Here is a 101,091-nt window from a genome sequence, read left to right on the forward strand (position 1 = left end):
TGCTCGACGATCGCTGTTCGCAGGCCGAGTTGAGCGGCGCGGATCGCGGCGACGTAACCGCCGGGACCAGCACCGAGAACGACGACATCGTAGTGAGAGGTGGCAATCATGACTGAGTAAGCGCCTCCGCCGATTGGGGCCGACGGCCGTGTGGCATCAGCAACGAGGCGGCGAGTCCGACAAGTGCGAGCGCCCCCGTCAAGATGTATACAACGGTGAATCCACCCCCGGCGTAGACAGGAGAACTGTCGACCACCGTCACAACATTCAGCGCGAGGATCGCGAATGCCGCTTGAACGGCGATGGCGCTACCGAGCGACCCGACCACGTTGACGGTGCTTGCCGTGACGGCTTGGAATTTCACCGGCGTCGCAGCGATGACGAGGTTGGGAATCGCCGCGCTGACCAACCCTCCACCGAAAGCGTAGATCAGATATCCCACGAGGATCGGGCCGAAATCCGCATGCGAGAATGCCAAGAACAGTGAACCCACAGCGGCCAGGACGAACCCGAGGCAGTTGGGCAGTCGCGCGCCGCGACGCTCGGCGATGTAGCCGACCAGAAATCCCATCAGCACGGATGCGACGCCGGCCGGAGTGGTGATTCGTGCCATGAAGCCGGCGGTTTCACCCAGCCCATAGGTGACGCCGAGGGCTGCGGGTGTTTGCACGATGAACGACAACAGCACGAACTGCAGTGCTATGACGGCTTGTGACGTGAACTGCGTGACCATGGTTGTGAGAACCGGCCGGCCGCGCAGGACGGATAGATCGATCAGAGGGTGATCAGATCGTCTCGCGTGCTGCGTCCAGACAGCGAACAGGACGAGTGCCAGCACAGCGCACAGCAGGGTTTTCCCTGAGGTCCAACCCCAGGTGCCGCCCTCGCCTATACCGAACAGAAGTACGCCGACCGTCAGCCCCAGCAGCAGCCCGCCCGTCCAGTCGATGGGTGTCCGGACACGGACAGGCGACTCGGGCACACCGAACAGCACCAAGGCACCGACAAGCAGCGGAAAGATAGCAAGTGCGAAGAAAACACCCCGATAGCCGAAGTTGTCGATGAGCAACCCGGCGAAGACAGGGCCGGTGATCGTGGTGACCCCGATACCCGCCGTCGCCAGGCTTACGGCCACAGCCAACAGCTTCTTCGGGAAGATATCCCGCATCAGCGAGTAGACGATCGGGACGATCGCAAGACCGAAACCCTCCACGGCACGTCCGAACAGCACTATCGCGAAGGTGGGCGCGACCGCCACGATCAGCGATCCCACAGCCATACAGCCTGTGGTGATGAGCAACCATTTCTTCTTGCCGTCACGATCGGCGAGCTTGCCGACAAGCGGCGCACTGATAGCGCCCGTGAGCATGAACAGTGTTGATACCCAGGCGATGTGTGTGGTCTCGAACGTCGCCGCCATGCTCGGCAAAGCCGGAGTCACCAGGTTGAAAGCGTAAGCAACCTCCTCCGACAGCAGAACCAGGATGACGAGCACACCGATCCATCCGGCTGTCGACCTTCGCCCGACTTCTTCCGGGGTGACGGTGCTGTCGTCGTCCAGTGCCGAGTACGGGGCACCGTCGCGGGGTGTAGCAGTCATCGTGCTTCCTGGATTCTCTGAGGAATGGGAGACGCTGACGCGATAGTGGCGGTCTGCAATGCGATCTGCCGCGCGGGACGCCTCTCCATCTGTGATGCGAGGCACATTAAATTGGATCAAGTGATTCTGTCAAGTGATCCACTAATTTCCGCGTAGACGACTCAGGATCACAATCGAGAGAGGATGACGCGACGAATCGCACCCGAACGGGCACCTCCGCACAGGATCGGCCCAGGACGGAAGAAGGGGACTACCGGCCAGATCCCCGCATCAAGGCCTCGAGACCACCGGCCACGAAATCGACAAGGACATCGAACTTCTCCTCGGACAGCGCGCGGGATCGACCCACACTGGCATCAGACCACCGAGCAGCCATCACGATCAAAGTATTCACCGTCAGCGACCAGTTCAGATCGAGAGCCTCATCCCCCACCTCCGGGTACGCACGCTCCAGAAGTAGCCGCAGGAGGTGGGCAGTGTCGTCTTCCACCGGGAACAGGCGCGGGTCGTTCGCCAGGCTCAGTTGACCGCAGATATTCAGCCAGCGAACCGCCTTGTCCGGTTCGTCACCGAGAAACTTGCGGTACGGAACGGCGAGAAGGTTCACGATCCCATTGGCGTTCGGCACGACACCGGAGTCGACCATCGCGTCGGCCAACGTATGGATATGCGCCAGCACCCCCGCACCGGCGTCGATCAGGACCGCGTTGAGGATGGCGTCCTTGGACCCGAAGTGATAGTGCGCCGATGCCGCACCCAGGCCCGCCTCGGCGTTGATCGCGCGGATGGAAACCTTCTCGACCCCCTCCGCAGCAAACAGCTTCATAGCCGCAGCAACCAGGGCCCGCTTGGTGGCTGCACCGTTGCGCGGACTGGATCGCGCCACAATCTCGCCTTTCGATCGATGGGCCGGATGATTATATCGCCTGATCCACAGTTACCCATCGTTGCAGTTCAGACTCTATTTTTGGATTTCCTCGCGCAGTACAGAAGAGACTCAAATATTTGGAGCACTTGATTGGATCACTTGATCCACTTATGGTGGCTTGTGACTGCCGACACAAGAGGTCGTTTCCGGCCACACAGACCAGGCACCGCAGCAGAACCAAGCTGCAATCCACAAACGACGCGAAGGAGGCCACGGTGGCATCGCCGCACAACGCGCATCGTGCCGACAGCTCGCCCGCCATCTCGGTGAGCGAAGAACTACTGCTGGATATGTTCACCGTCATCGCACGGGCACGCGCCCTGGAGGACGCGGTCGCGATTCACATCCGTGATCACGGGTTCGCTGGTTTCTGGCATCCCGGCAAAGGCCAGGAGGGCGCGGTTGCCGGCGCGGTGGCAGCCATGGAACCGGACGACTACCTCTTCTACCAGGGCCGTGGCGCCACATGGCCGCTGGCGAAAGGTATGGCCCTGGAACCGATCATCGGTGACCTTCTCGGGAAAGCCACCGGGTCCACCGGAGGGAAAGGCGCCGGAGTCCCCCACTGGGCCGACCCGACATTGGGAATCATGGGTGAGGGAGCCACTCTGGGCTCTGTCTACCCGGTGGCGGCAGGTGCTGCCCTGTCAGCGCAGATGCGCGGCACCGGGCAGGTAGCGCTCGCCGACTTCGGCGACGGAACCGCTGCACGCGGCACATTCCACGAAAGCCTGTTGGAAGCTGCGCGTTGGCGCCTCCCCTTGGTGTACTTCTGCGAGAACAACGGGATCTCCGTATCGACCACGTTCGAATCGGTGAGTCCTACCAAGACCATCGCCGAACGAGCTTCCGCCTACGGGATCCCCGGAGTCCGGGTGGACGGGCACGACGCTGTCGCGGTGTACCACGCGGTGAAGGCGGCGATCGACCGGGCTCGCGCCGGGCAGGGCCCCTCCTTGGTCGAAGCCGTTGTCACCCGCGTCGGCGGTCATTGGGAAGGAGATGCGCAGAAGTATCGCCCAGCCGATTTCCTGTCGGGATACACCGACCCCTTGGAAGTCATGCGTAAGCGGGTCGACAGCGCCACCGCGGAGCGAATTGTCGCCGCCGCAAGGGCCGAGGTCGCCGAGGCGCTGCTGGCAGCCGAGGCCGCACCGCTCCCCTCTCCCGCCGTGATCCTGAAGGACGTGTTTGCATGACCATCACCACCCCGCAGGGGGATACGACAGTACTGAGCTACGAAGCAGCCCAAGGCGCCGCCATCGCCGAAGAAATGCGGCGCGACCCTTCCGTGTTCCTCATGGGCCAGGACATCGCCTCTGGCGGATTCTTCGGTGGAACGCGCGGCCTCGTAGAGGAATTCGGCCTGTCCCGAATTCGAAATACCGGTATTACCGAGGCCTTCATGGTCGGGGCCGCCGCGGGCGCTGCCATGACCGGGATGCGACCTATCGTCCAGCTCGGCTTCGCCGATTTCAGCCTCATTGCCGGTGATGAGATCTTCCAGAAATTGGGCAAGTGGCGGCACATGCACGGTGGTCAGTTCGAGCTACCCGCCGTCATCATCATGCCCATCGGCCCCAGCGGTGGCGCAGGGCCCGAGCACTCGGGCTCCATGGAGATGCTGCCCATGCACTTTCCCGGGCTGAAAGCAGTGGTGCCATCCAACCCCGCCAATGCGAAAGCACTACTGAAGGCGGCCATCCGCGACCCTAACCCCGTCCTGTACTACCCGAGCAAGCAGCTCAATTTCAAGCGTGGCGAGGTCTCGACCGATCCCGATTGTGTATTGCCTCTCGGCACCGCCGCGGTCGCTCGCGAAGGCTCGACCGTCAGCGTGATCAGCTACGGATGCATGGTGGCGCGGGCACTCGAAGCAGCGACCGCACTCGAGTCCGAGGGTATCGCGCTCGACATCGTCGACCTGCAGACGCTTGTCCCCCTCGACCGGGAAGCGATCATTCGGTCGGTGATGAAAACCGGACGGGCCATGATCGTGCACGAAGCGCCCCGCACTGCCGGGCCCGGAGCCGAGATCGCCGCCCTGATCCAGGAACAGTGCTTCTACTGGCTCCACGCTCCCATAGCTCGCCTCGGATCGGTCGACGCGCCGATTCCCGCGAGCAGGTTCCTCGAGGACCACTGCTTTCCGAGTGTCTCCGACATTGTCGAGACAGCCCGACACCTGGTCCGCGACTGACCGCCCATACAACAAGGACTCCGATGCTCGAGTTAACCGATATCCGCATGCCGCATATGGGCTCTGTCGAATTCGCGCTACTCACCGAATGGCTGGTGAAGCCGGGAGAAGCAGTGGCCGAAGGCGACCCCCTCTGCGAAGTGTCCACTGACAAGGTCGATACCGAGGTCGAATCTCCGGCCGCGGGGATCCTCATCGAGTATGTGGCGGCTGTCGATCAAGAGGTACCGGTGGGCGAGATGATCGCCCGGTTCGCCCCGATAGGTAGCGATCCCGCGCAGGTTGCGCAAGCTATCGACAACGGCTGCGGAACAGACGCCGAATCCGCAACCACATCCAGTCCCGCCGCTCCCGCCGTCCTACCGTCGGCAACACCGTCACCGGTATCGGACGGCGTTGCGGACGCCGTAGCGGCCGGGCGGGTATCCGAGCCACCTACCGATTCGCTTGTCCTGGCCGCTTCTTGGTTCCCGCACGTCAACTATCCGCCTCCTGGCGCACGACGAACGGCGATCGGGACCGCCCGCCTGGACAATGCCGGCGCAACCACCGGCCGCTCGCTGCTCACAGGGGAACGGTCGGAACCCTTGATCCCTGCCGGGTACGCGGATGTCGACTACACCGCGGACGAGCACACTCGGCTGCGGAAGGCGATCGCCAAGAACCTCACTGAATCGTGGAACACGGCACCGCAGCTCACCGCACAGGTCGATATCGATTTCACCGCGGTTTCGGTCGCCCGCGCGAAGATCAACCGGCAACGGCTCGCTTCGGGCCGCGGCAAACTCAGTTTCCTGCCGTTCGTCGCTGTCGCCCTCTGCCGTGCCGTTGCGCTGCATCCGGTTATCAACGCGACGTTCACCGAAACACATCTCATCCGCTGGCAGACCGTCAATCTTGGCATCGCTGTCGATACGCCCGACGGCCTTGTCGTACCGGTCATCCGGAATGCCCAGAACCTGACTCTTGAAGGTCTCTCCGACGCGATAGCCGGTGTGAGTGATGCCGTCACGGCCGGTACCAGCAAACCGGAGGATCTGGCCGGCGGCACCATCACGATCAGCAATTCGGGCAGCATCGGCGGGGTGGTCTCGACACCGATCCTCACCAAGCCACAGGTTGCTTCACTCGGGCTGCCCGCGATCATACGCACTCCCGTTGCCAGGAAGAGTGCCGACGGCACGACCGACCTCCTGGCATTCCGGCCCCTCGCTCGTATCGGGCTCACCTTCGACCACAGGGCTTTCGATGGCGCACAGGCGTTGCGCGCGCTCCTGGAAGTCCAAGCACATCTCGAAAACTGGCCCACACAGGACTGATGTTTAACCACCCCATGCGAAAGGTCACGTGATGAAAGCAGCCGTGCTGCGCCGGGGCGACATTGTGCACACCGACATTGCCGAACCGACTGTTCAGGCAGGACAGCTACTCGTCGCGCCGCTTGCTGCAGGCATCTGCGGCAGCGATCTCTCCGCCCGGCACCACACCGACGACTTCCTCGCCGCGCATATCGAAGCGGACGCTCCCGGCGAACTCTTCGATCCGCTCCGAGATGTCGTCCTCGGCCACGAATTCACCGCTCGTATCCTCGAGGTGGGGTCAGGGGTGACCGGATACCAGGCCGGAGAACTCATAGTCGCGCTTCCGTGGATCGTCACCGCCGACGGGATCACCCACACAGTGGGCTACACCGAGTCCTCACCAGGCGGTCTTGCCCAGAAATCGGTGCTACAGGCCGGTGGTCACCTGAAGATCCCCGCCGACGTAGATCCCATCACAGCAGCCGTGACCGAACCACTCGCTACGGGCGTCAACGCGGTGATGCGCTCCGGAGTGCCGCCGGAAGCAGCGGCGGTCGTCATCGGATGCGGCCCGGTCGGGCTGGGGGCGGTGATCGAACTGGCCGTGCGCCGTATCCACCCGATCATCGCCTCCGACCCCTCCGCCACACGTCGCGAGCTCGCGCTCGCGTACGGTGCCGATATCGCCCTCGACCCGGCGGATACCGATCCGTTGACGACACTGCAGAAATATTCCACACAGGAGTCGTTCATCTTCGAAGCGTCCGGTGCGCACGGAATGATCGGGCAACTCATCGCCTCGGCGCCGAAGTTCTCGCGAATTACGGTTGTCGGCTCGGCTATGCGCCCGGAGGTCATTCGCCCCGTCACCGGGATTCTCCGAAACGTGACGCTCGAGTTCGTGGGCGGACCCGGTCGCAACGAGCCGACATATCAGGCATTCGAGCGGACTTTCGATCACATCATCCACCGGCGCTTCGACCCGGCACTGATGGTGACCGGCTATGCAAGCCTCGATGCGATAAGCGACGTCTTCGCCGCCCTGCGGCCCAGTGACGGCACCAGCACAGATCACGTCAAAATCCTCGTGCGCAACGACCTGCCCGAAGGCACCGGCGTCATCGCCACACGATGATCAGCCCGACCCAGCTCCTATTCGAGGACAGTATGGACCTGCTCGACAGCACCGCACAATCCGCCGCCCCGTTCGACCTATCCCTTGTCCGCGCCCAGCTGGAACGCCTCGGGGAGCTGGGCACATCGGAAGACCTCGCCGCCGAGCTCATCGCCGGTGGACGATCGAACCTGATATTCGAACTGGTGAGTCCGACACGGAGTTGGATTCTGCGCCGCCCGCCGATCGGTCATCGCCTGCGCACCGCGCACGATATGGACCGCGAAGTCACCATTCAGCGCGCTTTGGCGGGCGGGCCAGTGCCGGTACCGAGGATCGTGCTCGCGGACAGCGACGCCGCGCATGCCGGCGGCAGCTACTACATCATGGATAAAGTCGATGGCGCGGTGCTTCGCACTGATGCCGACTTCGAGACGGTCGACATCGACCGTCGCGAGCAATTCTCGTACGCGTATATCGATTGCCTCGCTGCCTTGCATACTCGTGACCACCTATCGCTCGGTTTACAGGAATTCGGGCATCCCACGGGTTTCCTCGAACGGCAGGTGCGCCGGTGGGCCACGCAGCTCGAGGCGTCGAAGTCGCGCGAGATCGCGATTCTCGAGCAGCTCGGCAGCAAGCTGGGAGAACAAATTCCACAACAGTCGGCGACGACCATAGTCCACGGGGACTTCCGATTCGACAATATGATCACACAGTTGAGTGATACGACCGCCATCGCTGCGGTCATCGACTGGGAGATGTCCACCCTGGGTGACCCGCTCACCGACCTCGGGCTGGTTCATCTGTTCTGGTCCGGCTGGCAGGGCATCGACAACCCGATCGCCGGTACTCCCGCCGCGCACCAGGGATACCCGCCGTTCGAGGCCCTCCGCGACAGATACACAGCTGCTACCGGCTTCGACACCACCGCGCTGGATTGGTACTCGGCCTTCGCCTTCTACAAGCTGGCCGTCATCCTGGAAGGAATCCATTTCCGGTATGTCAGTGGCAAAACCGTGGGTGATGGATTTGCCGATATCGGCGCCATGGTCCAGCCGTTGGCCGAGCGTGGTCTTGCCGCGCTCTCTCAGATTTCACCAGCACACAGCAAATAATATCCACAATTAGGACCCCCATGGACTTCGCCGTCGACGCGACTACCCGAGAACTCTCCGAGAGAGCAGCTCAGTTCATCGATGAATTCGTCATTCCCGCAGAGAAGTACTTCCACGACAACCCCACCGCGGGCGATGTGCAATGGGAGCGGCCGGCCATCATGGCCGATCTGAAGCGGCAGGCAAAAGCTATGGGACTGTGGAATCTGTTTCTCCCGCATCACCCAGCAGGAGCAAACCTGACGAATCTCCAGTATGTACCCATTGCCGAACTGACCGGGCGCAGCCCCGAGATCGCACCCGAAGCATTCAACTGTAGCCCGCCGGATACGGGAAATATGGAGCTACTCAGCCTGTTCGGCACCAGGATCAACAGCAGCAGTGGCTTGCACCGCTGCTCGAGGGCGAAATCCGATCCGCGTATTGCATGACCGAACCGCACACCTCGTCGTCGGATCCCGCGAACTTGGCCACCATGATCATCGATGAGGGTGATCATTGGCGCGTCAACGGCCGGAAGTGGTGGTCGACCGGCGCTATGAGCAGAGACTGCAAACTCATGATCGTCATGGGAGTCTCTGACTCAGAGCAAGATCCACGGAACCGGCACAGCCTGGTCCTCGTGCCGAGAGATACACCGGGTGTCACCATCGAACGAGGTCTGGAGATCTTCGGGTTCACCCACGGTGCACATGGGGGCCATGCCGAGATTCGATTCGACGATGTGCGCGTACCCAAGCAGAACCTGCTGGGTGAGCGCGGCCGCGGACAGGCACTGGCCCAGGCCCGGCTCGGTCCGGGCCGGATCCACCACTGTATGCGCATGATCGGAATGGCCGAACGCGCGATCGAACTCATGTGCCGGCGGGCCGACGAGCGGCACGCCTTCGGAAAACGTCTGGCAGACCAAGGCGTGGTCCAGCATTGGATTGCCGAATCTCGCGTGAAGATCGACCAGTTACGTCTTTTCGTGCTCCGTGCGGCGTGGCTGATCGATACCGTCGGAGCCCAGCAGGCGCGAACCGAGATCTCGTCGATCAAGGTCGCCGCGCCGGATGCGGTCGGGTGGGTGATCGACAAAGCGATCCAAATCCACGGCGCGGGCGGCATGACCCAGGACTATCCCTTGGCGATGCTGTGGACTCAAGCCCGAACAATGCGCTTCATCGACGGCGCCGACGAAGTTCACCGCATGGTATTGGCCTCCCGCGAATTACGGCGGCAGTCGGCCATGCGAGACAGGGCTTCCGCCGCGGTACGTCCGTGAACACTCCGTAGCGGACTGTGCCCACTGCCGGGCACGAAAGCCGCGAACGGTTCGAGAAGAGAGATTTCCCAATGATCAATGACTCCGCCATCGAGGATGCACTGATCCTCGAATTCGCGCGTCGCTGGCTGCCCTACGGAGGTGCGTCATCCGGCGACGTGCTCGTCGAATTCGGAATGACGCCGGCAGGTTATCTGGCCCGGCTGCGCCGTGTGCTCGACGCACCGGTCAGCCGTCGACTCGACCCGGTCACACATGCCAGGCTGAAAGGCTTCGTCGACAGCCACCCGCTCACGCCGAGCCGTTGACCACGACAGCCACTGTCGGAAGCACGGCGGAGACGACACCCGCCACACAGCGAAGGTCATGGACCTATCGACATCCGCATGGCTCGCAGCGTGCGCTATCGCTCCCCGACCGAGGCCACTTCGTAACGGGCGACAATCGCTCCCGCACCGGCAAATGTCTCGGCGACCATCTGGTGGCCGAGGAACTGCGCACCGTCCGACTTGTAACCGGCGGCGCAGGCACCTTCGTTCCATTCCATCGTGCGCAATGCTTCGGCGATGGCACTCCGATCCGACACTGTCCCAGCCGATTCCATCGCTGCCGCGAGCAAGCGGACCGAATCATACACCTGGGTTGCCGAGGCTGTGGGCATCGCACCGTACTTCGCCTGGTATTTCGTCGCGAACGTGCGTCCGACAGGGCTGTCGCCAACCGCCGGAGAACATGGTGTGACAGCATGCAGCGGCCGACGCGCAGCCTCGTCGACCAAATTGCTCGACACCACCAAAGGGCCCGAGTTTCCGGAGATCACTGGCGTTTCGATGCCACTCTGATGCATCTGGTTCAGCTGCAACGCCAGCACATTCGGAAAGGTCCAGGACAGAACGACATCGGCATCACGCAATTCGCGGATCGTGCCGGTGAGGTCTGTGACCGACGGCGGCACATAGCGGACCGGCCCCAACTCCATACCCGACGCGTCGATCGCGTCGATCGAGTTCTCTGTGGATACACGGCCAAAGGTCTCGTCGGTGGCGACGATTCCGACCCGCTTCGCGCCCAGTTGTCGAGCCAGGTCGATGGCATTCTTCGCGCGCGCGGTATCGTCCGGATTCACGGAGAAGAGCCACTCACTGCCCGATTCGGCACCACGGGCGAGTTTACCGTCGCTACTGATGTGAATCATCGGAACCCCGGCGGAATCGACATCGCGGGTGAGTGCTTCCAGCGATCCACCGCCGGGAAACCCGATGATTGCACTCGGCCCCTCGTCGACAGCCTTGAGGAAGGCCGTGCGGGCCGCCTGCGGATCAGTTACCGACGCGGGAATCCGGATATAGTCCAGCGGCTGGCCGAGAACGCCGCCTGCAGCATTGATCTCGTCGACGGCGAGTTGCGCACCGTTGTTGTAGTCGTTCAATGCGTTCGGCGAATCGCCTTTGATCTCGATCAGGCCCACAATCATCGGCCGCCCGGAATTTTCCGGCGTCGAAGACCCTGAGCACGCGGCGGCGAACACGCCCACGGCCGCCGCCGATGCGATGGCACTCGATCGCACGAACCGCCGGAAACTACCTGATGTCATAACGAACTCTTCTCATCTGTCGGCTCGGGGCCTGTATCAACCGCGGCCACCACTCGATCTGTCCCGGCATCGGACTGGCCCAGGTAGCGGGCGAGTATCGCGCCTCGGTCGGCCAGGTCGACCGATTTGCCTTCCATCGCGATCCGGCCGTCGACGAGGACGTATCCGCGCGTGGCCAGGGAAAGAGCATGGTTTGTGTTCTGCTCGACCAGCAGCAGAGTCATCCGGCCGGCGACTTCGGCGAGGGCCCGGTACACGGTCCCGACCACCGCGGGCGCCAGCCCGAGCGACGGTTCATCGAGAAGTAGCAGTCGAGGTGACGCTACGAGGGCGCGACCCAGCGCAACCATCTGCTGTTCCCCACCGGAGAGCGCGAATCCGTTTCTTCTCCGCATTCGCGCCAACGTCGGAAACAGATCGTAGACATCGTCGTAGCTGTACAACAGCGGTCTCTTCCCCCGTATACGTGCTCCGATTTGCAGATTCTCGTGCACTGTCAACGTCGGAAAGACGTGCCGGCCTTCGGGCACGTGGATCAGACCCGCGCGGCCGAGGTCGACCGCCGATCGACCGTCGATGTTGTCACCGTCGAAAGTAATCGTCCCGTTGTGGGGCACAAGACGCGAGATACTTCGCAGGACCGACGACTTACCGGCCCCGTTCGGCCCCAACATGCAGACGGTTTCGTTTGCTGCGATTCTGAGATTCAGGTCGCGGACCGCATGGGTGGCCGAGTACCAGACGTCGAGCCCTGAGATTTCAAGCATCGTGTGTCACTCCCAGGTAGGCGTCCATGACGCGATCGTCCGACCAGACCTCGGCGGGTGTTCCCTGGGCGATCAGCCGGCCGGACTCCAGAACAAGAACCCGGTCGCAGAGCGAGTCGATGAAATCGATTTTGTGATCGACGACGAGCAGGGTCGTTCCCTCGCCCCTGATCTGTACCAGTAGATCGTGCAGGTCACGAGTCTCCGCATCGTTGAGGCCGGCGCTCGGCTCATCAAGCATCAGCGTGCGCGGGGCCGCCGCGAGGGCGCGAGCCAGCTCCAGCAGACGCTGCTCCCCGTAGGTGAGATCACCTGCTGTGCGGGTCTCCGATCCGGACAGGCCGACGCGTCGCAATTGTCGCAGCGCGTCGGTCATGCGGTCCGACTCATGCCGCCACATCGTCGGCCGACGCACCCACGCCGCCGCCAGGTCCCGGCCTGCGGAATCGGCCGAACCGAGCATCACATTCTCGACACAGCTCAGCTCCGTGCACAGGTTCGGCGACTGAAAGACCCGGATCATTCTGGCGCGACGAGAGTGCGACGGGCGGAAGAGCTTGACCCGCCGACCTCCTGCAGAGAGCGTTCCGCGGGCGGCAACAACACCGGTCAGCGCATTGAGCACCGTCGTCTTACCGCTGCCGTTCGGGCCCACCAGCCCCACTACCTCGCCTGTCGCGATATCGAAGCTCACATCGCTCACCGCCGTCACACCGCCGAACCGAACGGATAGATTGCGAACTTCCAGCGCCGCATTGTTCGCGTTCATCGCTTCACCGATCCCGGGCGCTGATCCTGCCGCCGTCGCGCGACCGCGTCGGCCACGCCGATGAGGCCACTCGGGAAGGCCAGGATGACAGCCAGCAGCAACACCCCGTACAACACGGACATGTACTGCTGCAGAGCGGACAGCAGTTCGGGTACCGCGACATAAAAGGCTGCTCCCACAAGCGCCCCCCAGTGCGAAGCTAGGCCGCCGAGGATCACCATCAGAAACAGCCCGATACCCAGATTCAATCCGAAGGAGTCGACCCCGATGAAGCCCTGCCAGTGTGTGATCAGGGCGCCCGAGAGTCCGCCAACGGCCGAACCGGTGACGAAAGTCGCCATACGTAGTGAATCAACCGGGATACCGAGCGTTTTCGACACTGTCGGCAGCTCACGAACGGCGGTGAGGTCTCGCGTTACCGGTGAGCGCCTCACCCATATTGTCAGGATCAGCAGACTGCCGAGGACGGCCGCCAGCAGCCAGAAGACTGTGCCGTCGGTGTTCAGCTCGCGCCCGAACACAACCGGGTAGCCGACACCGGTGATATTCCCGTTGGTCCCGGTGAAGGACGATGTCTTTCCGAACAGTACGACACCGATCTCGGTGACCGCCAGGGTTCCCAGCGCGAAATAGAAATGTTCCGTGCGCCATAGCACGATTCCGACGAAGAGCGCCGCTATCGCAGTCACGACAACCGCGAGAACTACACATGCGACGAATCCGACCCCGTTGCGATCGAAATACGCCGTGGCGTAACCGCCGAGCGCCATCATGAAGGTTTGTGAGAACGCGAACCGGCCGCCCAAGGCGAATATCCAGTAGAACCCCAGCGCTGCAATCGAATACACCAACCACAAGTTCAGTAGGTTCGTGGTGCTGCTCGCACTGACAATCTGTGACGCAGCGGCAACGAGGAGGGCGACGAGCAGCAGTGTGGCGTACTGACCACGCTTGTACAGTCGCGCGGCCGCGAACGCGCCGCGAACGGCGGTCATAGACGCGCCGCCGTTCGCCCCAGCAGCCCTTGTGGGCGAAGTGCGAGAATGGCGAGCATCACGACGTAGGGAAGTATTCCCGCATAGTCCTGGAGCACGTAGCCTCCGATAAGATACTGAATTACACCGATGAGGCAGGCGCCTACCAACACGCCCCAGAGATTGCCGAATCCGCCCAGGACCGCGGCCGCGAATGCGGCCAGCATGATCGTGAATCCGAACGTCAGATCCAGGCTCGACAATGGAGCAACCAATATTCCCGCCAAGGCCGCCAGTGCCGTCGACAGGGCCCATGCCGCCAGGCTGATCCGGCCGGTGCGAATGCCGTACAGCTCCGCTGCCTCCCGGTCGCTCGCCAACGCTCGCAACTGGCGACCGTAGCTGCTGTAACCGAAGAGACCGATCACTGCTGCGATACAGACGAGCGCGACAGCGATGACGAGTATTCGCTGGCCGGCGATGGGTGCGCCGAGCACGGTGACCACCGTTCCGTCGACCGGTGAGGGCAATCGTTGCGGAGTACTCCCCTGCCACAGCGAGATCAGGGCCCGGATCACCAGCGCCGCGGCGAGCGTTGCGATGAGGACCGTCAGATGTGGGCGCCGGCGCAACGGCGCATATGCCACTCGCTCGAGCACCATCCCGATGAGTCCCATGCTGATCACGGCCAGTATGTAGCCGACAACGGGTGCCGAACCCAGGTCGCCGATAAACCACAGTGCGATGTAGCCGCCGGCGGTTATCAGGTCACCGTGCGCGAAATTGACTACACCGGTGGCTTTGAAAAGAACCAGAAAGCCCAGCGCAGCGAGAGCCAGAACGGCGCCGTAAGCCGCGGCACTGAACGCGAGCGCGACGAAGGTTTCCACACGACTCCTATTTGAGCTATTGCTTGGTTAAATAAATTAAGGCCATGTAAGGTGCATGTCAATGGGGAAAAATCGCCGGTCGGACAGCGGAGCGCCACCAGCCGGGCGACCGACAGCCGCCCAGACGCGCCGGCCACCGGCAGCTCACATCCCCGACCGGAGTCGTCCTCTGGGCAAGCCGTGTAGAAATCGGCACGTCATGTCAGCAGGAACACCGGCACGGCACCGAAGCCCGCCACGTGCTCGAACGACACCCGCACCGGAGCGCCGATCCGCACCTCCGCGTCACCCGGGATCGTGGACAACACACGCAGCGACGGCTGTTCGACCAGGCCGATCCAGCCGATGACATAGGGAACGATCTCTTGGTAGCCGGGAACAAAGCTTCGACTCACGACAGTGAACGCATCGACGACCCCGAGACCGCTGACGGCCTCGAATCCGAGATCGCGCGCACCGCATCGAACACAGCAGGGCTCCGGGTGATGGATATATACCGAACAACGGCGGCAGCGCTGGATCCGCAACTCGCCGACACTGCAGCCATCCCAGTACGGCCGGGTCAGTCGACTCGGCGTAGGAGCGAGTCGCTTCCACATGCCCAGATAATGTCAAGCAAGCGCTTGTTATGCAAGAGTGGAGCCATGGCACGCCAACTGTTTGCGGGACGAACCGCCATCACCGGAATCGGAATGACTGCGATCTCCCGCGAATCCGGAGTGTCACCGCTGGAGCTGGCCCTGGAGGCAGGAGCCGCAGCAATCCGGGACGCCGGGCTCGACCGGTGTGATATCGACGCGGTCCTCTGCTACCACATGAACGACTCGGCGCCGGTGAACCATGTCGCCCAGCTCTTGCGGCTGCCGGACGCGATCTGGACGAACGAATTCTACGGTGGAGGCACTCAATCCGCATCGATACTCGGCGATGCCGCCATGTTGATCCACTCCGGAACCGCGGACAACGTGCTGATCTTCCGCGCGCTGAACGGCCGATCCGGTAAGCGCATGGGCCAGGCCGGCCTGCGTATGAGCGACGACGGCGAGCAACAGTTCACCATGCCGTACGGCATGGCCGGCCCGGTCAATCTCTTCGCCCTGACTGCCAGCCGCTGGATGTCCGACACCGGGGCCACCACCGACGACCTCGCTGCCGTAGTCGTCCAGTCGCGCGAGCTCGCACGGCACAATCCGCGGGCGCTGGTTCGTACGGGTATGACGCGCGATGCCTATGATGCGAGCCCCTTGATCGCCGCACCACTGCGCCGCGCCGACTGTTGCCAGGAAACAGACGGCGCAGCAGCTCTGGTCGTCAGCAGAGTCGAGATCGCCGACACGATCCGTCCCGCCAGCCCTAGAATCACCGCGGTTGTCCGGGGTGGCGGCCGGGGTGCCTCGGCGATGGACAAAGCCGACGATCCCTCGGCGCTGTTCACCGAATTCATTGCCGACAAGCTCTGGGCGACCGCCGAACTCGATCCGTCTGATATCGACGTCGCGATGATTTACGACGCGTACTCACCGATCGTGTTGCAGCAGATCGAGGACCTGGGATTCTGCAGTCGCGGCGCAGCCGGCGGGCTGTTCCGTAGCGGAGCAACTCTCCCGGACGGCGAACTCCCGGTGAACCCGCACGGCGGGTTGCTGTCCGAGGGCTACATACACGGCCTCAACAATGTCATAGAGGCGGTCCGCCAGCTCCGGGGGACGGCCCCGGCCAACCAGATTCCAGGCGCCCGGACCGCGCTGTGCACAGGCTTCGGCGGCAGTTACGGCAGTGCTGCGATCCTCCAGACCGACTGACGTGACCGGCCGATCACGGCTTTGAACTGCATATTAGAGGCTTTCGGCCGAACCGATTCAACGTTCGACTAGTATTTGAGCAAGCGCTTGGGCTATTCTGTTTTCGACGGTGCCGAAACACGACATGCACCCCATGAGCAACAGACAGGAGCCCAGGATGGCAAAGCTGCGTGCCGGTCTCGGATACGAACTCGAGGTGCGAGGTCGTACGAAGGAAGTAGAACAACGCGCGTTCGAGAACCTCATCGAACAGGTCACGCTTGCCGACGGACTCGGGTACAACACGGTGTGGATGGTCGAGCACCATTTCACTCGCGGGTTCTCGCACTCCTCCGCGCCGGATATCGTTCTCAGCGCCTTGGCACGGGTCACCCAGCAGATCCGACTCGGCCTCGGGGTCGTTCTGCTCCCGTTCTCACACCCGATCCGTACAGCCGAGCGGGTGGCCACTATGGACATCATCTCGGGCGGCCGGATCGAGTTCGGGACAGGGCGCGGTGCTTCACCGCTGGAGTATCAGGCGTTCCAGCGCCCGTTCGAGCAGTCTCGCGCGCTGTGGGAGGCCAACCTCGACACCGTGCTCGGAATCTGGGAAGCCGACGGCGAGCCCTACAGTGCTGAACACGAATACTGGAGCGTCCCCGATGTCGGCGTCTATCCCCGACCGGTCCAGGAACCGCACCCCCCGGTGTGGGTCGCCTCGACCAGCCTCGACGGCTACCTCCAGGCCGCCCGCCGCGGGTACAACCTGCTCGGAATGACGATGCTGAAGGGGATCGACGATGTCGCCGAAGACATCGCGAAGTACAAAGCGGAACTCGAACGTTGCGGTTTCGATCCCGAGACCCGCAAGATCGGCCTGATGGTTCCGTGGCACGTCGCGCCGAGCACCGACGAAGCCTACGCGAACGCAGCCGATGCGGTCATGTGGTACATCCGCCGCCAGGTCAACCTCGTAGCCCCGCCCGACTACTACGACGCACGACACGCGAGCCATCGCGTTCTCGGCGCTCTGGCGGCCGGACAATCCCAGGAAGTCGCCATCGAAACACTGCGCGAGAACCTCATGATCGTCATCGACGATGTCGAAGGGTCCCGAAAAGCAGTCCAGCGGCTGGAAGAAGCCGGGGTCACCGACCTCGTCGGGCAGTTCCAGGTCGGTGGCCTGGAAAACGAGCACGTCCTCAACTCGATCAAACTGTTCGCCTCGGATGTCATGGAGGTCCGATGACCGGCACGAAAACCCCGGCGACCGACACACTCGTCGACCGCAGCAACCTCACCGGCGTGGGAATCCGCCCCGCGACCGCCGAAGGATTGCTGCTGGTGAACCCGACGGGGTCCATCGCGTTTCCGATGACGGAGAGCGACCGAGCGGAGGCGCGCAGGCTCACCGCCGAGACGCTGGTCGAAGCGGGGATAACCACAAGCGATCGGGTCGTCGTCTCGCTGAACAACGACGGTGATCTCGGTGGGTCGTTCCTGGCCGACGCCGCGGCCGGAATCGCCCAGGCCGCAGCAAGTGTGGGACCTCGTGGCCGAATGCGGCTCCTTCGTACCATCGAGGCCCTTCGAGCGAACGTTCTGGTGGGTACACCGACCGGCATCGCGGATTTCCTGGCTCGGCTGCACCTCGAGTTCCTGGTCGACCCGCTGGACCTCGAACTGCGGCTTATCGTTCTCACCGGTGAGATCGCCGATCCGGATGCAGTGCGACACCTCGCCCGAGAATTCGGCGCCCGCGCCGTCAATGTGCTGTCGGATCCCCTCACCGGCATTCCGGTTGCCGCCAAGTGCCCAGACGACACGGTATTGATTGCGACCCGCCCGGGAACCCTCGAACTCACGCGGGCCACTCGCGCCGGCGGGAACCTCAACGAGATCGTCGTGCGGTACCCCTGGCATACCTCCCTCAATGAGATCGCAGTCCGCACCGGTCTCCTGGTGAGTGGCTCAGAGCTCGACCTACCCACCCATACAACCGGTGATTTCGTATTGATTCGCGGCAGGTGGGTCTCGTTTTCCGAACTCGCGAAAGCATTGCGTGGCATCGACGGGATCTCGACCTGGCGGCTTCAGGTATCCCGGCAGGGCACCCTGGACTCGGCGACCGTCGTCGTGTCGTTCAACCGGGAAAGCCTCATCGACAACGGCATGTGGCAAGGCCGGATCAAGCAGACGCTCGATGCGATCACACCGATCACCATCGGGGTCGAGATCTCCTCGACCGTGCAGGAGCAACGCACACCACCGACGATCGATGACCAACGTGGGCAGCATATCTGAACACCATTCGCCCAGAGCTTCGGAGGCACCCCATGTCCACGACAGACCTTCCGGTCGACCACGAACCTGCTACTGCAATCGATCCGAGCGAGATGCGCTCGGTGCTCGGTCATTTCGCCACCGGTGTCGTCGCGATCACCGCCATCGACCCGGACACCGGCCACGGTGCCGGGCTGGCGGCGAATTCCTTCACGTCGGTCTCCCTGGATCCTCCGTTGGTGGCTTTCTGTGTCGCACACACGAGTAGTTCGTGGCCTGCGATCAAGCGGGCCGGAAACTTCGTGATCAATATCCTCGCCGAAGACCAGGAGCACATCTGCCGGCAGATGTCGGTGAAAGGCGGCGACAAGTTTGCGGGCCTGGACTGGACGCCGTCCCCATCGGGCGCGCCCGTGCTCACGAATGCACTCGCCTGGATAGACGCAACCGTCGAGACGGAGCACTCCGCAGGCGATCACGTCATCGTCGTTTCCGAAGTCCGCCATCTCCGGGCGAACACCCGAGATCCCCTCCTGTTCTATCGAGGCCGGTACAGCAGACTGCAGGCCGTCTGACATCGAGAGATTCGCGTAGCCCTTCCTCCACCCCATCCGAGCGATTGGTCGAGAACCATGAGCACTCCATATCTCGGACCGGACGATTTCGATTCGGTGTCCGATGCCCTGGCCGCCCTGGCAGGCGGTGAGTTCGCCGTCATCGTCGATGACGAATCACAGGCCGGCGAGGGTTACCTCGCGATCTCGGCGGAACACGTTTCCACCGAGCAGATGTCCTTCCTGGTCCGCCACACCTCCGGCTATGCCTGCGTAGCGATGACCGAAGACCGGGCAATCGCCCTGGACATTCCGTTGATGGTCGCGGAACGCCATGGTGATCACCACCGCGTTACGTTCGGCGTCTCGGTCGACGTCGCGCGCGGTACTACGACCGGGATATCGGCGGCGGACCGTGCCACCACCGCACGAGCACTGGCGGACCCGGCGACCGCGCCCAAGGACCTCTCGCGGCCAGGCCACGTCGTGCCACTCCTGGCACGGCCGGGCGGCGTTCTCGAACGGCGAGGCCACGCGGAGGCAGGCGTCGACTTGTGTCTACTCACAGGCGGCACCGGGGTGGTGGTGCTGTCCGTCCTCGTCGACGACCGGGGAGACCCGGCATCCAACCGGTCCCTGTTCTGGTTCGCACGACAGCACGGCATGCCGATCGTCACCATCGACGCGATCGTCACCCACCGATCCACTACCGAGCCCCTTGTCCGACGACTCTCGTCGGCACGCATACCCACCGGCGTAGGAGCATTCGTCGCACACGCCTACGGGGCTCTCGACGGAACAGAGCACATTGCTTTCGTCGCCGACCGTCCCTATGGCCCGGGTCCCACACCGTTGGTGAGAATCCACAGTGAATGCTTGACCGGCGATGTATTCGGCTCTCTGCGCTGTGACTGCGGGCCCCAGCTGGATGAGTCTTTGCGCTCTGTGGCGGCGAGCGGCGACGGCGCGGTGGTGTATCTGCGCGGGCACGAGGGACGAGGCATCGGGCTCGCGGCCAAACTCGCCGCGTACGCGCTGCAAGAGCACGGTTACGACACCGTCGAGGCCAATGCCGCCCTGGGCCTTCCCATCGACTCGCGAGACTACGCGGTCGCCGCCTCGGTACTACGCGACCTCGGCCTGACCTCGATCAGGCTCCTGACGAACAACCCTGCCAAGGCCGCGGCACTCGAATTGCACGGCATCACCATCGTCGAAGTGGTCAGGACGAGCGCCCACCTCACTCCGCACAATGTCGGGTACCTGCACACAAAGAACGAAAAGCTGGGGCAACGTATCCCGCTCGCTCCGACCGCGTGACCGACAGTGACTCCGATGCGCACCGGGATACCACCGGCGAGCGGAGAGAGCCCGGTCGCTGCACGATCGAGTTGTGACAGAGGGAGCTCATGAGATCCGAATTGGCCGGTCGGCTCGCGATCGTCACCGGCGCGGGCAGCGGAATCGGCAGGGCCGCTGCACATGACCTGGCGGCCGCCGGTGCGCTCGTGGTCTGCACCGACCTCGACACGGAAACCGCCGAGGAAACCGCCGAGGCGCTGAGAGTTGCCGGCTCCGACGCTGTGGCCCGCTCTCTCGACGTGACCGATATTCCCGCGTTCCGAGCAAGTATCGATGCGGTGCATCGCCGGTACGGCCGGATCGACGTACTGGCGAACGTAGCGGGCGGGGTGACCGCGCGTGGGCCGGTCGCCGATCTGTCAGAGGACCATTTTCATCGAGGTCTCGCCCTGAACCTGACCAGTATGGTGTTCGGCTGCCAGGCGGCAGCACGAGTGATGCGGGCGGGGTCCAGCATTGTGAACATCGCTTCGGGTACGGTCGACGCGGCTGTCGGCGATCTCCCCGCGTACAGCATCCCCAAAGCCGGCATCCTGCAATTGACACGGAGTCTCGCGCGGGAACTGGGACCGGCAGGAATCCGGGTCAACGCGATCTCGCCGGGATACATCCGGACAGGGATGACCGCCGATCACGACGCCGAGCTCATCGAGCGCCGGTCAGCAGATATTCCACTCGGCAGGGCCGGATCGGCGCACGAGGTCGCCGCCGTGATCACGTTCCTCGCCTCTGAACGCGCCTCCTATGTCACGGGCCAAGTGATCCGGGTCAACGGGGGAAGCGTCATGCCGCTGTGAAGCAAATCCCGATCCCGGACGTTCCCGAACTCCATTTTGCCGACCTCGCGGACCGGACAATCGTCGTAGTAGGTGGTGCCGGTGGCGGAGTGGGAACTGCTTGCGTCTCCCTCCTCGCACGCAACGATGCCCACGTACTGCTGGTCGACCGCGATGGCGCTGCTGCTCGGCAAGTGGCCGCGCGCATCGCGGGCTCGATTACCGTGGTTGTCGCCGACGTGGCAACGGACGAGGGAATCGAGTTGCTTCGCACGGCGCTGAAGCAAGTCCGGCCTTCCGGCTTCATCCACGTCGTAGGTGGAGTGAGAGCCGGCGAAGTCGCCCATTTTCTCGATGTCACTGCCGGACAGTGGCGGCAGAGCATCGGGACCAACCTCACGTGTGCCATGCAGGCGGGACAGGCCACAGCACGGCGCATAGCAGAGACCGGACAACCGGGCGCCATCGTCAACCTCTCGGTCGCCGATGCCCGTTTCGCCATGCCGTGGTTCGCGCCTTACGGAGCGGCTCGTGCGGGCCTGGAGGCCTTGACCAGGACAATGGCGGTCGAACTCGGCCCGCTGCGGATACGGGCGAACTGTGTCTCCTGGGGCCTGATAGACAGTCCGCGGGCTCACTCCGGAGCGAGTTCCGACGGTTCCGCAGAGCGTGACCTGATCCCGCTGGGACGCCGAGGCGCTGTGGGCGAAGTCGCCGCCGCAGTGATGTTTCTACTGTCGGATGCCAGTGCTTACATCACCGGGCAGTCGATTTCTGTGGACGGTGGCCTGACCCTGCGACTCTCCCACTACGGTCCGCGCCACAACCTCCCCGAATTCCTGGAATCCGAGCCCGAGCGCGCGCGGTTGGCGGCCGATGTCCACAGGTGGCACGGTGACCGCGATCCCTGAGTCCGGCGGTGCAGAAGAGCTCATCAGTCGAGCGGGAAGTGACACGCCACCGCGTGACCGTCGGCTGTTTCGGTCATAGCTGGCTCCTTTTCCGCACAGCGGGCTGTCGCACGGGAACATCGAGTACGGAATCGGCACCCTGACGGCGGCGCCAGCACCGACGGAACTTCACCGATCGGAATCGCCTGCCTCCGCTCCGCGTCGGGATCGGGCACCGGCAGCGCATCCAGGAGCATTCTCGTGTACGGATGCCGGGGATTGTCGAACACGTCGACGACGGGTCCGATCTCGCACACCTTACCCATGTACATGACCATCACGCGGTCACTGATCACCCGGACGACACTCAGATCGTGCGAGACGAACAGCAACGTGAGACCGTACCGGGATTTCAAATCCTCGAGAAGGTTCACGATCTGCGCCTGGACAGAGACGTCGAGGGCCGATACCGGCTCATCGCAGATGATGAGCTCCGGTTCCATGACCACCGCGCGCGCGATGCTGATCCGCTGACACTGCCCGCCCGAGAACTCGCTCGGCCGACGATCTCCGACGGTATCGACATCGAGCCCGACCGCGTCCATGGCAGTCCGCACACGGGCTTCCGCGTCCGGAACGTCCCAGACCGACAGGCCTTCTCCGACGATATCGCGGACCTTCCGCCGCGGGTTCAGCGTCGAGATCGGATCCTGCAGGACAACTTGAAGTTTCCTCCGGACGACCCTCATTTCACGGTGCGACAATGTCGTGAGCTCTTGTCCGGCGAACCGGACCGAGCCCGCCGAGGGGGGAGTCAGCTGCAGAATCGCGCGAGCTGTCGTCGACTTGCCGCACCCGGACTCGCCGACTATCCCGAGCGTCTCACCGCGAGACACATCGAAACTTACGCCGGCGACAACTCTCGTGGCACCGGCACGTCCGTTGGGAAATTCGACTTCGAGTCCTTCGACCGACAGCACGACGTCGTCCTGACGGTCGCGGACTGTGGCGGTAGCGATCACGACTGACTTCCTTCCTGGTCGGTGAGTCCCATGACGGGGTTGTGACACGCGTATCGGTGCGAAGCGCCGAGCAGCCGGTCCACAGGTGGCCGCTCGCACTCCGTCACCGCGTGGTCGCACCGGGGGGCGAACCGACATCCGAGGGGCAGTTGGACGAGATCCGGCGGTCGTCCGCTGATCGAGTGCAGACGCGAGTGCGGGACGGCGTCGACCCGCGGAGTGGAGCGAAGCAGTGCCGAGGTGTAGCGATGCCTCATATCGCGGAACAGGGTGCGCGTTGCGGCCGCTTCGACGATCTTGCCCGCGTACATGACCGATACGTCGTCGGCATGCTCGGCGACGACGCCGAGATCGTGGGTGATCAGGACCATCCCCATGTTCCGCTCCCGCCGGAGCGTGCCGAGTAACTCGAGGATCTGGCGTTGCACCGTGACATCGAGCGCGGTGGTCGGCTCGTCGGCGATGAGCAGCTCCGGTTCGCATCCGATCGCGATCGCGATCATCACCCGCTGCCGCATACCGCCCGACAGCTCGTGCGGATACTGTTCGAGTCGTCGGCCAGGGTCGGAGATGCCGACCTGCGCAAGCAGGTCGGCAGCATTTCGCCACGCCGCACTCTTGCTGAGGCGAAGATGGTGTCGTTGTGGGTCCGCGATCTGTGCACCGATCTTGCGCACTGGGTTCAACGCTGTCATGGGATCCTGTAACACCATGCCGATCCGAGGACCCCACAGGTGTTTCTTCTCCTCCGCGGACATCGTGTTGATATCCCTGCCGTCGAAGTACACCTTCGAACCGTGCCCCACCGAGGCATTCCGAGGTAACAGATTCATGATGGATCGAACGAGAACCGATTTTCCGGATCCGGACTCCCCGACGATGCCGTGCGCTCGACCAGGTTCGACGGTCAGCGACACTCCGTCGACCGCGCGCAGTTGCCCTCGCGGTGTATCGAAAACCGTCGTCAGATCACGAACGTCCAGCAGCGGTTGTATGTGCATAGTTGTTCTCCGAGCTTCGAGGATCAGAGCTTGCGAGACCGTGGATCCCACTTCTGCTGAGCCCAGTCGCCGATCTGATTCAGCGACAACACGGTCAGAAACAGGGCTGCACCGGGTACGAAGACGAGGTGCGGGTATCCCTTCAGGTCGGTTTGACCGGCAGCGATCATATTTCCCCACGTAGGCTCAGGACGTTGAAGACTGAGCCCTAGGAAGCTGAGCGATGATTCCGCGACGATCAGAACCGCGACGACGATAAAACCGTACGAAATCGTCGACGCGATCACATTCGGGAGCAATTCGCGACCGAGGATCCGGCCGTGACCGGCGCCGAGCGCCCTCGCCGCCGTCACGAAATTCCGCTGAGCGTAGGTCATCGTATTGGCCCGCGTGAGCCGGAAGAATGTCGGCACCGCGAGCACCCCCAAGGCCAGCGTTACATTACGGATATTCGGCTCCACGACCGATGCCAGCGCGAGAAGCAGGATCAACGGCGGAAAGGCCAGCAGCGAGTCGTTGAGGAAGTTCAGCAATGAGTCGATTCTTCCCCGGTAGTATCCGGCGGCCAATCCCAGCCCGCCCCCCACCACCGCGCCGAGCAGGACCGCACCGAACCCCACGATCAGTGAGGTGCGCGCGCCGTAGATCGCACCGCTGAGGATGTCGAGGCCCTGCCGATCCGTCCCGAAGGGGTGCGCGGAGAACAGATCCGGAGAGCCGAGAATGGGCTCGGCGAGGGTGGCGGACGGATCCCGGCCCTCCTTCAGCGGCAGAAGGTCGGCCGTGGCGACCGCAATCAGCTCGATGACCAGCCAGCTCATGCTGAGCCAGAGACCGAGCCGGCGTATCTTTCCGACCGCAGTGGGCAGTTTCGGACGACGAGAGGTCTGGGATATCACTGTGCGGGCCGCACCAGCAGTCGCCGATTCGCTTCCGGCAGGGAGACTTTCGATCTGTTCAGGCTGTGGCATGGCGAGTCCTCGGATCAAGGAAGGCATAGGACAGATCGACGAGGGCGTTGACGAGCACATACAGTGCGGCTACTACCAGAACTGCCGCTTGCAGAACCATGTATTCCTTCTTCGACACGCTGTCGACGATGAGGGTCCCCATACCCGGCAACCGGAAAATCGTTTCGACGATCACCGTCCCACCCAGCAATCGGCCGAAGCTGATCCCGGCGACGGTCACCAGCGAGAAGGTGGACGGTCGCAACGCTTGTTTGACGAGGATATGCCTCCGGGGCATACCCTGGGCGCGCGCGGCGAGGATGAAATCCTCGTTCAGCGTGGTGGCCATATCGCTGCGTAACACTCGGGTCAGTTGCGCACTTTCGGCCAGACCGAGCACCAGCACCGGTAAAGCCACGGTGCGCAGGTTCTCGCCGATACCGCCCTCCCCGAGGCGAACGAACCCCTGACGTGGAAAATCCGGAAGCAGCAAGGCAAGGAGAATTCCCGAGATCAAGACTCCGACCCCGAATAGGATCGAATTCCTCCGCGCACGATCGGTTTTCGAGGCGCCGGCTCGAAGAGCACCGATGAACAGTGCCGCTGCCGAAGCCACGGATACGACAACGATGAATACCGTGACAACAGACGGACTGAAGACGGCTACATAGATCACTATCAGCGCCAGCAGAAAACTGGGCACCGAGATCAAGCCGAACGAAACAGCCGATGCGGCTTTGTCGAATGTCCGCCCATAGCTGTACGCCGACCAGGTCCCGACCGGAATCGAGATCACAAGCGCCAGGAGCACCGACAGTACGGCGATCTCCAGCGTAACCGGTAGCCGGGAAGCGATCAGTTCGCTCACATCCTGCACCGGCGGAACCGTGGTGCGGCCCAGGTCGCCTTGCAGCAATCCGCCCAACCAGTCGAAATATCGTATGAACCAGGGCTTGTCGAGTCCGAGATCCGCACGCACAGCCGCGTACTGCTCAGGTGTACCCTCGGCACCCACCATCGCGACGGCCGGGTCACCAGGTACCAGCTCGACCAAGAAGGCGGTCGCGAGGCTTATGAGGATCAAGACGGGAACGATTCGCCCGAATACTGCCAGGGCTTTGTGTTGTGTCATGCAATTACTTCCGAATGATGCGATCATTCCCCGGCCAGGAATGCTTTGTCGTAACGGAGGACGCTTCCACGGGTGAGAATCAAGCCACCCACCTGTGTCGCATGGATGTTGTCCTCCTCGTACGTGGCGAAATTGGCGATCACCGGGGAGTCGTTGAAAATCTCCTGCATGCGCGCGACCACCTGCTTCCTCCGATCCGTGGAGGTCGCTGTCCGCAAATCGTCGAGCGCCTCGTCCAGACGGGGATCGGAATATCCGTAATAGTTCGACTTGCTCTTGCTGTCGAGTTGGCGGCTCATCAGTGCCCACATACCTTCGTCGGTGTAGTTCGGGCCCCAGATGACCAGATCGTAATCGCGGTCGGCCGCAACCTTGCCGAGCACTTCGGTCAGCGACTTGTCGTTGTCGAGTTCGACATGAAATCCCACCGACTCGAGCACAGCCTTGACGGCGATGGCCTCGTTGATCCGGGTCGGACTGTTGTCCGCGAGCAGGCGGATGGTTCCGTTCCAGCCCGACCGCTTCACCTCCTCGACCAGCCTCGTGGCCAGTTCAGGGTCATAGACCGGCCCCGGCGCACCCGAATACAAACCCGGCGTATCTTCATGGATCAAAGAGGAAGTGGCGAGGGCGTTTCCGTTGAATACCCGGGCATTGAGGGTGTCGGGGTCTACCGCCGCAACGATCGCCCGCCGCAGCCTCACATCCGCGGTGGGGCGGGCCGGCGCCGAATTCATCACGATGCCTTCGCCGTAGTTGAACAGCGTGGGCAGGGTTGCGAACCCTCCCTCGCGCGCTTCGGCGATCGCGGTCGGCTCGCGCAGCAATGCCACATCGACCTCACCGGTGAAGAGTGCGTCGAGAGTGGCATCGGCCCCGGGTATGTTGATGAAGCGCAAGGTTTCGATACAGACCGAGCCACCCCAGTAGTTCGTCTTCGCCGACATGACGATCTCTTCGCCGGGCGCGTACTCCACGAGTTCGTAGGGTCCGACGCCGGCGCCCTGCGGGTTCAAGGCGAACTGTTCCGGCCCCTCCGCGTCGACAATACGAGGATTGGTCACCATTCCCACATCGGTGGCCAATACATGCGGAAAGTCCGGATACGGGCCATCGAGCACGAATTGGATCGTCAGCGGATCGAGGACGTTCATCGACGCAATGGTTTGCGCTTCTCCGCGAGAAACCTGAGTGTTGGCCGGCGACCGGTGACGATCCACGCTTCGCTTCACATCGTCGGCGGTCAGGATGTCACCGTTGCCGTAGCGCACTCCTTCACGAAGCTTCATGGTCCACACGGTCGCGTCAGCGTCCGGAGTGAGCGTTTCGGCGACATGTGGTTCGTAGACTCGTGATTCGGTGTCGTATGTGACCAATGTGTCGAAGAGGGCTTGGACCTCGGTACCACCGCTGCCCGCGGCACCGGGTTGACCGACCGGATCGAGACCGCGGGGCGTCAGAAGCGTTCCATGCGTTATGGACCCACCGACTCTCTCCGCTGTGCACGTCCCCCTGGCAACTACTGTGTTGCGCTCGGTCGCGCCGGAGCACCCGGTGACCGATAGGATCGCCAACACTGCCGCCATGACAACCGACCTGCGCAGTCTCATGAGTCTTCTCCTCGCAGCCGAATGCGGCCAGTGACCGCACGATTCCGCAATCGATCGCTGTCTCGGTGGCCCTGCGCTACCTGCTCCGCGCACAGCAGGACTGTGTAGCGGTACAGGAGTAAGGGAGTGACGCCGAGTTGGCGATGGCGGACGGTGCCGCAGCCCGGTCAATTACCAAGCATGCGCTTGCTCATATATAGTATGACCTGTGTCACGCTTGTCAAGGGTCGCAATCGATCCTCGCGACAGGGCCATCCCTCCGAACCTGTACCCGCAGCGGAACGCCCGCATCAGACAGCACGAATCACGACGCCTTCTGCTCGGCCTCTCCCACGGAAGACGCGCAACCCGCGCACGAGCCGATATCGGTGCAGCGCACACGACGATCCGAGGGTTCGCCGGTCGCTCGCAGACACAGTGCGGGCATCTGCGCCCGCGCAGACGAACACAGGGCAGACGACCCGATCCCGAGGGCGCCGATGCAGTGCCGAACGCGATGGGGACCGGGCGGATCCCGACCGGTCGTCCCCGCGGTCACCGAATCACCGGCACAATCGCAGCGACCACAGAAAACGCGCAGGAGGGCGGGCATTTGCCCGCCCTCCTGCGCGTGTGCTGTAGATCAGCTGCGCGACAAAGGCGCATAGAGTACGACGACATTGCTCCACGGGTCTTCGACAACGGCCCGAGTCTCGTGCGGGCCGTCTTCCGGCTGCCGGATCACCTTTCCGCCGGCCGCCACGGCCGCGGCCACAGCGGCTGCGACGTCACCGACCTTGAACGATGCCGCGACTCGCCCGTCGGTGATATCTTCCTCTTCGCTGGCGATGGCAATCGTCACCTTGCCACCGTCCAGCGCGGCGAATCGCGATCCGTCCTGGAATTTCAGGCCCAGTTCGAACACCGCGCCGTAGAACTCCACTGCGGCATCGACGTCCTGTACCGGATACATGACGTTGCCCACGGATACTTGGCTCATTCCAGCCCTTCCAATCCTCGTCGGTGACCGATCATCAGTTCTGCTGTCCGGTCTGCGCCTCATAGCGCTGCCGGGCACGCTTGTTGGCCGCGCCCAGGGCCACCTGGAACTCGCCCTCGGACTGATGAAATGAGTTCCAGTTCTCGATGCGGCGCTGGTTCGACCCCTGGAAATGCGGAGCCACCTCGCGCATGAACAGTTCGTAGGAGTCGAACGTGTCCCGCGGCGACGCCCAGTCGAGCACCCGGATCAGGTGTGTACCGTAACCGCCCGAGATTTCCTGCATGCGCTCGATGTGCTCGATCACATCCTCCGGCGATCCGACGACGCCGAGGTTCGAGGCCCGGAACACGTCCAGAATAGAGGCATTGTTGTCGAGCCCCGAGGAGTCGTAGACGGCCTTCAAGAAGCTGGCGTCGCGGAAAAGGTACCGACCGGCATCTTCGATGGCGTACGACACCTGCCGCTCGGCCTCCTCACGGGTCGGCGCGACATGGACGACGCTGACGAGTCGCCAATCGTTCCGGTTTCCGGGACCGTGACCACATTTCTCGCGCTGCTCGGAGTAGATCTCCCAATGCTGCGCGAGAACCTTCCGCCCGGCGTCGGTGGCCGCGGCGAGAGCCAGCATGGGCACCCCGAATCGCCCGGCGAGCATTGCCCCGGCCGGCGAGATCACCGCGGTCACCGCCACCTCGGGATGCGGCCGCGTGTAGGGCAGCATCTGCAACTGCGCCTGACGCAGTTCGAACCACTCGGTCTTCCTGTCGATGAGTCCCTTCGCGGAAAACAGGGCCAGGATGGCTTCGAGAGATTCCTCCATGCGCTCACGCAACGACGAATAGTCCAGACCCATCATCGCGGCATCGGAGGGCAGCGCCCCGGGACCGACTCCCACGATCAAACGACCTCGCGTCAGATGGTCGAGCAGTGTGATGCGCTCAGCGACCATGAGCGGGTGGTGATACGGCAGTGAGATGACCCCGGTACCGAGCCTGATATTCCGAGTCCGTTGAGCCGCAGCTGCGATGAACAATTCCGGACTGGAGATGATCTCCCATCCACTGGAATGATGCTCACCCACAAAAGCTTCGTCGAACCCGAGTTTGTCGAGATGCTCGATGAGCTGCAGATCTCGTTCGAGATCCCAGGTGGGATTGTTGGAAGGCTTGTGTTCGGGCCCGAGGAATATGCCGAAACGCATACGGTGGTCGTCGGTAGTGCTCACGTCGTTGGTCGCTTCCCTTGGTCAGTGTTGTCAGTGCGTTTGGTCGTGGCACATGAGCGCTGCTACGACTCGGATGCCTGCCGCAACGCGGCCGTCGCGGCGTTGTCTATCTCCCCCTCGGCCGTGACCGCAATGCCGTAATCACGACGAGCACCGTCCACCGAGACGCGGCCTGCAGCGATATCGGCCATGACTTCTTCGGCGGGCCTCTCGAACGGCACTCCGATCCCACCGCCCCCGCTGGTCTCGACCACGAATGCCTCTCCGGCACGGAACAACTCGTTGTTGACCTTCGAATGCAACCTGTCGAGTCGACCGTCTGTATGCCGCTTCAGGAAGGCACCTGTGACTCCCGGATGACCACCGTCGCGCCCTCGGGGCCCGGTCTCCAGCCGGTCGCCTCGGGTGGTGACATACGCGTCGGCCAGCAGACGGAAGACCGTCCTGGTACCGAGACCACCGCGCCAGCGACCCGCACCGCCGGAGTCGGAAATGTACTCGACTCCTTCGACGATCAGAGGGCAGCGCGCCTCGACCGGCTCCACCTGCGGCACAGAATTTCGGCCGAGCCCGAAATGCACCCCCGTCGCGTCGGGGCCGTCCTTGCCGCACCGGGCGCCGACACCGCCGAATTCGTAAGCCAGATGCACCCAGTAGGGCGCAGTCGTCGCCGCGATGGAGAACGGCTGCAAAATGCCCGAGGCCGCGATGGCACGGTCCGGGACAGCCTCCGAAAGGGCTTGCAGCACCGCTTCCATCGCCGCATAGGAGGGAAGGAACCGGCCGCCGCACGGATACGGCGACCGTGCATTGAGCAGCGATCCTTCCGGCAGGTTGATATCGAGTACCCGCAGACATCCGTCGTTCATCGGGATCGCCGAATCCACGAAACAGCGGAATGCGAATACCGCGGCCGCGAGTGTCTGCGAAATGCTGGAGTTCACTGCGGCGGCGACCTGTGGATCGGTGCCGTCGAAATCGAGTGTGACCCTGCCGCTGTCGATCGTGACGGCCACGCACACACGGTGGTCACGGATATCCGTAACGCCATCGTCGTCGATGGTGTATTCGGAGTGCCAGGTCCCGGTAGGTAGTTCGGCAACCGCGGCGCGGGTCAGCTCCTCGGTATAGTTCAGGTACTCGTCCACACCGGCCCGAAACCCCTCGGCCCCGTAACAGTCGATCAGTTCGATGATCCGGGTCGCCGCGGTCGTTGCGCCGGCGATCAATGCGCGCACATCGCCTTGCACCTTCTCGGGCGTGCGGCTGTTAAGCGCGAGAATCCGCATGATCGGTTCCTCGAGCCCATCGGCACTTGCGATGCGAACGGGAGGCAATTGCAGGCCCTCCGCGTAGATCTCGGTGGCCAACGAAGCCATTCCGCCGGCCGACGCCCCACCGATATCCGACACGTGGATGAGAGTGGCGGCGAAGTACTCGACCTCTCCATCCACGAAGATCGGCTTGAAGATCAGGATGTCGTTGGTGTGCACGCCGCCCTTGTAAGCGTCGTTCGTCGCGAAGACATCGCCCGGCCGAATCGTATCGATGGGGATATCTTCCAGCAGAAACGGCACAGCGACCGATAGCGCCATGCTGTTCATGAGCGTGGTCGCCATCGAATGCGCGATCAGCCTGCCCTCTTTGTCGAGGATGGCGGCCGACGCATCCGAGCCTTCGACCACGAAGGTCGAATAGGCGGACCGCACGACGACGATGCTCGCCTCTTCCGCGGCGACGACAAGCGCGTTCCGGAGGACTTCTGAGGTGAGGTGACGCTGCTCGCTCACCCGATCCGACGATCGCTCGAGCGTCGAACCATCAGCCAGAACGTGGACCATTACTTCTCCTCCATCGAAGCTCGGGACAGCACAACGTTGAAGTCGGAATCGACGGTCACCGACCAGCTCGGCGGTACGACGATCGTGGACTCACCGTCCGCGACGACCAGCGGCCCTCGCACGGGATTGCCATCGAGCATGCCGACGCGTTCATAGACCGGTGTGGCACGGAATTCGCCGTACTCGCGGAACCAGATCTGCCGTTTCCGGGTGGGGCCGAGCGCATCGGCGTCGGACACGACACGCTGCCCGAGAGGAACCTTGGGCACGACACGGGTCACGCGCACGCGAAAGCTCACCAGTTCGACAGGCCCGGTTCCGGGGATTCCATATGACTCGCGATATTTTTCGGAGAACCGGGTGCGCAGGCGAGTGAGCGCCGCCGCGTCCCAACTGCCGGCATTGTCCTCATCCAAGCGAATAGTCAACTCGTGCGCCTGTCCGGCCAGCCGGACGTCGACACTCCGCTCCACCCGGGTCGTGGCTGCTGCCAGATCAACGCCCAGATCGTGGGCTGCCGAAGCCGCCAGTTGCTCATACATCGCTTCGACCGCTGCTCCGTCGATCTCCGCTTCGGCATAGATCCGGGTCACCACGCGATCTGTACTGAGATCGCTGCCCAACAGCCCAACAGCAGAGCCGACACCACAGGACGGAGGAACGATGACTCTGTCGATCTCGAAATCCTCGGCGACCCGGGCCGCATGCATCGGGCCGGCGCCGCCGGAGGCGACGATGGCGAAGCCACGCGGATCGAGTCCGCGCTGTACGGTGACCACTCGCACGGCGGCAGCCATGGTCGCATTCGTGATCTCGTGGATCGCGTTGGCCGCGGCAGGCAGATCCACACCCATCGGCTCGGCCACCGCCTTGCGGATCGCCTCGGCCGACCTTTCCGGTTCCAGGTCCATCGTGCCGCCTGCGAACCCGACCGAGTCCAGATACCCCAGCACCAGGTCCGCGTCGGTGACAGTCGGCTGATCCCCGCCTCGGCCGTAACATGCCGGACCGGGCTCCGAACCTGCCGAATGCGGCCCTACACGCAGGGCGCCGGCCACATCGACCCACGCGATACTTCCACCACCTGCGCCCACTTCGGCCAGGTCGATGGCGGGTGTCTTGATCGGTACACCGGTACCCGCGCGACGCCCGCCGAAGCTTCCTTTACCGCCGACGTGGAACTCGGTAGTTATCGCGGGCGTGCCGTCGCGAACCACCGACGCCTTTGCCGTGGTGCCGCCCATGTCGAACGAGATCACGTCTCGGACTCCCACGCTGAGTCCCGCCGCGCGTGCCGCCAAAACCCCTGCGGCGGGACCTGATTCGATGGTGGCCACGGCTCGGCGACTGGCAAGATCGGCAGACATCACACCGCCACCGGATTCCATGACCTGCACACGGGCACCGATACCAGCCTCAACCAGTCGCTGTTCGAGTTTGGTCAGATAGGCGGACATGACCGGACCCACGTACGCGGACATCAACGTCGTCGTCGTCCGCTCGTACTCGCGCAGCTCCGGCCAGACCTCCGACGACGCGACCACCGTCGCTCCGGCGGGCAGGACCTCTTGTACGATCTGCGCCACACGTTCCTCGTGGATCGGGTTCGCATAGGAGTGCAGCAGCGTAATCGCCACCGATTCGATACCCCGGTCGCGGATCTGCGTAGCGACTGCCCGCACCGAGGTCTCGTCGAGCGGGACAACCACCGTTCCGTGGCTGTCGAGTCGCTCGACGACCTCGAAGCAGTCGGCGGCCGGGATCGGTGATGCGGGCGGGTCGAAGAAGGTGTCGAAGCGGTCCTCCTCGACACGGGCATACCGGCCGAGCGGGAGCAGATTGCGGAAGCCTTTGGTTCCGATGTGCGCGACGCGCACACCGCGCTGCTCGAGAATTGTATTCGTGGCCAGTGTCGTCGCATGGACTACACGTTCGAGCCGACCTGGGTCCACTCCCCCTTCCGCCAGAACCGCGCGAATTCCCTCCACAATCCCCACGGTGGGGTCGGCGTGGGTACTCAGCGTCTTGGCCACTGCTACCTGACCTGTCGGCCCGGCAAGGACGACGTCGGTGAAGGTCCCACCGACATCGATCCCCACGGCATAGCCGTGGGTCAAGGGATCATGAGCTGCCATACCTACAGGCTAGCTACTTGAGCAAGCGCTTGTCTAGATATTGCCGACTTGCCTCCTCGGACATCTCTCGCGACTGCACCGGGCCAGCCCTACTCGGGCAGCCGGTTGCGCCTTGCGTTGACATCGGCAATCCGATCGACATGCACCTACCGCCATGGATCCTTAATTTAACAATCGCTTGCTTGCTTGTACTCTGCGACCATGAATTCGAACGAACTGGCGGGCCGGACAGCTCTGGTAACGGGCGGCGGGGCCGGGATCGGCGCCGAGATCGCATTCCGGCTGTCGAGACACGGAGCACGGGTCGTGATTCTCGACCGCGACATCGAAGCCGCGCGCGCGGTTGCGGGACGCTTGGGCGACGGGGTCGCCGTCGAGTTGGACCTGACCGACCCCGACGCGATCGCCCGAGAGCTGGACAGCAACCACGCACTGTCCGATATCGACATCCTGGTGAACAACGCGGGTTCCACCCGAGTCGAGCGATTCGTGGACAGCGACCCTCGAACATGGGACGGGATGTGGAGTCTCAATCTCCGGGCACCGATGCAACTGTGCCATGCGATCATTCCCGGGATGACCGAGCGAGGATGGGGGCGCCTGATCTTCATCGCCACCGATAGCGCTCGGGTCGGGGGCGGCGGCGAAGGTGTCTACTCCGCCACCAAGGCCGGCCTGCTCGGGCTGGCCAAGACCCTGGCCCGGGAGACCGCCCGAAACGGCATCACCAGCAATGTCATCTGCCCGGGCCTGATCGATACAGCCATGCTGCGTTCGGTTGCGGAGAACAACGCGAATTTCATGGACAAACTGCGCAAGGTTATTCCGATGCGGCGTGCGGGCACCGTCGCGGAAGTCGCTGCGGCCGTCGAGTTTCTGTGCGGGGGGGATTCGAGCTACTTCACCGGCCAGACCCTCAGCGTCAACGGCGGGGTGACGATGATCTGAAAACTGCCGGCCCGGCTCGCCCGAGATCGGTTACGTCGACACACCAAGGCTCCATCACTGCGGACGCTCAGCGCCTTCCTTACAACGTAATACTTCGCCACATACAAAATTACCCGCGTCAGACAGATTTCATGATCGATTGGTCAAATAACTTCCTTCGGGCAGCGAGTTGCTCATGCGCAGATGAGAGCCGCTTTACAGGGCAGCCTCCAAGATTTAGCATCCATTGCTGGAACAAGCGCATGCTTGTTCTGCGCAACCGCTCGAATCTAGTGGCAGCGAGCGGTTGCTCCTGGGCATCTGAAGCCCTAGGCCACGTTCATCGACGAACGGAAAAGCAATGAAGATGAGGAAGTATGTCGTCGCGGCTGCGATCGCCGCGGCGGCGACGACGGTTGTCGGCGGAACCACCTACGCTGCGCCAGTAGATGCGCCCGACGGCTCCACCCTCAGTACGGACCTGGCTCCGGGGATCAACTACACCGCGAGCGTTGTCGACAACTCTGTCGTCATCTCGACAGACGCCGGATCGCTCACCACGGTGGGCAACCAGTTCCAGATTCTCGACGACCACGGCAACATCGTCGCCGGAATCCCACTCACTTATCGCAAGAACAACGCGGACTACCCGATCGCGGCGAAAGTCCGGGAGCGTACCGTCACCCTTACTCCCAGCACAGACGCGAGCCAGGCGGTTCCAGCGCAGGATGTGATGCAGGACGGCGCGGTCCCGCAGGTGGACGCGGCCGGTCTGATCGCATCTGCCTACGCGACTCCCGAAGAGCGGGAAACAGCGGCGCTGGGACGTTTCGTCCAACAAGTAACGGTTGCCTCGATGGTAGGCGCGATGATCGGCACCATTGTGGGTGGCGTCATCGGCTGCGTGGGCGGTCTGGTTGTCGGTGGTGCAGCAACGGCTCCGGTCGCTTGGCTGCTCGGGGCCGGCCCGCTCGCCGGATGCATCGGCGGGGCCGCGCTCCTTGCTCCTATCGGAGCCCTTGCAGGCACGATCGCGCTCGGCGGCCCGATTCTCACTGTGGCGTTGTTCCAGTACTTCGAGACGATGAACACGCCGCTCGCCCCACCGGCGCCGGCGCCGGCAGGCTGATCGCACATGTTGTGCGGGGCCCGGGCAGCATTGCTGCCTGGGCCCTATCCACTATTCGCGGTCCCACGCCGTGCAAGACAACGACGCGCAGCATCTAAGAGGCGGCTGGCCGGGGCTATCACGACCGCCGTGGATGCACCCCCTATGGGGGGTCGGCCGGTTTCCACACGAGAACATCGGGTGCGCCCCAACGTGGAGCCCCCGCCGGCGCCTGGGCGGCGCTCAGGTCACCCGGTCACGAGTTCCCCTCGGGCCCCGGACTCACCGGCGGACTTCCTGGCCCGGACAACTTCGTGAGTCGGTCCCGCCCGCCATTGCCGCAGCAGTTCATGAAAGAGTAGGCACCGTGCGGAACGCGCCCGCTCCGACGGTCCGGCCACGACCATCCCGGTGGCAATGACCGAAGTGATGCTTCGGGCTCGGAGAAGCCGGCAGTATTTATCGCTGCCGTAGCCACGATCGGCTTACAGATGTCGAGGTCGACACCAGCGATGACCGCGCCGGCCCTGATCACGGGCGGAGCATCGACGATCGGAATGGGTTGGGTGACGTCATGGTTGCCGACGGTCGGCGTAGTCGCCGGGGTGATCCCGCAGCGTCGGCGATCAGATCACGCTTGGAACCTGGGTTGTCAAATACTATGCAGCGCACAGCAAGGCGGCCCCACACCTCATTCTGAACCGAGCTCTAGAGCACGGCCACCGGAGTTACCGGACTGGCAGTTCCACCCACAATGGCCAACGGGGCAACGACGAATAGGAAGTCCACGCGCTTCGTCTCCGAGAGCTCTTCGAGCCAAAGCATCTCCAACAGCGGGACGCCGAACTCCCACAGCGTGAGCATATGGATATCCTCATCAACTGCACCATGGAACGTACCACCCGGGTCGAGGGCGCCGACGGCCACGTTGTCGCTACCGATAGCCACCACATCGCGGTCCATGAGCCATGTGCCACCGCTGTAGCACAAACCGGGCTGCTCATCACCGTAGCTATTCGGATCCTCGGCGAATACGGTGGACCACCCCGTCCTGATGAGAACCACATCTCCAGGTTGAACCGTCACACCGGCGGCGGAAGCGGTCGCCTCCAGCGTCTCCCCATCTATTCGGAACGTCGGTGCCAATCGGGGAACTCCCAGGTATGCCGCGACATCCAGCAGAACCCCCCGCGCCACCAGGGGGCCCAGTTTATCGATACCGCATCGAGTCGCGCCGTAGCTTCGCACCCTGTCCGCCGGGTGACCGTTGTACAACTGATCCTGTCGCCACATATGTGACAACGCATCTATATGGGTGGTGGTCCCGTGGGGAGAGACGATCAGCGCATCGTCGGCAACCGACATCTCTCCTTTGATCTTTCGCGCGCCCGCCACATAGTCACCGCCGTCGACGGACATGAAATGTTGCGGCAGGGGACGGCCGGGCAGATGCGGGACCCGTGTGGCGGCGGCGCCCGATGTGGCGCCCTGGATCGGCAGCGACAGCGATATCGTCTTACCGAGCCGCGCAGACGAAACACCACGCATCACCGCGTCCGGCGTCAGCAGATTCGCCGCCCCTCGCTCGTCTTCGGACCCCCACCTGCCCCAATTGCCCCTGCTGCGACTCTCCGGCCCCCTGGTCATATCGAACTCCATCCGATCGGCGACACACGTTTCCTCAACGCGTACACTACCGAGCAACCGCTTGCTTAAACAAGCGCTTGGGCATCGGAAGGAAGTCATGGGACCGAACAGCAAATCCACCCGGCTGGGAATGCCCCTGCCCGAGCTCCGGGAAACCGGCATACCAGCAGGTCAGCCCGGCCGAGTCACCCTCCCCGAGCACGCCGTGAAAGCGTTGCTGACGAAGTACGGCATCGATATCCCCGTCGGCCGAACGTTCACCACGCCGGACGACGCAGATGTCGCGATTCGCGGGCTGCGCTATCCTCTGGTCTTGAAGGCCCACGGTGCCGGCCTGATCCACAAGAGCGAAGCAGGTGCGGTCAAGCTGGGCCTGGCCCACACCGAAGTACCTTCGGCAGCCGCAGAGATGCGCGCTGCACTCCTCGCGCAGGGTATCGAGCCCGACGGCTACCTCGTCGAAGAACAACACCCCGGCGGCACTGAGTTGATCCTGGGTGTCGTCGCCGACGCGACGTTCGGTCCGGTACTGCTGCTCGGGCTCGGCGGGGTCGCCACCGAAATGCTGGATCTGTCCACGGTTTGCGTTCTGCCGCTCTCTCGAAGCGACGCGGAACAACTGATCGACGAGTTCCCCGGAGCCCCACTGCTCCGGGGAGCCCGCGGCCGCCGGCCGGTCGACCGGGAGTCTCTGATCGAGTTGCTACTCGCGATCGGCGGCGAGGACGGCCTGGTGAGCGATCTGGGACCAATGCTTGCCGAGTTCGAATGCAACCCGATCGTCGCGACGGAGACCGGCGTACAGGCGCTGGACGCACGTCTACTCCTGGACGACGTCGACAAGGCTGTCGCTCCGGCTACCGCGACCACCGATTTCAGTGCACTGTTCGCTCCGAGAGCGATAGCGGTAGCCGGTGCCTCCGCGACACGATCGACATTCGGGAACCGGTTCTTGGCTGCGTACCGGCAGATCGGATGGACAGACGGGCTCTATGCTCTGCACCCCGAGGCAGCCGAAGTCGACGGCGTACCCGCATACCCCAAGCTCGACGAGATTCCGGATGCCATCGACTACCTGGTGGTAGCCGTGCCCGCGACGGCGACCGCCGATCTCGCGGCTGCGGCTGCCGCCGCAAAAGTACGCTTCGTCCACGTCATCACCGGCGGCTTCGCCGAGATGGGACCGGCGGGCGCCCGTCTCCAGGCTGACCTCGCGTCCGCGATCAACGATGCTCCGACACGAATTCTCGGCCCGAATTGCCTCGGAGTCTTCGCTCCCGCAGGTCGGCAGACTTTCACACTGGGTGCGCCGGCAACGATCGGCAACGTCTCGGTTGTTTCGCAGAGCGGCGGCCTCTCCGGCGACATGATCACTGTGGGCTCCCAGCGCGGAATCGCCTACTCCAAGCTCGTGAGCATCGGCAACGCCATCGACGTAACGCACGGCGAGCTCGTCGACTGGCTCGTCGACGACCCGGAAACCGGCATCATCGGTGTGTATCTCGAAGGGACACGCGATGGCGCATCGCTCCTGCGCGCACTGCGAAGGGCGGATCGGCGCAAGCCGGTTGTCATCCTCAGAGGGGGTACCAGCCGGCAAGGTTCGGTGGCAGTGAGCTCTCATACCGGGTCGATGGCAAGCTCCTCGAAGGTATGGGACGCGGTATCGGAGGCGACCGGCGCGTTCCAGGTCGCGTCGTTCGAACAGTTCATTTCCTGCCTCCAGTACCAGCAGCGGTATTTCGAGACGGCACTACCCGACAATGCAGCGGGTGTGCTCGTTATCGGCCTCGGCGGTGGCGCATCGGTTCTCGCGACGGATGCCTGCGACCGGCACGGACTTACTCTCGAGCCCCTTCGGCAAGACCTGCGTGAGAAATTGCGCGGCCAGGGTTACGGTGCCGGGACAAGCGTGGCGAATCCGCTCGAGGTCCCGGTCGGTCCCGCGTCACCGACGGCGATCCTGGCCGATGCCATCGCATCCGTCTTCTCCACCGACGGGCAGTACTACCGCGACGTCCTCGTGCACGTCAACGCGGCTGCGTATTACAACTACGGGGCAGCGGGGGTGTCGCCACTCGTCGACTCCCTCCGTGCGGTAAGGGACCTCGGGTTGCCCGCCCGGGTCGCCGTTGTCGTCCGCAACGCGGAGATCCTGAGCGCCGCCGACACCGAACTGATCAGCCGCTCCGCTACGGACCTCGAGGTGCCGATCTATAGGGATTTCGACGAAGCGGCCTGTGCCATCGCCTCGGCACAGACATTCGAACTGCGCCGGTTCATGTCATCCGACCAGTAGACCCCGCAGCGCACAACGAGTCGAAATCATCGAGCTCGACGTGCGGACACCGGAGTCCCGTGAAAGCAGCGCAAAGTACTTCCGGGACTCCGGTCATCCACTCGAGACGATCCTTCACAGCGCCGGGCGTGCTATTTCGAAGATCTGCCGCCGGAGGAAGTGTGTGGCCGGTTCGAGACGAAAGTCTCCGGCGTAGCGGAACTGACGCGAATATTGCTTCGTCCGCCACGCAGTTCGCAGCGCGGATCAGTCGATGCCCATGTCATGGCTCTGTGAGCCCGGATCGGCCTCGACACGAACTCGTGGCCGCCATTGCTCGTGGCCGCCATTGCTCGTTCCCGGCTGTGAGTTCCGGCAACGAGCCGGCATCACTTGCTGGTGAAGCCCGCGTCCACCGGCAGTGCCACGCCGGTGAGATAGCGGCCCGACTCACCGACCAGGTACAGAACCGCCTCGGTGACATCGGAAACCTCGACCATGAAGACAGGCATCGGATTCGACATGGTGGCCCCGCGTTCGGGGTCGGCGGCCACCCACGCCATCATATCCGGGTGCTCGACCATCGGGGTGCGTACTCCTGTCGGATGTACGGTGTTGACCCTGATCGAATGGGGTGCCAGCCAAGCGGAGAACGACCGCATCAGGCCGACGACACCGTGCTTGCTCGCAGCGTACGCGCTCGCGGCGCCGGAACCGTCACCACCACGACCGATCAGCCCTTGCGCCGAACTCGTGATCACAATGGCACCGCCTGCATCACGCTCGATCATCATCGGCGCCACGAGACTCAACGTGTTCCACACGCCCACGAGGTTGGTTTCGATCGTATCGACGAATACCTGCTGCGGGTCGGGCTCGACGGCCCGCTGGGGTGAGATCCCCGCGTTCGCCAGGGCGATATCGGGAACCCCGAACCGCGCCACTCCCGCTTCGAGCGCGGTCTCGAGTCCTGCCCGATCTCGGACATCGGCCGCGGCGGCGAATATCTTGCCCCCGGCGTCCTCGACCTGCGCTACGGTCTCGTCCAGATCCGCCTGGCTCGCCATAGCGTACGGAACGCTATCGATCTGGGAGCAGATATCGACTGCGATGATCGACGCTCCCTCGGCTGCGAGGCGGATCGCGTGATTGCGTCCCTGCCCGCGCGCGGCGCCGGTAATGAACGCGACCCGGCCATCGAATCGTTTATCTGTACTCATCATTTCCCTTCGTAGTCGCCCGCTCGCACCCCGCTCTGATCACTCAGAACGGCCGGCACGAGCCGGATCAGAGGTCCGCCTGTTCCGATCGGTAGGCAGTTCGCCCCTGGGAGATCGCGCGTCGCCTCAGCGGCCCGGCGAGAGTGAACCGGTAGCACGGTCCCGCTCAACCGAATCTCACCCGGCCGTCGCTGAGAACGCGCCGGTCGGCGACAGTTACCCCGAACGAGGTGCCGGCCGGGCTCTGTCCGTCCGTGCCATCGCCCAGACCGATCTCGAGGACACTGCCCGGATAGACGGGAGCGACGAACCGGGCTTCGATCGCACGTAATTCCCACGGCTGTCGTTCCAAAGGTTCGGCCAGCGCTTTCGCCGCGGAACCGAGGGTGCACAGACCATGGAGGATGGGGCGATCGAACCCCGCTGCGCGAGCGGCAGCAGGGTCGATGTGAATCAGGTGCCGATCACCTGTGAGACGGTAGAGAGCTGCCCGGTCCGGTGGAACGTTCACGGACACAGCGCTGCGCAGCTCACCGGTATGACGGTCGGCCGACGCCGGACGACGTTCGGTCGATGAGAATCCTCCCGCACCAGGGAGAATGATGGAGTATGTCGCGGAGAAGTATTCGCTCTCCGCCACGATGTCGAGGATCGCCGATCGGCCCGTATCACGGACCGATTCGATGTAACCGGCTACTTCGAAGACAGTTGCGCGCGGAAGCGATCCGTGCATGACCAGGGACTGTGCCCCGTGCAGAGCCTGAGCCGGCACGAATGCCCCGGCCTCCGCGGCCGAGTCGGCGACCCACAGCCCCAACGTCAGCGCGAAGGTCGGCAGAACCCGGAGATCCCGTTCGAAGACAAGTGGAATTTCGTCGGCTCGCGCTCCCACTGCCAGGGCATACAGGATCGCATCATCCTCGCTGTACTGCACCACGCGCGTTCCCAGTGGATAGCCGGCCCAATCCATGATCTTCATACCGCGACCCTATACTATTTGAGCAAACGCATGCTCAATTATCGAACCAAGGCGACCCTACCCCAACGGGGGCATACACCCATCCAGATAGCCCTGGCGCCCCACACTCGCGGCCACGCTCCGATGAACCGAAAACGACAACCGCGCCTCTGCACCGAGCGGACGGCTACCCCCCGGGTACAGAGGCGGACGCAGTTGCCGGATGTCGGCCCAACCCGGTTCAACATGCGTCCGCCACCGCTTCAGCGGCTCAATGCCCGACGACGTCGGCAGCGGTTTTCACCGATGCCACATCCGATGCTCGGCCATGAGGCAGGATCTTGAGGATCAAGAGCCCGGCCGTTGCGAACACCGCGGCGACGATGAAGGCGATGCGGTATCCCTCACCGCTGAAGAAAACACCGTCACCGGAAGCGATCACGTGCATCGCCAGCAGCCCGAACGCGATCTGGGCAGCGAGCGCGCTGGTCAAGTTCTGCGCAGACAGCATGATCGACGACGTGATGCCCTGCTTCTCCGGAGGCGCGGATTGCAGCACCAGGTTGGGAAGCCCACCGTAGGTGAAGCCCATGCCGAGGCCGAACACGAGCAGCAACGTCACCACCTGCCACGCCTCGGTATGCCAGAGCGCCAGGCCCCCTGCGCCGATGATCAGCGCAGAACATCCGAATACCATGGGGTACCGAATTCCCCAACGCGCTGCCCGAGACCCGCAGAGCAGCCCGCCGAGGACCATCGCCGCGCCCATCGGCGCCATGTACACCGCGACACCGGACGCATCGGTGCCGAAACCGGCGTCCCCGCCGATTTCGCGAGGCATCTGGATCATCATCGGCACCAGGGATACGACAATCGCGGTGGTTCCGTATACCGCACCGTTGAGCACCAGGGTGGTCCATCCCGAACGCGCACGCAGGATGCCGATCTCGATGATCGGCTCCGGGAAGCGACGGTCCCACCACAGCCACACCAGGAAGCACCCGACACCGAGCGCCGTCAGTCCCACGAACCGAGACGAGGTCCACCCCCATCCGGCCGCTTGCCCCAGGGCATACACCAAGATCGCACCCCCGCCACCGAGCAGCAAGGCACCCAGCCAGTCGAGCCTGGACTTGACCCGAAGCGGCGACTCCGGCAACAGCAGGAGCACACCGGCAATGCATCCGATCTGGTAGATCGCCAGGAACCAGAAGACGGACAACGCACCGAACGTGTCGATCATCCATCCCGCAATGAAGGGCGCAACGACAAACAGGACGCCCGCGCCGGTAAATGTCACTGTGACAGCGAAGGCAATCAACGCTTTGGGAAAAACATCACGAATCAACGAGTACCCGAGAGCCGGCACCACATACAGCAACCCTTGCAACCCACGACCGACGAGGAAGACCTCGTAGGTGGGTGCCATGGCCGAGATGATCGCCCCCAACGCCGACAGCGCAGTAACAACGACCAGTATCAATCGCTTGCCTCGAAGGTCGGCCAGCTTGCCGATGAGCGCGACAGCGACAGCGGTCACCAAGTTCGCAATCGTCACCGTCCAGCCGATATTCGTCGCGTGAAAGTGCGCTCCGATCCCGGGAAGCGCGGTGGCGACGAGCGTGTAGGAGAATGCCGCCAGTTCACCGAGCAGCACGACGACGATGAGGGCAGCTGCCCATCGCAGTGTCCAATTACGCTTCGGAACCGACTCGAGCGCCTCGTCCGCTGAACCACCACTCGATTCGGGCAAACGGGGGGGTGTTGTTGTCATCCACGTACTCCTGTCTTCCACCGATGACGCGTGACCCGACCAGACGTGGTCATGTGATGCGAGCCACAAATCGGCTGACGACACAGTATTTGCCCAAGCGCATGCTTGGCAAGATGCATTTTGATCCAGCCTGCTTGACGGCAGTTCCAGCAGCGCGGTCAAGGTCGGCGTGCGGGCTGCTCACCACCGGGCCGGGGACTGGGAAACCTGTCTCGGGTCAACAAACCGCCCACGCGCCACACTTGCTCCAAGTAGCCGGCCTAAAACTGAGACAAGCGATTGCGTAAATAGGTAAACTCATGGCCCCCGGTCGGCTTTCTGAGCATGCCGAACGCCCCGTCTCCAACCCGAGGTCGACGCGGCCCAACCTGATCCGGGCCGGGAAACGTCCGGCTGTTCGTTCTCATCCGCTCCTGACCACGCGAACATGTGACCGAACGCCGACCCCGCCACCCTTGATTGCGGCGGACCAGCACTAACGGAGGTGGAGATCTGATGGCTCGCTTCGAGGGCAAGACCGCACTGGTGACCGGCGCTGCCGGTGGCATCGGGCGTGCGGTCGCGGCCCGGATCGCCGCCGAAGGCGGCTCGGTGATCTGCACCGACGTTCGAGACAACCTCGGTTCGGAGGTGGTGCGCTCCATTGCCGACAATGGCGGCCGAGCGATCTATCGCCGCCTCGACGTCTCGTCCGAAAAAGACTGGAATACTGTGATTTCCGAAGCGGTCGGCACCCATGGCGGCCTGAGTGCACTTGTCAACAACGCCGGAATTGCGCATCCCCAGCTGGTGGAGAACACCCCGAAAGATCTCTACGACAAGGTAATCGCAGTGACGCAGACCAGCGTCTTTCTCGCGCACAGATCCGCGAGCGCGGCTCTGAAGGCAACCGGAAACGGTTCGGTAGTCAACGTGAGCTCGATCTTCGGGCTCGTGGGTGGCTTCGGATCGGCTCCTGCCTATGCCGCGGCGAAAGGGGCAGTCCGGACGCTGAGCAAGAATACCGCGGTCGCCTGGGCAAAGGAGGGCGTGCGAGTGAACTCGGTGCACCCGGGATTCATCGATACCCCCGGTCTCGGGGACGAGGGTCATGCACAGATGGTCACGCTGACCCCCCTGGGGAGACTGGGCACCGTGGAAGAAGTTGCGAACTTGATCGCGTTCCTGGCCAGCGATGAGGCGTCGTTCATCACGGGTGGCGAATTCGTGGTCGACGGCGGCTATACCGCGCAGTGAACATCCGGGTCGGCGCCCTGTGCGAGCTGGCGCAGGACACCGCCCGGTCTGTGTCAGTCGGGTCGACCTGGAGTACCTGTCTCGGTAGGGGGCTCATCGAGGCGGTCGACGGCCGCAGGCTGATGATGAAGCCGGCCGAGCAGCGCACCGAAACGCTTCCGGATGATCTCGTCGGAGATCTCCGGATGGGTATGGATCCATAGGTCGCCCCGCGCCATACCCGCGAAGGCGACCTCGGCGACCGCACGCGGCGCCATTCCCGATTCGTTCAGCAGGCTTCGCATCTGCTCCAGATGAGCCCGTGCCGGGCCCGACCCTTCCGGACTCGATGCCGATTCGAAGATGGATGTCTTCACCGGTCCGGGCAGCAGCGCGGAAATCCCGATACCCGTGCCCAGAACACCTATCTCCTGATGCAAGGATTCTGTCATCGCCAGCACTGCGTGCTTACTGGCGATGTACGGCACCTGCAGGCTTCCCACGCCGAGGCCGCCGACCGAGGCCACGTTCAGTATGTGGCCCCGCCCACTCGCAAGCATGCGGGGAAGAAAGGCCCGCACCCCGTGAAATGGCCCGCTGATGTTGACGCCGAGGGTGCTGTTCCACTGATCCAGGGGAATCTCCCACAACCACCCCGTGGTCTCCACCCCGGCGTTGTTGATCAGGAGATCGACGCGTCCCCACCGATGGTGGATCGTATCTGCCAGGTCTTCGACCGAGGCGGCCGAAGCGACATCCGCGGGTACTGCGACGACGTCGGCGCCGCGGGCGCGGAAGTTTGCGGTGATCCGCTCCAATTTGTAGGAGGCGATATCGGCGAGGGCGACACGCATACCCAGGTTCGCGGCGTGTTCTGCCAGACTCAGCCCGATTCCGGACGCAGCTCCGGTCACGACCGCTACACCGCCGGCGAATTTTTCGTGCGGGTCCACCGCCATCTCCGTTCGTTCGTGGTCAGCGTGCCGAGCCGTCGGCGCGCAACTGTCCGCCGGAAGGACTCAGCAGGGGGCCGGGGTAGGCCGCGAGATAGAGGTCGCGCGCGGGTGCCGTGTGGAACTCGGCAGCACGCCGATCCCAGTCGAGCAGACGTTCGTCGGGCGGAACTTCGGAGTCCAGGCCCAGGGCGGCGTCACGTGCGCGCAGGACGCCTACATGGCCGTCTATATCTGTCACCCACAGGCTCACAGCCTTTGTCCTGGTGAAGGCAACTTCATAGAGCCCGGCGAGAATATGGCCGTGATCAGCGAGCACCGGTGCGCGCTCAGCACGTACGGCGGCCAGATAGTCCAAGGCTGCACCGGGTCGAACATCCGCTATCTCCAGCAAGGCGAAGTCGCCGCGAATCCGATCCGCGGCGATGTTCTCCGGACGAGGACAGCCCGGCGCACCGACCAGCGGAAGGCTTGTCGCCTGGAATCGGACATCGTCGATCGATGACAGGAACATCGAATCCGGGACACCCTTGTAGAGGCTGATCACGTCACGCCATCCGCCATCCCAGCCGCCACGGCATTCGTAGAGCGAGAATGCCCGGAACTGGTCGTGACCGGTGACGCCGACCGCATACCACGCACCGATCAGATCGATCCCGTGCGCGCCGCCGGCCCGATCCGACTGGAGCATCGAGGCGGCGTTCTCCGAAGTGTCCGAGCGGGATTCGTCCACTTCTCGGCATGATCGAGTGATCCATTGCAGGAATCGTCGAGGATTCCCGCTGTTCATCGGCCTGAAATCGGTGATATCCAGTACGAATACCGGCCGGTGCATGTCAGCTCCTCCAGATCTCGAGTGTCGGCTGCACCCGGCCGGGCACGGGCACGATCATCCGGCGATATCCCACTCGACCGGAAGAGAGTTCATCGCCCTCTGGACCACGCTGACGCGATAGGCGGGCGCCGTATCACCGGCCAGCCGCAAGGATGGCAGCAACCGGGTCAGTACGCCGAGCACGACCCTGAGTTCCATTCGTGCCAGCGGTGCGCCCAAACAGTGATGGATACCCACCCCGAATCCGACATTGTCGCCGGCGTTCGAGCGATCGACGAGGTATTCCTCGGGCTCCGCGAACAGGTTGTCGTCGTGATTGGCCGCGTCTTGCAGGAGGAAGACCCGGGAACCCGCCGGGATCGTTGTACCGGCGATCTCCACATCCTCATTGGCGAAACGGAACCCACCGAGACCGGCCGAGTCACGCCGAAGCGACTCCTCGATCGCGTTCACATGCAGCGCGGAATCCGCCACCACCGCATCCCAGGCCCCGGGAGTAACCAGTAGCCGATGAACCAGGCCTGCGATCTGGTTGCCGGTGGTGTCGTTGCCGCCGAGGCTGATCGAGGTCATGATGTCGACGATTTCGCGATCGCTGAGCTCCGCGTTCCCATCCGCCACTGCGGTGATGACCTCGCTCATGAAGTCCTCGCGCGGTTCGCGGCGGCGCTGTTCGAGCAGCCGGTACATATAGCCCACGTACTCGATGTAGCCCTCGGCACGCGACCGTTGTTCTTGTGCGGGCATAGGAGTGAAAAACAATCCGAACCAGTCGTCCACCCATCGCTGGACCTTCTCGGTATCCTCGACAGGGATTCCCAGGAAGGCCGCGGTCACCCGGGCAGGTAGCAGACCGGCCAGATCCGCAACCAGGTCGGCGTGCCCCGCCGGCTCGAGTTGCTCGACCACTTCGGTGGCAAGAGCACGGACATCGGGTTCGAGCCGCCGCATGGCGCGCACCGAGAACGAACGCGAGACACTTCGGCGCAGACGTGTGTGCGACGGCTGGTCGACGCTTGCGAGGAAGGTGTCCAGCGTGGCGTTGTTGGCGACCAGCAGCTCCTCGACCTCGGGGTCGATGCGTGCTGCGGCCGCCAGGCTGCCGACCGATGTGAACCGTTCGTGGTCGAGGAATACGGTTCTTACGTCGTCGAGGCGCGTCAGGACGAATGACCCGAGTTCCTCACTCCAGAACACCGGCGCCTGTTGGCGCAGCCGGTGATAGAAGGCGAACGGATCCGCGACATGACGCGGCGAGGCGAGGTCGAAATCAGCCGCGTCGAAATCGTAAGGACACCAGCCACGGGACTTTTCCGGCGGATGCGCCGCTGCACCATGTGGATCGACTTCGGGCTGTGGATGGCTCACGGCTGTCTGCTCCTGGGGGATGGCTGGACTCGGGCCGTCGGCACTGGCACGAATCCCGCGAAACCGAAAATCGCCGAATGGCATAAAATTTGAACAAATGATAGGTCGGTTACCTACGTCACACAAGCCCTATCCGGTCAACCAACCAATCGCTAGCCTAATTACTGGGAAGGCTCGACTTCGTCGGCGCCCTGGGCTGGGCCAGGCCAGGAAGGAACATGAAGGTGACGAGACGGTTCGAAGGCAAGGTAGCGATCGTGACAGGGGCTTCTTCGGGCCTGGGGCGGGCGACCGCGGAACTGATGACGGCCGAGGGTGCCCGCGTCGTAGTCGCCGATATCGACGATGAGGCCGGTGGCCGGGTCGCTGCAGACTGTCGGGCAACATTCGTACACACCGATGTATCCGACCCGAGCTCGGTGACCGAGCTGGTATCCGGCACCATGCGACAGTTCGGACGGCTCGACGTCATGTGCAACAACGCAGGTGTCACCACCAACGCACCGTTACTGGACACCAGCTGTCAGGATTTCGATCGCATGGTCGGCGTGAACTTCGCGGGTACCTTCTACGGCACCCGCGCGGCCGGGAAGATCATGGTGGAGCAGGGCTTCGGTGCCATCGTCAACACGGCTTCCATCGGTGGATCCTTGCCCACCGAGGAAATGGCGGTCTACGGAGGCACGAAAGCCGCGATCATCGCGATGTCGAAAGCATTCGCCATCGAGGTCGCACCCCACGGCGTACGGGTGAATACACTCTCGCCCGGCACCATGATCACCGGGATGGTGCCCCAGGTGGAAGGTATCGTCACGATGCTGGACACGCTGCAGCCCTTGGGATATGCCGCAAACCCCGCGCAGATGGCGGCCGGTGTACTGTTCCTCGCCTCGGACGAGGCGGACTATGTAACCGGGCACGACCTCGTGATCGACGGCGGCGCCACCGCGGGGCGACGCGCGCTGGCGCTCCCATAAGAACCGAACAACCGTTTGCGGAGTACCCGGGTAACACCAGGCCAACCGATTCCGGCTTCGATGCGAGCGCCTTCCGAGGATGCCGATCGGGAGCGGCGAACCTTCGCCGCCCCCTCATCAGACAGTGTGCGTGTACTCGGGCCGGGGACAGTCCCGGCCCGCGAACCCGAAGCTTGCCGGTGCCGGCGCCGATGGGTCGCGGTTCGCGAGAGTGCGGGCCGCATCAGCAGGCGTCACGCGAGAAGCCACCAGATAGTGCCGGTCTAGTAACCGCCCTGTGTACCGAATATCTGCTGTGGATTCTCGATCAGCATCAGGTCGATCTGCTCCTGAGTGACTCCGCGTTCCCGCAACGCCGGTACGACATCCTGCGGAATGTGCGTCCAGCGCCAGTTCGGGTTCATTCGGCGGCGCCGAACAGGATCGGACATATCCGAGAAGCAGGAAGTGTCGTGTGACAGCACCATACGATCGGCGTAGCCGCGTTTGCACATTTCCGCGACGATCTCGACCCGCTTGTCGAACGGGACCGTTTCCAGCCCGAACCTGTCCATGCCGAGGTATGACCCGTTGGACGCCAGTTCCTCGAGGTAGTGGTAGTCGTCGGTATCACCGGAGTGGCCGATGATCACACGAGACAGGTCGACCCCTTCTTCCCGGAACACCTTCTGCTGATCGAGCCCGCGACGCAAGCCGGAGTGGGTGTGGGTCGTGATGGGAGCTCCGGTTTCCCGGTGAGCATGCGCAACCGAGCGCAGGACACGGTCGACATCCTTGGTCAAACCCGCCTCGTCCGTGACACATTTCAATATCGCGGCCCGGGCCGCCGTTCCGGTGATTCCCTCGGTGATGTCTCTGACGAAGAACTCGGCCAGTCGATCAGGTCCGCCGGCCGGTGTTCCGGGACCGCGGTAGTGGAAGTACACCGGCAATTCGTTGAGCACATAGGCGCCGGTGGCCACGATCACGTTCACATCGGCCTGCTCGGCCACGCGCACCACCCGGGGCACATACCGCCCGAGTCCGATGACCGTGAGGTCGACCAGGGTATCGAAGCCCTCGGCCTTCAGGGCAGCCAAGCGGCGCACCGCTTCGGCGATCTGTTCATCCTCGTCCCACTGCTCGGGATAATCGGGCCAATTCTGCTGGACTTCGGGGCTGGTCACGAAGATGTGCTCGTGCATCAGCGTTTTCCCCAAGTTCGCCACCGGAATCGAACCGGTGGCGGTAGCCACTGCCTTTTCTGATGTCATATCGGCGCGTCCTTCAGATCGGTGCCTGCGGGTGCACGATGTGATTCTGGGCGTGCCACGGCTGATGCGCCTGGAATCCACCGTCGACGATGATGGTCTGACCGGTGACGTACCGCGATTCCGGACCGGCCAGAAAAGTGATAACCGACGCCAGGTCCTCGGGCTCCGCGAATTCCGGAACCAGAAGATTCGCGTTGTACGCGTCGAGTTTCTCCGTCGAGAGGTTCTTCTGCGCGGTCGGACTGAGGATCAGCCCGCTGGCCACCGCGTTCACGCGGATACCACGTTTACCGTGAGAGGTGGCGACCGACCTGGTGAGCGAGTATTTCGCTGCCATCGAGGCAGCGTAGGCGACGTGGACGGTATCACCGCTGAAACCCGAGGTAGAACCGACATTCACGATGGTTCCACCGTCGTGCTGCTGCATGAGCGGGATTCCGTAGAGGATCCCCCAGACCGCGCCGTAGAAATTGACGGCAAAAGTCCTTTCCCATGCCTCCGCTGGGGTGTTTTCCACATTGACGTCGGCCGCTTCCACACCTCCGTAGGCGACAGCGTTGTTCACCAGTATGTCCAGTCGACCGAACGTCTTCCCCGTCTCCGCGACCAAGGCCTCGACGTCCGCTTCGACCCCGACGTCGGCAACGACAGCGTGCCCGCGTCCGCCGGCAGCCTCGATCTCTTGCTGAACCGCCGCCAGTTTCTCGGCTTGAATATCGTTCACCACAACCGACACCCCGGCACGCGCCAATCGCAGCGCCACCGATCTACCCACTCCTTGCGCCGCTCCTGTCACCACAGCCACGCGGCCTTGCCAGTCAGTCACCAGTACCTCCAGATCTATCGCTTCACTCCAGGCTACTAGATTGAACAAGCAATTGCTTGGTAGATTGGAGTGAGACTTCAGGGAAAGGGTGTAGAAGATGCTTGATTTCGAAAGCCGCTCGGGCGCCACGCTGGTTGCCGGCGGGACCGGCGGGATCGGCAGCGCGATCTGTCGGATCCTGGCGGCACGTGGAAGCAATGTCGCATTCACATACCACCGCAACAAGACAAAGGCAGCCGATCTGTTGGCAGACCTGGGTGCGTCGGGAGTGAAGGCCCACGCTCTGCAGCTCGATCTGAGCGACGCCGACACAACAGCCCGAGCCGTCGACGAGACACAACAGGCATTCGGCGGGCTGCACACACTGGTGTACGCCGCCGGCCCACATGTCCCTATGACACACCTGAGCAAGGTCACGCCGGGCGAGTTCCAACACCAACTCGACAACGACGCAGCCGCATTCTTCAATCTCCTGCACCCGGCCCTGCCGCACCTCCGCGTGGCCGGCGGCAGCATAGTGGCAGTCACAACCGCCGCGACACGCCGCTACCCGGTCCGTGACGGACTCTCGGCGGCCCCGAAAGGCGCCGTCGAATCCCTCGTGCGCGCAATCGCCGCAGAGGAAGGCCGATTCGGCATCCGAGCCAACAGCGTCGGCCCGGGCATGCTGACCGACGGTATGGCAGAGCGCCTGATCGGCTCCGGCGACCTCGACGAGCGCGCCCTCGAGGTCGCCCGCAAGAACATTCCGCTCCGCAAGTTCGGTGATGCACAGGACATCGCCGAAGCCGTGGCATTCCTGGCCTCTGACCGCGCCGACTTCATATCGGGACAGGCTCTGGACGTCGACGGCGGCTACGGAGTCTGAGGCCCTGTCGGGTCTCGGCCGCGCGCGGCACTGCGTGCGGCCGAGACCCTTCGGCGGGGAATTTATTCGCCCGCCAGCTTCTCGACCACAGGAATGAACGTTTCCAGGTCTTTGTCGTTGTGCAGGACGAAGAAGTTGAGGCCATGGGTGTCACGCCAGTACCGCAACTTGTCGACCATCTCACCGACATCACCCAGCAGAACCTGCGGCGTATCCGCCTGACGAGCGATGTTCACCGCACTCCAGTTCTCCTTGTCCTGCGGGATTCCGACCTGCTGGACACTCGTGCCGATGGCAATGTGGTCGAATCGTTCGCCTGCCGCCTGGCGGATGGTCTCGATCTTGCCGAGGAACGATTCCAGTCCGCCATCGCTCTCATCGGGCGCGCTTCCGTCCGCCCGCACCCTCAGCGTCAGGTTCACATAGTCTGCGTACTGCCCCGCCAACCGGAGCATCTTGGGCCCCCCACCAGGGAAAAGGAACTTGGGGAACGGTTTCTGGACCGGTTTGGGTTCCTGTACGAGTTCATCGATGGTGTAGTGCTCGCCTTTGAAGGAGAACGCACCCTCGCCCCAGACTCCACGCAGAACCTGGAGCGACTCCACGAACCTCTCGAAACGTACCTTCGGTGTGTCGAAGGCCAAACCGGCGCGGTCGTAATCCTCGCGCATCCAGCCGGTCCCGAGACCGACGTCGAGACGGCCGTCGGACAACAAATCCAGCGTCGCCAGTTCTTTTCCGAGAACGACCGGATGACGATAGTCGTTCGAGAACACCAGCGTCCCGATTCGGAGCTTGGTCGTCGCGGCGGCGGCGGCCGACAAGGCGGCGATCGGCGCGAAACGAGGCCCGACGAAGTGATCGGGCATCAACAAGGTGGTGAAACCGGACTGTTCGACCAGCCTGGCACGTTCGGCCCATTCCCGGCCCGATTCCGCTTTGCGAACCACCACACCGAATACGAACGGCTTCGCTGAGCCTTTTTCTGTCATTCAGGACCTTCCTCTCTACCAACAGCTACAGGCTGCTGCTGCCTGGGCGGCGATCCGGTCATCGCATGCAGCACGTCGAGCATGTCGCGAATGGTTCGACGGCTCGCCCGTGTACGTGGTGCGACACCGGTGTATCCGTGCGGGACGCCGGGGAATGTGTGGAACTCGACGGCGACGCCGGCCTGTTGCATGCGCACGGCGTACTGGAACGCCTCGTCGTGGAGGCAATCGAGTCCAGCCGCCGCGATATAGGCCGGCGGCAGGCCCGACAGGTCCCCGGCCGCGAAAGGCGAACCATAGGGTGGTGGTGCCTTCCGGACCTCCCCGAGGTAGTGCTGCCAGCAGACCTCGGCATCGTGCGCATTGAACACAGGCGAATCCGCCAGCGTGGTTATCGAGTGCATACTCAGAGTCGAGTCGAGAAAAGGGCACAGCAGCAATTGGCCGGAGACGGTGTCGGAGCCTTCGTCGCGCAGTCGAAGGGTGAGCGCCGCGGCCAGCCCCGCTCCTGCACTGGCACCACCGACGAGCAACGGCCCGTCACCGAAATCGGCGAATTCCGTGCTTCTCCCGGGTCCCGGTCCGAGTGCTCGCAAAGCCGCATAGCAGTCTTCGAAACCGGCCGGGTACGGATGTTCGGGCGCGAGCCGATAGTCCACAGACACGACAGCGATGCCGGCTTCCGCGGCCAGATGGGCACAGAGCCGATCATCCTCATCCGCGCTGCCGACGACATAACCTCCGCCGTGCATCCACACCAGCGTTCCGGCATCCGCGTGAAGCCCGGCCGGGACATACGCGCGGAGCGGAACATCCCAGCCATCGCTGCTACGAGCGGTGCGGCCGAGTTCGAGCCGCACATCCGACCGCCACCGAGTCTTCTCGGTGGATTCCGCGGCCGACTGGAACGCACGACGTTGAGCCGCTGGATCCTCGAACTGCAGCGCTGGAAAGTGTGCGAGTACGTCGACGAATTCGGGGTCCATCCAACCGCCCTTCTCGCTCGATCGCCCAACTTCTCCACTACCGGACACTTGTGACACCGCCGTCCACTATCAGGTCGGTGCCCGTGATGTAGGACGACTCATCCGACGCCAGAAAAACAGCAGCCTCCGCTATCTCGGAGGGCTCGCCGGCGCGTCGCAATGGCGTCGACGTCCAGTACTCCGGGTCGCGTTGCCGCTCTTCCGGGATGTTCCTGCCGAGCATCGGTCCGGTGACGGACCCAGGAATCAGGCAGTTGACCCTGATCTTCGAGGGCGACAACTCCGCTGCCGCGACACGGGTCAGTCCACGTAGCCCCCACTTGGTCATCCCGTAGACGGAATGACCGATATGTCCGACCACCCCGGCGGTGGACGAGATATTGATGATCGAACCGCCTCCCGAATCGATCATCGATGGACCGACTGTGCGAATGCCGAGAAATGCCCCCTTCAGGTTGACCGCGATCGTCTTGTCGAGAGACTCCTCCTGCTCTTCGAGCAGCGGGCCGGTCGAGTAGAGAGCAGCATTGTTCACAAGCACATCCAACCGGCTGTAACGCCAGCAGATATGGTCGACGGCCTGCCGCCAGGACTCGCCTTGGGAAACGTCGAGCGGAACGAACTCGATCGCGCCGCTTGATTCGTCGGCAACGGCCCGGCCTGCGGACTCGTTCACGTCGCCGATGACCACTCGTGCACCTTCGCGAACGAACGCGGCGGCCTCCGCGGCACCCTGCCCCTGTGCTCCGCCGGTAATGAGGGCGACCTTTCCCTTCAGCCTGCTCATACGGCCGCCACGGAGAACGGACGCTGTTCGATCGGCCGACGGAAGTAGGGAATCACATGTTCGCCCCATGCCTTGATGGTGGACATGCACACGTCCTGCGGCACGGTGCCCATCTGGATCAGGCAGAGCACCTCATCGACACCGATCCGCTCAAGCTCTTCGACGTACGAGATAGCCGCTGCCACATCACCATAAGCGTGGTTGACATTGAAGTTCGCTGCGGCCAGGGAACGTTCGGAATATTGCGGACGGTCGCCGCGGTCGAACGCGGCCTCCTCCGCGGCCGCTTTCGCGGTCATGTAGGCGATGTTGTCGTCATCGACAGTGTTACCCGAGGGCGGGTTCGCCCCACCCAGATGCCAGTAACCGATCGACTCACCGAAGAACCGCTGCCCACGGGCACCGATCTCTTTGGCTTGCTGCGCGTCGTCGAGCACGATGGTCGGGCACAGGGCAACGAAGAAGTCATTGACGACATCGGAGACGAGCTTCTTCCCATCACGGGCGGCGACTCGATCCCAGTAGAGTTTGTGCTGCATACGAACGCTGTCGAGCCCACCGAAGCCGAACACCAGCGCCCCGACACCCAGCTCCGCCGAATGCTCGACCGTAACCGGTTTGGTGCTCGCGAGAAACAATGGCGGGTGAGGCGTCTGCACCGGCCGGGGCAGGATACGCAGGGGCGAGTTCCCCTCCGGTGCCTGGATATCGAGTAGTTCACCGTGGTACTCGAAATCGTCGGATCGCCACGCCGTCGCAACGATGCGCAAAGCTTCTTCGACCTGGGCTGCGGTCTCTGCCGGGTCCACATTGCACAGGGCCGCTTCCTGCAGAGTGCCGCCCCGCGCCGCGCCCAGATTCAGGCGTCCGCCGGAGAGGACGTCGAGCATCGCGGCACGCTCGGCGACCCGAGTCGGGTAGTTGAAGTTGAACGGCATGCATACCGCACCATGGCCGATGCGGATCCTCGACGTCTTCGCCGCGACCGTGGCAAGGAACAGTTCGGGCGCGGACATGTGGGAGTAGTGCTCCAGCCCGTGGTGTTCGACGGCCCAGATCCCGTCGAATCCCATCTCCTCCGCGTAGACAGCCTGCTCGATCGAGTCCAGGTAGGTCTGGCGCTCCTTCTCTGGGGTCGGATCCGCGATCTGCGCTTCGAAGATCATGGAAAACTTCACCTTGGGCTCCTTCCTCTGCGCTTAACCTAGCGCTTGTTCATTTAATACACACAGGTTTGGGTAGATTTGCCCGACGAATCGGGAAAAGCGGGAGCGGGCGGACCGCGCCTATCGCGGACGAAGACTGCGACCGGCCGCGGCAAGAACCTCGACGCGCCTGCCCAACAGGCTCAGACTCGATGCCAGCGTGGTGTCACGGAACTGTGCACCGACCGGGCGCCAGTCGATGGCCGTTCGCATCCGGTCCACGAACAGCCCGGTCCCGACCACATACCCCCCGAGATCGCGCGCCAGCTCACCGAACCGCCGGATCTCGATCGCGGCAGTTCGCGCATCGTCGCCGACGACGATCAAGCCCACAGGACTGCCCGCCACCTGATCGGCACGGCCGGGACCGACCAGAGCGCACCGCAGCTCCTCGATCGACATTGCAGGATCGGCAGATCGCAGGATGCAGACGACGCCGCGGGCACCCTCCGCCGAATCGACAGAGGAGCCCCGGCGACGATCCGCACGCAAGCCGTCGAGAACTGCGTACCGAGCGGCATCCACCACGGATCGGCCGGTCACCGTACCCGGAGGACCATAGATTCGCACCGACATGCATCCCGACTCGCACGACTCCCCGCGCCAAGCACCGACTACCGGCGAGCGCAGGGTGGAAAGCCCCGATAAGGACGGGGCGGCCAGGTGGGAAACGGGGCAAGGAAGGGTGGGGCGGTCAAGCTCCGAACGAACAGACATCTGCGTCGTCCTCCAGAAGTGGGGCAGTACCCACATGTAACCGTAGTCACACGATCCAGTCAAGAGACACTGAGTCCACTGAAATTTTTCAGATCGGTCGGCCCGAACCCTCGAGGGCGGCTACCCACATCGCGACCAGCACTTCTATCGCCTCGTGCAGGTCCAGCTTCGAATAACGCCCGGACCACTGGGCGAACAGGTTCTCCAGTTGAGAGAACGTCAGCATTCCCCGGATCTGCGCTTGCTCCGGGCTCCATTTGCCTGTGGCCATCAGGGCCTGGGCGATTCGCTCGGTCTGGAAGTCGAATCTCTCGGCGCGGCGGTCCGCGATCTCCGGTTCGATCGCCGCTGCCTCGGCGACGACGACCGAGAGCTCTCTGGTCGATTCCCACACTCCGACAGTGACGCCGAGCCAGCGGCGCACAGCCTCAGGCGTAGCATCCACCACCACCGCAGGTAGTTCATCGAACGTATCTTGGTACAAGCGATCCAGGTCATCGAGGATGGCGGTGACGATCGACACCTTGGATTTGTAGTGCAGATAGAAAGTTGCCCGTGTCGCGCCGGCCTCGTTGGTGATGTCGGCAATCGAGGTGGATCGATAGCCGTTGTTCACAAAACAGGCAATGGCAGCATCCATCAATCGCGAACGTGTGATCTCTTTCTGCACGTCGCGCATATTTCGTCGTGACTCCCCCGCCATCATCGACCCTTTCAACACGATGCCGTTTCGTCGTGATCACTGTAGTCCAGCGTGACGGGACATAATTGTCCGCGGTACAGCCGTCGCGTCAGCGACAGACGCGGCCGAACTGTACATCGCGGCCCGGTGGCAGGATCACCCCTGCTCGATCCACACGCTCTTGTTCTCCAGCCACTCGTTCAATGTGGTAGGCCCGTTGGAGGTCCCGACACCACTGGCCTTCTGCCCTCCGAACGGTAGTGCCCAGTGCAGACGACGGTACGTGTTGACCCACACGGTTCCGGCCTCCAGCCGGTGGATCATCCGATGTGCCAGCGGAAGGTTCTGCGTCCACACTCCTGCTGCCAAGCCGTAATCACTGTCGTTGGCAATCTGTATCGCCTGTTCCTCCGAGCCGAACGGTATCGCCACGGCTACAGGACCGAATATTTCCTCTCGACAGACACCTAGACCACTGTCCTCGGTCACGAACAGGGTGGGTTCGATGAAGTAACCTTCTGCGTAATCACTGCCCGGCGGGAACAGATCCCGGCCCGAGCGTCCACCGAAGACAAGCCGCGCACCCTCGGCCCTCGCCGACTCCAGGTATCCCTTGACCTTGTCGAACTGGCCGTCGAAGGCGACCGGACCCATATCGGTGGCCGCGTCGAGCGGATTACCGAGCACCATCGCAGTCGCCCGCGTCTTCACCTTGTCGATGAACTCGTCGAACACCGATTCCTGCACAAGGATCCGAGATCCGGCGATACACGCCTGCCCCGCACTGGCGGTGAAGATACCGGATGTGACGCCGTCGGCGGCAGACTCGAGATCAGCGTCCGCGAAGACGATATTCGGCGACTTCCCGCCGAGCTCGAGGCTCAACGATTTGATATTGGAGGCCGAAACTTCTGTGATCCGGCGGCCCGTCGCTGTCGACCCGGTGAAACTGATCTTACGAACACCTGGATGGCGAACCAGCGCCTCCCCTGCCGTCCGGCCCTCGCCGGTCACGATATTCACCACACCGGCGGGCAGTTCGGTTTTCGTAAACAATTGAGCGGCAGCGAGAATCGAGGCGGAAGCACGTTCAGGCGGCTTCACCACCACAGTGTTGCCCGCGGCGAGCGCAGCCGACACCTTGGCGAGAAACATCGCCAAGGGCGCATTCCACGGGATGATCAGCCCCACTACTCCGTAAGGTTCGCGCAGCGAATAGGTCGTCGCACCCCCGGATATATTCACGGTGTCACCGCAAATGGTCTCGGCGAGGCCGGCGTGGTACTCGATCTGCTGGATCGCGCCTGCGACAGCCGGTTCGGCTTCACGTCGCGGGCGGCCGTTGTCGGTAGCGTCGATCCGCCACAACTCTGCCTGATACTCCCGCACGACAGCCGCCCAGGACCTCAGCACCGCGGCCCGCTCGGCTGCCGACCGGCTACGCCAGCCGTCCATCGCGGACTGTGCAGATTCGACCGCAGCGTCGATATCCGCTGCTTCACCGTCGGGTATGCGCGCCCATATGCGCCCGGACGCTGGATCGACGCTGTCGATCCAGCGTCCATTCTCTGCGGGACACAGCTTTCCGCCGATGAATTGGAGAAACTCTTCCGGCTGTCGGTGACCGGGCATCGGGTTCCCTTCGGTGTTCATGCCGTCGTGCGGGCAGCGGTACCGGCGTTCACGTCGAGTATCGTTCCCGTGATATGGGGGGTGTTCGGGCCGATGAGGAACATCACCGCGGCGGTGATCTCCTCCGGTTCCAACAACGCGATGGGCTGGAGATGATGCTCCATCAGTGCAGGTGCGACGTCATCCCACACCGGGTTCGCAAGATCGGGGCGCATCGCTCGATACAGGGCGGGGTTGTGCACCATGGCGGTCGATGTGTTCCCGGGCGCCACGCCGTTCACATTGATCCCGAACGGCGCCAAGTCCTGCGCGGCCGCCTTCACCAAGCCGATGACGCCCCATTTGGACGCCACGTAGGGCACTGATCCAGGAACGGCGGTTCTGCCTTGGTTCGACGCGGTAACCACAATCCGCCCGTAGCCTTGTTCGATCATCTGAGGGGAGGCCGCACGGAGGCTGTTGAACACTCCGGTGAGATTGGACCCGATGACCTCGTCCCATACCGCAGCATCCGCGTCCTGAATGGAACCGCCGCCGTGCACACCAGCGTTGGCCAACAACACGTCCAGCCGCCCGAAGCGGTCGACCACAGTCGATATCGCGGAGCGCGTCTGCTCGTGGTCACCGACATCGCATATCAAACCGAGGGCGCGGACACCGCGTTCACGTACGAGATCCTCGGTCTCCCGGAGATCGGCTTCGGTGGCCTGCTGATATTTGATCGCCGGCACATCGGAGCATCGGTCGATAAGGACAACGTCGGCACCCTGATCGGCAACAGCGAGCGCATGCGACCGCCCCTGCCCACGGGCGCCTCCCGTGATCACCACTACCTGCCCGTCGAGGAAACCCATTGCTACACCTCGGTATTCTCGTCCACGGCGGCAACGAGACCGCCGAACCGGTCGGCCAGTACTCGCCGGAGTAGTTTTCCGCGGCCGCCCGAGCCGTCGTTCGCGTGCGGAAGCTCCTCGGCAACAACCACGCGGTCGGGCACCGCAGCCGGCGGGAGGGTGGAGCGCAGTGCCGCGCCGATCTCGCCCGCGTCCAGCTCCACCCCGGCTGCCGGTGAGATAACCAGGAGAATCCCCATCTCCCCGTTCGCTCCGGGGAGACCTACCGCTCCCGCTTCGCCGACACCCGCCAGGCGAGCGGCGGCTTCCTCCACCTGCGCGGGCATGATCAAAGCGCCGGCTCGCTCGATCGCATCGCTGCGCCGTCCCAGTACCGTGAGTCGTCCGTCGTCGTCGATTGATCCGACGTCGCCGCCGGTGAACCAGCCGTCGTGCAGAACCTCGGCTGTCGCCTCCGGCTGGCCGTCGTAGCCGGCCATCACGTGTGGGCCACGCAATTGAATCGCGCCGACCCGGTTTCGTATCGAACGGCCGTCCTGATCGACCACACGGACCGCGCCGTCGGAGCGGCTCCACCCTACGACACCCTCGGGAAGGTCTCCCTCGTCGCGCCGGCCGATCACGCTGTACGGGGCCTCTGTCTGACCGAAGTAGCCGTAGAGCGCCAGTCCGGGCAGACGTGCGGTGATCTTGCTCTGCAAGGAGGGCAGCAAGGGCTCGCCCCCGAGCATGGCAACGCGCAACGTTGCGAGATCGGCCTCCTCCTGCCCGGGAGTCGACAGGAGCTCGGTGAAGAAGCTGGGTGTCACGCTGATATGGGTGATGCCCTCATCGGCGATTGTGTGCAGCGCGTGTGCCGGCGCGAAGCTGTCTTCGAGCACCAGGCGCATTCCGGCGGCGATGGCCGGTGCCGCGACGGCGATGAACCCGACGCCCCAGATGATAGGACCGGTTCCGAGAGCGGCACCGCGCCAGGCGGGTACATCACGCCATAGCGACTGAGCAATGGCAAGGCCGGACGCATGCGTGTACCGAACGGCTTTCGGTAATCCTGTCGTGCCCGACGTGAAGAACAGCGCCAGCAGGTCGTCTCCACCTGCTCCAAGCGGTGGTTCGTCATCCGAAGCTGCGCTGACCATCGGGGCAAGATCGATGGACTCATCGTTGCTACCCCCGGCCCCTACCCGTATCCACCGCTGGATCCGGGGCAATCTGGTACGAATTTCGCCGACCAGACCGTCGAACTTTTCGTCGTAGAGGAAGGCCGTGGCCTCGATCCGGGACACGATCTGGGCCAGCGTGTCATGGGTCCAATAGGGATTGAGGGCGCACAGCACCGTGCCGATCTTCATCTGCGCCAGGTAGTTTTCCGCGACCGACAGCGTCGAGTCGAGGAGCGTAGCAACACGATCACCCGGCACGACTCCGGACGCGAGTAACGCGTTGCCCACCTTGTTGACGCGCCGATCGAGATCGGCATAGGTGAGCTGCTGCCCGCCACGATAGGTCAATGCGGGCGCGTCAGGGGCTCGAAGGCTCTGTGTGGACAGCAGCGCAGCGCCGAAGTTGGAGTACGGGGATTTCACGTCGGTTTCGCCTGTTCTTGCCGAATTCATAGGATTGCAGCGGAGCTATCGAGACCCGGGGTAGCCGCCACCGCCGAAGTCCTTGTCCAGGGCGTCGTAGTCGGGGACGAATCCTCGCCGTGGGATCGCGTCGGTGAAGTCGATCGATCGTGGCTTTTTGTACGAGGCGATGAGCCCACGGACATGGGCGATCAGTTCGGCCTCGGATACGTCCGTCCCCGGTTCCTTGACGACTACCGCGTGGACGGCTTGACCCCACTCGTCGTCGGGACGCCCGATCACCGCCGCTACCGAAACGCCGGGATGCGTCGAAAGGGCTCGCTCGACTTCGGCCGGGTAGATGTTCTCGCCGCCGGATTTGATCATTCGCAGCTTCGGGCCGATGAACGAAAGCGTCCCGTCTTCTTCTCGTCGGCCGAGGTCACCGGTATGGAACCAGCCACCACGAAACTTCTCGGCATCGAGTTCCGGCCGATTGTAGTAGCCGGTCAGAAGATGAGAACCGCGAGCGATGATCTCACCGATCTGGCCGTCGACCACGTCGTGGTCATCGGGGTCGACGATCCGGACCTGCATCAAGGGGCTCGGGCGTCCGTGGCTACCTTCGCCGCCGATTCCCAGCGCGTGGTAGGTGAGCATGCCCCCAACTTCTGTCTGACCGTAGCCGTACTCCGACCGCCCCCAGGGACTGACGTCTGCCGTGGTCATCTCGTTCCATGCCGGTTCCGCCGGAGCGAACCTCAAACTGGAAAGGTCGTAACGACCATCGCTGTTCGCCTCCACCAGTTGGTTGATCATCGCGGGAAACAGCATGGCGCCCTGACATTTCTCGCGCTCGATGAGTTCGCAGGCCAGGCCCGGGTCGAAGCGCCGGAGAACGACATTGGTTCCTCCGGTCAGCAGTGTCGCAGTCGCGAACATCATCGTGCCGACGTGGAACAGCGGACCGCTGTCGAGGAAAACGAAGCCTTCCTCGATCTGCCGCTGAACAGCAAGAACCGCGCCGTGTGCGATGAGGGCACGCTGCGACAGGAGGGCACCGTTGGGACGGCCGTCGAACGCCGCGGTGTAGAGCAGGAGCACGGGGTCCCGCTCTTCCACCTCGTCGGCTCGATACCGCGCCGACGACGCGGACAACCAGGGTTCGTACTCATCGTCGCTGTTGTCGGTGCAACGGATCCACCGGCCATGACCTCCGGATGTTCGATCCGGTTCGACGCTGCACACATCCGGATCCCAGAGCACCATCGTCGGCTGGAGGTCGCCGAGGATGAACTGCAGTTCATCGGCACTCTGCCGCCAGTTCGCGGGGCACAGGATCGCACCGACCTTGGCCGCGGCGACCAGTAGCTCCAATACACGGTAGGAGTTCTCGCCGATCCACAGGATGCGGTCACCGCGACCGACTCCCTCGTCGGCCAATGCACCGGCCAGTAGGTCGGTCCGGGTGTCCAGCTCACCGTAGGTCAGGTGCCATTTGCCATCGACGACCGCGGTTCGCCGGCTCCGGCTTCGCCGGTGTTCACGGACGACGTCGGCGAGGGTGAGCTCTGTAGACACGGGATGCGCCTTTCGGTGAGAATGCTGCGAGGCGGGCGTCAGCGGAATGCCGGGATGACTTCCTTGGCGAAGAAGGTGATCGCTTTCGCCAGGTCTTCGAACGGGATGTGCCGGGTGCTGCCGAAGTCGCACATGAGATGGTTGAACCCGAATTCCTGGAGCATCGCGATCTGGCCGATCACGCGTTCGGGATCGCCGATCACCTCCAGTTGCTCCCAGCGGAAATCATTGCCGACCTGTCCGCCCTTCAGATAGCGGCCCTCCCAGAATTCGAAGCCCTTGGCAACCTGTCCAGTTTTCGAGTCGATCGGCGCGCTCTTCTCGTTGAAGATCCGTGACCGGTCGAAACTCGCCTCGAAATGAGCTTGGTCGGCTTTCGCCTGCTCGACCGTCGGCGCGAGCCAGACGGCTCGTGAGACAACCAGATCGGTTGCCGCAGTATCGTGACCGGCTTCCTCGGCGATGCGATGCCAGTTGTCCGCGGCGCCGTGGACCTTCTTGAAGGGGGCGGCAGGGTCCGCAAGAATCGGGAGGCCGCGGCGAGCGTATCGTTCGACGGTCTCGGGACTCACTGCGGCGACGTAGATCGGCGGATGCGGTTTCTGCAGCGGCTTCGGGGTCAGAGACGCCTCACCGGTTCGGTAGTAGCGACCGTCGAACTGGAACGGGTCCTGCGTCCACATGCCGGTGATCAGGTCGAGTCCCTCGTCGAACCGGTCACGCGCTTCGGCAAGGTCCATGCCGAAGCCTTCGAATTCGACACTCTGGTACCCCCGGCCGAGACCGAGATCGACTCGGCCGTTCGACAACAGGTCGAGCTGCGCTGCTTGCTCGGCCACGTGCAAGGGATTGTGCAGCGGCAGTACTACCACGCCGGTGCCGAGGCGAAGCTTCTCGGTGCGAGCGGCGAGGTAGCCGAGCATGGTGAAGATGCTCGGCACAGTTCCGTAGTCACGGAAGTGGTGTTCCGATACCCAGACGCCATCGAACCCGAGGTCCTCGAGCAGGTCCGCGACCCGAAGGTTGTAATCGTAGACCTCTTTGATCGACCGATTGCGATCGGGGCGATGGAACAGCAGAAACGTGGAGAACTTCATGGGCCGGTGGCCGACCTGAGCGTTCATATGTTCTAACCTCTCGATGGCCGCGCCGCCATCGGGCGCTGTATTGCCTGAATGGATGAATGTCGGCACTCCACTACCGGTGGATCACCAACTTGCCGAAAATCTCGATGGACTCCAGCAGGGAGTCTCGATCGGTCCCCGAGAACGGGACCGACAGCCAATCGACTCCGATACTCGTGTACTTGGCCACCTCGTCACCGAGATGGGCGAAGGATTCGTGGTCCGGGGTGTCGGTCATGCGCATACCGAACGGAACGAAGCAGACATCGGGTCGATCACGTCCCATGGAGTCGGCCAAGGAGCCCATGTAGTCGATCCGGCTTGCCAGGTCGTCATACGTCTCGATCCCTGGTGTTCGAGTGAGTTTGGCGACCCGCGCGGGCTGCGGCATAGGCATCCACCCCTGACCGAATTCCAGAGTCCGCCGGATGGCCCGTTTACTGTTGCCGCCGAACCAGATCGGTGGATGCGGCCGCTGGACAGGGGTCGGCTGCATCGTGTGCTCGGCCACCAGGAAAGGTGGCTCGTCGATCGATACCGATTCACCGGTCCAGGCCAGCTTCATGAGCCGCAGAGCCTGGTCGGTCCGGTCACCACGGTTCTCGAAGTCCAGCCCGAGTGCCTGGAACTCCGAACGGAGGTAGCCGACCGCCGTACCGAATATCACTCGACCCCCGGACAGTACGTCCAAACTCGTGACAGATCGAGCGGTGAGGAACGGGTTCCGGTACGGCAGGACCATCACATTGGTCAACAGCCTGATCCGGTCTGTGGCCGCCGCGGCGAACGAAAGGGCGACCATCGGGTCCAGTGCCTGGTGACCACCGCCGGCCAACCACTTGTCCTGTGGGAAGGGATGGTCGGTCACGGCAACAGCGTCGAACCCGGCCCGTTCGGCCGCACGGGCGACCTCGGCGACCGCTTCAGCGGTGAGAAACTCGTCGGGGCGATCCGTCTGATCGGTCGGTAGCCCGAGAACGTAACGCATGTCCTGCCCACTCCTTCCGCTGACGCGGCATCTGCTTCGGCGACGTCGGTATCAGCACTATTCGGGCGCCAGGACCGAACCGGGGAAGGGGGCCAGCAACGTCTCCCGCCACGGCCCGTCGAGGTACTGCCGTGCCGTCTTGCGCCACTCCAGCAGGCGAGGATCCGCTTTCGCCTCGGCGTCCAGTCCGGCCGCGGCGTCGTACGCACGTTGCGTCTCCAGGTGACTGTCGAGGTCGGTTCCCCAGAAGACCGCTACCTCGGTATCGGAAAGCATCACTTCGTACAGCCCGACCAGCCGGTGCCCGTGGTCCGCCAGAATCGGCTCTCGCTCTTCACGGACCGCAGCCAGATAATCGAGCGCCGCGCCCGGGCGGACCCGCGCGACCTCGTGCAGGAAGAACGGTGCGCCGTATCCTTCGGCGCGCAGTGCCTGAAGGTCGGGCGTGCCCTGGACTGCACCCAGCGGGCGGGAGAACGCCTTGAAGCGGAGGTTGTCGATGGTCGACAGGAACAACTGTGGTTTGACACCCTCGTAGATCTCCAGCTGCTGGCGCCAGCCGCCATCCCATCCGCCATGGCAGTCCCACAGGGTTACCGCTTTGAACTGCTCATGCCCTGTAATCCCGATGGCATAGAAAGCACCGATGAGGTCGATGGCCCGGGAACGCACCGAATGGCCCGTGGTGAGCTCCGCGGCCTCGTCACCCCGCTGCTCGTCTTCCTTCTTGTAGTCGACCAGCCACTGGAGATACTCGCGCGGGTTCGTGGAGTTCATCGGGTGGAAGTAAACCTCTTCCATGAGGTAGATACCGCGTGCCACGTCCTATCCTTCCGGTTAAGCAATCGCTTGTTCAAATATAGACTACGACTGCGCCGCGACCACGTCAATCGCCGCGGCGGCATACGTTGACACCAGCCCGGATCGCCCGTAGTTTCCAAAACCAATCAATCGCTCAAATAACCGTGCGAGCATCGCACGTGGCGTGCCACCGGGGCCGACGACCATGGGAGAGCAAGGATGCGCGACCGGACAGCCATTGCCGGAGTGGGCTGGACACCCTACTCGAGAAACTCGGGGGTCAGCACACTGGAACTGGCCCTCCGCGCTATCACCTCCGCGCTGGAGGACGCGGGCCTGCAGCGAAGTGAGATCGACGGCCTGGTGACGCACAGCGTCGGCGACGCCGTCCCGGCTTCGGCGGTCGCACATTGCCTCGGAGTCGACGACCCACACTTCCTGCTGGATGTCACCGGTGGCGGCAGCATGTCGACCGCCGTTGTCGGCGCAGCGGCCATGGCAGTGGCGACCGGCCAGGCAGAGGTCGTCGTATGCTGGCGCGCACTCAACGCGCGCTCGGAGTTCAGGATGGGTGGAACCGGCAGGGCCGCACCGACTCTGGTCGAATTCCAATATCAGGTGCCGTACGGGCTGGTCGCGCCGCCACAACAGTATGCGCTCGTCGCCAGGTCCTACATGGACCGCTCGGGAGCAACATCAGAGGATTTGGGGCGTGTGGCAGTCACCCAGCGCTCGCACGCGCGCCTGAACCCGCGCGCCATGATGACCGCACCGTTGTCTATGGAGCAGTATCTCGAGTCGCGGTACATCAGTGACCCGCTCCGCCTGTACGACTGCTGCCTCGAAACAGATGCCGGCGTCGCCCTAGTCGTGGTGTCCGCCGAGCGTGCGCGTGACCTACGCAAGGCACCGGTTCTGATCAGTGCCGCCACAACCGGGGGCGGGCACAGTTTGTTCTCCGGAGGGCGCACCGACTACTCGACCAGCGCCGCGTACGAGATGGCACCACGGCTGTACGCGCGAGCCGGGATCGGCCCGGAGGAGATCGACGTGGCCGAGCTCTACGACGCGTTCACCCCATTGGTCCTCATGCAATTGGAGGACTACCGGCTCACGCCCCGGAACGAGGCTCCCGCGATGGTGGCATCCGGAGCGACGAGCCTCACCGGCAGCCTGCCGGTGAACACTCATGGCGGTCACCTCTCCGAGGGGTACGTGCATGGGCTGAACCACGTTGTCGAGGCGGTACTACAGCTGCGGGGTGACGCAGCCGGTCGACAGGTCCCGGACGCACGCACCGCGCTGTGCACCGGCCAACCCGGATATGTATCAGGCGTGACGTCTGCGGTGATCTTGAGAGGTGAGCGATGACCAGCCCGTTCGGCGACCGGGATTCTCGGGATTGGTGGCAGGGCCTACAGGACAGGCAGCTCCGGCTCCAGCACTGCCGGGATTGCTCGGCATACCGGTGGGCGCCGCGGGCGATGTGCAACGAATGCGGATCCTTCGCCTGGGAATGGAGCTCCGTCCACGGCTCGGCCACAATTGTGAGCTGGACCCGGTCCAGGCGTGCCTACACGCCAGGGCACGAGCCGCCCTACATCGTGGTGCTCGTCCGCCTCGAGGCCGCTCCCAATGTGCTGATGGTCGGCGGCTGGAACAGTGACGATATAGAGGGCAAGATCGCAGTCGGGTTACCGGTCGTTCCGAGCTTTGTCGAAATCGGCACGACACACGACGGCCCCGGTACTCTTGTGCACTGGACACCGGCCATAGGCACAAGCGCTTGACCAACCTGGGTGCATACTAGGGATATGGCAGGAAAAACGCGCACTAGGACGTCCGCCAAAGGCGCCCGGGATCGCCGGTCGGATCGGCGATCGGTGAATGGCGCTTCACACTCGGAGCGCCGCAAAGCGATGCTCGATATCGCCGCCGACTTATTCGCCGAGCAGGGCTTCCGCTCGACCACGGTCCGGCAGATCGGCGATGCAGCCGGCGTGTTGTCGGGGAGCCTGTATCACCACTTCGATTCCAAGGAAGCCATCCTCGACGAGATTCTTTCGGCCTACTTCGACAGCCTGATGGACTCCTATCGCAAGGTCGCGGCAGAGAACAGCAACCCGGCCGACGCACTGCGCGAGTTGGTGCGAACAGCGTTCGAGTCGCTCGACGAGCATCGGGCAGCGATCACCGTGGTGCAGAACGAACGGACCTACATGAACCAGTTCCCACGGTTCAGCTATGTCGCCGACGCCGAGGCAGAGGTACGCAACCTGTGGATGAAGGTGATCGAGGACGGTGTCGCCGCCGGAGTATTCCGCGACGACCTCGATACCTCCATCGCCTACCGCTTCATGCGCGATTCGCTCTGGGTCGCTGTGCGCTGGTTCACCCCGTCCGGGCGGCTGTCCGCGGACCAACTGGCCGACCAGTATCTCAAACTCGTGGTCAAAGGGCTGGAAGTCCGCGAGGGTACAAGCAGCGAATTACCCACTAAGGTGTTGCCGAAGCCCCCGCAAGCAGCAGGCGAACAAGCCGCCAAGGCACCGGCATCCCCCTCGAAGCCTTCGACCAAAGGCCTCGCCGGCCTCACCTGGGTTCCCAACGAGGCCTGAACGAGCGCAGCATCACGACATCCGATACTGCGGCAGCCCGGCGCATTCAAGTGCCGGGCTGCTGTCGGTTCGGGCCGAAAACGCCACCATGCTCCGGGTAACGGCCCAGCATCCGAATCCGAATCCGACACGGATGCCTCGACAGAGTCCGTGCACTTGTCCGGACCGTACTACCCCGCGACGTCGGTGAGCATTTTTCACACCTTAACCCCGTAACCACTCCTCGACCGCGGGTTCACAAGGCGAGATCGCGGCATGGACCGCACTTGAACTCGCCGCTCGGCAGCACTAAATTATTTAAACAAGCGATTGCTTGTCCAGTGGAAGGATGTTCGATGAAGGAAGCGCCCCCTTGGGGGACTCTGCCGCGGTTACTGAGGTCTCGGGCAAGCGAGCACCCCGACGTCGTCATCGTCGTGGACGAAGAAGTTCAACTCACCCTCAGCGAACTGCGGGATATGGCGTCGGCGACCGCTCGCCGGCTCATGGCACGGAATATCGGGCACGGTGATCGTGTCGCCATCTACGCTCCGAACTGCTGGCAATGGGTCGTCGCGGCCTTCGGCGTATGGGACTGCGGAGGGATCGTCGTCCCTATCAACACACGCGCGCGCGGAATCGAGGCCGTCGAAATACTGCGCAACACCAACTGCCGAGCACTGATATCCATCGATGATTTTCTCGGCAGGTCGTATGTACAGGACATCTCTTCGATCGCAGGACAATCGGCAGACGGAAGGCCGTTCGCGGAGTTGCCCGAGCTGGAGACGGTTCTTCTCGTAAACGGTGGATCCGACCGCGTCGGAATACTCGGGTGGGACGACTTCTTCGACAGCGCGGAACAAGTCGACCTGGACCGGGCCGAGCAACGTGCACTCGGCGTGCAGCCCGATGACGCCTTCGAGATCCTGATGACCTCGGGCACCACTGGACAGCCGAAAGGTGTGGTGCTCAGCGGTTCTCAGATCTTGCGCGCATACTGGGATTGGGCGGAGGTGTGTGGCCTCGGTCCCGGGGACCGGCTTCCGGTCGTCAGTCCCTTCGCACACGGTTTCGGGATCAATGCCGGCCTTGTCGTCTGCGTCGCGCGCCTGGCTACCATGATCCCGGTTGCGGTCTTCGACCCCGACGAAGCGCTGCAGCTGGTCGAGCGACTGAAGATCACCACCCTCGCCGGACCGCCGAATCTCTTCGGCAAGATTCTCACCAACCCCGAGCTTCGCAACAAGGACATTTCTACTCTGCGATGGGCAGTTATCGGCGCAGCCTCTGTCCCCGACGAGCTCGTACACGCGATGTACGAGCGACTCGGATTCGAGCGTGTGACGAATGCCTATGGGTTGATCGAGGGTTCCGTCGTCACCATGACGCGCCCGGGGGATCCGGTTCGCACCGTCGCTACCTCCGCAGGTCGTGTGATGCCCGGAATGGAAATCCGGCTCGCCGACGACGGCTCCCCCCGAGACACCGACAGCCAGGGCGAACTGCAGATCCGCGGATACGGTGTCATGCAGGGCTACTGGAACTCCCCTGCATTGACCTCGGCGGCCTTCACCGAAGATGGATGGCTCCGCACCGGTGATATCGGATCGATCGACTCCGCGGGAAACCTTCGCATCGTCGGCAGGCAGAAGGAGATGATGATCGTAGGCGGGTTCAATGCGTATCCCGCCGAGATCGAGAACCTCCTGCTGCACAATCGCCAACTGGCTCAGGCGGCTGTCATCGGTGTTTCCGATGATGTATTGGGCGAGGTTCCCTGGGCTTTCGTGACTCCGGTGGAGGGAGCCGGCCCCGAGGAAGCCGAGATCATCGCGTGGTCACGGCAGAATATGTCGAACTACAAGGTTCCGCGGCGGGTTTTCGTTCTCGACGCACTTCCGGTAACACCCAACGGGAAGATCGCCAAGACCGAACTCGCCGCGTACGCCCGGCCTTTCATCACAGCCGACTGATCGTACCGTTCGGACGTAAAAGGCCGTGGCGGCCACCCGAGAAGGTGGATGCCACGGCCTTTCGATATCCGGGCGACAATCGGTTATCGGATATCGACAACCATCCGGTCCGCTAGGCGGTGGGAGCTGCCCGCAACCGCGGCGCCAGATCGCGGGCGAACAGTTCCAAGAAGCGCCGCTGGTCGTGTCCCGGGGCATGGAACACAAGGTGATTCAACCCCGCGTCGAGGTAGGGCCGGATCAGCGCGACCACCTCATCGGGATCAGAGCCGACGATCCAGCGTTTGGCGACCTGCTCGATGGGCAGCGCATCGGCGGCGGCCTCCATTTCGATCGGATCCTCGATACTGTGCTTCTGTTCCGGAGACAACGACAGTGGCGCCCAGAACCGCGTATTCTCCAATGCCGCCACCGGATCCGGGTCATAGGAGATCTTGATCTCGATCATCCGATCGAGATCGTCGACCACGCGATCGGCGGCCTTCGCCCCCTCGGCCAGAGCGGGCATCAGCTTTTCGTTGTAGAGGTCCATACCCTTGCCGGAGGTGCAGATGAACCCGTCGCCGGCTCGCCCCGCATACCGGGCCACGACCGGGCCGCCCGCAGCGATGTACACCGGGATCCCTCCGTCCGGGACGTCGTAGATCGACGCCCCCCTGGCCTGATAGTAATCACCGTCGAAGTCGACCCGGTCGCCGCGCCACAGCTCGCGCATCAACCGCACGCTCTCCCGCAGCCGCGCGAATCGCTCTTTGAACGCGGGCCACTCGCCTCGGTAGCCTGTCGCGATCTCGTTCAGAGCTTCGCCGGTCCCGACGCCCAGCATCACCCTGCCCGGGTAGAGGCAACCCATCGTGGCGAACGCCTGCGCGACGACCGCGGGGTTGTAGCGAAAGGTCGGAGTCATCACCGAAGTCCCGAGCTGGATACGGTTCGTCCGCTCCCCCACCGCAGTCATCCAGGCCAGCGAGAACGGGGCGTGTCCGCCATTGTGACGCCAGGGCTGGAAGTGGTCGCTCACGACCGCACTGTCCATCCCGTGTTCTTCGGCCAGCACGCCCAGCTCCACGAGCTCACGGGGGCCGAACTGTTCGGCCGATGCTTTGTATCCGAGCTTTGGGCTCATATCTGCTTCCTTTCGCTGCGGACTGCGCGATAACGTCCGATCAGTTCGTTGGTTGAGCTGTCCCATCCCGAGTCCGAGCCGACGTTATCGGCGTGCAACTCATCGAAGATGCCGGTGGCGACGACCTTGCCGAGCTCGACTCCCCACTGATCGAACGGATTGATCCCCCAGACGTAGCCCTGTGTGAAGACCTTGTGCTCGTAAAGCGCAATCAGCTGGCCGAGCGAAAAGGGCGTGAGATCCGGAATGAGGATGGTCGACGACGGCCGGTTACCCGCGAACGCTCGATGCGGGCTCTGCTCCTGCCCGCGCCCTTCGGGCCCGCGTGTAGGTGCAGTCGAATCACCGAAGGCCAAGGCACGCGACTGTGCAAGGAGATTCGCTATCAGCAGGTCGTGGTGAAGGTGCAACCCATGACCGGGGTCGAGGACACCGATGAAATCGATCGGGACCACCGTCGTGCCCTGGTGCAATAGCTGGAAGAAGGCGTGCTGGCCGTTGGTTCCGGGCGCGCCCCACACGATGGGTGAGGTGTCGACATCGACCGCGTTGCCTTCCCGGTCGACCGACTTTCCGTTGCTCTCCATCTCCAGTTGCTGCAGGTAAGCAGGAAAGCTCGCCAGCCGGGCATCGTAGGGAATGACGGCGTGTGTCTGGGCACCGAGGAAATTGCGGTTCCACACACCCAGCAACCCCAGGAGTACCGGGATGTTCCGTTCGAACGGGGCCGAGCGGAAGTGCTCGTCCATCGATCGCGCGCCGGCGAGCATGTCACGAAAGCTCTGGGGTCCGACACCGATCATCAACGCCAGTCCGATGGCTGAATGAATGGAGTATCGTCCCCCCACCCAGTCCCAGAATTCGAACATGTTCGCCGGTTCGATACCGAACGCTGCGACCTGCTCGGCGTTGGTCGATACGGCGACGAAATGGGATCGGACACTGGCTTCGTCGCCGGTCGCGTCCAGCAACCAGGAGCGCGCTGTCCGCGCGTTGGTCAATGTCTCGACCGTGGTGAAGGTCTTGGACGAGACCACGAACAGGGTTTCGTGTGGGTCCAGGCCACGAAGCGCCGTCAGGATATCGTTGCCGTCGATATTCGACACGAAACGAACGTCGAGATCACGGTCGGCGAATCCCGGCAGCGCCCGGTAGGCCATCGCCGGCCCGAGGTCCGAGCCACCGATCCCGATGTTGACCACGGTTCGGATCCGCTGCCCGGTATATCCACGCCACTGGCCGCCACGCACCTGATCGGCGAACTCGCCCATTCGATCCAGGACACGATGGACTGCCGGCATCACGTCGCTGCCATCCACGTAGACCGCCGCCCCGGCAGGTTGTCGCAATACAGTGTGCAGCGCCGGTCGGTGCTCCGTGAAGTTGATCGGTTCACCGGCGAACAACGCATCGATGCCCCCGCGCAATCCGGCCGATTCCGCCAGGGCGATCAACAATCCGATCGACTCGGGCGTGACTCGTTGTTTCGAGTAGTCCAGGTACACACCGTCGTGTTCGACTGTCAGCGCCGAACCGCGCCGCGGATCCGCTTCGAACAACTCCCGCAGCTGCATTGTCCGGGCCGAGTCGTAATGCCGCCGGAGCGCGTCCCACGCCGGCCCTGTTCGCGTCACTGGAGCACAGCCTTTTCGTGATGCCCGCCGAAGGCGTGGCGCATTGCCGACAAGGCCTTATCGGCGAACTCGCCTTCTCCGCGAGAGCTGAAACGCTCGTAGAGCGCCGCGGTGAGTACGTAGGCGGGCACTCCCGCGTCGACGGCCGCTTGGACCACCCAGCGCCCCTCACCGGAATCGGACACCTTGCCGGAGAATCCGGCAAGGCCGGGGTCCGTCCGTAAGACGCCCGCTGTCAGGTCCAGGAGCCAGGACCCGATCACGCTACCTCGGCGCCAGAGTTCGGTGATGCGTGCGACATCGAGGTCGTAGTGGTAATCCGAGCTATTGGCCACGGGAGCGGTCTCCGCGTCCACAGACTGCGCCGCGGCGCCGGAATTCGCCCCGCGAAGGATCGCAAGCCCCTCCGCGAGCGCGGCCATCTGGCCGTATTCGATGCCATTGTGCACCATTTTCACGAAGTGCCCGGCTCCGGTCGGGCCACAATGCAGGTACCCGTCCTCGGCCTCCCCCGGCTCTCCTCCCAGGCCGGGAGTACGCGGCGCGGCGCCGACCCCCGGCGCGAGCGACCGGAAGATCGGAACAGTTCGCTGCACAGCAGCCTCGGGGCCTCCGATCATCAGGCAGAAGCCCCGCTCCAGGCCATGAACGCCGCCGCTCGTACCCACATCGAGGTAGTGGATTCCCCTGGCAGCGAGCATCTTCGCCCGAGGCGCATCGTCACGGAAGTGAGAATTACCCCCGTCGATCACGACATCGTCGGTGTCCAGCCGCGAGGCCAGCTGCTCGATGACCGTGCCGGTCACACCGGCGGGAACCATGACCCACACCGTGCGCGGCCGCTCCAACTTCGCCAGCAATTGGTCGATGGACCCCGCCACATCAGCACCCTCATCGGCCAGTTCGCCAGCGGACGTGTGGTTCTCGTCGTAGACCACACAGCGATGATCGTCGCGAAGCAGTCGACGGACGATGCTGGCACCCATTCTTCCCGCTCCGACCATACCTACTTGCATGTCAGCCTCCTCGATGCTTCGTGTGCCGCAACAGAACGCGGCACTCGGCTCAGTGCAGCGCCCATGCGAACAGCCACGCATCGCCCCGCTTCCGAGGCCTGACGTGAGCGAACCGGACCTCTTCGCCGAACCGACAGTTGCGCACAGGCGCCCCGTTGTCGAACACGTTCGCGCGGACGGTGCCGTCGCATGCACCATGTTTGCATGTTTTCGCGCAGGCCTGCACGAAAACATGCATACACTAGGCTGGACCGAATCGGCAACCATCAAGACGAGTCGGCGCACAGTTGCGCCAGCAGATCCAAGGTCCGCAGGCCGGCACTCACGCCGAGAGTGGGAATCCAGAAGATCACCCGGTCGATTCCCATTTCCCTATATCGGTCCATCGCACGTGCGTGGGGATTTCCGTTGAACAGCGTGACCGGAAGCTTCTCCCGCCCAGCATCCGCAGCGCGCCGATGCAACTCCACAATCCGTGCAGCGAGACCTTCCTCGAAGTCCTCCACCTCACCGGTCGCATCGACGCCGACCTGCTGCATCCCGCTCCGGAAGGGCATCCAGCCGTCGGCCATGGCGACGACACGGTCGACCACACTCGGGCCGGTGCCCCCGAGCAAGATCGGCGGCCGGGATCCGGACACCGGCTTCGGCCATGACCACAGGGCGCCGAAACTCACATGTTCACCGTCGAATGCCGCCTCGTCCTGCGTCCAGATCGCAGTCATGGCCGCGATCCGCTCCTCGAGGACTCGGAATCGGCTCGACATATCAACGCCGTGATTGTGCAGTTCCTCGGCGTTCGATCCCGCCCCGACGCCGAGGAGCACGCGGCCGTTCGACAACTGATCGATGGTCGCGACCTGCTTCGCGAGAATGATCGGATCCCGCTGCGGCACCAGACACACAGCGCTGCCCAGTCGTATTCGTTCGGTGACTGCGGATACCGCGCCCAACACCGCGATCGGATCCATCAGGGTCTTGTAGTAGTCCGGGACACCCTCCGAAGCCGGCCACCCACGGGAACCTCCCACCGGGACATGCGTGTGATCAGGGAAGAAGACCGACTCGAACTCGCGAGCCTCAGCTTCGACAGCGAACTGCACAGGACTGATGGAGTCCGCGGACGGGAAATATTGCACGCCCGCGCGCATCACACCCCCTCCCAGCGCTGCGGCCGGGTCTCATCGACCACCGGCATAGGCTCCAGAAGGTGGTGGCTCAGATCCCCGAACAGGTCGTTGCCCACCCGGCGTTCGGTGAACCACCACCGACCATCGATCTTGCCGAACCGATCGAGGTAATCACCTGCAATGATCGGCCGCAGCGGCAGTCCCGGCGGCTGCTGCAGGACCATCACACAGGAGTACGCACTGGCCCGGTCGGCGCCCTCATCGTCGATCATGATGTTGCTGACGACATGGCGGGTCCGCGGCGTGCCGCTCGGATAGACCCTGACGTAGCGGCGCCACAGCGCAGCTACCGCCATCGGGTCCCTGCGGGCAACGAGTTCTGCCCCGATGTAGAGATCCGCATGCTCGAACAGCCTCCCCAGCTCGTCGAATCGGCCGGCGTCCAAGTAGTACGGGTAAATGTGGATCAGACGTTCTATTGCGTGATGATCCGAGAAACCGATCATGCAGCTCACCTCAAATTCGAACCACGCCGAGGCTGTACCGCTGGAGAACCACGTCGCGGAATCCGCAGCCAGCCCCGTCGCTCGGACTTTTCCGAGTCAGCATACCTAATTGAGCAAGCGCTTGGTCTATTTTCGATGACTGAGCGACCACTTCGAGGGATAATCGATGACATATAGCCTCATCGAACGGTCACACCCCAGATCGAGCGGCCCCGATCGAGCGTCTCGCCAGATGGCCGCAAGATTTCCGAGACCACAAGGAGCAGAACTCGCCGCGCGACCGATACCCGCCGACCCACGAAGCTGCGTCGGCGGGTATCGGGATCCCGGACTCATACCGGGCCCGATGCCGATCGTCGTGCCGCGCTGCGGTCCGGCGCACCGGGCGGTTGCGGAGATTTCGGGCGGCATAGCGCTCCGAGACTCACCCCGCGAAACATCACCACTCGCATCATGGTGCCCCCACTGTCGACCCGGATATTTTCGACTCGTAGTCGGCCAACGTCGACGAGACATCCAGAATCAGCGACCTCCAGGACTCCTGGAACTTGGCGACCCCTTCTGCCTCGAGCTTGTCGACAACCTCGCCGATATCCACCCCGGCGGCCCCGAGACGCTCGACCACCGCCCTCGCACGGCGGTACTCACCGGTGATCCGATCGCCATCCACCGTTCCGTGGTCTGCCACCGCCGCCAACGTGGATTCAGGCATCGTGTTGACGGTTCGCGGTGCCACCAGATCGATTACGTAGCGGGTGTCGTCGTAAGCGGGATCCTTCACACCGGTCGATGCCCAGAGCAGCCGCTGCGGATTTGCACCTTTACGGACCAGCCGCTGCCACCGGTCACTGTTCTCGGATTCTTCGAAGATCTCATATGCCAGGGCGGCATTCGCGATCGCGGCACAACCGCGCAGATCTTGTGGCGATTCCGGACCGAGCGCATCCAGACGACCATCCACCTCCGTGTCGATGCGCGAGACGAAAAATGACGCCACCGATACGATTGGCGAGATGTCCAGGCCTTTCGACAGCGCCGCCTCGATGCCGGTGAGGTAGGAATCCAGCACCTGCCGATACCGATCCGGTGAGAATATCAAGGTCACATTGACACTGATCCCCCTCGACAAGCATTCCGAGACAGCCTGCAGACCCGCGGGCGTGGCCGGGATCTTGATCATCACGTTCGGCCGGTCGATGAGCCACCAGAGCATTACGGCCTCGGCCACGCTGCGATCGGCATCGTGCGCGGACCAAGGATCGACCTCGATCGAGACTCTGCCGTCCTGCCCCCGGGTGGATTCGTAGACCGGCGCCAGGATATCGCAGGCCTTTCGCACGTCTCGGCACGTCAGGAGTCGCACAGCCTCAGGCGCAGACAGGCCCAGTCGCGCGTACTCCCGCAGTTCGGGCGCATACAGCTCGTCACCGAGTGCATTGTGGAAAATCGTCGGGTTGGTTGTCACCCCCACGACGTGCTCCTCGCGTACGCGCCGCTCGAGATCACCGGACGCTAGCCGCCGCCTACTCAGGTCGTCGAGCCAGATGGAAACACCTTCGTCGGCCAACAGTTTCAATGGATCACTCACCGGTATGCCCCTCGCCGACTCAGTACTTCGCCTCAGCACTTGCACGATATCGTGCAGAATATGCGCGAACTATTGCATCCAGGAAGCGAGGGTGTCAAGGTTTCGAGCATCGAGGTTCTGTGCCAGAATCCATTTTTCGATCCTTGTGATACTTGGAGGTCGCTTGTCTGCCAGTGCCCGGCGACGTGAGATCCTCAGCAGGCTCACTGCCGACAGCTACGTCGAAGTCAAAGATCTCGCCGGCGACCTGGGCGTCGACATGTCCACCGTTCGACGTGACCTCGACCTGCTGGAACGCGAGGGTCAAATACAGCGCACGCACGGAGGTGCCCGCCCGGTGCCGGGTGTGACATCGGATGTGCCGTATTCCGTCAAGAGGGCGGTGCGCCTCGACGCGAAAGCAGCCATCGCCCGGCAAGCCGCCGGCGAGGTACGCAACGGCGATACCGTGATCCTGGACAGCGGTTCCACCACCTACGAGATCGCCGTCGCCCTGCGCAGACACCAGGAACTCAGCATTATCACCAACGACCTGCGAATCAGCACCTACGTCGCAAGCCTGCGCGGCTTCCGGCTACTCGTCACCGGCGGCGAACTTCTCGGCTCGGTATATACCCTGGTCGGTGATCGCACGGTCGAGTTCCTGCACGGCTATGCCGCCGACTGGGCGTTCTTGGGCGCGGACGCCATAGACGAGCGCTCCGGTGTCACGAACACCAATACTCTGGAAGTGCCTGTCAAACGCGCGATGATCGATGCCGCGCGCAGCACCGTCGTCGTCGCAGACAGCTCGAAATTCGGCCACCGCGCACTCGCGAAGGTAGCAGACCTCAGCGAGATAGGGTCCATCATCACCGACTCCGGCCTCACCGACGAGGCCATCGAGCGCTGGCGTGTCCGCCCGACCAGAGCCGCTTCACCCGACTGAGCAATGGAAATCCGATGATCTGCCCACTTTCGTCCTTCATCGAGGAGGCGCAGGCTCCGCCTCCGTCGCCACCCGAGCTTCCGCCACCGTTTCCGCAGGCAAACAAAAGCCCAGAAACTCGGTAGTCAACGGCCCGGCACAAAGCAGATCGGCTGAACGGCCGCCATGATCACGTCGAGGGACGCTCCCAGATCGGTGGGCTCCGCCGAATGCGCAGCATCGGATACTGCGGACTGCAGACAAGCGAACGCTGCTCCAACAACTGCACGCACCACCAAGGCATCCGAAGTTGCGCCCAGGCTTCCCTCCAACGTGCGGGCGTGCAACTCCTCGGCAAGCCGCCGCTGAATCCGATCCAGTTTCTCCAAGAAGGCGGACAGCAATACCGGACTGGCCTCGACGATCTGCTGGACCGTCGCACCGCGGAGACGCTGATCCGCATCGGAATACTGTTCGGCTACAACATCGAACGCTCGGCGCAGGGCTGCCCAATCCGACTCGCCAGCGGGGCGCGCACGAAGCCGCTCGAGCAGTTTCTCCCCCATGCGCTCGTAGTTGTCGAGGACTACGTCCTCTTTCGAAGCGAAGTAGCGGAAGAAGGTGCGCTGAGACATACCGACCGCCGCAGCAATCGTATCGACCGTGGTCGTCTCGAAGCCGTCCTGCACGAACAGTCCTTCGGCGATCTCGGCGATCCGGGTTCGTGCCGCACGCCTGGTCACCTCCCGCAGCGAACCTTGCTCCATACAGCGAAGACTACCACTGCCAAAGTTGACAGTGGCTGACACAAAAGGCAGCCTATGCATACGCGGCTCGCTCGGATCGAATCCCGGCCCGAGCATCGGACCGCGGTGGTCTATTCGGACCGGCCTCAGCTCTTCGGGCCCTGCTACTGAAAGGCGATCGGTGTCTCTCGATCAGAACGCGCTGGAAAGCGCGAATGCCCCGGGCCCGCACCCATCGGATCCACCGATGACGCGACAGACATGGATCGTCATCGGCATGCTTCTCGTTGCCTCGTTCTTCGTAATTCTCAACGAGACGATCATGAGCGTCGCTTTGCCCAGCCTCATGAACGACTTCCAGATCACGGCGGCGACCGCGCAGTGGGTAACCACCGGGTTCCTCTTGACGATGGCGGTGGTGATCCCGACAACCGGCGTCATCCTGCAACGCTTTGGGACCCGCTCGGTCTTCATCGCCGCAATGGCGTTGTTCACCGCCGGAACCACGGTCGCCGCGGCCGCCCACGAATTCGCCTTCTTGCTGGTCGGACGTGTACTCCAGGCCGGCGGCACAGCAGTAATGCTCCCCCTGCTGACCACAACGGTGATGTCAACGGTTCCGGCGGCGCGGCGCGGCCGCACCGTAGGGATGATCTCCGTGGTAATCGCCGTAGCTCCCGCCGTGGGGCCCGCGATCTCCGGCATAATCTTGGCATCGCTCGAATGGCGCTGGCTCTTCCTGCTTACTCTTCCGTTCGCCGCCCTGAGCCTGGCGATCGGCGCGGCCCTGATACGCGACCTCGGAGAGACGCGACGGGTCCGAGTAGACTTTGCCTCCTTGATCCTGTCGGCCATAGCATTCGGCGGTCTCGTTTTCGGCTTGACCAGTCCGGGCGAAGCGGCAGAAGGCACCGCGCCCGTCCCGGTCGCACTCCCGATCGGGGCCGGCCTGACCTCGTTGATACTGTTCGTCGCTCGCCAGCTCCAACTCCAAAAGACGAGCAATGCATTGATGGATCTGCGGCCGTTCGGCGTCCGGCCGTTCGTAGTGGGCACGGTGGTGCTGTTCGCCTGCATGGCAGTGCTGTTCGGAACACTGATATTGCTCCCCATCTTCCTGCAGAGCGTCTTGGAGATGTCGACCTTGCAGACCGGCTTGATCCTCCTGCCCGGTGGGCTGACCATGGGCTTACTGGCTCCGATCGTCGGCCGCGTGTTCGACAGTCACGGCCCCCGGTTGCTGGTTGTGTCCGGAACCGTGGCCATCACCGCCGGTATCGCCATGATGACCACGCTGGGGCAAACCAGCGGCATGCCGGCAGTGATCTCCGCCCACGTCGTCCTGTCCGCCGGCTTGGCACTGGTTATCACGCCCATGATGACTTCGGCCCTGGCGTCGCTGAGCAGCACTCAGTACTCACATGGCAGCGCAATCATCAATACCTTGCAACAACTCGCAGGCGCGGCGGGCACTGCCATATTCGTCAGTATCATGACCAGCGCGTCGGCCGATCACCTGGCCACGGGGGCCGACCACATCGCTGCCTCGGCATTCGGCATTCGATCTGCCTTCCTATCGGGCATCGCTCTGGCTGTGGTGGCCGTGGCATCCTCGCTGCTGGTCCGGCGCACAACCCCGCGCACCGACTCGTCCCTTCGAGAGCCCGCGGGCACAAGGCAAGTCAAGAAGATCGCCGACTAACATCGCCGGGCGAGGCGATAACGCGAACGCTTGGAGCTCTGCCCAGGCAGCGGCCGACATCCGAACTTGCCTGCACACCAGGGAAGCGGGTGCGGCGTGGTCGCACCCGCTTTCCCTGTGTGCCGAGCGCAGCGCCTCGGCGACAATGCCCTCAGCATCCCTCCGGTCTGGAATCCGGAAAATATACTTGAACAATCGCTTGCTAATGTACGCTCTGGACAGGTTCCTGCGCCGGCGCCCGGCAGCGGGTCTCCAAGAAAGACCGGCGCAGGAACAACCTTCAACTAATCGACGAAGTGAGTGCCAATGACCTCGAAAGCGGCAGAACTCCTCACAATTCCCGTCCTCGACTTCGAAGACACCACCTACCAGCAATCCCCATACGAGGCTGTTCAAGCTGTTCGCGGCAAGCATTGGATCGCCAGATCGGTCCGCGGATACGAAGTATTGTCCTGGAAAGCAGCCGCCACCTTGCTGACCGACCGAGACCACCTCGACGGCATCGGCGCCGATTACTACGCAGCCCAGGATGCGCCGACCATCATACTCAGGTATGCAGCCGAGGGGATGCTGCCACTGATGCCATGGGTACGCCATGACGCAGTCCGCAAAGTACTGCAATCCGCATTCACGGGCAGGCGTGTCCACGAGCTGCGAGACCGGATGCGGAATGCCGCACGGGAACTAATCAGCCATAATGTCGATGGCGAGTTCCTTGATTTCGTCGGGGGTTTCACCGATAAATACCCGATCGGAATGGTGTGCCGTCTCATCGGGATTCCAATTGCCGATATCGATCGCTTCCAGGATTGGACCGTGACCCTCGCGCTACTGTCCCACAATCCCATCGGGGCGCACTCCGCAGAAATCGAGGCAGCACTCGTCGGCCTGCACAACTACTTCACCGAACTGGTCGACGATCGTCGGCGTAGCCCTCGCCAGGACTTTGTCACCGCGCTGATAGAAGCTGCGGAGGAAAGCGTCTCGGACGGCTACAGCATTAGCGAAGGCGAGATGTTCGGCGCCCTGGTGAACATGCTCTTCGCGGGCCATGACACGACGCGCCTCCAACTGGCCTGGGCCGTTCTACTGCTGATGCAGGACCGTAGCCGATGGTCGCTCGTGGTCGAGAACCCCGCACTCATTCCAAACGCCGTGGAAGAGAGCATGCGATTTGCCCCGTCGCTGCATACCGCACTGCGGCGAGTGACGAAAAGTTTCGAGATCAACGATATCGAATTCGCCTTAGGCGACGCAATTTCGATAAATATCCCCGCAGCAAACCGGGATCCAGACGTATTCGAAGATCCCGACGTGTTCTGGCTCGAGCGCCCGAACTCAGCTCACCACCAGACATTCGGACGTGGGCACCGACTCTGCCTCGGACGACTGCTCGCCCGCACAGAGATGCAGGTAGCCCTCGAAGTACTAGCTGAAGATTTCCCCGGATCGAGCATCGTTGGACCCGTGTCGATGTCCCACCCCGCAGCCGCAACCTACGGACCCGAAGAGCTGGTCCTCCATCTGCGCCAGTAACACATCACGCGCCATCAAAGCGGCGCCACTGTCCGGATGCATAAAATCGAAGAATAATGTTGATCGGCAACGGGACTTGCGAGGGTAAGGTAACTCAATATTATCCCCTCGTGCGCGCAATTGATTATGCGCGAACGGACAAAACAAGGTATTCGACTACCGTGACCACGACCTTTTGCGCCGCGTCAACAGCCCGCTCCCCTGCGCCGAGCCATGCCAAAAGCGACCTCTGCAGGCACGGACGACGAGCCGCCGACCCTCCTTCCGGGATGAGGTCGAAATTGACAGTGTCCTAGATCACTGTCAGGCTTAAAGCAAGCGCTTGCTTCAATAAGGCCTGGCGCGGGGTTCATGCTACAAGGAGGACAAACACTGTGCGGTCAGTACTGATCACCGGCGCATCGAGCGGTTTCGGAGCCAAGGCCGGAGTTGAACTCGCAAGACGTGGCTGGCATGTGTTCGCCTCGATGCGGGACACCTCGAAATCAGGGTACGTGCGGCATCTGGCCGACGCTTCTGGCGTGGAGCCCGACGCAATCAGCGTGATAGAACTAGATGTTACGAGCGAGTCGTCCCGGCAGAGCGGTGTGAAACATCTATTGTCCGCAGCCCCTTCAGGACCGGACATGATACTGCACTGCGCAGGCTACACAACTGCATCCTTCTTCGAAGATATCCCTCCGGCCAAGATTCGCCACCTATTCGATACGAACTTCTTTGGCGCTCTGGATATCACACAAAAGCTCCTCCCGTCGATGCGCGAGCGCCGCAGTGGGACTATCGCAGTCATAAGCTCGAATGCTGTCAATATTGCTCATCCGATGTACTCGATATACGCGGCGGCCAAATGGGCACTCGAAGGCTGGGCGGAGGCACTGGAGATCGAGCTGGCGCCGTTCAACTTGGATGTCAAGATCATCCAACCAGGCAATCACGACACGAATTTCGGCAGTAATGTCGAGTTGATGATCGACGAATCCAGTGCTTATTCCGACCTCGCAGCCCTCGCGTTGCCCAGGATGGAGAAGCTGGGCGGCAAGGCCCGATCTGCCGACAAAGCGACAAGGGAAATCTGCGATGCGCTGGAGCTTGGCAAGCGGAAATTGCGAACTCGCATAGGCCCGGACGACAAACTCATGGCGGCCCTCGGCCGGTGGGCCCCGTACAGCACCCGGAGAATTCTGATCGAGAAGATCACCGGTATCACAGCCGATACGAAGTTTCCGGCGACGTGATTCTCTGGAGCGGCAGTCTGGTCGGCACTCTATTACAAGACCGCATCAAGATCGCAGCAGCAGCCGGTTACTCCGATTTGTCAGTTGCCCCCATGGACTTCGGGCCACCAGGAACTACCGAGAAGCGATCAGTTCCGCTGCGGCAGCTTGCGGATGACCTTGGAATAAGGCTGTCGTGTCTGGATCCCGTGACCGCTTGGCTGCCCGGTGGTGCCGGCACAGGGCGTTCGGTTGGACGGCGCAGCGGAGACCAGCACGCCGTCGCTGCGACGTTCGATGCCTATACCCTGGATGAATGCCTAGGGCTTGCGCACTCGGTTGGCGCCCAAACGATTTCCGCAGTTGAACTCTCGGGATGCTCCCGTAGTTTCAACGAGCTTGTAGACAGACTTGCGTTCATCTGCGGATTGACCGAAAACATAGGCGCACGTACTCAATTGGAGCCGATGCCGTTCAGCGCCATCAAGACGCCGCGGGAAGCACTTCAAATAATTCAAGCTAGCGGTAGCCATCATACTGGTATTGTTTTTGACACGTGGCACTACGCACGCGTCGGAGGATTACCCGAACACCTCCACTCACTCCCTCCAGGATGTTTCAGCAGTGTGCAGATATCGGACGGTCCCATGATTCCGGCCGTCGATGTATGGAATGAGAGCTCCACCAGTCGACTACCTCCGGGGGACGGAAATTTCCATTTGACCGACATCATGGAATCAGTACGATCTCTGTGCTGTGACGATGTCCTAGCCTGCCCCGAAGTAGTTTCTACCTCTTACGGGATATCAGCAGATGTGTATGCAGTTAAGATACACAACCTAAGCCTTCCATACCTCGAATTGTTGTAGCGAGTTCAGACCTCCAACCGAGACATCAGATTGCTCCGCGGACAAAGACCTCGCTAACGTCTTCCTCAACAACCGTTCATGGCCGCGGCCAGTGGGTCTACCTCCACGCAGTCCACCAGAACGCTTCGCTGTCCCGATGACAGTATTCGCAGCCACCCGGCGGTCTGGGAGCGCCAGCGTCAGTTTGCCGCCCGCTGGTATGCCTGCATCACCGCAGAGGAGATCCGGCCACGGTCAGGCACGTCATACCCATTTCGCCGCCCCCACTCCCGCACAGCCTTCGCGTCCTTCTGCCGACCGACTGAAGCACCCTTGACTCGACTTCGTCCTCCGACCCTGCGCGCAAACGGGATCCACTTGTCGAGGCCAGCACGGAGTTCCCGCGCATTCGTCTCAGACAGGTCGATCTCATAGCCCACCCCATCGATGCCGAACGACACGGTCTCAGCGGCCGCTGACGCGCCATCCAGATCGTCGATCACGGTCACCACAACCTTGCGCGCCACTCTTCACACCTCCACTAACCGAACCCGCCGGATCGCTACATTCTCCGGCACAGTAACTGCGCCTGACCCGCCACCGCCCAGACCACCGACGAAAACGATTCCCTGCTTGATGACCGCGTCCGGATGGATACGGCCAGGCCTACTTGCTCAGACCAGCGCCCAGACACCAGTACTGGGCAAATCGGCCGCCCACCGACGGCAGCATGGCGGTCTGCACCTCGAAGAGGACATACGCGCTTGCGCCAGACCTCGACCCGAGCGCCTCGCGTCCTGCGGTGTGTGCGTACGACAGGGCTCCTACGAGGACCCGGCCGCACTGGTCGAGTCGTTCGCGGGCGCCGAGCAGGTGCTGCTGGTGTCCGGCAACGACACCACCGCCGATATGTCGGCCTGCACCGCAACGCGACCGAGGCCGCCGGCGCCGCCGGCGCCCAGCGGATCCTCTACACCAGCCAACACGGCGCCGCCCCCGACAGCGTAATACCCGCACCGCTACCGCACGATCCTCGCCGATTCGGGAGTCGCCTGGACCGCGTTGCGCTACGGCATGTTCGGCAACCTGCGACCACCTGCTCGGCCTCTGGCAACAGACAGGGGTGATCGCCCCTCCTCGGCCGCGAACCTCGCAGCGCCGCCGACCAGCTTGCGAACCACATCGCCGCCCGATAGCCATCACCAGTGGACCCTAGGCTGAGCACCAGCCATCGACCGACATATCAGCAAGACCATCACCAACCAGTTTCTATGGCTTAATGCGCATATCTGAGTATCATCACTCTGGAACCGGGGTTTCGGGGTGATGTCACCGCCGGCTCCATCGAACCTTTCACCATGGCCCGAAGTTGCTGGCAATGGCCCGAATTCAGCGCGGCCCGCGAAATCCAACAAGGTTGAAAGCGGTCTCACCGGGTACGCTGCCGTGAGGCCATACCCGGCCCACTCCCCCACCGGACCCAGGACGGAACGCTCCTTCTGCTGCGCGGCGCATCCACTGCCACGTGTTCCAGCTCCGTTCGGATCGCCGACTTCCAGAATGCTTGATAGTGCTTCTCGCGCAACTGCCATCGCTTTACAGACACCTTCAAGCAACAATCCGCACAGTGCAGGTACCGGCGACTCTCACCTTGCTCCTAGGGCTGTTCGATGGCCGCGCGGAGTGTGGGGTGCGCCGCCGACATTGTCGCCGGCACCGGTGTCGTTCATAGCACTGATGCGCCACCGTGCACGTTGATCGACAGCAGCCATTCCCCGAATGGATCTCCTCAAACTATGTAACACGCCACACGTATTGACGGATTCATATTCGCCGGGACCGTAACTGCGCGCACAACATTGAGGGGATACGTTGACCAACCAGCCTTACCCATCTCAGCCTCAGCAGCCGTACGGCCACTACCCGCAACCGCCGCGGAAGAAGAAGGCCGTGTGGCCGTGGTTGCTGCTGATCCCAGCCGTGTTCCTGCTGTGCGGTTTCGGTGGCTGCGTCGCCCTCGTCGCCAACAGTGACGAAGTAGCCTCCTCGGCATCCGAGGGGTTCGAAGACGGTGCCGCCGCGGTGTCACCCGACACCGATTCCGATATCGCGCCGGCCGGCTCACCGGTCCGGGACGGGAAGTTCGAATTCCAGGTGACGAAGCTGGAGCAAGGCCAGGAAGCCGTGTCCTGGTCGAGCTTGGTTCAGCGGGAGGCGCAAGGCCAGTTCGTTCTGGTGCATGTGACGGTCACGAACATCGCGAACCAAGCCCAGTACTACTTCGGGCAGAATCAGACTCTGATCGACCGGCAGGGCCGCGAGTTCGCCAACGACACGGTCGCTGAAGCCTATGTGAATGAACCGGGTGCGCACAGTGGTGAGATCAACCCCGGTAACAAGATCGATGTGGTGCTCGTGTTCGACATCGCCAAGGACGCGGTACCCACGGCGATCGAGTTCCATGACTCAGCGTTCTCCGGTGGCGCGCAGGTCGCGCTGCAATAGTCACCCCGCTGGTTGCGCGGCAGCTGCAGAAGCGCTCTGCCGCGCATCATCATTTCACCCAGAGGAACCCGCACAGGAGAATCCATGAGAAACGCGCCCATCATTCTCGCGCTCATCGCGTTCATTGTAATAGTTACAGCCTCCCCGCTGCTATTTACAACCATGAATGTCGAAGGCCCTGCCTATGAGGGGAACTGCGGCACCATCTTTGCGAGTGGAGATTCATGGACCTACAGCTCCCCGTACGCGGCCCGTCCGGAACTCGATAAAGCGGCTATCTGGAAGGGTGACACGACCAGTGCGGTAACGAGCGCGCTGGACGAGATGCAGGCCAACTGGCAGTCCGGGATCGACGCCGGTGAGGCATGTGAGAAAGCGCATGCTGGCCGTCGTATCGTGTTGATCGCGGTCGGTGTCTGCGTGGTGGCGGTTATCGGAACGGCGTCCTGGTTGGGGGTGCGCGCCCGCCGTGAGAAGGCAGTGAGCTGACCCGATCAGCGCGCGGCACCATTTCAACATGGGTTCGAGCAGACGGCCGGTGTACATCATTCGCGGCAGGGTCGCGAAGCCCGGCCGCTGCACCGCGCCCCAATGCCTGGGCCGAGTCCGCGTCCATCGAATGCCACCACACGGAGACCCTCTGGGGCCTCAGCAGGTCGTCGGGTTGGATATCGCGCCCAATCGACGGAGTCCTCGGCGAACACAGAACACACACCTGCAATCGATAGTTAGCCGAGGGGATCGAGGACGACACGATTCACATGCCGCCCCGCCCGGACGACTGCCCCTGAATAAGGAGCTTCGGGAGCGCGTCCAACGTTCACATGGAACTTCACCCGATCCCCACTTACGAGGCGCTCGTCGACAGCGAAGCGAACGCCGATCGAGAGCGCGACGAGCAGTGGGCGGCGTGGTTCGGTGGAATCAAGCCGCTGACCGACACGGAATCGAAGCAGCGATCAACTCCCGCGCGCCGCGGCCGGTCACCGACTGCGTCGCCAACGTGTCGAACGCTCGCCCATACAAGCCGACCTCCCGCAGCTGCCTGATCGTCAGCTCTGCGGTGCGCTCCTCGGACGGCGATACCACCGTCCGCCTTCCCGGAAGGACTGCCGACTATCGTCAACACGTCGTCGTGTGCGGTAAAAGCCGCTCCCCCAATGCTTCTCGTCTTATACGCTGGAGGGAGTTCCGGCGACGACAGGGTGGGTGTCATGGTTCGCGGCAATGAGGAAGCTCTTCGGCAAGCTCAGATTCTCCAGTACTGGCGGTCTGTGGAGTACTTCAGCCCACCGTCGGGAATCGAGCGTCCCGGGTACGGCAAGGACACAGTGAAAGCCTCCCCGGGGCAGCAACTGCCGTGGGCCAGGGAGCAGCGACCTCCCAGTGGGAACAAGGTGTGGCGTTACACCGTCTACGCCGGAATATTCGAGGTGGAGCGAGTCCGTACGGCACTCGGATCGATTCTGGCCCCGGCGGAACAGGAGCACGATCCGGGCGGGCGCGTCCGCGGCGATGGAGCGTTGCTGAGTCTGACCCTCGACGAGAACGGCAAGCTGTTCAAGGACAGCGTGACCTTGTCGTCGTGTGCCTGGGCTGTAGGCCGGACCGTCGGCACACCGGGACCGGATGCTGATGACTGGCTCGATGGCTTCGAGGCGGAGGAAAAGCGAATCCTGCATGTCCTGTTCGACATCGGTGACGGGCGGGTACGTATCGACTCGTCGGGTTCCGTCGAATCTCGGGGTAGCCGAGCCGCTCGCTTGATCGCCGGCCTGGGCGCCCGTGTGGCGATCGATGTCGCAACCGGCGGTATCACCGCGCTACCCGGCCTGATCGGGTCTGCTGTGGAATCACATCTCGGCAATAACGCTGCCACGATCGCGGAATCGATGGCGGGTTCGGTGTCCGCTGATGCTGTCAGCTCCCTGGAGGCCCGGCGGGACCGCATCGGTCAGAACCCCGACGAGGGCGAAGAAGCTTCGACCTCGGAAGATACCGGTGCATCGGCCCAGGAAGCGCTGGGCAGAAAGTCTCTCGAACTCGTCGACCTGGTCGCCCTCACCCGGTGGGTATCCGAACAGCTCGGTGTGGACGAGACATTGGAGCCGGACGATATCTGGATCAAGCCGTATCAAGTGTCGCTTCGTCATGCGGACGAGGTGTCCAGCGACGAACTGATCAACAGCTTCTACGCCGAAGACTTGAATCGGGTGGCCGACGAATTGCTGTCGGGCAACGCAGGGCAGGCCGTACTGGACTACTTGGCTTCCGACGTAACCGCAGAATCTTTTCAACGGCTGGATGTACGAGAAGATCCAGCCCGGGTGCTACAGGACCTGCACCCGGCCGTCACGCCGGACGGGCGTTGGCCGGGTCGACCCGATCGGCCGCTGGTTTCGAGCCAGCAGTTCGCCATCAACAACATCATGCGCAAGCTCTCCGCCCCGGATGCCCGCGGCCTGTACGCGGTCAACGGTCCCCCGGGAACCGGTAAGACGACACTGCTCAGGGACCTGATCGCGGCGATCGTCGTCCAGCGTGCAGAAGTACTCGCCGGGCTCCCGGACCCTCGATCAGCCTTCCGTCCCGACTCGGAAGCGGTGAAATGGCAAGACCCTGAGAAGCCCCAGTATCACCGCAGGATCGTTCCGCTCATCGAGGAACTGACCGGTTTCGAGATCGTGATCGCCTCCTCGAACAACGGTGCTGTCGAGAACATCACGCTGGAAGTGCCCACCGAGGCATCGATCGACACTGAATCGTTCCCGGACGCCGATTACCTCTCCGGTGCAGCCACACTACTCGCCGGCGAACCGTGCTGGGGCGCGGTAGCCGCACGACTGGGCAAGCGACCCAACCGCGTGGGTTTCGTCGAACGTTTCTGGTGGGGCAAGGAACAGGGACTTCACCCCACCCTGAGGGAGTACATCGACGGATCCAACTCGGCCGCCGAACGAAAATGCTCCTGGCGCGAGGCCAAGCAGCGATACCGGGAGGCGGTGGCCGAAGTAGAGCGACTGAGAACCGAACGCGAGGCCGTCGCCGACCTCTACCAGATGTGCACTGGTGAAGACGATATTCTTACCGACCTCCGTGCAGGAGTGACCGCTTGGCGGAGCGAGTGCGGGCTGCTCGAAACCCGACGAGACGAACTGCGGGGCTCGCTGGCGGCGCACAATGATGCTCATTCTCGAAACCTGGCAGCAGTTGCCGACCGGCGTGGTGCGCTGGCCACCGTGGAGGTGACAGTCCGCAGGGCCGAGGGACAACTCACACTGGCAGAAGAGCGCTGCCGCCACCATGCCGGAGAACGGCCCGCCTGGTGGAAGCGGCTCTTCGTACGAGCCGCCGACCAGCAGTGGCAGCGCGACCACACGGCGTATCAGGAAGCAGTGCGGCAATCGGGGGAAGGCGTGCAGGCCACCTGGTCGGAGCAGGAAGAACGCGAGATCGCGCTGAGCACTGCCGTTGAACAGGCGGCACTGTCGGAGGAGCGGACAGCCATTGCTCGGCAGCAGGTGCAGGACTGCGAGCGAGAGCTGCAGCGAGGCGAGGCGAAAACCGCTGAAGCAGAGAACATGGTACAAACCCGCGTCATGGAGCTGCAGCACGCGGCAGCCGAGCTGGAACAGAAGCGCCTTCGCCGTCCGGGCCACGTCCCCGGACCGGAGTGGACAGCCGCACCGGAAGACCGCTCCGCAATGGAGACACGCGAACAGACGGCACCGTGGATGGACCCTGAGTTCGCTCGAGCCCGTTCGGAAGTTCTACTTTCCGCGCTCGACCTGCACCGGGCAACGCTGTTCGCCGAACCCGATCTGGTTTGGCGGAACATGCGCGCCGTCACCGACATCATCCGCGGAGACGCCCCGAACAACCTTCCGGAAGACACACTCCTGGCCGGCTGGCAGATGCTGTTCTTCGTCGTTCCGGCCGTATCGACAACCTTCGCTTCCCTGCCGACCATGTTCGCCGGAGTAGGCCGGGAAAGCATCGGCTGGCTGGTTATCGACGAAGCAGGCCAGGCCACACCACAAGCCGCGGTCGGTGGCCTGTGGCGTAGCCGCCGGGCCGTGATCGTCGGAGATCCACGACAGCTGGAACCGGTGGTGACACTCCCGATGCCCGGCCAGAAACTCCTGGCAAACCACTTCGACGTCGATATCCGCTGGGCACCGCAATCGACTTCGGTGCAGTCCCTGGCCGACCGGGTCACACCACTGGGCACCTGGCTACCCGGCCTCGACGAACTCGAAAACATCTGGATCGGTTCACCTCTGCGGGTGCACCGACGCTGCGATCAACTGATGTTCGAAGTCAGCAACGCCATCGCCTACGACGGAATGATGGTCAACGGCGTCAACGACCGCACCACATTCCCACTCGCCCGCAACAACCTCTGGATCGACATCCCCGCCCCCGCAGACGGTCGCAAATGGAACCCGGAGGAAGGCAAACAGCTGGTATCAGTGCTGGAAAAGCTCTATGCCCGGATATCGGAATCGATGATCGAAGAACTAGCCCGCATCCGAGAAGAATCAACCGACCCCGATCGGCTACCCGCCTGGGCGCAGGACCCGCAGCAACAGCAAACCGAAGCCCGACGCCGACTCGCCGACTCGATATTCATAGTCAGCCCCTTCCGCGAAGTTGTCACCGAAACCTCCCGCTACCTCCGGAAAAACAACTTCACCATCCCACCCTCCCGCTGCGGCACCATCCACACCACCCAGGGCAAAGAAGCCGACATCGTCATCATGATCCTGGGCACCGCCACCGACCAGCGCCGCGCCCGCTCCTGGGCCGCCGCCACCCCGAACCTCCTCAACGTCGCCATCACCCGCGCCCGCCGCTGCCTGATAGTCATCGGCGACTACGAGAACTGGTCCAAACTCCGAAACTTCGCCGAACTGACCGAACACAACGGCGGACTACTACAGAGGTGGAGCCCCTCGGCAGAACTGGAAGTAGAGGGTGCCGAGAGAATCGACCAGCAAGAGGATGCCTGACCTACTGCAGGATCCGAGTGGAGCCGAACCGATCAGACGGTCCATGACCGCGAGTGGAGCCGCCGATCGACCCCAGGCGGTACCGGCCAGCGCGAAGAACGCCGCACGGGCCGCCCAGCACAGCGGCACCAGGGCCACGGCCCTGTCAACCGGTTCAGTAGCCCTCAGTAACCTTCAGCGCGCATTCGTACAACACGACAATGGGCCTGACGCAGCATTGGCGAGGCCCAGGCCTTTCTGAGCTTCCGTCCCTTCACTGTGCGCCCGTCCTCCGGTAAGGGCCGCCTTCGGGATGCAGATGCCCTGGTAAGTCGGGCCGAACCACCGCACCGCAGCCACCCTCAACACACCGAAGTGAAGCTCCCGAAGCAGTCACCCGGAGCGCGACTACCGGACCATAACTCCAGTCAAAACTAGCAACTTGACCTGGTCGATGCGCGAGCTCAGGCAAACTTGCTGACAGCTACAGGGATCCGTGCTCGGGCATGCGCCCGGACACTCCGGGTCGAGCATCGACGCCGAGTGGCTCCGGGACCATTCCGGACTCTTCACGGTACAGCTCGGACGAACACGCACTTGGTCGTGCCACTGATCCTGTGGACGCTATGCGGACAGATCGCCCTTACGGTGATCCGACCGTGTCGGTGCCTTCGGGCACGATGGGCTCCCCCTGGTCGGATAGGGCCCGATCGACTTCTCAAGGAGATATTTTGCATTGCAGTTTATTTGATTGTCCGCGCTCAGGTCGGAGCGGTGCGTTTATCCATGCGGCTTCCAGTGGCGCCCTGCGCGCGGAGGGCCCCCCACTCGCGGGTCGCTTTCCACATGCCATCCGAACGTTCCGCAAGCGATGACTCGCCGGTGGCTCATAATCGCCAGCGACCGGTCTCCGATGTCCGAGAGGGTGAACCTGTCCGACAACTGGCAAGACGCGAGATCTTTCACGGCTCCACTGACTGCCGCGGTCGGCGACGCCGTCGTCCTGTGGCGGAGCAGCGCAAAGGGTATCGGGAGCGGGATCGTCGCGATCGGTCGCATTACGATGTCGACTCCTAAGGGCGAACCGTCATTCGACGAGCTGTGTCGCTCAACTCTCGGACACTCAACCGTGCCGAAAAGCGAGCCAGCGGTGTCGTTGATAACGATCGACTTCGGCACCCTACTTCTAACCAAGCCGCTCATGGGCAAGTCCCTGCGCTCAGCAGCACTCTTTGGACTCGTCAAACAGGCGCAAGCCGCAGCCCGTAGATACCGGCGCCCAATCGAAGCCCTGGAACTCACCGATGACAAATGGCGAGCTCTTGAACAATTGGCCGAAGAATCGAAAGCGCCCTCCGAGTGGCCGCTTGCACTGAATATAACTCCCGGCTCAGTCGTCTCCCGCTCTGAGTTACAGAGCGTCTACGGCGGAACGTCAGGACCACTGGCAGTTTGCGCCCGACCCCGTAACGTGTTCCTTTTCGTAAAACGCGCAGCAGATCCCGCAGCCCTCGCGCCGAGATGGGTCGAGAATACGCTCCTCGTTCCCGGCAAACCTGCCACCATCGGGATGTGGAACAGCGTCGCATCTGAGAACGTGGTTCTAGTCAACCATATCCGAAGGGGGATCCCCCTTCATGTATTCGAGGTTCGAGGGAGCGAGTGCCTGTATGTTGGCGAATTTGCAGTGGACCAGGCTAATCCAGTCGAACGAGTAGCCGATGCAGGCACAAGAAGGGCTAGAAGTTCGGCCTCCGACAGGCTAACTCGCCGCACGGCGGAACGATCAACAATTCGAAGCCAGACCGTGCCCGTATTTCGGCTACGTCAGCTTCAGGGTATACACCTTTTCGCGGGTGAACCCGATCCGTTCAACACAGCACCGCGGATGCATCTAACTCTCCGGGCAACCACAGAACACGCGGACATTGCCTCGAACACGACGCAAGCCGACTCGGGAAACGCCTCGCCAACCAGAAACACTGTGCCCGGTTCCACTACTGACGAGGAGGCGACGCTACTCGCCACATACAGAGCCGATCCCGAGCGATTTCGGCAACTGATAGCCGATGACGACGCTGCGCGCGACTTGGTGGCGATGGCCCACCGCAGGCGTCAGGTCGAACGATTTCGACGCATGCTGGAAGATGACGAGTTCTTCGATAAGGAAGTGACCGAGTCCAGAGGCCGAGGACCGGAACAGGTGTGGCAGCACTTCTTCGAAGACAACCCCTGGATCTTTGGTGTGTCGTTGGCCGGACAATTGCTGACCTCGTGGGACCGCGAAAAATTGGAGCAAGTGGTCGCCGGTGCATCGATCACCGGGGCGGGCAAGCGAACTGATGCGCTCCTACGGACCACTGGCCGGGTCAAATCGTTGGTATTCGCCGAAATCAAGACCCACAAGACTCCCCTGCTCACTCGCGAACACCGCTCCGGGTGTTGGGCACTGTCCGCCGAGTTGTCCGGAGGCATAGCTCAAGTGCACGGCACCGTACACCTAGCGGTACACGCTATCGGCGAGCGATTGCACAGCACTGCCACTGATGGCACCGAAATCGCTGGCGACTACACCTATCTGCTGAACCCCCGCTCGTTCTTGATAATCGGACAGCTCGACGAGTTCCTCAGCAAAGACGGAGGGCACCACAGAGACAAGATCCGGTCATTCCAGCTCCTTCGCAACAATCTCAAAGACCCCGAATTGGTCACCTTCGATGAACTTCTCGCGCGAGCCGAATGGTCAGTGGAACCATTACGCCCTTGACTCAACTCTTGCCCACTAGCGCACGCCCGCGCCCAATGGAATCGAAACCCATAACTCCCATGAACACTGGCAGTCGACGCAACAGATCAAGCCGGTCGCCGCTACCTAGCGCCGGACATACGCGAGCATGCGCGGCGGTGCGATGCTCCCCTTGGCGATTGGCACGGTCGTTGACGGCTGTCCGTACACCACTCTCCATGCCTATCAAGCTGGCAGCTCGATAGGCTCTGATCCGCTCAAAGCCGATCTACCCGACCTGCCACAATGACTCCCCGTCGCGGACATACACCGGATCCGGTCCAACTGTTTCGTTGGCAGCACGACGGCAGAACCGTCATCAACACCATTTCCGGGGCCAAACCGCAGGTAGACGTGGGGTTGGATCAAGAGAAAACAGGTCAGGCCCGGTGCTAGACCGGGACTAAACCTGGGGTCTTGGATGGGGGCATAGGGGACTCGAACCCCTGACCCCACTCAAGGCGGCGTCTACTGGTCTCTGCGACGCCGGCAAGCACTCGGCCGAGCCGAAGGAAGCATCGACACTCCTACCTACGAGCAGCATCTTCGATTGGTTCAGGTCCCTGTCCCTGCGCCCGGCGATGCGGCTTCGACCCAACCGCCGCAGCGCGGTCCCTACTCGCCGGACCGGGCTCCGCGGCCGCGCTTCGTCCTGGCCCTGACGCGCCAGCCGGTGAGATGCGCAAGGGCGATGGTGACTTCGGCGATGGTCGCGGTGGTGTGGACGCCGGTGCAACTACACAATTGCCAGGGCAGAAATGCCACGAAAAGGTGTCCGGATCGGACATGAACCCCCACCGGCCAATCTGACCTGCGAATATGCCATGAAGACAGTTATGGATCTTAAACATAATCGCAGGTCAGAGTGCCGAAAAAGTGTCCGGAGGGGGATCAGAACACTGGAATCGCAGCAGCTGCACCGGGGTTCGGTGTGCATGCGGCCAGAGTACACGGATGTTGTTGTTCCTGGTCAGGTCATGGACTCCCTCAGGTTCGCAGGGTTGTTGCGGGCGAGGGGGTGTGGTTGCCCGGTCAGCGCCGAGAGCGCTTCGGCACATTCGGGCAGAGATGCTGTGGTGTAGATCGGTGTGGCCGATAAGCCTGGGTTCTTGTGGGCGGCATAGCGGCGGGCGATGGCTTCGCCGTAGTGACGTTCGACGTAGGTCAGGGTGGTGTGCCGCAGCCAGTGCACGGTGACGCCTTTGGCGTCGGCCCAGGCGAGGTGGTGGTGGAATCGGTTGTGCAGGTTGTCGTAGCGGCGGTCGGTGATGGGTTTGCCGTTGCGGGTGCGTAGAACCTGATGTCGGGCCGGTGCGGAGGCTGCGCCGCGGTGGGCGACGTGGTCGAGTAAGCGGGTCATGAGTAGGGGTGTGATGGGGTGCCAGGCGTCGACGCCACCTTTGTGGTGGAGTAAGACAGTGGAGTCGTCATCGCTGAGGTCGTCGACTCGTAGTGCGAGTGCTGCGTGGCGGCGGCAGGCGGTTTCGATGTGCAGGCGCACGATGAGTGCGTCGAGTTCGGGGTCGTTGCCGGTTTCGATAGCAATGCGGCCGAGTTCGGCGACCTGGTGCGGGGTCAGGGCGTGACGCGTGCTTTCCAGCTTGGGTGGCATCGGCACTTTGGTGGCGGGGTTGGCGGCGGGGGTGATGAGGCCGTCGAGTTCGGCGAGCCGGTAGAGGCGCCGGATTCCGTGCAGGAGGTTACGGGTCGCGGCACTGCCACCACGCCAGTTCGACCGGATGATCGCGCCGGCTTTGTACCGGTTCATCAGTTGCAGGATCTCGGTGGGCGTCGGTTCGGACAGGTTTCGAGGGCCCCATTCGGCGAGCAGGAGCCGCCAATAAGTGCCGTAGTAATCGTGTTGGACTGGGGATTCGGTGGCCAGTATGTGCGGGATGAAGTCGTCGAACGTCGCTTCAGGCGGGGCGAGTGCGTGCAGGGGGGTCGCTGTCTTGCGGGTGAGGGTTTTGCGTAACGCAGTGAGGGTGTTGTCCTTCATGACTCGCTCCCCCGCAGCTCAGGGCAGTGGGCTAGAACGGCCGCGGCCAGGATCCGCGGCGGCAGAACCGCGAGTATCTCCACGCTCGATGAGGCGACGACCAGGACCCGGTCGCCCGGGTACAGACCGCACCGGTTCCTGATGCGTGACGGTAGGACTACGAACCCGGAGGCCGGTAACTGGTGGCCTCGAGGTGCGCGACGGATCACGATGACACCGTCCTTTAGGCCCATCGATACCGTTTGCCCTGATGGCCAGTTCAGGTGGCGGACGGTGGCGCGGGCGGCGAGCCGGCCCCGGTTGTCCATTGCGGTCATCGAGCAGTGTAGGTCGGAGCGGGCGTTGTCGTCGAAGGTGTCGGGGAACGCGAACTCGGTAACGAGACTGTCGGATACCGGTGCTGTTGGGGTGGGTTCGGAGTAGAGGCCGCCGAAGAATTCGTCCGCCATGCTCATGCCGGATTCCCTCAAGCAGACGTGGACAGGGCGGCGAGCACCGACAGCGGAAACAACCAGATTGATCGTCCGATCAGCGGATTCCCGGTTTCCCGCTGCGGCCTTGTCGTGAGATTGCTACCCGAGTGGGCTGGCGGGTCAGCGATCACGGAGACCCCGCCGTTTGGGTGCTCGTGTGGAGTGCCGGTTCGGTCACTGGGTGTTCGGATGCACCGACGGTCATTGCGGTCACCGACGATGTGGATGCGCGCCTGGGCCGCCTGCATTCGAAAGGTCGACACAGTGGATAAATTGAGCATAGGGCACCGCTTTCACGCCTGCCCGCTGACTCTCCCACCACAAGAATACCAGCTCGGCGGCGGAAGTTCCGATACAGCGGCAAGGACTCGGCGGAGAAGTCGTCGGCCAATGTTTGCAACATCCCATCCGAGGCCCCTGCAGATGCCATGGTCCGCCGACGTCCCTACCTCGGTGATTGCAGCGACATCACCTTGGAAAGCGAAGCGATCAGTTGCTATTGGCGGCAGCGCAATCTTGGAACTCATCGAGAGACACGCGGCCACAAGGCGAGCAGATCGGAGCGAGAGCATCCGGATCGGGTTGGATCTCATCGAGAGCCGACCGTTGTAGGTGATCATAGTGTCTACGCCCGGGTAGCAAGGCGGGAAGGACGGCATTCACACGCTCGGTAGCCAGTCACCCGGTCGGACACATCTACCTCGCTACCGGCAGGACAGCCCATATACCCGCTCTTGGATACTTCAAACATGCCGTGAAACACAAACCACGCCCGTGGCGATCTCTCAAAGGACCAGCGGGAGTGCTGCTTCCGCCCAGCATCAGTCAGGGGAGTCATCCATGGGATACCACGACCAGCAGGCATTGAACGTCGCGCGACGAAGACGCACAAACCGCAACGTCCTCATAGTCGTCGGTGTCCTGTTCGGGTCATTTCTGCTGTGCGGGGTCATCGGCTCGATGCTCGACGACAACGCAGAAGGCGAAGATCCCTCCCCGACCACAACACAAATCGCAACAACCACACCGAAGCCGGCACCTTCGACATCAGTGACCGCGGCACCTCCCAGCAGCACCACTGTCAGCCTCGCGCCACCACCCTCGCAGCCCGCGGCGACGACCGTCGCCACGCAACCACCGGCCGCCGTCACACCGGTAGCACCCGAGCCCGCGCCTGCACCACCTCCAGTGGCAGTACCCGAGCAGGCACCGGAACCGACCACTGTCCCACCGCCCTCACCAGCTGCGCCGCGGGTGTCCTACAAGAACTGCGACGCGGTCCGCGCAGCCGGGGCAGCACCCATACACGCCGGACAACCAGGCTACGGGCGCCACCTCGACAGCGACGGGGACGGCATCGCCTGCGAGTAACAGCATCACAAGCTCACACGACAGAACAGCGCCGGGTCATCACCAAGTAGGAGAACCCATGTGGGGACAACGGACACTCGCAACACTGATCGGCACCGCAGCGATCAGTGCGTCAGCTGCCGGCCTCGCCGGCCGAGCAGTCGCAGCACCCGAACCCGAATACCAGGCCGCAGCAGCACAACCATCGGCGATCCTGGTGACCGTCGACCAGGCCGGTGAGTTCGTCAACGCGTGCATGATGCAGGGCGACACCATAGAGGTCAGGGCCGCTATCGGTGCCGCGCTCGGCGCTCTCGCAGGTCTGCCGATCTTCATCGTCGGCGCGATCCCCGGAGCCCTGGTCGGCGCTGGTTTCGGGGCTTTGTCGTGGGTGATCGCAGATCAGTCGTTGCGGCAGATTCCGTCCTGCCGCTGACAGTCGACGAAGAACTTCCCTGACTATCCAGAGACCGGATAGTCAGGGAAGTCTCAAGATCATGGGGGGTGACTCTTGCACAGCGACGACCTCGCTACGCTGTGAACACTCGGTGGACCAGTCCGGATAATCACTGCTGCGCAGGCAGCAATCCAGCATCTCGCAACCCGCCATACCCGAGAGCGAGACCAGCTGCGGCATTCTGTTAAGAAATCGCTGCATGCGTGGTGTACGTCGGAATCGCCACCTTGATCAGTTTGATCCATCCCGGCTCCCAGCGACGGGCTGATGAACTGAAAGTCCTGGAACTACTGCTGAGATCAGTGCGACGGCAATCCTTCCAAGCTATTTTGTGCTGCCGTTCCGCCGTAGTCGACCTCTGAGACCACAGAGCGCGACACAGATTGACCGGACGGCCTGTATCGAGATGGCGCGCGGCAGCCGGGAACGCCAGGTCGGTGCTCGACTGTTCGCTTCAGATGTCCAAATCTTGTTGAAACCCCACTCAGAATCCAGTTCGGAACTTGAGAACTGCTATGTCGTTACCCAGACCCACGACGATTTGTCCGCCGGAGCCAGCCGCAACAAATGCAGATGGGCTCGGCACATCCAGTAACGCGACCTCCGCTGATGCTTCGAGATCCCATACTCTTACCGTGCTATCGCGGCCGGTGGTAACAGCAATGGGTTTGTCGTCGAGGTAGGTGCAAGCCACCGCTTGGACCGCGTCGGTGTGGCCGGTGATCTCGGAGTGTTCGGTGCCGTTGATCAGGTCCCATACCCGCACTGCGCCGTCGCCGCTGCCGGTGACGGCGACAGGTCGACCGTCGAGTTGGATACAGGCCAGTGCCCGCACTTCGGAGGTGTGACCGACGAGTTCAGAACGTTCAGTACCGGTGATCAGGTCCCACACTCGTACCGTTTGTCCGTGACTTCCGCTGGCAGTGACGACGACCGGTCGGTCGTCGGTGTGGGTGCACGCAATCGCCCACACTGGATCGGAATGGCCCGCGAACAGAGCGTGCTCGCTGCCCGTGGTCAGATCCCACACTCTCACCGTGCCGTCGCGGCTCCCGGTGACTGCGACCGGACGGTTACCGAGACGAGCACAAGCCACCGCCCACACTGGATCGGTATGGCCCGCCAGCAGAGCGCGTTCGCTGCCCGTGGTCAGATCCCACACTCGCACCGTGCGGTCGCGACTGGCGCTGACAGCAACGGGCCGGTCGTCCAGGTACGTGCAAGCCACTGCCCGAATCGCGTCAGCGTGGCCGGCGAGCTTGGCGTGTTCGTTGCCAGTGGCCATGTCCCGGATTCGCAGTGCCTCGTTGCTGCTGCTGGTAACCAGGATCGCCGTGTCCTGGGGCCCTATCACGACGGCCTCCTGAACAAGGTCGGTGTGGCCGCCTTTCGACCTCTGGGTGTGTAGCGTGTCCAGGTCCCATACCCGCACCGTGCTGTCATGGCTGCCGGAGACCGCGACCGGACGGCCATCGAGAAGAACGGAATCAATCGCCCGCACCGTATCGGTGTGACCGACCAGCACCGAGTGTTCGCTGCCGGCCTCCAAGTCCCAGACTCGCACCGTGCCGTCGCGGCTGCCGGAGACCGCGACCGGACGGCCATCGAGATGAGTACAAGCCACCGCCCGCACCGTATCGGTGTGACCGGCTAGCACAGACCGTTCGATACCAGTCCCCAAATCCCAAACCCGCACCGAGCCGTCACCGTCGCCGGTGATTGAGGTTCCGACTTATATCTCCGGTAGCGGTTTCGTGGTCGGGGTAGCTCCCCGTAGCGTGCCGCAGCGGGCCGGGTGGTTTGACTCCTGAGGTT

At 63.1% G+C, this 101,091-nt stretch carries 85 protein-coding genes and 2 pseudogenes; 35 read left to right on the forward strand and 52 right to left on the reverse strand.

Annotated features, from left to right (window positions below; genetic code table 11):
- From ACWEWT_RS24065 to ACWEWT_RS24075, 3 genes are all read right to left on the reverse strand, one after another.
- Positions 1-110 (reverse strand): FAD-dependent oxidoreductase (locus tag ACWEWT_RS24065; RefSeq protein ID WP_452562282.1); only part of this gene is annotated, 110 nt, incomplete at its 3' end.
- Complete coding sequence (locus tag ACWEWT_RS24070) at positions 107-1,600, reverse strand: MFS transporter (protein ID WP_452562149.1); 1,494 nt, start codon at positions 1,598-1,600, stop codon at positions 107-109. The genes ACWEWT_RS24070 and ACWEWT_RS24065, both read right to left, overlap by 4 nt.
- Positions 1,601-1,850: 250 nt before the next feature.
- A complete protein-coding gene (locus ACWEWT_RS24075; RefSeq protein ID WP_452562151.1) occupies positions 1,851-2,486 on the reverse strand; it encodes a TetR family transcriptional regulator in 636 nt (211 codons plus the stop codon).
- A 257-nt stretch (positions 2,487-2,743) separates the two neighbouring features.
- On the opposite strand from ACWEWT_RS24075, the gene ACWEWT_RS24080 reads away from it, so the two are divergent.
- The 7 genes and pseudogenes from ACWEWT_RS24080 (at position 2,744) to ACWEWT_RS24110 (ending at position 9,836) form a co-directional block, all read left to right on the forward strand.
- A complete protein-coding gene (locus ACWEWT_RS24080) occupies positions 2,744-3,727 on the forward strand; it encodes a thiamine pyrophosphate-dependent dehydrogenase E1 component subunit alpha (protein ID WP_452562153.1) in 984 nt (327 codons plus the stop codon).
- Entirely contained in the window at positions 3,724-4,728 is a 1,005-nt protein-coding gene (locus tag ACWEWT_RS24085) for an alpha-ketoacid dehydrogenase subunit beta (RefSeq protein WP_452562155.1), read from the forward strand. The genes ACWEWT_RS24080 and ACWEWT_RS24085 overlap by 4 nt, the downstream gene beginning before the upstream one ends.
- Before the next feature lie 23 nt (positions 4,729-4,751).
- Entirely contained in the window at positions 4,752-6,047 is a 1,296-nt protein-coding gene (locus ACWEWT_RS24090) for a dihydrolipoamide acetyltransferase family protein (protein WP_452562156.1), read from the forward strand.
- A gap of 31 nt (positions 6,048-6,078) precedes the next feature.
- The gene (locus ACWEWT_RS24095; protein ID WP_452562157.1) at positions 6,079-7,164 is read left to right on the forward strand and encodes an alcohol dehydrogenase catalytic domain-containing protein; all 1,086 of its coding nucleotides are present in this window, start codon (positions 6,079-6,081) and stop codon (positions 7,162-7,164) included.
- A 32-nt stretch (positions 7,165-7,196) separates the two neighbouring features.
- Entirely contained in the window at positions 7,197-8,261 is a 1,065-nt protein-coding gene (locus ACWEWT_RS24100; RefSeq protein WP_452562159.1) for a phosphotransferase family protein, read from the forward strand.
- A gap of 20 nt (positions 8,262-8,281) precedes the next feature.
- Positions 8,282-9,528, forward strand: a pseudogene (locus ACWEWT_RS24105) (acyl-CoA dehydrogenase family protein).
- Positions 9,529-9,599: 71 nt separating this feature from the next.
- Complete coding sequence (locus ACWEWT_RS24110; protein ID WP_452562161.1) at positions 9,600-9,836, forward strand: DUF3263 domain-containing protein; 237 nt, start codon at positions 9,600-9,602, stop codon at positions 9,834-9,836.
- A gap of 95 nt (positions 9,837-9,931) precedes the next feature.
- Here the strand turns inward: ACWEWT_RS24110 and ACWEWT_RS24115 are convergent, their stop codons facing one another.
- The 7 genes and pseudogenes from ACWEWT_RS24115 to ACWEWT_RS24145 form a co-directional block, all read right to left on the reverse strand.
- Positions 9,932-11,122 (reverse strand): ABC transporter substrate-binding protein, encoded by a 1,191-nt coding sequence (locus tag ACWEWT_RS24115; RefSeq protein WP_452562163.1) that lies wholly within the window; start codon positions 11,120-11,122, stop codon positions 9,932-9,934.
- Positions 11,119-11,889, reverse strand: a complete 771-nt coding sequence (locus ACWEWT_RS24120; RefSeq protein WP_452562165.1) for an ABC transporter ATP-binding protein — start codon at positions 11,887-11,889, stop codon at positions 11,119-11,121. Before ACWEWT_RS24120 ends, ACWEWT_RS24115 begins: the two co-directional genes overlap by 4 nt.
- Positions 11,882-12,658, reverse strand: coding sequence for an ABC transporter ATP-binding protein (locus ACWEWT_RS24125; protein ID WP_452562167.1), 777 nt, complete (start codon positions 12,656-12,658; stop codon positions 11,882-11,884). The genes ACWEWT_RS24120 and ACWEWT_RS24125 overlap by 8 nt, the downstream gene beginning before the upstream one ends.
- Positions 12,655-13,653 carry a branched-chain amino acid ABC transporter permease gene (locus tag ACWEWT_RS24130; RefSeq protein WP_452562169.1) on the reverse strand — a complete coding sequence of 333 codons (999 nt, stop codon included), beginning with the start codon at positions 13,651-13,653 and terminating at the stop codon, positions 12,655-12,657. The genes ACWEWT_RS24125 and ACWEWT_RS24130 overlap by 4 nt, the downstream gene beginning before the upstream one ends.
- Positions 13,650-14,522, reverse strand: a complete 873-nt coding sequence (locus ACWEWT_RS24135; RefSeq protein WP_452562170.1) for a branched-chain amino acid ABC transporter permease — start codon at positions 14,520-14,522, stop codon at positions 13,650-13,652. The genes ACWEWT_RS24130 and ACWEWT_RS24135 overlap by 4 nt, the downstream gene beginning before the upstream one ends.
- 197 nt (positions 14,523-14,719) lie before the next feature.
- Positions 14,720-14,917, reverse strand: a complete 198-nt coding sequence (locus tag ACWEWT_RS24140; protein ID WP_452562283.1) for an OB-fold domain-containing protein — start codon at positions 14,915-14,917, stop codon at positions 14,720-14,722.
- Between the two features lie 99 nt (positions 14,918-15,016).
- Positions 15,017-15,121, reverse strand: a pseudogene (locus ACWEWT_RS24145) (Zn-ribbon domain-containing OB-fold protein); the annotation flags it as partial.
- 801 nt (positions 15,122-15,922) lie between these two features.
- On the opposite strand from ACWEWT_RS24145, the gene ACWEWT_RS24150 reads away from it, so the two are divergent.
- From ACWEWT_RS24150 to ACWEWT_RS24180, 7 genes are all read left to right on the forward strand, one after another.
- Positions 15,923-16,324 (forward strand): thiolase C-terminal domain-containing protein, encoded by a 402-nt coding sequence (locus ACWEWT_RS24150; RefSeq protein WP_452562285.1) that lies wholly within the window; start codon positions 15,923-15,925, stop codon positions 16,322-16,324.
- 157 nt (positions 16,325-16,481) lie between these two features.
- Positions 16,482-17,555, forward strand: coding sequence for an LLM class flavin-dependent oxidoreductase (locus ACWEWT_RS24155; protein WP_452562172.1), 1,074 nt, complete (start codon positions 16,482-16,484; stop codon positions 17,553-17,555).
- The gene (locus ACWEWT_RS24160) at positions 17,552-18,610 is read left to right on the forward strand and encodes a hypothetical protein (protein ID WP_452562174.1); all 1,059 of its coding nucleotides are present in this window, start codon (positions 17,552-17,554) and stop codon (positions 18,608-18,610) included. Before ACWEWT_RS24155 ends, ACWEWT_RS24160 begins: the two co-directional genes overlap by 4 nt.
- Before the next feature lie 92 nt (positions 18,611-18,702).
- A complete protein-coding gene (locus ACWEWT_RS24165; RefSeq protein WP_452562176.1) occupies positions 18,703-19,164 on the forward strand; it encodes a flavin reductase family protein in 462 nt (153 codons plus the stop codon).
- 57 nt (positions 19,165-19,221) lie between these two features.
- Positions 19,222-20,463, forward strand: coding sequence for a 3,4-dihydroxy-2-butanone-4-phosphate synthase (gene ribB, locus ACWEWT_RS24170; protein WP_452562178.1), 1,242 nt, complete (start codon positions 19,222-19,224; stop codon positions 20,461-20,463).
- Between the two features lie 89 nt (positions 20,464-20,552).
- Positions 20,553-21,302, forward strand: coding sequence for an SDR family NAD(P)-dependent oxidoreductase (locus ACWEWT_RS24175; protein ID WP_452562179.1), 750 nt, complete (start codon positions 20,553-20,555; stop codon positions 21,300-21,302).
- Positions 21,299-22,192, forward strand: a complete 894-nt coding sequence (locus tag ACWEWT_RS24180) for an SDR family NAD(P)-dependent oxidoreductase (protein WP_452562181.1) — start codon at positions 21,299-21,301, stop codon at positions 22,190-22,192. The genes ACWEWT_RS24175 and ACWEWT_RS24180 overlap by 4 nt, the downstream gene beginning before the upstream one ends.
- Before the next feature lie 23 nt (positions 22,193-22,215).
- On the opposite strand, the gene ACWEWT_RS24185 is transcribed toward ACWEWT_RS24180, so the two are convergent.
- The 9 genes from ACWEWT_RS24185 to ACWEWT_RS24225 all read right to left on the reverse strand — a co-directional run bounded on the left by ACWEWT_RS24185 (position 22,216) and on the right by ACWEWT_RS24225 (position 34,069).
- Positions 22,216-23,241 (reverse strand): ABC transporter ATP-binding protein, encoded by a 1,026-nt coding sequence (locus ACWEWT_RS24185; protein ID WP_452562183.1) that lies wholly within the window; start codon positions 23,239-23,241, stop codon positions 22,216-22,218.
- Positions 23,190-24,194 carry an ABC transporter ATP-binding protein gene (locus ACWEWT_RS24190; protein WP_452562184.1) on the reverse strand — a complete coding sequence of 335 codons (1,005 nt, stop codon included), beginning with the start codon at positions 24,192-24,194 and terminating at the stop codon, positions 23,190-23,192. Before ACWEWT_RS24190 ends, ACWEWT_RS24185 begins: the two co-directional genes overlap by 52 nt.
- Positions 24,195-24,217: 23 nt before the next feature.
- Positions 24,218-25,165 carry an ABC transporter permease gene (locus ACWEWT_RS24195; protein ID WP_452562186.1) on the reverse strand — a complete coding sequence of 316 codons (948 nt, stop codon included), beginning with the start codon at positions 25,163-25,165 and terminating at the stop codon, positions 24,218-24,220.
- The gene (locus tag ACWEWT_RS24200; RefSeq protein WP_452562188.1) at positions 25,152-26,276 is read right to left on the reverse strand and encodes an ABC transporter permease; all 1,125 of its coding nucleotides are present in this window, start codon (positions 26,274-26,276) and stop codon (positions 25,152-25,154) included. The genes ACWEWT_RS24195 and ACWEWT_RS24200 overlap by 14 nt, the downstream gene beginning before the upstream one ends.
- A 23-nt stretch (positions 26,277-26,299) precedes the next feature.
- Complete coding sequence (locus ACWEWT_RS24205; RefSeq protein ID WP_452562189.1) at positions 26,300-27,886, reverse strand: ABC transporter substrate-binding protein; 1,587 nt, start codon at positions 27,884-27,886, stop codon at positions 26,300-26,302.
- Between the two features lie 622 nt (positions 27,887-28,508).
- Positions 28,509-28,865, reverse strand: coding sequence for a VOC family protein (locus ACWEWT_RS24210; RefSeq protein WP_452562191.1), 357 nt, complete (start codon positions 28,863-28,865; stop codon positions 28,509-28,511).
- Positions 28,866-28,899: 34 nt separating this feature from the next.
- Positions 28,900-30,069, reverse strand: a complete 1,170-nt coding sequence (locus ACWEWT_RS24215; RefSeq protein WP_452562192.1) for an LLM class flavin-dependent oxidoreductase — start codon at positions 30,067-30,069, stop codon at positions 28,900-28,902.
- 86 nt (positions 30,070-30,155) lie between these two features.
- Positions 30,156-31,883, reverse strand: coding sequence for a hydantoinase B/oxoprolinase family protein (locus tag ACWEWT_RS24220; protein WP_452562194.1), 1,728 nt, complete (start codon positions 31,881-31,883; stop codon positions 30,156-30,158).
- A gap of 50 nt (positions 31,884-31,933) precedes the next feature.
- Positions 31,934-34,069, reverse strand: a complete 2,136-nt coding sequence (locus ACWEWT_RS24225; protein WP_452562196.1) for a hydantoinase/oxoprolinase family protein — start codon at positions 34,067-34,069, stop codon at positions 31,934-31,936.
- A gap of 201 nt (positions 34,070-34,270) precedes the next feature.
- On the opposite strand from ACWEWT_RS24225, the gene ACWEWT_RS24230 reads away from it, so the two are divergent.
- Both ACWEWT_RS24230 and ACWEWT_RS24235 read left to right on the forward strand, forming a co-directional pair.
- The gene (locus ACWEWT_RS24230) at positions 34,271-35,017 is read left to right on the forward strand and encodes an SDR family NAD(P)-dependent oxidoreductase (protein WP_452562198.1); all 747 of its coding nucleotides are present in this window, start codon (positions 34,271-34,273) and stop codon (positions 35,015-35,017) included.
- 340 nt (positions 35,018-35,357) lie between these two features.
- Positions 35,358-36,125, forward strand: coding sequence for a hypothetical protein (locus ACWEWT_RS24235; RefSeq protein WP_452562200.1), 768 nt, complete (start codon positions 35,358-35,360; stop codon positions 36,123-36,125).
- 687 nt (positions 36,126-36,812) lie between these two features.
- Here ACWEWT_RS24235 and ACWEWT_RS24240 read toward each other — a convergent pair.
- Complete coding sequence (locus ACWEWT_RS24240; protein WP_452562202.1) at positions 36,813-37,751, reverse strand: cyclase family protein; 939 nt, start codon at positions 37,749-37,751, stop codon at positions 36,813-36,815.
- Between the two features lie 97 nt (positions 37,752-37,848).
- On the opposite strand from ACWEWT_RS24240, the gene ACWEWT_RS24245 reads away from it, so the two are divergent.
- On the forward strand, positions 37,849-40,050 hold the full coding sequence (locus ACWEWT_RS24245) for an acetate--CoA ligase family protein (RefSeq protein ID WP_452562203.1): 2,202 nt from the start codon (positions 37,849-37,851) through the stop codon (positions 40,048-40,050).
- Positions 40,051-40,418: 368 nt separating this feature from the next.
- On the opposite strand, the gene ACWEWT_RS24250 is transcribed toward ACWEWT_RS24245, so the two are convergent.
- The 3 genes from ACWEWT_RS24250 to ACWEWT_RS24260 all read right to left on the reverse strand — a co-directional run bounded on the left by ACWEWT_RS24250 (position 40,419) and on the right by ACWEWT_RS24260 (position 43,981).
- Complete coding sequence (locus ACWEWT_RS24250; protein ID WP_452562205.1) at positions 40,419-41,249, reverse strand: mycofactocin-coupled SDR family oxidoreductase; 831 nt, start codon at positions 41,247-41,249, stop codon at positions 40,419-40,421.
- A gap of 166 nt (positions 41,250-41,415) precedes the next feature.
- Positions 41,416-42,228: a MaoC/PaaZ C-terminal domain-containing protein gene (locus ACWEWT_RS24255; protein ID WP_452562207.1), complete on the reverse strand. Its 813-nt coding sequence runs from the start codon at positions 42,226-42,228 to the stop codon at positions 41,416-41,418.
- Positions 42,229-42,478: 250 nt separating this feature from the next.
- Positions 42,479-43,981 carry an MFS transporter gene (locus tag ACWEWT_RS24260; RefSeq protein WP_452562209.1) on the reverse strand — a complete coding sequence of 501 codons (1,503 nt, stop codon included), beginning with the start codon at positions 43,979-43,981 and terminating at the stop codon, positions 42,479-42,481.
- A gap of 495 nt (positions 43,982-44,476) precedes the next feature.
- Between ACWEWT_RS24260 and ACWEWT_RS24265 the strand changes: the two genes are divergently transcribed.
- Positions 44,477-45,217 carry an SDR family NAD(P)-dependent oxidoreductase gene (locus tag ACWEWT_RS24265; RefSeq protein ID WP_452562210.1) on the forward strand — a complete coding sequence of 247 codons (741 nt, stop codon included), beginning with the start codon at positions 44,477-44,479 and terminating at the stop codon, positions 45,215-45,217.
- A gap of 53 nt (positions 45,218-45,270) precedes the next feature.
- Here ACWEWT_RS24265 and ACWEWT_RS24270 read toward each other — a convergent pair whose 3' ends face one another.
- The 3 genes from ACWEWT_RS24270 to ACWEWT_RS24280 form a co-directional block, all read right to left on the reverse strand.
- The gene (locus ACWEWT_RS24270; protein ID WP_452562211.1) at positions 45,271-46,149 is read right to left on the reverse strand and encodes an SDR family NAD(P)-dependent oxidoreductase; all 879 of its coding nucleotides are present in this window, start codon (positions 46,147-46,149) and stop codon (positions 45,271-45,273) included.
- A gap of 22 nt (positions 46,150-46,171) precedes the next feature.
- On the reverse strand, positions 46,172-46,882 hold the full coding sequence (locus ACWEWT_RS24275) for a hypothetical protein (RefSeq protein WP_452562213.1): 711 nt from the start codon (positions 46,880-46,882) through the stop codon (positions 46,172-46,174).
- Positions 46,883-47,038: 156 nt separating this feature from the next.
- Positions 47,039-48,478: a cytochrome P450 gene (locus ACWEWT_RS24280; protein WP_452562215.1), complete on the reverse strand. Its 1,440-nt coding sequence runs from the start codon at positions 48,476-48,478 to the stop codon at positions 47,039-47,041.
- 98 nt (positions 48,479-48,576) lie between these two features.
- On the opposite strand from ACWEWT_RS24280, the gene ACWEWT_RS24285 reads away from it, so the two are divergent.
- The gene (locus tag ACWEWT_RS24285; protein ID WP_452562216.1) at positions 48,577-49,329 is read left to right on the forward strand and encodes an SDR family NAD(P)-dependent oxidoreductase; all 753 of its coding nucleotides are present in this window, start codon (positions 48,577-48,579) and stop codon (positions 49,327-49,329) included.
- A 263-nt stretch (positions 49,330-49,592) separates the two neighbouring features.
- Here the strand turns inward: ACWEWT_RS24285 and ACWEWT_RS24290 are convergent, their stop codons facing one another.
- A complete protein-coding gene (locus tag ACWEWT_RS24290; RefSeq protein WP_452562218.1) occupies positions 49,593-50,582 on the reverse strand; it encodes a phosphotriesterase family protein in 990 nt (329 codons plus the stop codon).
- Between the two features lie 13 nt (positions 50,583-50,595).
- Positions 50,596-51,537: an SDR family NAD(P)-dependent oxidoreductase gene (locus ACWEWT_RS24295; RefSeq protein WP_452562220.1), complete on the reverse strand. Its 942-nt coding sequence runs from the start codon at positions 51,535-51,537 to the stop codon at positions 50,596-50,598.
- On the opposite strand from ACWEWT_RS24295, the gene ACWEWT_RS24300 reads away from it, so the two are divergent.
- Positions 51,506-52,276: an SDR family NAD(P)-dependent oxidoreductase gene (locus ACWEWT_RS24300; protein ID WP_452562222.1), complete on the forward strand. Its 771-nt coding sequence runs from the start codon at positions 51,506-51,508 to the stop codon at positions 52,274-52,276. The genes ACWEWT_RS24295 and ACWEWT_RS24300 overlap by 32 nt on opposite strands.
- A gap of 62 nt (positions 52,277-52,338) precedes the next feature.
- On the opposite strand, the gene ACWEWT_RS24305 is transcribed toward ACWEWT_RS24300, so the two are convergent.
- From ACWEWT_RS24305 to ACWEWT_RS24365, 13 genes are all read right to left on the reverse strand, one after another.
- The gene (locus ACWEWT_RS24305) at positions 52,339-53,268 is read right to left on the reverse strand and encodes a TIGR03621 family F420-dependent LLM class oxidoreductase (protein WP_452562224.1); all 930 of its coding nucleotides are present in this window, start codon (positions 53,266-53,268) and stop codon (positions 52,339-52,341) included.
- A complete protein-coding gene (locus ACWEWT_RS24310) occupies positions 53,265-54,128 on the reverse strand; it encodes an alpha/beta hydrolase (RefSeq protein ID WP_452562226.1) in 864 nt (287 codons plus the stop codon). The genes ACWEWT_RS24305 and ACWEWT_RS24310 overlap by 4 nt, the downstream gene beginning before the upstream one ends.
- A 163-nt stretch (positions 54,129-54,291) precedes the next feature.
- The gene (locus tag ACWEWT_RS24315) at positions 54,292-55,041 is read right to left on the reverse strand and encodes an SDR family NAD(P)-dependent oxidoreductase (protein WP_452562228.1); all 750 of its coding nucleotides are present in this window, start codon (positions 55,039-55,041) and stop codon (positions 54,292-54,294) included.
- On the reverse strand, positions 55,038-56,219 hold the full coding sequence (locus ACWEWT_RS24320; protein WP_452562230.1) for an LLM class flavin-dependent oxidoreductase: 1,182 nt from the start codon (positions 56,217-56,219) through the stop codon (positions 55,038-55,040). Before ACWEWT_RS24320 ends, ACWEWT_RS24315 begins: the two co-directional genes overlap by 4 nt.
- A 108-nt stretch (positions 56,220-56,327) precedes the next feature.
- Positions 56,328-56,648 carry a hypothetical protein gene (locus ACWEWT_RS24325; protein ID WP_452562232.1) on the reverse strand — a complete coding sequence of 107 codons (321 nt, stop codon included), beginning with the start codon at positions 56,646-56,648 and terminating at the stop codon, positions 56,328-56,330.
- A gap of 403 nt (positions 56,649-57,051) precedes the next feature.
- A complete protein-coding gene (locus tag ACWEWT_RS24330; RefSeq protein ID WP_452562234.1) occupies positions 57,052-57,642 on the reverse strand; it encodes a TetR/AcrR family transcriptional regulator in 591 nt (196 codons plus the stop codon).
- Positions 57,643-57,801: 159 nt separating this feature from the next.
- Entirely contained in the window at positions 57,802-59,298 is a 1,497-nt protein-coding gene (locus tag ACWEWT_RS24335; protein ID WP_452562236.1) for an aldehyde dehydrogenase family protein, read from the reverse strand.
- Entirely contained in the window at positions 59,295-60,131 is an 837-nt protein-coding gene (locus ACWEWT_RS24340; protein ID WP_452562238.1) for an SDR family NAD(P)-dependent oxidoreductase, read from the reverse strand. The genes ACWEWT_RS24335 and ACWEWT_RS24340 overlap by 4 nt, the downstream gene beginning before the upstream one ends.
- A gap of 2 nt (positions 60,132-60,133) precedes the next feature.
- Positions 60,134-61,747, reverse strand: coding sequence for a class I adenylate-forming enzyme family protein (locus tag ACWEWT_RS24345; RefSeq protein ID WP_452562240.1), 1,614 nt, complete (start codon positions 61,745-61,747; stop codon positions 60,134-60,136).
- Between the two features lie 15 nt (positions 61,748-61,762).
- Complete coding sequence (locus tag ACWEWT_RS24350; protein ID WP_452562241.1) at positions 61,763-63,277, reverse strand: AMP-binding protein; 1,515 nt, start codon at positions 63,275-63,277, stop codon at positions 61,763-61,765.
- A 38-nt stretch (positions 63,278-63,315) separates the two neighbouring features.
- Positions 63,316-64,470, reverse strand: a complete 1,155-nt coding sequence (locus ACWEWT_RS24355; protein ID WP_452562243.1) for an LLM class flavin-dependent oxidoreductase — start codon at positions 64,468-64,470, stop codon at positions 63,316-63,318.
- 4 nt (positions 64,471-64,474) lie between these two features.
- A complete protein-coding gene (locus tag ACWEWT_RS24360; protein ID WP_452562244.1) occupies positions 64,475-65,389 on the reverse strand; it encodes an LLM class F420-dependent oxidoreductase in 915 nt (304 codons plus the stop codon).
- 57 nt (positions 65,390-65,446) lie between these two features.
- Entirely contained in the window at positions 65,447-66,211 is a 765-nt protein-coding gene (locus ACWEWT_RS24365) for a hypothetical protein (protein WP_452562245.1), read from the reverse strand.
- 198 nt (positions 66,212-66,409) lie between these two features.
- Between ACWEWT_RS24365 and ACWEWT_RS24370 the strand changes: the two genes are divergently transcribed.
- From ACWEWT_RS24370 to ACWEWT_RS24385, 4 genes are all read left to right on the forward strand, one after another.
- A complete protein-coding gene (locus ACWEWT_RS24370) occupies positions 66,410-67,561 on the forward strand; it encodes a thiolase C-terminal domain-containing protein (protein ID WP_452562246.1) in 1,152 nt (383 codons plus the stop codon).
- Positions 67,558-67,980: a Zn-ribbon domain-containing OB-fold protein gene (locus ACWEWT_RS24375; protein WP_452562247.1), complete on the forward strand. Its 423-nt coding sequence runs from the start codon at positions 67,558-67,560 to the stop codon at positions 67,978-67,980. The genes ACWEWT_RS24370 and ACWEWT_RS24375 overlap by 4 nt, the downstream gene beginning before the upstream one ends.
- 129 nt (positions 67,981-68,109) lie before the next feature.
- Positions 68,110-68,808, forward strand: a complete 699-nt coding sequence (locus tag ACWEWT_RS24380; RefSeq protein WP_452562248.1) for a TetR/AcrR family transcriptional regulator — start codon at positions 68,110-68,112, stop codon at positions 68,806-68,808.
- 266 nt (positions 68,809-69,074) lie between these two features.
- Entirely contained in the window at positions 69,075-70,763 is a 1,689-nt protein-coding gene (locus ACWEWT_RS24385) for an AMP-binding protein (RefSeq protein ID WP_452562249.1), read from the forward strand.
- 112 nt (positions 70,764-70,875) lie between these two features.
- On the opposite strand, the gene fgd is transcribed toward ACWEWT_RS24385, so the two are convergent.
- The 6 genes from fgd to tal all read right to left on the reverse strand — a co-directional run bounded on the left by fgd (position 70,876) and on the right by tal (position 77,769).
- Complete coding sequence (fgd, locus tag ACWEWT_RS24390) at positions 70,876-71,889, reverse strand: glucose-6-phosphate dehydrogenase (coenzyme-F420) (RefSeq protein ID WP_452562250.1); 1,014 nt, start codon at positions 71,887-71,889, stop codon at positions 70,876-70,878.
- Positions 71,886-73,523, reverse strand: coding sequence for a glucose-6-phosphate isomerase (gene pgi / locus ACWEWT_RS24395; RefSeq protein ID WP_452562251.1), 1,638 nt, complete (start codon positions 73,521-73,523; stop codon positions 71,886-71,888). The genes fgd and pgi overlap by 4 nt, the downstream gene beginning before the upstream one ends.
- Positions 73,520-74,539, reverse strand: coding sequence for a phosphogluconate dehydrogenase (NAD(+)-dependent, decarboxylating) (gnd, locus tag ACWEWT_RS24400; RefSeq protein WP_452562253.1), 1,020 nt, complete (start codon positions 74,537-74,539; stop codon positions 73,520-73,522). Before gnd ends, pgi begins: the two co-directional genes overlap by 4 nt.
- Before the next feature lie 266 nt (positions 74,540-74,805).
- Positions 74,806-75,690 carry an LLM class F420-dependent oxidoreductase gene (locus tag ACWEWT_RS24405; RefSeq protein WP_452562255.1) on the reverse strand — a complete coding sequence of 295 codons (885 nt, stop codon included), beginning with the start codon at positions 75,688-75,690 and terminating at the stop codon, positions 74,806-74,808.
- A complete protein-coding gene (locus ACWEWT_RS24410) occupies positions 75,690-76,175 on the reverse strand; it encodes a nuclear transport factor 2 family protein (RefSeq protein WP_452562257.1) in 486 nt (161 codons plus the stop codon). The genes ACWEWT_RS24405 and ACWEWT_RS24410 overlap by 1 nt, the downstream gene beginning before the upstream one ends.
- 451 nt (positions 76,176-76,626) lie before the next feature.
- Positions 76,627-77,769: a transaldolase gene (tal, locus tag ACWEWT_RS24415; RefSeq protein ID WP_452562287.1), complete on the reverse strand. Its 1,143-nt coding sequence runs from the start codon at positions 77,767-77,769 to the stop codon at positions 76,627-76,629.
- Positions 77,770-77,854: 85 nt separating this feature from the next.
- Between tal and ACWEWT_RS24420 the strand changes: the two genes are divergently transcribed.
- Positions 77,855-78,691 carry a DeoR/GlpR family DNA-binding transcription regulator gene (locus tag ACWEWT_RS24420; protein WP_452562258.1) on the forward strand — a complete coding sequence of 279 codons (837 nt, stop codon included), beginning with the start codon at positions 77,855-77,857 and terminating at the stop codon, positions 78,689-78,691.
- A gap of 125 nt (positions 78,692-78,816) precedes the next feature.
- Here the strand turns inward: ACWEWT_RS24420 and ACWEWT_RS24425 are convergent, their stop codons facing one another.
- Positions 78,817-79,437, reverse strand: coding sequence for a TetR/AcrR family transcriptional regulator (locus ACWEWT_RS24425; RefSeq protein ID WP_452562260.1), 621 nt, complete (start codon positions 79,435-79,437; stop codon positions 78,817-78,819).
- Positions 79,438-79,663: 226 nt separating this feature from the next.
- Here ACWEWT_RS24425 and ACWEWT_RS24430 point away from each other — a divergent pair, with 226 nt between their 5' ends.
- From ACWEWT_RS24430 to ACWEWT_RS24445, 4 genes are all read left to right on the forward strand, one after another.
- Positions 79,664-81,118 (forward strand): DHA2 family efflux MFS transporter permease subunit, encoded by a 1,455-nt coding sequence (locus tag ACWEWT_RS24430; protein ID WP_452562262.1) that lies wholly within the window; start codon positions 79,664-79,666, stop codon positions 81,116-81,118.
- Between the two features lie 306 nt (positions 81,119-81,424).
- Entirely contained in the window at positions 81,425-82,654 is a 1,230-nt protein-coding gene (locus tag ACWEWT_RS24435) for a cytochrome P450 (RefSeq protein WP_452562264.1), read from the forward strand.
- A gap of 374 nt (positions 82,655-83,028) precedes the next feature.
- Positions 83,029-83,889, forward strand: coding sequence for an SDR family NAD(P)-dependent oxidoreductase (locus tag ACWEWT_RS24440; RefSeq protein WP_452562265.1), 861 nt, complete (start codon positions 83,029-83,031; stop codon positions 83,887-83,889).
- The gene (locus ACWEWT_RS24445; protein ID WP_452562267.1) at positions 83,886-84,737 is read left to right on the forward strand and encodes a sugar phosphate isomerase/epimerase family protein; all 852 of its coding nucleotides are present in this window, start codon (positions 83,886-83,888) and stop codon (positions 84,735-84,737) included. Before ACWEWT_RS24440 ends, ACWEWT_RS24445 begins: the two co-directional genes overlap by 4 nt.
- 179 nt (positions 84,738-84,916) lie before the next feature.
- Here the strand turns inward: ACWEWT_RS24445 and ACWEWT_RS24450 are convergent, their stop codons facing one another.
- Positions 84,917-85,243: a histone-like nucleoid-structuring protein Lsr2 gene (locus ACWEWT_RS24450; RefSeq protein ID WP_452562269.1), complete on the reverse strand. Its 327-nt coding sequence runs from the start codon at positions 85,241-85,243 to the stop codon at positions 84,917-84,919.
- Between the two features lie 1,345 nt (positions 85,244-86,588).
- Between ACWEWT_RS24450 and ACWEWT_RS24455 the strand changes: the two genes are divergently transcribed.
- The 4 genes from ACWEWT_RS24455 (at position 86,589) to ACWEWT_RS24470 (ending at position 94,979) form a co-directional block, all read left to right on the forward strand.
- Positions 86,589-87,221 (forward strand): DUF4352 domain-containing protein, encoded by a 633-nt coding sequence (locus tag ACWEWT_RS24455; RefSeq protein ID WP_452562270.1) that lies wholly within the window; start codon positions 86,589-86,591, stop codon positions 87,219-87,221.
- A gap of 84 nt (positions 87,222-87,305) precedes the next feature.
- Positions 87,306-87,710, forward strand: coding sequence for a hypothetical protein (locus tag ACWEWT_RS24460; RefSeq protein WP_452562271.1), 405 nt, complete (start codon positions 87,306-87,308; stop codon positions 87,708-87,710).
- A gap of 1,034 nt (positions 87,711-88,744) precedes the next feature.
- On the forward strand, positions 88,745-92,233 hold the full coding sequence (locus ACWEWT_RS24465) for a DEAD/DEAH box helicase (RefSeq protein WP_452562273.1): 3,489 nt from the start codon (positions 88,745-88,747) through the stop codon (positions 92,231-92,233).
- 1,963 nt (positions 92,234-94,196) lie between these two features.
- Positions 94,197-94,979, forward strand: a complete 783-nt coding sequence (locus ACWEWT_RS24470) for a Shedu immune nuclease family protein (protein ID WP_452562274.1) — start codon at positions 94,197-94,199, stop codon at positions 94,977-94,979.
- 988 nt (positions 94,980-95,967) lie between these two features.
- On the opposite strand, the gene ACWEWT_RS24475 is transcribed toward ACWEWT_RS24470, so the two are convergent.
- Positions 95,968-96,996: a tyrosine-type recombinase/integrase gene (locus tag ACWEWT_RS24475; protein ID WP_452562276.1), complete on the reverse strand. Its 1,029-nt coding sequence runs from the start codon at positions 96,994-96,996 to the stop codon at positions 95,968-95,970.
- On the reverse strand, positions 96,993-97,451 hold the full coding sequence (locus ACWEWT_RS24480) for a hypothetical protein (protein WP_452562278.1): 459 nt from the start codon (positions 97,449-97,451) through the stop codon (positions 96,993-96,995). Before ACWEWT_RS24480 ends, ACWEWT_RS24475 begins: the two co-directional genes overlap by 4 nt.
- A gap of 978 nt (positions 97,452-98,429) precedes the next feature.
- Between ACWEWT_RS24480 and ACWEWT_RS24485 the strand changes: the two genes are divergently transcribed.
- Together ACWEWT_RS24485 and ACWEWT_RS24490 are read left to right on the forward strand one after the other, a co-directional pair.
- Positions 98,430-98,840, forward strand: coding sequence for an excalibur calcium-binding domain-containing protein (locus ACWEWT_RS24485; RefSeq protein ID WP_452562289.1), 411 nt, complete (start codon positions 98,430-98,432; stop codon positions 98,838-98,840).
- A 196-nt stretch (positions 98,841-99,036) separates the two neighbouring features.
- On the forward strand, positions 99,037-99,255 hold the full coding sequence (locus ACWEWT_RS24490; RefSeq protein WP_452562279.1) for a hypothetical protein: 219 nt from the start codon (positions 99,037-99,039) through the stop codon (positions 99,253-99,255).
- Positions 99,256-99,760: 505 nt separating this feature from the next.
- Here the strand turns inward: ACWEWT_RS24490 and ACWEWT_RS24495 are convergent.
- On the reverse strand, positions 99,761-100,972 hold the full coding sequence (locus ACWEWT_RS24495) for a WD40 repeat domain-containing protein (protein WP_452562280.1): 1,212 nt from the start codon (positions 100,970-100,972) through the stop codon (positions 99,761-99,763).
- Between the last annotated feature and the right edge of the window lie 119 nt (positions 100,973-101,091).

This window comes from Nocardia sp. NPDC003963 (assembly GCF_053605105.1).

Excerpts from the sequence above, each read along its gene's own strand:
- ACWEWT_RS24120 (WP_452562165.1), bottom strand. The coding sequence starts at position 11,889 with ATGCTTGAAATCTCAGGGCTCGACGTCTGGTACTCGGCCACCCATGCG.
- ACWEWT_RS24340 (WP_452562238.1), bottom strand. The coding sequence starts at position 60,131 with ATGGGTTTCCTCGACGGGCAGGTAGTGGTGATCACGGGAGGCGCCCGT.
- ACWEWT_RS24410 (WP_452562257.1), bottom strand. The coding sequence starts at position 76,175 with ATGATCGGTTTCTCGGATCATCACGCAATAGAACGTCTGATCCACATT.
- ACWEWT_RS24165 (WP_452562176.1), top strand. The coding sequence starts at position 18,703 with ATGCGCTCGGTGCTCGGTCATTTCGCCACCGGTGTCGTCGCGATCACC.
- ACWEWT_RS24370 (WP_452562246.1), top strand. The coding sequence starts at position 66,410 with ATGCGCGACCGGACAGCCATTGCCGGAGTGGGCTGGACACCCTACTCG.
- ACWEWT_RS24090 (WP_452562156.1), top strand. The coding sequence starts at position 4,752 with ATGCTCGAGTTAACCGATATCCGCATGCCGCATATGGGCTCTGTCGAA.
- ACWEWT_RS24095 (WP_452562157.1), top strand. The coding sequence starts at position 6,079 with ATGAAAGCAGCCGTGCTGCGCCGGGGCGACATTGTGCACACCGACATT.
- ACWEWT_RS24195 (WP_452562186.1), bottom strand. The coding sequence starts at position 25,165 with ATGCCACAGCCTGAACAGATCGAAAGTCTCCCTGCCGGAAGCGAATCG.
- ACWEWT_RS24125 (WP_452562167.1), bottom strand. The coding sequence starts at position 12,658 with ATGAACGCGAACAATGCGGCGCTGGAAGTTCGCAATCTATCCGTTCGG.
- ACWEWT_RS24335 (WP_452562236.1), bottom strand. The coding sequence starts at position 59,298 with ATGAACACCGAAGGGAACCCGATGCCCGGTCACCGACAGCCGGAAGAG.
- ACWEWT_RS24265 (WP_452562210.1), top strand. The coding sequence starts at position 44,477 with ATGGCTCGCTTCGAGGGCAAGACCGCACTGGTGACCGGCGCTGCCGGT.
- gnd (WP_452562253.1), bottom strand. The coding sequence starts at position 74,539 with ATGCAAGTAGGTATGGTCGGAGCGGGAAGAATGGGTGCCAGCATCGTC.
- ACWEWT_RS24345 (WP_452562240.1), bottom strand. The coding sequence starts at position 61,747 with ATGAATTCGGCAAGAACAGGCGAAACCGACGTGAAATCCCCGTACTCC.
- ACWEWT_RS24480 (WP_452562278.1), bottom strand. The coding sequence starts at position 97,451 with ATGAGCATGGCGGACGAATTCTTCGGCGGCCTCTACTCCGAACCCACC.
- ACWEWT_RS24230 (WP_452562198.1), top strand. The coding sequence starts at position 34,271 with ATGAATTCGAACGAACTGGCGGGCCGGACAGCTCTGGTAACGGGCGGC.
- ACWEWT_RS24300 (WP_452562222.1), top strand. The coding sequence starts at position 51,506 with ATGCTTGATTTCGAAAGCCGCTCGGGCGCCACGCTGGTTGCCGGCGGG.
- ACWEWT_RS24210 (WP_452562191.1), bottom strand. The coding sequence starts at position 28,865 with ATGAGCCAAGTATCCGTGGGCAACGTCATGTATCCGGTACAGGACGTC.
- ACWEWT_RS24290 (WP_452562218.1), bottom strand. The coding sequence starts at position 50,582 with ATGACATCAGAAAAGGCAGTGGCTACCGCCACCGGTTCGATTCCGGTG.
- ribB (WP_452562178.1), top strand. The coding sequence starts at position 19,222 with ATGAGCACTCCATATCTCGGACCGGACGATTTCGATTCGGTGTCCGAT.
- ACWEWT_RS24215 (WP_452562192.1), bottom strand. The coding sequence starts at position 30,069 with ATGCGTTTCGGCATATTCCTCGGGCCCGAACACAAGCCTTCCAACAAT.
- ACWEWT_RS24115 (WP_452562163.1), bottom strand. The coding sequence starts at position 11,122 with ATGACATCAGGTAGTTTCCGGCGGTTCGTGCGATCGAGTGCCATCGCA.
- ACWEWT_RS24360 (WP_452562244.1), bottom strand. The coding sequence starts at position 65,389 with ATGCGTTACGTTCTCGGGCTACCGACCGATCAGACGGATCGCCCCGAC.
- ACWEWT_RS24375 (WP_452562247.1), top strand. The coding sequence starts at position 67,558 with ATGACCAGCCCGTTCGGCGACCGGGATTCTCGGGATTGGTGGCAGGGC.
- ACWEWT_RS24460 (WP_452562271.1), top strand. The coding sequence starts at position 87,306 with ATGAGAAACGCGCCCATCATTCTCGCGCTCATCGCGTTCATTGTAATA.
- ACWEWT_RS24130 (WP_452562169.1), bottom strand. The coding sequence starts at position 13,653 with ATGACCGCCGTTCGCGGCGCGTTCGCGGCCGCGCGACTGTACAAGCGT.
- fgd (WP_452562250.1), bottom strand. The coding sequence starts at position 71,889 with ATGAGCCCAAAGCTCGGATACAAAGCATCGGCCGAACAGTTCGGCCCC.
- ACWEWT_RS24485 (WP_452562289.1), top strand. The coding sequence starts at position 98,430 with ATGCTCGACGACAACGCAGAAGGCGAAGATCCCTCCCCGACCACAACA.
- ACWEWT_RS24085 (WP_452562155.1), top strand. The coding sequence starts at position 3,724 with ATGACCATCACCACCCCGCAGGGGGATACGACAGTACTGAGCTACGAA.
- ACWEWT_RS24475 (WP_452562276.1), bottom strand. The coding sequence starts at position 96,996 with ATGAAGGACAACACCCTCACTGCGTTACGCAAAACCCTCACCCGCAAG.
- ACWEWT_RS24240 (WP_452562202.1), bottom strand. The coding sequence starts at position 37,751 with ATGACCAGGGGGCCGGAGAGTCGCAGCAGGGGCAATTGGGGCAGGTGG.
- ACWEWT_RS24100 (WP_452562159.1), top strand. The coding sequence starts at position 7,197 with ATGGACCTGCTCGACAGCACCGCACAATCCGCCGCCCCGTTCGACCTA.
- ACWEWT_RS24250 (WP_452562205.1), bottom strand. The coding sequence starts at position 41,249 with ATGAGTACAGATAAACGATTCGATGGCCGGGTCGCGTTCATTACCGGC.
- ACWEWT_RS24205 (WP_452562189.1), bottom strand. The coding sequence starts at position 27,886 with ATGAGACTGCGCAGGTCGGTTGTCATGGCGGCAGTGTTGGCGATCCTA.
- ACWEWT_RS24225 (WP_452562196.1), bottom strand. The coding sequence starts at position 34,069 with ATGGCAGCTCATGATCCCTTGACCCACGGCTATGCCGTGGGGATCGAT.
- ACWEWT_RS24150 (WP_452562285.1), top strand. The coding sequence starts at position 15,923 with ATGGACAAAGCCGACGATCCCTCGGCGCTGTTCACCGAATTCATTGCC.
- ACWEWT_RS24315 (WP_452562228.1), bottom strand. The coding sequence starts at position 55,041 with ATGAGCAGGCTGAAGGGAAAGGTCGCCCTCATTACCGGCGGAGCACAG.
- ACWEWT_RS24425 (WP_452562260.1), bottom strand. The coding sequence starts at position 79,437 with ATGGAGCAAGGTTCGCTGCGGGAGGTGACCAGGCGTGCGGCACGAACC.
- ACWEWT_RS24245 (WP_452562203.1), top strand. The coding sequence starts at position 37,849 with ATGGGACCGAACAGCAAATCCACCCGGCTGGGAATGCCCCTGCCCGAG.
- ACWEWT_RS24305 (WP_452562224.1), bottom strand. The coding sequence starts at position 53,268 with ATGACAGAAAAAGGCTCAGCGAAGCCGTTCGTATTCGGTGTGGTGGTT.
- ACWEWT_RS24190 (WP_452562184.1), bottom strand. The coding sequence starts at position 24,194 with ATGCACATACAACCGCTGCTGGACGTTCGTGATCTGACGACGGTTTTC.
- ACWEWT_RS24110 (WP_452562161.1), top strand. The coding sequence starts at position 9,600 with ATGATCAATGACTCCGCCATCGAGGATGCACTGATCCTCGAATTCGCG.
- ACWEWT_RS24255 (WP_452562207.1), bottom strand. The coding sequence starts at position 42,228 with ATGAAGATCATGGATTGGGCCGGCTATCCACTGGGAACGCGCGTGGTG.
- ACWEWT_RS24155 (WP_452562172.1), top strand. The coding sequence starts at position 16,482 with ATGGCAAAGCTGCGTGCCGGTCTCGGATACGAACTCGAGGTGCGAGGT.
- ACWEWT_RS24235 (WP_452562200.1), top strand. The coding sequence starts at position 35,358 with ATGAAGATGAGGAAGTATGTCGTCGCGGCTGCGATCGCCGCGGCGGCG.
- ACWEWT_RS24330 (WP_452562234.1), bottom strand. The coding sequence starts at position 57,642 with ATGCGCGACGTGCAGAAAGAGATCACACGTTCGCGATTGATGGATGCT.
- ACWEWT_RS24260 (WP_452562209.1), bottom strand. The coding sequence starts at position 43,981 with ATGACAACAACACCCCCCCGTTTGCCCGAATCGAGTGGTGGTTCAGCG.
- ACWEWT_RS24435 (WP_452562264.1), top strand. The coding sequence starts at position 81,425 with ATGACCTCGAAAGCGGCAGAACTCCTCACAATTCCCGTCCTCGACTTC.
- ACWEWT_RS24405 (WP_452562255.1), bottom strand. The coding sequence starts at position 75,690 with ATGCGCGCGGGCGTGCAATATTTCCCGTCCGCGGACTCCATCAGTCCT.
- ACWEWT_RS24380 (WP_452562248.1), top strand. The coding sequence starts at position 68,110 with ATGCTCGATATCGCCGCCGACTTATTCGCCGAGCAGGGCTTCCGCTCG.
- ACWEWT_RS24200 (WP_452562188.1), bottom strand. The coding sequence starts at position 26,276 with ATGACACAACACAAAGCCCTGGCAGTATTCGGGCGAATCGTTCCCGTC.
- ACWEWT_RS24325 (WP_452562232.1), bottom strand. The coding sequence starts at position 56,648 with ATGTCGATCGAGGAGCTGCGGTGCGCTCTGGTCGGTCCCGGCCGTGCC.
- ACWEWT_RS24430 (WP_452562262.1), top strand. The coding sequence starts at position 79,664 with ATGACGCGACAGACATGGATCGTCATCGGCATGCTTCTCGTTGCCTCG.
- ACWEWT_RS24160 (WP_452562174.1), top strand. The coding sequence starts at position 17,552 with ATGACCGGCACGAAAACCCCGGCGACCGACACACTCGTCGACCGCAGC.
- ACWEWT_RS24070 (WP_452562149.1), bottom strand. The coding sequence starts at position 1,600 with ATGACTGCTACACCCCGCGACGGTGCCCCGTACTCGGCACTGGACGAC.
- ACWEWT_RS24175 (WP_452562179.1), top strand. The coding sequence starts at position 20,553 with ATGAGATCCGAATTGGCCGGTCGGCTCGCGATCGTCACCGGCGCGGGC.